This window comes from Pantoea sp. PA1 (assembly GCF_056856975.1).
Window position 1 is genome coordinate 1,929,789 of the sequence record NZ_JBXGEE010000001.1, and the last position, 115,343, is coordinate 2,045,131.

Annotated in this window: 108 protein-coding genes and 1 tRNA gene (2 of these 109 cut by a window edge); 21 read left to right on the forward strand and 88 right to left on the reverse strand. The window is 56.4% G+C overall.

What is annotated here, in order from left to right:
• From nuoG to lrhA, 7 genes are all read right to left on the reverse strand, one after another.
• Positions 1-1,836 carry the 5' portion of an NADH-quinone oxidoreductase subunit NuoG gene (gene nuoG, locus AC1V0D_RS09245; protein ID WP_482907299.1) on the reverse strand. It extends 888 nt beyond the left edge of the window, so 1,836 of the gene's 2,724 nt are visible here — the first part of the coding sequence; the start codon lies at positions 1,834-1,836; its stop codon lies off the left edge, out of view.
• A gap of 112 nt (positions 1,837-1,948) precedes the next feature.
• The gene (gene nuoF, locus AC1V0D_RS09250; RefSeq protein WP_181161926.1) at positions 1,949-3,289 is read right to left on the reverse strand and encodes an NADH-quinone oxidoreductase subunit NuoF; all 1,341 of its coding nucleotides are present in this window, start codon (positions 3,287-3,289) and stop codon (positions 1,949-1,951) included.
• Between the two features lie 2 nt (positions 3,290-3,291).
• Positions 3,292-3,807, reverse strand: coding sequence for an NADH-quinone oxidoreductase subunit NuoE (gene nuoE / locus AC1V0D_RS09255; RefSeq protein ID WP_009089015.1), 516 nt, complete (start codon positions 3,805-3,807; stop codon positions 3,292-3,294).
• A gap of 2 nt (positions 3,808-3,809) precedes the next feature.
• Positions 3,810-5,609 carry an NADH-quinone oxidoreductase subunit C/D gene (nuoC, locus tag AC1V0D_RS09260; protein WP_009089013.1) on the reverse strand — a complete coding sequence of 600 codons (1,800 nt, stop codon included), beginning with the start codon at positions 5,607-5,609 and terminating at the stop codon, positions 3,810-3,812.
• Positions 5,610-5,722: 113 nt separating this feature from the next.
• Complete coding sequence (locus AC1V0D_RS09265) at positions 5,723-6,400, reverse strand: NuoB/complex I 20 kDa subunit family protein (protein ID WP_009089012.1); 678 nt, start codon at positions 6,398-6,400, stop codon at positions 5,723-5,725.
• A 15-nt stretch (positions 6,401-6,415) separates the two neighbouring features.
• On the reverse strand, positions 6,416-6,859 hold the full coding sequence (locus AC1V0D_RS09270) for an NADH-quinone oxidoreductase subunit A (protein ID WP_482907300.1): 444 nt from the start codon (positions 6,857-6,859) through the stop codon (positions 6,416-6,418).
• A 640-nt stretch (positions 6,860-7,499) separates the two neighbouring features.
• Positions 7,500-8,423 (reverse strand): transcriptional regulator LrhA, encoded by a 924-nt coding sequence (gene lrhA, locus AC1V0D_RS09275; RefSeq protein ID WP_003854247.1) that lies wholly within the window; start codon positions 8,421-8,423, stop codon positions 7,500-7,502.
• 961 nt (positions 8,424-9,384) lie between these two features.
• On the opposite strand from lrhA, the gene AC1V0D_RS09280 reads away from it, so the two are divergent.
• Both AC1V0D_RS09280 and yfbR read left to right on the forward strand, forming a co-directional pair.
• A complete protein-coding gene (locus AC1V0D_RS09280; RefSeq protein ID WP_009089010.1) occupies positions 9,385-10,602 on the forward strand; it encodes a pyridoxal phosphate-dependent aminotransferase in 1,218 nt (405 codons plus the stop codon).
• Positions 10,603-10,671: 69 nt separating this feature from the next.
• Positions 10,672-11,271 (forward strand): 5'-deoxynucleotidase, encoded by a 600-nt coding sequence (gene yfbR, locus AC1V0D_RS09285; RefSeq protein WP_009089008.1) that lies wholly within the window; start codon positions 10,672-10,674, stop codon positions 11,269-11,271.
• Between the two features lie 29 nt (positions 11,272-11,300).
• On the opposite strand, the gene AC1V0D_RS09290 is transcribed toward yfbR, so the two are convergent.
• The 3 genes from AC1V0D_RS09290 to yfbV all read right to left on the reverse strand — a co-directional run bounded on the left by AC1V0D_RS09290 (position 11,301) and on the right by yfbV (position 13,066).
• Positions 11,301-11,960 (reverse strand): sugar phosphatase, encoded by a 660-nt coding sequence (locus AC1V0D_RS09290; protein ID WP_267371850.1) that lies wholly within the window; start codon positions 11,958-11,960, stop codon positions 11,301-11,303.
• A 13-nt stretch (positions 11,961-11,973) separates the two neighbouring features.
• On the reverse strand, positions 11,974-12,468 hold the full coding sequence (locus AC1V0D_RS09295; RefSeq protein ID WP_482907301.1) for a YfbU family protein: 495 nt from the start codon (positions 12,466-12,468) through the stop codon (positions 11,974-11,976).
• A 145-nt stretch (positions 12,469-12,613) separates the two neighbouring features.
• The gene (yfbV, locus tag AC1V0D_RS09300) at positions 12,614-13,066 is read right to left on the reverse strand and encodes a terminus macrodomain insulation protein YfbV (protein ID WP_009089002.1); all 453 of its coding nucleotides are present in this window, start codon (positions 13,064-13,066) and stop codon (positions 12,614-12,616) included.
• A 336-nt stretch (positions 13,067-13,402) separates the two neighbouring features.
• Here yfbV and ackA point away from each other — a divergent pair, with 336 nt between their 5' ends.
• Positions 13,403-14,605, forward strand: coding sequence for an acetate kinase (gene ackA / locus AC1V0D_RS09305; RefSeq protein ID WP_150028891.1), 1,203 nt, complete (start codon positions 13,403-13,405; stop codon positions 14,603-14,605).
• 70 nt (positions 14,606-14,675) lie between these two features.
• On the forward strand, positions 14,676-16,820 hold the full coding sequence (gene pta, locus AC1V0D_RS09310; RefSeq protein WP_009088998.1) for a phosphate acetyltransferase: 2,145 nt from the start codon (positions 14,676-14,678) through the stop codon (positions 16,818-16,820).
• Between the two features lie 104 nt (positions 16,821-16,924).
• Here pta and yfcD read toward each other — a convergent pair whose 3' ends face one another.
• A complete protein-coding gene (gene yfcD / locus AC1V0D_RS09315) occupies positions 16,925-17,449 on the reverse strand; it encodes an NUDIX hydrolase YfcD (RefSeq protein WP_009088996.1) in 525 nt (174 codons plus the stop codon).
• A 107-nt stretch (positions 17,450-17,556) separates the two neighbouring features.
• A complete protein-coding gene (yfcF, locus tag AC1V0D_RS09320; RefSeq protein WP_111207513.1) occupies positions 17,557-18,198 on the reverse strand; it encodes a glutathione transferase in 642 nt (213 codons plus the stop codon).
• A 182-nt stretch (positions 18,199-18,380) separates the two neighbouring features.
• Between yfcF and AC1V0D_RS09325 the strand changes: the two genes are divergently transcribed.
• Positions 18,381-19,277, forward strand: coding sequence for a TIGR01777 family oxidoreductase (locus AC1V0D_RS09325; protein WP_140029078.1), 897 nt, complete (start codon positions 18,381-18,383; stop codon positions 19,275-19,277).
• A 33-nt stretch (positions 19,278-19,310) separates the two neighbouring features.
• Here AC1V0D_RS09325 and AC1V0D_RS09330 read toward each other — a convergent pair whose 3' ends face one another.
• From AC1V0D_RS09330 to dalD, 3 genes are read right to left on the reverse strand one after another with little or no spacing between them, the layout of a single operon-like run.
• Positions 19,311-20,591 carry an MFS transporter gene (locus tag AC1V0D_RS09330; protein ID WP_482907302.1) on the reverse strand — a complete coding sequence of 427 codons (1,281 nt, stop codon included), beginning with the start codon at positions 20,589-20,591 and terminating at the stop codon, positions 19,311-19,313.
• A gap of 27 nt (positions 20,592-20,618) precedes the next feature.
• Positions 20,619-22,088 (reverse strand): xylulokinase, encoded by a 1,470-nt coding sequence (gene xylB, locus AC1V0D_RS09335; protein WP_482907303.1) that lies wholly within the window; start codon positions 22,086-22,088, stop codon positions 20,619-20,621.
• Positions 22,089-22,090: 2 nt separating this feature from the next.
• Complete coding sequence (gene dalD / locus AC1V0D_RS09340; protein ID WP_482907304.1) at positions 22,091-23,479, reverse strand: D-arabinitol 4-dehydrogenase; 1,389 nt, start codon at positions 23,477-23,479, stop codon at positions 22,091-22,093.
• Between the two features lie 194 nt (positions 23,480-23,673).
• Between dalD and AC1V0D_RS09345 the strand changes: the two genes are divergently transcribed.
• Positions 23,674-24,621, forward strand: a complete 948-nt coding sequence (locus tag AC1V0D_RS09345) for a sugar-binding transcriptional regulator (protein WP_482907305.1) — start codon at positions 23,674-23,676, stop codon at positions 24,619-24,621.
• An 80-nt stretch (positions 24,622-24,701) separates the two neighbouring features.
• Here the strand turns inward: AC1V0D_RS09345 and hisP are convergent, their stop codons facing one another.
• The 15 genes from hisP to AC1V0D_RS09420 all read right to left on the reverse strand — a co-directional run bounded on the left by hisP (position 24,702) and on the right by AC1V0D_RS09420 (position 38,880).
• On the reverse strand, positions 24,702-25,475 hold the full coding sequence (gene hisP, locus AC1V0D_RS09350; protein WP_009088986.1) for a histidine ABC transporter ATP-binding protein HisP: 774 nt from the start codon (positions 25,473-25,475) through the stop codon (positions 24,702-24,704).
• An 8-nt stretch (positions 25,476-25,483) separates the two neighbouring features.
• Entirely contained in the window at positions 25,484-26,200 is a 717-nt protein-coding gene (locus AC1V0D_RS09355) for an ABC transporter permease (protein ID WP_009088985.1), read from the reverse strand.
• Entirely contained in the window at positions 26,193-26,882 is a 690-nt protein-coding gene (locus tag AC1V0D_RS09360) for a histidine ABC transporter permease HisQ (protein WP_009088984.1), read from the reverse strand. Before AC1V0D_RS09360 ends, AC1V0D_RS09355 begins: the two co-directional genes overlap by 8 nt.
• Before the next feature lie 167 nt (positions 26,883-27,049).
• Positions 27,050-27,832, reverse strand: coding sequence for a lysine/arginine/ornithine ABC transporter substrate-binding protein ArgT (gene argT, locus AC1V0D_RS09365; RefSeq protein ID WP_009088983.1), 783 nt, complete (start codon positions 27,830-27,832; stop codon positions 27,050-27,052).
• 260 nt (positions 27,833-28,092) lie between these two features.
• A complete protein-coding gene (locus AC1V0D_RS09370) occupies positions 28,093-28,662 on the reverse strand; it encodes a UbiX family flavin prenyltransferase (protein WP_009088982.1) in 570 nt (189 codons plus the stop codon).
• Between the two features lie 113 nt (positions 28,663-28,775).
• Entirely contained in the window at positions 28,776-30,293 is a 1,518-nt protein-coding gene (gene purF, locus AC1V0D_RS09375; RefSeq protein WP_009088981.1) for an amidophosphoribosyltransferase, read from the reverse strand.
• Positions 30,294-30,330: 37 nt separating this feature from the next.
• On the reverse strand, positions 30,331-30,816 hold the full coding sequence (gene cvpA / locus AC1V0D_RS09380; protein WP_009088980.1) for a colicin V production protein: 486 nt from the start codon (positions 30,814-30,816) through the stop codon (positions 30,331-30,333).
• Between the two features lie 263 nt (positions 30,817-31,079).
• The gene (gene dedD, locus AC1V0D_RS09385; protein WP_307743390.1) at positions 31,080-31,862 is read right to left on the reverse strand and encodes a cell division protein DedD; all 783 of its coding nucleotides are present in this window, start codon (positions 31,860-31,862) and stop codon (positions 31,080-31,082) included.
• Positions 31,852-33,120: a bifunctional tetrahydrofolate synthase/dihydrofolate synthase gene (folC, locus tag AC1V0D_RS09390; protein ID WP_482907306.1), complete on the reverse strand. Its 1,269-nt coding sequence runs from the start codon at positions 33,118-33,120 to the stop codon at positions 31,852-31,854. The genes dedD and folC overlap by 11 nt, the downstream gene beginning before the upstream one ends.
• A 94-nt stretch (positions 33,121-33,214) precedes the next feature.
• On the reverse strand, positions 33,215-34,129 hold the full coding sequence (gene accD, locus AC1V0D_RS09395; protein ID WP_046102281.1) for an acetyl-CoA carboxylase, carboxyltransferase subunit beta: 915 nt from the start codon (positions 34,127-34,129) through the stop codon (positions 33,215-33,217).
• 144 nt (positions 34,130-34,273) lie between these two features.
• Positions 34,274-34,936 carry a DedA family protein gene (locus AC1V0D_RS09400; RefSeq protein ID WP_009088975.1) on the reverse strand — a complete coding sequence of 221 codons (663 nt, stop codon included), beginning with the start codon at positions 34,934-34,936 and terminating at the stop codon, positions 34,274-34,276.
• 29 nt (positions 34,937-34,965) lie between these two features.
• Positions 34,966-35,769: a tRNA pseudouridine(38-40) synthase TruA gene (gene truA / locus AC1V0D_RS09405; RefSeq protein WP_009088974.1), complete on the reverse strand. Its 804-nt coding sequence runs from the start codon at positions 35,767-35,769 to the stop codon at positions 34,966-34,968.
• 2 nt (positions 35,770-35,771) lie between these two features.
• Positions 35,772-36,779, reverse strand: a complete 1,008-nt coding sequence (locus AC1V0D_RS09410) for an aspartate-semialdehyde dehydrogenase (protein WP_482907307.1) — start codon at positions 36,777-36,779, stop codon at positions 35,772-35,774.
• A gap of 132 nt (positions 36,780-36,911) precedes the next feature.
• Positions 36,912-38,045, reverse strand: a complete 1,134-nt coding sequence (gene pdxB, locus AC1V0D_RS09415; protein WP_482907308.1) for a 4-phosphoerythronate dehydrogenase PdxB — start codon at positions 38,043-38,045, stop codon at positions 36,912-36,914.
• 55 nt (positions 38,046-38,100) lie between these two features.
• Positions 38,101-38,880 carry a helix-turn-helix domain-containing protein gene (locus tag AC1V0D_RS09420; RefSeq protein ID WP_482907309.1) on the reverse strand — a complete coding sequence of 260 codons (780 nt, stop codon included), beginning with the start codon at positions 38,878-38,880 and terminating at the stop codon, positions 38,101-38,103.
• Between the two features lie 96 nt (positions 38,881-38,976).
• Between AC1V0D_RS09420 and AC1V0D_RS09425 the strand changes: the two genes are divergently transcribed.
• Entirely contained in the window at positions 38,977-39,876 is a 900-nt protein-coding gene (locus AC1V0D_RS09425; RefSeq protein WP_482907310.1) for a DMT family transporter, read from the forward strand.
• Here the strand turns inward: AC1V0D_RS09425 and AC1V0D_RS09430 are convergent.
• Positions 39,857-41,245, reverse strand: coding sequence for a sensor histidine kinase (locus AC1V0D_RS09430; protein ID WP_482907311.1), 1,389 nt, complete (start codon positions 41,243-41,245; stop codon positions 39,857-39,859). The genes AC1V0D_RS09425 and AC1V0D_RS09430 overlap by 20 nt on opposite strands.
• Positions 41,236-41,907, reverse strand: coding sequence for a transcriptional regulator TctD (gene tctD, locus AC1V0D_RS09435; protein WP_482907312.1), 672 nt, complete (start codon positions 41,905-41,907; stop codon positions 41,236-41,238). The genes AC1V0D_RS09430 and tctD overlap by 10 nt, the downstream gene beginning before the upstream one ends.
• Positions 41,908-42,027: 120 nt before the next feature.
• On the opposite strand from tctD, the gene AC1V0D_RS09440 reads away from it, so the two are divergent.
• From AC1V0D_RS09440 to flk, 4 genes are all read left to right on the forward strand, one after another.
• Positions 42,028-43,008, forward strand: a complete 981-nt coding sequence (locus tag AC1V0D_RS09440) for a Bug family tripartite tricarboxylate transporter substrate binding protein (protein WP_482907313.1) — start codon at positions 42,028-42,030, stop codon at positions 43,006-43,008.
• A 12-nt stretch (positions 43,009-43,020) separates the two neighbouring features.
• Positions 43,021-43,452, forward strand: coding sequence for a tripartite tricarboxylate transporter TctB family protein (locus AC1V0D_RS09445; protein ID WP_482907314.1), 432 nt, complete (start codon positions 43,021-43,023; stop codon positions 43,450-43,452).
• A gap of 10 nt (positions 43,453-43,462) precedes the next feature.
• Positions 43,463-44,968, forward strand: coding sequence for a tripartite tricarboxylate transporter permease (locus tag AC1V0D_RS09450; RefSeq protein WP_009088963.1), 1,506 nt, complete (start codon positions 43,463-43,465; stop codon positions 44,966-44,968).
• Positions 44,969-45,080: 112 nt separating this feature from the next.
• The gene (flk, locus tag AC1V0D_RS09455; protein WP_009088962.1) at positions 45,081-46,130 is read left to right on the forward strand and encodes a flagella biosynthesis regulator Flk; all 1,050 of its coding nucleotides are present in this window, start codon (positions 45,081-45,083) and stop codon (positions 46,128-46,130) included.
• Position 46,131: 1 nt separating this feature from the next.
• Here flk and AC1V0D_RS09460 read toward each other — a convergent pair whose 3' ends face one another.
• Positions 46,132-46,575 carry a rhodanese-like domain-containing protein gene (locus AC1V0D_RS09460; protein WP_009088961.1) on the reverse strand — a complete coding sequence of 148 codons (444 nt, stop codon included), beginning with the start codon at positions 46,573-46,575 and terminating at the stop codon, positions 46,132-46,134.
• A gap of 87 nt (positions 46,576-46,662) precedes the next feature.
• On the opposite strand from AC1V0D_RS09460, the gene pdxR reads away from it, so the two are divergent.
• The gene (gene pdxR / locus AC1V0D_RS09465) at positions 46,663-48,084 is read left to right on the forward strand and encodes a MocR-like pyridoxine biosynthesis transcription factor PdxR (RefSeq protein WP_482907315.1); all 1,422 of its coding nucleotides are present in this window, start codon (positions 46,663-46,665) and stop codon (positions 48,082-48,084) included.
• 81 nt (positions 48,085-48,165) lie between these two features.
• Here pdxR and fabB read toward each other — a convergent pair whose 3' ends face one another.
• Entirely contained in the window at positions 48,166-49,386 is a 1,221-nt protein-coding gene (fabB, locus tag AC1V0D_RS09470) for a beta-ketoacyl-ACP synthase I (protein WP_009088958.1), read from the reverse strand.
• 154 nt (positions 49,387-49,540) lie between these two features.
• Between fabB and mnmC the strand changes: the two genes are divergently transcribed.
• Complete coding sequence (mnmC, locus tag AC1V0D_RS09475) at positions 49,541-51,547, forward strand: bifunctional tRNA (5-methylaminomethyl-2-thiouridine)(34)-methyltransferase MnmC2/FAD-dependent 5-carboxymethylaminomethyl-2-thiouridine(34) oxidoreductase MnmC1 (protein WP_482907316.1); 2,007 nt, start codon at positions 49,541-49,543, stop codon at positions 51,545-51,547.
• Between the two features lie 37 nt (positions 51,548-51,584).
• On the opposite strand, the gene AC1V0D_RS09480 is transcribed toward mnmC, so the two are convergent.
• Genes AC1V0D_RS09480 through prmB form a run of 6 tightly spaced genes read right to left on the reverse strand, consistent with a single transcriptional unit; the run spans position 51,585 to position 56,171 of the window.
• Positions 51,585-51,869, reverse strand: coding sequence for a YfcL family protein (locus AC1V0D_RS09480; RefSeq protein WP_009088954.1), 285 nt, complete (start codon positions 51,867-51,869; stop codon positions 51,585-51,587).
• A gap of 32 nt (positions 51,870-51,901) precedes the next feature.
• Positions 51,902-52,447 carry an elongation factor P hydroxylase gene (locus AC1V0D_RS09485; protein WP_009088952.1) on the reverse strand — a complete coding sequence of 182 codons (546 nt, stop codon included), beginning with the start codon at positions 52,445-52,447 and terminating at the stop codon, positions 51,902-51,904.
• A 19-nt stretch (positions 52,448-52,466) separates the two neighbouring features.
• Positions 52,467-53,270, reverse strand: a complete 804-nt coding sequence (locus tag AC1V0D_RS09490) for a sulfite exporter TauE/SafE family protein (RefSeq protein WP_009088951.1) — start codon at positions 53,268-53,270, stop codon at positions 52,467-52,469.
• Between the two features lie 8 nt (positions 53,271-53,278).
• On the reverse strand, positions 53,279-54,103 hold the full coding sequence (gene mepA / locus AC1V0D_RS09495; protein ID WP_009088946.1) for a penicillin-insensitive murein endopeptidase: 825 nt from the start codon (positions 54,101-54,103) through the stop codon (positions 53,279-53,281).
• A 4-nt stretch (positions 54,104-54,107) separates the two neighbouring features.
• On the reverse strand, positions 54,108-55,193 hold the full coding sequence (aroC, locus tag AC1V0D_RS09500) for a chorismate synthase (RefSeq protein ID WP_009088945.1): 1,086 nt from the start codon (positions 55,191-55,193) through the stop codon (positions 54,108-54,110).
• 45 nt (positions 55,194-55,238) lie between these two features.
• Positions 55,239-56,171, reverse strand: a complete 933-nt coding sequence (gene prmB, locus AC1V0D_RS09505; protein ID WP_009088944.1) for a 50S ribosomal protein L3 N(5)-glutamine methyltransferase — start codon at positions 56,169-56,171, stop codon at positions 55,239-55,241.
• 159 nt (positions 56,172-56,330) lie between these two features.
• Between prmB and smrB the strand changes: the two genes are divergently transcribed.
• Entirely contained in the window at positions 56,331-56,879 is a 549-nt protein-coding gene (smrB, locus tag AC1V0D_RS09510) for an endonuclease SmrB (protein WP_009088943.1), read from the forward strand.
• A 28-nt stretch (positions 56,880-56,907) separates the two neighbouring features.
• Here smrB and sixA read toward each other — a convergent pair whose 3' ends face one another.
• From sixA to AC1V0D_RS09530, 4 genes are all read right to left on the reverse strand, one after another.
• On the reverse strand, positions 56,908-57,390 hold the full coding sequence (sixA, locus tag AC1V0D_RS09515; protein WP_009088942.1) for a phosphohistidine phosphatase SixA: 483 nt from the start codon (positions 57,388-57,390) through the stop codon (positions 56,908-56,910).
• Positions 57,391-57,590: 200 nt separating this feature from the next.
• Positions 57,591-59,711 carry a fatty acid oxidation complex subunit alpha FadJ gene (fadJ, locus tag AC1V0D_RS09520; protein WP_482907317.1) on the reverse strand — a complete coding sequence of 707 codons (2,121 nt, stop codon included), beginning with the start codon at positions 59,709-59,711 and terminating at the stop codon, positions 57,591-57,593.
• Positions 59,711-61,021: an acetyl-CoA C-acyltransferase FadI gene (gene fadI, locus AC1V0D_RS09525; RefSeq protein WP_111207542.1), complete on the reverse strand. Its 1,311-nt coding sequence runs from the start codon at positions 61,019-61,021 to the stop codon at positions 59,711-59,713. The genes fadJ and fadI overlap by 1 nt, the downstream gene beginning before the upstream one ends.
• A gap of 158 nt (positions 61,022-61,179) precedes the next feature.
• A complete protein-coding gene (locus tag AC1V0D_RS09530; protein WP_009088938.1) occupies positions 61,180-61,476 on the reverse strand; it encodes a YfcZ/YiiS family protein in 297 nt (98 codons plus the stop codon).
• A gap of 358 nt (positions 61,477-61,834) precedes the next feature.
• Here AC1V0D_RS09530 and fadL point away from each other — a divergent pair, with 358 nt between their 5' ends.
• The gene (fadL, locus tag AC1V0D_RS09535; protein WP_046102298.1) at positions 61,835-63,118 is read left to right on the forward strand and encodes a long-chain fatty acid transporter FadL; all 1,284 of its coding nucleotides are present in this window, start codon (positions 61,835-61,837) and stop codon (positions 63,116-63,118) included.
• 116 nt (positions 63,119-63,234) lie between these two features.
• Here the strand turns inward: fadL and AC1V0D_RS09540 are convergent, their stop codons facing one another.
• The 13 genes from AC1V0D_RS09540 to ccmA all read right to left on the reverse strand — a co-directional run bounded on the left by AC1V0D_RS09540 (position 63,235) and on the right by ccmA (position 73,131).
• Positions 63,235-63,501, reverse strand: a complete 267-nt coding sequence (locus AC1V0D_RS09540; RefSeq protein ID WP_150028906.1) for a hypothetical protein — start codon at positions 63,499-63,501, stop codon at positions 63,235-63,237.
• Positions 63,498-64,301: a hypothetical protein gene (locus AC1V0D_RS09545; RefSeq protein WP_482907318.1), complete on the reverse strand. Its 804-nt coding sequence runs from the start codon at positions 64,299-64,301 to the stop codon at positions 63,498-63,500. Before AC1V0D_RS09545 ends, AC1V0D_RS09540 begins: the two co-directional genes overlap by 4 nt.
• Positions 64,274-64,447 carry a hypothetical protein gene (locus AC1V0D_RS09550; protein ID WP_482907319.1) on the reverse strand — a complete coding sequence of 58 codons (174 nt, stop codon included), beginning with the start codon at positions 64,445-64,447 and terminating at the stop codon, positions 64,274-64,276. Before AC1V0D_RS09550 ends, AC1V0D_RS09545 begins: the two co-directional genes overlap by 28 nt.
• Before the next feature lie 822 nt (positions 64,448-65,269).
• Positions 65,270-66,034 (reverse strand): phospholipid-binding lipoprotein MlaA, encoded by a 765-nt coding sequence (gene mlaA, locus AC1V0D_RS09555; RefSeq protein ID WP_140923029.1) that lies wholly within the window; start codon positions 66,032-66,034, stop codon positions 65,270-65,272.
• A 149-nt stretch (positions 66,035-66,183) separates the two neighbouring features.
• Complete coding sequence (gene ccmI / locus AC1V0D_RS09560; protein WP_482907320.1) at positions 66,184-67,395, reverse strand: c-type cytochrome biogenesis protein CcmI; 1,212 nt, start codon at positions 67,393-67,395, stop codon at positions 66,184-66,186.
• Entirely contained in the window at positions 67,392-67,847 is a 456-nt protein-coding gene (locus AC1V0D_RS09565; protein WP_181161922.1) for a cytochrome c-type biogenesis protein, read from the reverse strand. Before AC1V0D_RS09565 ends, ccmI begins: the two co-directional genes overlap by 4 nt.
• On the reverse strand, positions 67,844-68,401 hold the full coding sequence (locus tag AC1V0D_RS09570) for a DsbE family thiol:disulfide interchange protein (RefSeq protein ID WP_307743419.1): 558 nt from the start codon (positions 68,399-68,401) through the stop codon (positions 67,844-67,846). The genes AC1V0D_RS09565 and AC1V0D_RS09570 overlap by 4 nt, the downstream gene beginning before the upstream one ends.
• Positions 68,398-70,356, reverse strand: a complete 1,959-nt coding sequence (locus tag AC1V0D_RS09575; protein ID WP_307743420.1) for a heme lyase CcmF/NrfE family subunit — start codon at positions 70,354-70,356, stop codon at positions 68,398-68,400. Before AC1V0D_RS09575 ends, AC1V0D_RS09570 begins: the two co-directional genes overlap by 4 nt.
• Positions 70,353-70,838 carry a cytochrome c maturation protein CcmE gene (ccmE, locus tag AC1V0D_RS09580; RefSeq protein ID WP_009088922.1) on the reverse strand — a complete coding sequence of 162 codons (486 nt, stop codon included), beginning with the start codon at positions 70,836-70,838 and terminating at the stop codon, positions 70,353-70,355. The genes AC1V0D_RS09575 and ccmE overlap by 4 nt, the downstream gene beginning before the upstream one ends.
• Positions 70,835-71,068: a heme exporter protein CcmD gene (ccmD, locus tag AC1V0D_RS09585; RefSeq protein ID WP_009088921.1), complete on the reverse strand. Its 234-nt coding sequence runs from the start codon at positions 71,066-71,068 to the stop codon at positions 70,835-70,837. Before ccmD ends, ccmE begins: the two co-directional genes overlap by 4 nt.
• Complete coding sequence (locus AC1V0D_RS09590; protein WP_009088920.1) at positions 71,065-71,805, reverse strand: heme ABC transporter permease; 741 nt, start codon at positions 71,803-71,805, stop codon at positions 71,065-71,067. Before AC1V0D_RS09590 ends, ccmD begins: the two co-directional genes overlap by 4 nt.
• Before the next feature lie 49 nt (positions 71,806-71,854).
• The gene (gene ccmB, locus AC1V0D_RS09595; protein ID WP_009088919.1) at positions 71,855-72,514 is read right to left on the reverse strand and encodes a heme exporter protein CcmB; all 660 of its coding nucleotides are present in this window, start codon (positions 72,512-72,514) and stop codon (positions 71,855-71,857) included.
• Positions 72,514-73,131, reverse strand: coding sequence for a cytochrome c biogenesis heme-transporting ATPase CcmA (ccmA, locus tag AC1V0D_RS09600; RefSeq protein ID WP_009088917.1), 618 nt, complete (start codon positions 73,129-73,131; stop codon positions 72,514-72,516). The genes ccmB and ccmA overlap by 1 nt, the downstream gene beginning before the upstream one ends.
• Before the next feature lie 242 nt (positions 73,132-73,373).
• Here ccmA and AC1V0D_RS09605 point away from each other — a divergent pair, with 242 nt between their 5' ends.
• A complete protein-coding gene (locus tag AC1V0D_RS09605; RefSeq protein WP_009088915.1) occupies positions 73,374-74,321 on the forward strand; it encodes a formate/nitrite transporter family protein in 948 nt (315 codons plus the stop codon).
• A 177-nt stretch (positions 74,322-74,498) separates the two neighbouring features.
• Positions 74,499-74,570, forward strand: a tRNA-Arg gene (locus tag AC1V0D_RS09610).
• 258 nt (positions 74,571-74,828) lie between these two features.
• Here AC1V0D_RS09610 and AC1V0D_RS09615 read toward each other — a convergent pair.
• The 25 genes from AC1V0D_RS09615 to AC1V0D_RS09735 all read right to left on the reverse strand — a co-directional run bounded on the left by AC1V0D_RS09615 (position 74,829) and on the right by AC1V0D_RS09735 (position 106,669).
• Entirely contained in the window at positions 74,829-76,214 is a 1,386-nt protein-coding gene (locus AC1V0D_RS09615) for a VasL domain-containing protein (RefSeq protein WP_482907321.1), read from the reverse strand.
• Positions 76,215-76,330: 116 nt separating this feature from the next.
• Positions 76,331-76,801 carry a hypothetical protein gene (locus AC1V0D_RS09620; protein ID WP_482907322.1) on the reverse strand — a complete coding sequence of 157 codons (471 nt, stop codon included), beginning with the start codon at positions 76,799-76,801 and terminating at the stop codon, positions 76,331-76,333.
• 14 nt (positions 76,802-76,815) lie between these two features.
• Positions 76,816-77,271, reverse strand: coding sequence for a type VI secretion system baseplate subunit TssE (gene tssE, locus AC1V0D_RS09625; RefSeq protein WP_046102306.1), 456 nt, complete (start codon positions 77,269-77,271; stop codon positions 76,816-76,818).
• A complete protein-coding gene (gene tssJ / locus AC1V0D_RS09630) occupies positions 77,271-77,816 on the reverse strand; it encodes a type VI secretion system lipoprotein TssJ (RefSeq protein ID WP_312830121.1) in 546 nt (181 codons plus the stop codon). The genes tssE and tssJ overlap by 1 nt, the downstream gene beginning before the upstream one ends.
• On the reverse strand, positions 77,794-78,879 hold the full coding sequence (gene tssG / locus AC1V0D_RS09635) for a type VI secretion system baseplate subunit TssG (protein ID WP_482907323.1): 1,086 nt from the start codon (positions 78,877-78,879) through the stop codon (positions 77,794-77,796). The genes tssJ and tssG overlap by 23 nt, the downstream gene beginning before the upstream one ends.
• Complete coding sequence (gene tssF, locus AC1V0D_RS09640) at positions 78,843-80,597, reverse strand: type VI secretion system baseplate subunit TssF (RefSeq protein WP_482907324.1); 1,755 nt, start codon at positions 80,595-80,597, stop codon at positions 78,843-78,845. The genes tssG and tssF overlap by 37 nt, the downstream gene beginning before the upstream one ends.
• A 522-nt stretch (positions 80,598-81,119) precedes the next feature.
• Complete coding sequence (locus AC1V0D_RS09645) at positions 81,120-81,551, reverse strand: DUF1240 domain-containing protein (protein ID WP_482907325.1); 432 nt, start codon at positions 81,549-81,551, stop codon at positions 81,120-81,122.
• 134 nt (positions 81,552-81,685) lie between these two features.
• Positions 81,686-82,120, reverse strand: coding sequence for a hypothetical protein (locus AC1V0D_RS09650; protein WP_482907326.1), 435 nt, complete (start codon positions 82,118-82,120; stop codon positions 81,686-81,688).
• On the reverse strand, positions 82,120-83,394 hold the full coding sequence (locus tag AC1V0D_RS09655) for a PAAR domain-containing protein (protein WP_482907327.1): 1,275 nt from the start codon (positions 83,392-83,394) through the stop codon (positions 82,120-82,122). Before AC1V0D_RS09655 ends, AC1V0D_RS09650 begins: the two co-directional genes overlap by 1 nt.
• Positions 83,395-83,424: 30 nt before the next feature.
• Positions 83,425-85,020: a type VI secretion system protein TssA gene (gene tssA, locus AC1V0D_RS09660; protein WP_482907328.1), complete on the reverse strand. Its 1,596-nt coding sequence runs from the start codon at positions 85,018-85,020 to the stop codon at positions 83,425-83,427.
• Positions 85,020-88,502: an ImcF-related family protein gene (locus AC1V0D_RS09665; RefSeq protein ID WP_482907329.1), complete on the reverse strand. Its 3,483-nt coding sequence runs from the start codon at positions 88,500-88,502 to the stop codon at positions 85,020-85,022. Before AC1V0D_RS09665 ends, tssA begins: the two co-directional genes overlap by 1 nt.
• The gene (locus AC1V0D_RS09670) at positions 88,499-89,707 is read right to left on the reverse strand and encodes a hypothetical protein (protein ID WP_482907330.1); all 1,209 of its coding nucleotides are present in this window, start codon (positions 89,705-89,707) and stop codon (positions 88,499-88,501) included. The genes AC1V0D_RS09665 and AC1V0D_RS09670 overlap by 4 nt, the downstream gene beginning before the upstream one ends.
• 442 nt (positions 89,708-90,149) lie before the next feature.
• Entirely contained in the window at positions 90,150-90,551 is a 402-nt protein-coding gene (locus tag AC1V0D_RS09675) for a M949_RS01915 family surface polysaccharide biosynthesis protein (protein WP_482907331.1), read from the reverse strand.
• A gap of 40 nt (positions 90,552-90,591) precedes the next feature.
• The gene (locus AC1V0D_RS09680; RefSeq protein ID WP_482907332.1) at positions 90,592-91,134 is read right to left on the reverse strand and encodes a M949_RS01915 family surface polysaccharide biosynthesis protein; all 543 of its coding nucleotides are present in this window, start codon (positions 91,132-91,134) and stop codon (positions 90,592-90,594) included.
• Positions 91,131-92,915 carry a TIGR02594 family protein gene (locus tag AC1V0D_RS09685; protein WP_482907333.1) on the reverse strand — a complete coding sequence of 595 codons (1,785 nt, stop codon included), beginning with the start codon at positions 92,913-92,915 and terminating at the stop codon, positions 91,131-91,133. Before AC1V0D_RS09685 ends, AC1V0D_RS09680 begins: the two co-directional genes overlap by 4 nt.
• A gap of 18 nt (positions 92,916-92,933) precedes the next feature.
• On the reverse strand, positions 92,934-93,350 hold the full coding sequence (locus AC1V0D_RS09690) for a DUF4431 domain-containing protein (protein WP_482907334.1): 417 nt from the start codon (positions 93,348-93,350) through the stop codon (positions 92,934-92,936).
• 3 nt (positions 93,351-93,353) lie between these two features.
• The gene (locus tag AC1V0D_RS09695; RefSeq protein WP_482907335.1) at positions 93,354-96,053 is read right to left on the reverse strand and encodes a type VI secretion system Vgr family protein; all 2,700 of its coding nucleotides are present in this window, start codon (positions 96,051-96,053) and stop codon (positions 93,354-93,356) included.
• Positions 96,050-98,704 (reverse strand): type VI secretion system ATPase TssH, encoded by a 2,655-nt coding sequence (gene tssH, locus AC1V0D_RS09700; protein ID WP_482907336.1) that lies wholly within the window; start codon positions 98,702-98,704, stop codon positions 96,050-96,052. The genes AC1V0D_RS09695 and tssH overlap by 4 nt, the downstream gene beginning before the upstream one ends.
• A 162-nt stretch (positions 98,705-98,866) precedes the next feature.
• Complete coding sequence (hcp, locus tag AC1V0D_RS09705; protein ID WP_046102419.1) at positions 98,867-99,358, reverse strand: type VI secretion system effector Hcp; 492 nt, start codon at positions 99,356-99,358, stop codon at positions 98,867-98,869.
• Positions 99,359-99,362: 4 nt separating this feature from the next.
• Positions 99,363-101,075: an OmpA family protein gene (locus AC1V0D_RS09710; RefSeq protein WP_482907337.1), complete on the reverse strand. Its 1,713-nt coding sequence runs from the start codon at positions 101,073-101,075 to the stop codon at positions 99,363-99,365.
• On the reverse strand, positions 101,072-101,761 hold the full coding sequence (tssL, locus tag AC1V0D_RS09715) for a type VI secretion system protein TssL, short form (RefSeq protein ID WP_482907338.1): 690 nt from the start codon (positions 101,759-101,761) through the stop codon (positions 101,072-101,074). The genes AC1V0D_RS09710 and tssL overlap by 4 nt, the downstream gene beginning before the upstream one ends.
• Positions 101,758-103,098 carry a type VI secretion system baseplate subunit TssK gene (gene tssK / locus AC1V0D_RS09720; protein ID WP_482907339.1) on the reverse strand — a complete coding sequence of 447 codons (1,341 nt, stop codon included), beginning with the start codon at positions 103,096-103,098 and terminating at the stop codon, positions 101,758-101,760. The genes tssL and tssK overlap by 4 nt, the downstream gene beginning before the upstream one ends.
• 17 nt (positions 103,099-103,115) lie before the next feature.
• Positions 103,116-104,663, reverse strand: coding sequence for a type VI secretion system contractile sheath large subunit (gene tssC / locus AC1V0D_RS09725; protein WP_046102318.1), 1,548 nt, complete (start codon positions 104,661-104,663; stop codon positions 103,116-103,118).
• Between the two features lie 33 nt (positions 104,664-104,696).
• On the reverse strand, positions 104,697-105,194 hold the full coding sequence (tssB, locus tag AC1V0D_RS09730) for a type VI secretion system contractile sheath small subunit (protein WP_140029675.1): 498 nt from the start codon (positions 105,192-105,194) through the stop codon (positions 104,697-104,699).
• Between the two features lie 605 nt (positions 105,195-105,799).
• Positions 105,800-106,669, reverse strand: coding sequence for a helix-turn-helix domain-containing protein (locus tag AC1V0D_RS09735; RefSeq protein WP_009088898.1), 870 nt, complete (start codon positions 106,667-106,669; stop codon positions 105,800-105,802).
• 178 nt (positions 106,670-106,847) lie between these two features.
• On the opposite strand from AC1V0D_RS09735, the gene AC1V0D_RS09740 reads away from it, so the two are divergent.
• On the forward strand, positions 106,848-107,747 hold the full coding sequence (locus AC1V0D_RS09740) for a DMT family transporter (RefSeq protein WP_482907340.1): 900 nt from the start codon (positions 106,848-106,850) through the stop codon (positions 107,745-107,747).
• Between the two features lie 36 nt (positions 107,748-107,783).
• Here AC1V0D_RS09740 and AC1V0D_RS09745 read toward each other — a convergent pair whose 3' ends face one another.
• On the reverse strand, positions 107,784-108,017 hold the full coding sequence (locus AC1V0D_RS09745) for a hypothetical protein (protein WP_009088895.1): 234 nt from the start codon (positions 108,015-108,017) through the stop codon (positions 107,784-107,786).
• A 285-nt stretch (positions 108,018-108,302) separates the two neighbouring features.
• Between AC1V0D_RS09745 and AC1V0D_RS09750 the strand changes: the two genes are divergently transcribed.
• Positions 108,303-109,529 (forward strand): L-lactate MFS transporter, encoded by a 1,227-nt coding sequence (locus AC1V0D_RS09750; RefSeq protein WP_154927815.1) that lies wholly within the window; start codon positions 108,303-108,305, stop codon positions 109,527-109,529.
• 35 nt (positions 109,530-109,564) lie between these two features.
• Here the strand turns inward: AC1V0D_RS09750 and AC1V0D_RS09755 are convergent, their stop codons facing one another.
• The 5 genes from AC1V0D_RS09755 to AC1V0D_RS09775 all read right to left on the reverse strand — a co-directional run bounded on the left by AC1V0D_RS09755 (position 109,565) and on the right by AC1V0D_RS09775 (position 113,560).
• Positions 109,565-110,440, reverse strand: a complete 876-nt coding sequence (locus AC1V0D_RS09755; protein ID WP_009088893.1) for an SMP-30/gluconolactonase/LRE family protein — start codon at positions 110,438-110,440, stop codon at positions 109,565-109,567.
• 510 nt (positions 110,441-110,950) lie between these two features.
• The gene (locus tag AC1V0D_RS09760; protein WP_009088892.1) at positions 110,951-111,232 is read right to left on the reverse strand and encodes a putative periplasmic lipoprotein; all 282 of its coding nucleotides are present in this window, start codon (positions 111,230-111,232) and stop codon (positions 110,951-110,953) included.
• Between the two features lie 266 nt (positions 111,233-111,498).
• On the reverse strand, positions 111,499-112,305 hold the full coding sequence (locus AC1V0D_RS09765) for a hypothetical protein (protein WP_336791807.1): 807 nt from the start codon (positions 112,303-112,305) through the stop codon (positions 111,499-111,501).
• A gap of 9 nt (positions 112,306-112,314) precedes the next feature.
• On the reverse strand, positions 112,315-112,767 hold the full coding sequence (locus AC1V0D_RS09770; protein WP_482907341.1) for a universal stress protein: 453 nt from the start codon (positions 112,765-112,767) through the stop codon (positions 112,315-112,317).
• Positions 112,768-112,774: 7 nt separating this feature from the next.
• A complete protein-coding gene (locus tag AC1V0D_RS09775) occupies positions 112,775-113,560 on the reverse strand; it encodes an IclR family transcriptional regulator (RefSeq protein ID WP_482907342.1) in 786 nt (261 codons plus the stop codon).
• Positions 113,561-113,709: 149 nt separating this feature from the next.
• On the opposite strand from AC1V0D_RS09775, the gene AC1V0D_RS09780 reads away from it, so the two are divergent.
• Positions 113,710-115,308: an MFS transporter gene (locus tag AC1V0D_RS09780; protein WP_482907343.1), complete on the forward strand. Its 1,599-nt coding sequence runs from the start codon at positions 113,710-113,712 to the stop codon at positions 115,306-115,308.
• A gap of 2 nt (positions 115,309-115,310) precedes the next feature.
• On the forward strand, positions 115,311-115,343 hold the 5' end (the start) of the coding sequence (locus tag AC1V0D_RS09785) for an HlyD family secretion protein (protein WP_482907344.1). 996 nt of this gene lie beyond the right edge of the window; the window shows 33 of its 1,029 coding nt (coding positions 1-33); the start codon lies at positions 115,311-115,313; its stop codon lies off the right edge, out of view.

A 115,343-nucleotide genomic window follows, 5' to 3' on the forward strand; every position in this document is an offset into this window, starting at 1 on the left:
GCTCGCGGTCGATAAGACCAGACCCGCCTTCTCCACGGTCGCGGTGCGCTGATGATCCACCACGATCACGTTCGTGGTCTGAGCCAGCGCCGCATCCACCAGCGCTTTGGGCGCATGGCGATAGAGATCGTTTTCCAGCACCACCAGCGCGTCGGCTTCACCGCCTGACAGCTGCTCCAGCGCGTGCTCCAGTGGATTGCCGCCGATCAGGCCAAGTCCGACACTGTTAGCGTGGCCGGCCAGCAAGGTAATGCCGACATCGGCGCCACGCGCCTTCAGGGCTTTGGCGACGTTTGCGGCGGCTTCAATCATGGCGCTGCTGCCGGAATGGGTACCGGAGATGATTAATGGCTTTTTCGCGCCCGCCAGTGCCTGAACCACCACATCCATTCTGGCGCTAAGTGCGCTGTCAAAATCGGTCACCACAGGCGCGGATTCATCCAGCGCACTGGCGATGGCGAAACCGAGACGCGCCTGATCGTCAACCGGCGCACGATAGCTCCATGCGGCGATATCATCCAGACGGGTTTCATCAACGTGGGTGACAAACAGCGGATGTTTCGCATGCTGACCGATGTTCAGGATCGCGGCGATCTGCCAGTCTGCCACCTTCTGTGCCGCGGCCATATCACGCGCTTTGCCTTTCACCGCCTGACGGACGGAGAGCGCCACACGTGCGCCGACCTGGGTCAGATCTTCACCCAGCACCAGCACCGCATCGTAGCTTTCAATCTCACGCAGCGAAGGGGTGTAAATCCCCCCCTCACGCAGCACTTTCAGCATCAGTTCAAGCCGGGCCTGCTCTGCTGCCGGTATACCGGTTGAGAAGTTCTCCGCCCCGACCAGTTCACGCAGGGCAAAGTTACTTTCAACGCTGGCGCGCGGTGAGCCGATACCGATCACTTTCTTCGCCTGGCGCAGCAAATCAGCCCCGGCGTTAACTGCCTGCTCGGCGTTCAGCGTCACCCAGTCGTTGCCACGCAACAGCATCGGCTGACGCGGACGATCTTTACGGTTCACATAGCCATAGCCAAAGCGGCCGCGGTCACAGAGGAAGTAGTGGTTAACGGTGCCGTTGTAACGGTTTTCGATACGGCGCAACTCACCATAACGTTCACCCGGGCTGGTGTTACAGCCCACGCTGCACTGCTGGCAGATGCTCGGCGCGAACTGCATATCCCATTTACGGTTATAGCGTTCGGAGTGTGTTTTGTCGGTGAACACGCCGGTCGGGCAGATTTCGACCAGGTTACCGGAGAATTCGCTTTCCAGCGTGCCATCTTCCGGGCGACCGAAGTAGACGTTGTCATGTGCGCCGTAGACGCCCAGATCTTTGCCATCGGCATAATCTTTGTAGTAACGCACGCAGCGATAGCAGGCGATACAGCGGTTCATCTCGTGGGAGATGAAGGGGCCGAGATCCTGATTACGGTGGGTGCGCTTGGTGAAGCGATAGCGGCGGAAGCTGTGGCCGGTCATCACTGTCATATCCTGCAGGTGACAGTTACCGCCCTCTTCACACACCGGACAGTCGTGTGGGTGGTTGGTCATCAGCCACTCCACCACGCTTTCGCGGAACTCTTTCGCTTCGCCATCGTCGATGGAGATAAATGTGCCGTCAGAGGCCGGCGTCATGCAGGACATGACGAGACGACCACGGGTATCTTCGGCATTCTGGAATTGCTTTACCGCACACTGGCGGCAGGCCCCGACGCTTCCCAGCGCCGGATGCCAGCAAAAGTAAGGAATATCAAGGCCCAGAGAGAGACACGCCTGTAGCAGGTTGTCCGCTCCGTTCACATCATACTCTTTACCGTCTACATGAATTGTAGCCATAGTGACATGCTTCCGTAAGGCTCGTCAGAGACGAGCGTTAATCATATTCTTGCCCCGACGCACGACATTGTCGGGGCGGCGGCACCAGGCCTGTTCCGTGTGCGGCGGCGAATTACCAGCGCGCTTTCAGCAGGTTTGGCTGGATCCCGCCAATGGAGCGGGTATTGCCAAAGACCTGCGGCGCCATGCCGGCTTCAAACTCTTCACGGAAATATTTAATCGCACTCTGCAGCGGCTCGACCGCACCCGGGGCATGCGCACAGAAGGTTTTACCCGGACCGAGCTGACGGCAGAGTTGCAGCAGGGTTTCGATATCCCCTGGCTGCCCCTGCTTCTGCTCCAGCGCGCGCAGAATTTTTACGCTCCACGGCAGACCGTCACGGCACGGCGTACACCAGCCGCACGACTCACGGGCAAAGAACTCTTCCAGGTTGCGAACCAGCGAAACCATATTGATTTCATGGTCGACGGCCATCGCCAGGGCGGTGCCCAGTCGGCTGCCAGCTTTACCGATGCTGGCAAATTCCATCGGCAGATCCAGATGCTGGTCTGTCAGGAAGTCGGTGCCTGCGCCACCGGGCTGCCAGGCTTTGAACTTCAGTCCGTCGCGCATGCCGCCCGCGTAATCTTCGAGGATTTCACGCGCGGTAATGCCAAATGGCAGTTCCCAGACGCCAGGATTTTTAACCCGCCCGGAGAAGCCCATCATTTTGGTACCGGCATCTTCACTTTTTGAGATGCTCTTGTACCACTCTACGCCGTTGGCCAGGATCGCCGGGACGTTAGAGAGGGTTTCCACGTTGTTCACGCAGGTCGGCTTGCCCCACGCTCCGGCACTCGCCGGGAAAGGCGGTTTGGAACGCGGGTTGGCACGGCGGCCTTCCAGGGAGTTAATCAGCGCCGTCTCTTCGCCGCAGATATAACGTCCTGCGCCGGTGTGGACGATCAGCTCAAAGTCGAAGCCCGTGCCAAGAATATTTTTGCCGAGAAAGCCCGCTTCGGTCGCTTCGGCAATCGCGCGGCGCAGATGCACCGCTGCTTCAATATATTCACCACGCAGGAAGATATAGCCACGGTAAGCCTTGAGAGCGAAGGCGCTGATCAGCATCCCCTCGACCAGCTGGTGCGGCATCTGCTCCATCAGCAGGCGGTCTTTATAGGTGCCCGGCTCCATCTCATCGGCGTTACACAGCAGGTAACGGATGTTCATCGACTCATCTTTCGGCATCAGGCTCCACTTCAGCCCGGTCGAGAAGCCTGCACCGCCGCGCCCTTTCAGGCCGGAATCTTTGACTGCCGCGACGATCTCATCCTGCGACATGGTTTTCAGCGCTTTTTCCGCACCGGCATAGCCGTTTTTACTGCGGTATTCGTCCAGCCAGACCGGCTGCTTGTCGTCGCGCATCCGCCAGGTCAGCGGGTGAGTTTCAGCAGTACGAATGATCTGTTTGATTGTCATTGATACTGCTCCAGCAAAGAGGGAATGCCTTCCGGCGTCAGATGAACATGGGTATCTTCGTCCACCATCATGGTCGGCCCTTTATCGCAGTTCCCCAGGCAGCAGGTCGGCAGCAGCGTAAAGCGGCCATCGGCCGTGGTCTGACCCGGTTTGATATTCAGCTGCTGCTCCAGTGCGGCCTGGATGCCCTGATAGCCGGTGATGTGACAGACCACGCTGTCGCAGTAACGGATCACATGACGCCCCACCGGCTGACGGAAGATCTGGCTGTAGAATGTCGCCACACCCTCAACATCACTCGCCGGAATCCCGAGGACATCGGCGATCGCGTTGATGGCACCATCCGGTACCCAGCCACGCTGTTTCTGCACGATCTTCAGCGCTTCAATGGAGGCTGCACGCGCATCTTCATAGTGGTGTTTTTCGTGCTCAATGGCGTGATGCTCTTCCGCACTCAGCACGAAGACCTCATCAGGGTCGATCGTTTTAATGGCAATGTGTTGATCGTGCATAATTAGCGGTCCACGTCTGACATAACAAAATCGATACTGCCCAGGTAAACGATCAGGTCGGATACCAGGCTGCCACGGATTACCGAAGGAATCTGCTGCAGATGCGGGAAGCTCGGCGTACGCACACGGGTGCGGTAGCTCATGGTGCTGCCGTCGCTGGTCAGGTAGTAGCTGTTGATCCCTTTCGTCGCTTCAATCATCTGGAAAGATTCATTGGCTGGCATCACCGGCCCCCACGACACCTGCAGGAAGTGTGTGATCAGCGTTTCGATGTGCTGCAGCGTGCGCTCTTTCGGTGGCGGCGTGGTCAGCGGGTGATCCGCTTTGAACGGTCCCTCTGGCATGTTGTTGAGGCACTGCTCAAGGATGCGCAGCGACTGCCACATCTCTTCCATCTTCAGCTGGACACGGCTGTAAGCATCGCTGACGCCGGAGCCGACCGGGATCTCAAAATCGAAGTTTTCGTAGCCAGAATAAGGACGCCATTTGCGCACATCAAAGTCGAGACCGGTGGCACGCAGACCGGCACCGGTGGTGCCCCATGCCAGCGCCTCTTCCATGTTGTAAGCGGCCACGCCTTTGGAACGACCAACCAGCACGCTGTTACGCAGTGCGGCTTTGTCATACTCCTTCAGGCGTTTCGGCATCCAGTCCAGGAAGTCACGCAGCAGACGCTCCCAGCCGCGTGGCAGATCGTGGGCAACCCCGCCGATGCGGAACCAGGCCGGGTGCATACGGAAGCCGGTAATGGCTTCAACCACGTCATAAATTTTCTGGCGATCGGTAAAGGCGAAGAACACCGGTGTCATCGCACCGACGTCCTGAATAAAGGTCGAGATATAGAGAAGATGACTGTTGATGCGGAACAGCTCAGAGAGCATCACGCGGATCACGTTTACGCGATCGGGCACCACGATCCCGGCCAGTTTCTCAACGGCCAGCACATATGGCATTTCATTGACGCAGCCGCCCAGGTATTCGATACGGTCAGTGTAGGGAATGTAGCTGTGCCACGACTGACGCTCCCCCATCTTTTCGGCACCACGATGGTGATAGCCGATGTCCGGTACACAGTCGACAATCTCCTCGCCATCCAGCTGCAGAATGATGCGGAACGCACCGTGCGCTGACGGGTGGTTAGGCCCGAGGTTGAGGAACATAAAATCTTCGTTGGTGGTGCTGCGCTTCATGCCCCAGTCTTCAGGCTTAAAGGTCAGCGCCTCCATCTCTAAATCTTCTTTCTGCTTCGTCAGCGTGAAAGGATCGAACTCCGTGGCGCGCGCCGGATAATCTTTGCGCAGCGGATGGCCTTCCCACGTGGGGGGCATCATGATGCGCGTCAGATGCGGGTGCCCATCAAAGGTGACGCCAAACATCTCCCAGGTTTCACGCTCATACCAGTTGGCATTCGGGAAAAGCCGGGTAAGCGTCGGCAGATGCATATCGTTTTCAGATAAGGCCACCTTGAGCATGATGTCACGATTGCGTTCAATCGACAGCAGGTGGTAGAAAACGGAGAAATCCGCAGCAGGCAGGCCTGCACGGTGGGTACGTAAACGCTCATCCACACCATGCAGGTCATACAGCATGACGTAAGGCTTCGGCAATTTACGCAGGAACTCGGTAATTTCCAGTATCTGTTCACGCTTTACCCAGACAACCGGAATTCCGGTACGGGTAGGCTGAACAGTGAAGGCGTCCGGCCCAAAACGGTTACGCAACTCGCCGATCACCGGATCGTCCAGGTGATCACGGGTTTGCCATAGCGGCTGAGCGAGATCTTGCGTGGTCAAATCTGTCATACGTTACTCACCATTCCGGCCTGATCTCAGGCACTCAAATGAAGGCGTCAGGATGGGGCCATGCATTAAATTGTGATGTTCTGCTGCAGGCGCGATTTTCCATCCGTACGGTTTTAGACTTCGTCCGGGCTGCGCAGGTTAGTGACGGCGATGCGCTCGCCGCGCTTTCTTTCCCGCTCGGATTGCATGTTGGCGCGATAAACGCCCTGATCGCCGACAACCCATGAGAGAGGACGGCGCTCTTTACCGATCGACTCCTGCAGCAGCAGCAGTGCCTGCATATAGGCTTCAGGACGAGGCGGGCAGCCAGGAATGTACACATCAACCGGCAGGAACTTATCTACACCCTGCACAACGGAATAGATGTCATACATGCCGCCGGAGTTGGCGCAGGCACCCATGGAAATAACCCATTTTGGCTCCAGCATCTGATCGTACAAACGCTGAATGACCGGGGCCATTTTGGTGAAGGGGGTACCGGCAATGACCATAAAGTCAGCCTGACGTGGCGAGGCACGCATCACTTCCGCGCCGAAACGGGCCACGTCGTGCACGGCCGTGAACGACGTTGTCATCTCTACATAACAGCAGGAGAGACCAAAGTTGTAGGGCCAGAGGGAGTTTTTACGTCCCCAGTTCACCATGTCATGCAGGGCATTTTCGAGTTTGCCCATGTAGACGCTGCGATGAACGTGCTGCTCCAGCGGATCGCTGACGATTTCCTGCTTTTGCAGAGGATAACGGTCGTTCTCACCACCGTTCGGGTCTATGCGGGTGAGCGTATAGTCCATCTTATTGCCTCTCTTTTACTGCTTGTGAGGTTTGGTGTGGCTGACCGTAGTGGTTTTCACCACTACGCGACGGCGGGCAGGCGCCCAGTCCAGCGCGCCGATGCGCACCAGATAGACCAGCCCCGCCAGGAGCACCAAAATGAAAATTGCGGCTTCCGCAAAGCCGATCCATCCGCTTTCACGGATTGAGGTCGCCCATGCGTATAAAAAGAGGGCTTCGACGTCGAAAATGACGAAAAACATCGCAACCAGATAAAATTTCGCCGAGAGGCGGATATGGGTATCACCAACGGATTCGATGCCTGATTCGAATGGCGTGTCTTTGTAGCGGGCGCGTGCTTTGCCGCCGAGCAGCCATCCTCCGGTCAGCATGAAAGCACACAGGCCAAAGGCAATAACGATAAATACGATAAACGCCCAGTGCTGAGCGATGATTTCGGTGGTAGTTGACATACACATTGCTTACTCATCAAAAGTGGCGCTGGCATCCTGCACGCGTTTCCCGCAGCAAACTGACCACATCGATTCAAGGGAAGGGTAAAAACCTTTTAAACGTCGCTGTTATTTGTCAATAAGCAGCAATTTTATGGGGTTTTTTACTCCTTTCTATAACCTTTTGTCAACTTTGACAAAAGTATCCAAACATTATTTCACACCTGCATCATATTATTAACAAATGATGCCCCGCTTTCCAGCTAAATCGCTTCAGTCTGTAGGGTTAATTTTAGTGTAGCGGGTATACACACGCATGGATCGTGCATTTAACAATCATATTTTGACAGGTCTCACGCTGTTTTCCTTCCCCTTACCAGGGGTATTTTCTTGATCAGGAACACAGTTTTGCCCTTTTTGCCGCAATTTTATCCACCTCAAATGAGACATCATGGAACAAAATAGCGGGTTTATGACTGGCAGGTTTCAGTAGAGAGCGGTGTGAGGCCGAAAAGGACGTGAATCAGCGGGACAGGACGTGTGCGGAGGGGCGTCTGAGGTGCATCAGACAAAAAAAAGCCTCTCGTCCGGTTCGGAAAGCGAGAGGCGATTTATAAGCGTTTATTAAGACAGTCACGCTGGCATGGAGTGCAATACGTAAGCGAAACTACTCTTCGTCATCCAGCAACAATGCACCGTCGGGATTATTGCTCAGATTGTAGGGATCGTTAGTGGACTGCATGGCATTGAAGATCGCCAGTGCCAGTTCGTTATCGCTATCCGGATTGCGGCACAGCAGGTATTGCGTATCCGGCAGCACCGGCAGCCCTTCCGCCGCACCCATCACACGCAGTTCCGGACTCATCATCTCAACCGGACGGGCTGTCACACCCAGACCCGCTTTTACCGCGGCGCGTACGGCAGCCAGGGTTGAAGCGACATAGGAGATCCGCCACGGAATACCGGCTTCGTTAAGATGGTCGATGGCCATATCACGATAAGGACTTGGCTCATCCAGCAGCACCAGTGGAATGGCTTCACCCCGCTGGAAGATATAATCCGCAGCGCAGTACCATAAAGTCGGTGATGTCCGCAGCACCTGATAGGTGAAATTACCCGGGCTGGAGGTCGTCACAACCAGGTCCACTTCACCCTGGTTGAGCATTTCCATCATGAAAGGGTTACGTTTAACCCGCACATCGATAGCCAGCTTCGGATACACCGAGGTCACACGGTTCAGCAGGAATGGCAGGATCGTGTCTGAGGTGTCATCAGAGGCACCGATAGTCAGTACGCCCTGAATGTTGCTGTACATCAGTGAGGTGCAGGCTTCGTCATTAAAACGCAGAATTTTTCTGGCATAGCCCAGAAGCTGAATTCCATGCTCTGTTAACAGTTTGTTACGTCCATGTCTGGCAAACAGCTCTTTACCTACCAATTGTTCCAGACGTTGCATCTGCTGACTGACTGCTGACTGGGTTCTGCAGACCGCTGCAGCGGCGGCTGCAAAGGTATTCAAATCCGCAACGGCAACGAAAGTTCTCAGCAGATCGAGGTCGAGATTCAGTATCGGACGATTTGCATTAGTCATGTTTTTTTCTTCACTTATAAGATTTTACGAACTACTACCCTGGTGTTATTACAAGCTTATCAAAGTGATAAGCAGTAATGGTGCTTAATGACAGTCCTGTGTGAAGACTGGCACAAAAAATCTCTTGTGCGGATTCCGCACGGCTCACTCACCTGATAGGTCACACGCTGTCGTGAAAAAGACCACGTCTGAACCGAAAGCGCGGGGCGCGCGAATGCAGGAAGCTGCGTCATAATCGTGATCCTGCCGAAAAGAACCGGACAGGACGAAATTCACACTTTACGGGCTAGCGGGACAAAGCGGTAAAGTGCATTAAATAATAAATTATACTTAATCATTTTTGACTTCAAAATGGAAATGATTTTGTGAAAACCGCTGTAAATTTTGCGGCAAAGGCATTTCCAGACCCTTATGCCACATTATTGATCACTTTTTAAGCCTTCATCGCTCTGAAATTTAGTGAGAAACTGTTAACTGCTGCCCACAATAGTTCAATCTGATGCCTCTTTTACCCTCTGCTTTTGGACCTTTTCCGGCGATCACAACACCTTAAACCGGATACTCTTAAGCAGCGTTAAGGCGTAAGTATTAACGAGGCCGCAAAATCGTCCACAAAATGAGCATTCATAAAATATCCTTTAACTATTTCTCCTGGGGTATATTTCCGCGGCGGAAAAATGACCGCTTCAGATTATTTACGGTCCGCTTTGAGAAAACGCGCACCGCAGCCCTGCCCCTGCCACGCTATTCATCAGTTTAAAAACCTGACCTTATCCTTATTTATGGTTTTAATGACCAGCTAAAGCCGTGGTAAATAATTTTTACGCTATGCGCCGGGCAAAAAGGTGTTGAACCCGCCAAAACCGGACGGCACCCTTCTTTTGTTATCCTGAGGAGAGTACATTGTGCTGGTTTGATTTCTGTGGCAGCCAAAAGGATTCTGCCCATTAAGGCGGTAACAATGACTTTTCAAATTGATAAATCCGGTAAACTCGACAATGTCTGTTACGACATCCGTGGTCCGGTACTGAAAGAGGCAAAACGCCTCGAAGAAGAAGGCAACAAAGTTCTTAAGCTGAACATCGGCAACCCGGCGCCTTTCGGCTTTGAAGCGCCGGACGAGATTCTGGTCGATGTGATTCGTAATCTTCCCAGCGCCCAGGGCTATTGCGACTCTAAGGGCCTCTACTCTGCCCGCAAAGCGATCATGCAGCACTACCAGGCGCGCGACATGCGCGACGTCACGGTAGAAGATATCTACATTGGCAACGGTGTGTCAGAACTGATCGTGCAGGCGATGCAGGCGTTACTGAACAGCGGTGACGAAATGCTGGTCCCGGCTCCCGACTATCCGTTATGGACGGCGGCCGTCTCTCTCTCCAGCGGGAAAGCGGTGCACTATCTTTGTGATGAGTCCGCAGGCTGGTTCCCCGACCTGGATGACATCCGCAGCAAGATTACGCCCCGCACCCGCGGCATCGTCATTATCAACCCGAATAACCCGACCGGCGCGGTCTACAGCAAAGAGCTGCTGCTGGAAGTGGTTGAGATTGCCCGTCAGCATAACCTGATCATTTTTGCCGACGAGATCTACGACAAGATCCTCTATGATGAGGCACAGCATCACAGCATCGCCGCGCTGGCACCGGATCTGCTGACCGTGACCTTTAACGGCCTCTCCAAAACCTATCGCGTGGCCGGTTTCCGTCAGGGCTGGATGGTGCTTAACGGGCCGAAGAAACATGCTAAAGGCTACATCGAAGGGCTGGAGATGCTCGCGTCTATGCGTCTCTGTGCTAACGTGCCGGCCCAGCATGCGATTCAGACGGCTCTGGGCGGTTACCAGAGCATCAGCGAATTTATCATGCCTGGCGGACGTCTCTACGAGCAGCGTCAGCGCGCCTGGGAACTGATTAACGATATTCCGGGCGTCAGCTGTGTGAAGCCACAGGGCGCGCTCTATATGTTTCCGAAAATCGATGCTAAAAAATTCAACATCTTCGACGATCAGAAGATGGTGCTGGATTTCCTGCTGCAGGAGAAAGTCCTGCTGGTTCAGGGCAGCGCATTTAACTGGCCCTCGCCCGATCACCTGCGCATCGTCACGCTGCCGCGCGTGGACGATCTGGAAATGGCCATCAATAAATTTGGCCGTTTCCTGCAAGGCTATCGTCAGTAATCCCGCCCGCGTATACTGAAGCTATTTGGGGAGAGCCTGTCTCTCCCCTGCCGGCTAACAGGAACGCGCATGACTCAAAGTCACTTCTTCGCCCATCTCTCCCGTCTCAAGCTGATCAATCGCTGGCCGCTGATGCGCAACGTGCGCACCGAAAACGTGTCTGAACACAGCCTGCAGGTTGCCATGGTGGCGCACGCCCTGGCCGTGATCAAAAACCTTAAGTTCGGCGGATCGCTGAATGCCGATCGCATCGCCATGCTGGCGCTCTATCACGATGCCAGCGAAGTGCTGACCGGCGACCTGCCCACACCGGTCAAGTATTACAACGCGCAGATCGCGCATGAATATAAAAAAATCGAGAAAATTGCGCAGCAAAAGCTGATTGAGATGTTGCCGGAAGAGTTTCAGGCGATCTATCGCCCGTTAATCGATGAGCATCTGCACAGTGAAGAGGAGCAGGCCGTCGTCAAGCAGGCCGATGCGCTCTGCGCCTATGTTAAGTGTCTTGAGGAACTCTCTGCCGGGAACAATGAGTTTTTACTGGCGAAAGCGCGACTGGAGACAACGCTGGCGCAACGGCGTTCGCCTGAGATGGATTATTTCGTTGAGGTCTTTATTCCGAGCTTCAGCCTGTCGCTGGATGAAATCTCGCAGGATACGCCACTCTGAGCCCGGCGGCGTGGCCGCCGGCCCCTTCCTTACGCCTGCTGGCTGAAGGTGAAACTGCCGTCAGCTTCCCGGATCACGTCCAGTGATGCCAGTGAGCTGAGGCGAAGCGCCACCTCATCCAGCCGGGGGGTGTCCGCCGGAGCATTAATGGCGATCACCGCGCAGCCTGCGTTTAGTCCGGATACGATGCCGGCGGGGGCATCCTCTGCCACCACACAGGCTGCGGCGTCTAAGCCCAGTTTCTCCGCCCCGAGCAGATAGGGATCGGGTTCCGGTTTACCTTTTGCCACCTGCTCCGCAGTAATAAACACCGCAGGTTTCGGCAAGCCTGCGGCTTTATGTCGGGCATGCGCAACCGGCACCGAACCGGAGGTGACAATGGCCCAGGGGATCTGCAGCGCGTTCAGCCTTTCCAGCAGCACTCTGGCACCCGGCAGCGCCTGCACGCCATCGGTGTCTGCCGCTTCCGCCTGCTCCAGCGCCACAAACTCCGCCTGAATCGCCTCTTCCGGCTGGCCTGCCATAAAATGACGCAGAGAAGTAATGGCCTGTTTGCCATGAATGAAATCGAGGATCTCATCGGCGGCAATACCATGACGCGCACCCCACTGGCTCCAGGCGCGTTCTACGGCGGGCAGCGAATCGACCAGCGTGCCGTCCAAATCAAAAAGAAAACCTCTGTAGGTCACGCGCTTCTCCTCATCATGCATTAATAACCTGTGCAATCTCGTTGGCACTCAAATGGTACTGGCGCGGACAAGTCTGCCATAAAGCCAGCATGCGTTGATACTTTTCCCACATCGGGGTCTGCGCGTTAAAGCCGTGGGTGCCGGAATCGAAGTGGGTGTAGCGCCCTTCCGTGTTGACCATGAAGCGCACATATCCCAGCAGGCGGGCTTCTGTCGCGGCATCAAAACCGAGAAAAGCGAGACGGCGCTCATCCGTCTGACTTTGCTCTTTCAGGTTTGACCAGGAGACGTGCAGCGCGTGATGCATTTCCATAATGTCGATCACCGTCCGGCAGGTTGCTTCGCTGAGTTCGCCGAACTCTTTATCCAGCTCCCGCATCTGCAGCGCATAACCGCGCTCAATGATGGTCTGGTAACGGCGAAAACGTTCAGCATTTTCCGGCTCCAGCATCGCCATGATTTTGTACTGGTTGGTTAGAATTAAACGCTGTGCATGGGTCATTTCCATGATTCACTCCCGGTCGGCGACCGCTCAGTTAATCGACAAGGAGGAAATGATTGCATAGCGTTAGCGATACGGAAATCGCCGTATCGCCTTTCTTTGATTTGGTTGCGGGTTAGCGGTAATTAAATTACCGCCCGCCTGAAGAGGGTCAGAGATCGTCGAGGAACGTGCGGTCAAGCTGTTTAAACGCGCGTTTCAGCAGGTCGGCCAGCGCCTGATAGGTCGGTTTGCCTTCTACCGGCGCGATAGCCTGTCCCGCCTCTTCCAGTCGGGCGCGGACTTCATGAAACCAGCTCAGCAGCGTCGGCGGCAGCGGTGTAACAGAACGCTTACCGAGCCACCACAACCCCTGCATCGGCAGGCTACAGGCAAACAGCGCCGTCGCCACGGCCGGGCCAAGCTGGCCACCCATCGCGATCTGCCAGGTCAGGGTAAAAATCGCCAGGGGAGGCATGAAGCGAATGGCAAAGCGCGTCACGGATGAAACACGGTTTTCCGGAAACACGGGGGCCAGGCGCTTATCAGCAGGCCAGGTCTTCATGTAGTGCTGACCGCGCTGAAACATCTGAAACCAATTGGTACTGCCAGATTCATTCGCCATGGCTCACCTCAACTAATCCTGCAAACATTAAAAAAAAAGTTATAACCACACAACTTTACGTGACATCCTTCAATTTTTTTTGTCTTTAAAGATGACTCCAGCTATTCTGACGCCGTTTCAACACCTTTCCGGGCGCGGGATGCCGTTGGGAAGAGGCTTGAGCCATGTTTCGACAAGGCGATCTTCAAATTTTTGCGTAAGATTACCGAAATTTTTTGCGGAAATGCAGATTTCTGTCTACCGCATGATGTTTGTCATTAATCTACCAGCTTTCATGGGCTACGCTGTTAGTCTGATTGCGTTTTATTTAGCCACTCTCAAAAAATAGGTACTTCCATGTCGAGTAAGTTAGTTCTGGTTCTGAACTGTGGCAGCTCTTCCCTTAAGTTTGCCATCCTCAACCCTGCCAGCGGCGAAGAGTTCCTGTCGGGCCTGGCAGAATGTTTCCACCTTCCAGAAGCACGTATTAAATGGAAACTGGACGGCGAAAAACAGGAAGCGCCTCTCGGTGCCGGTGCAGCGCATAGCGAAGCGCTGAACTTCATCGTTAAATCCATTCTGGCACAAAAACCAGAGCTTTCGGCACAAATTGCTGCAATCGGTCATCGTATTGTTCATGGCGGCGAGAAGCTGACTCAGTCCGTTATCATCTCTGAAGAGGTGATTCAGGGCATCAAAGACGCCTCCTCCTTTGCCCCGCTGCATAACCCGGCTCATCTGATCGGGATTGATGAAGCGATGAAAAACTTCCCGCACCTGTCAGATAAGAATGTCGCCGTATTCGACACCGCTTTCCATCAGACAATGCCGGAAGAGTCTTATCTCTACGCCCTGCCCTACAAATTGTACAAAGAGCACGGCGTGCGTCGCTACGGCGCGCATGGCACCAGCCACTTCTATGTGACACACGAAGCGGCCAAAATGCTCAATAAACCGCTTGAATCACTGAACATCATCACCTGCCATCTTGGTAACGGCGGTTCTGTCTCTGCCATCCGTAATGGCGAGTGCGTCGATACCTCCATGGGGCTGACGCCACTGGAAGGGCTGGTGATGGGCACCCGCAGTGGCGACATCGACCCGGCGATTGTTTTCTTCCTGCACGACACCCTGGGCATGAGCGTTGACGCCATCAATAAACTGCTGACCAAAGAGTCTGGCCTGTTAGGTCTGACCGAAGTCACCAGCGACTGTCGCTACGTGGAAGATAACTACGCGACGAAAGAAGATGCGAAACGTGCGATGGATGTGTTCTGCCACCGCCTGGCGAAATATATCGGCAGCTACACGGCGCTGATGGACGGTCGCCTTGATGCGGTGGTCTTCACCGGCGGCATCGGTGAGAACGCGGCGATGGTGCGTGAACTTTCACTGAAAAAACTGGCGCTGCTGGGCTTTGAGGTTGATCATGATCGCAACCTTGCAGCGCGCTTCGGTAAATCTGGCTACATCAATAAAGAAGGCACCCGTCCGGCCCTGGTGATTCCGACCAACGAAGAGCTGGTCATCGCCCAGGACGCCGCGCGTCTGACTGCATAACCCCTTCTCTCCGTCAGCTCAGGCTGACGGAGTTGTTTTTGACACCCTGCCATTACTGAGAGGTTCAAACGTGTCACGTACAATTATGCTCATTCCGACCGGCACCAGCGTCGGCCTGACCAGCGTCAGCCTCGGCGTTATCCGCGCCATGGAGCGCAAAGGCGTCCGCCTCAGCGTCTTTAAGCCGATTGCGCAGCCGCGTGCCGGCGGCGATACCCCGGATCAAACCACCACCATCATTCGCAAGAACTCCTCGATTCCTGCGGCTGAACCGCTGCAGATGTCCCGTGTGGAATCACTGCTGGGATCGAACCAGCAGGATGTGCTGATGGAGGAGATCATCTCCCGCTATCACGCCAACACGCAGGATGCGGAAGTGGTGCTGGTTGAAGGTCTGGTGCCGACCCGTAAGCATCAGTTCGCCAACGCACTGAACTATGAAATTGCCAAAACGCTGAATGCCGAGATCGTCTTTGTGATGGCGCTGGGTAATGACTCACCGGCCCAGCTGAAAGAGCGCATTGAGCTGACCCAGAGCAGCTTCGGCGGTCAGAAGAATAAAAACATTACGGGCGTAATCATCAATAAACTGAACGCGCCGGTTGACGATCAGGGACGTACCCGCCCTGACCTGTCAGAGATCTTCGATGATTCGTCGAAAGCCAGCATCGCCAATATCGATCCTAAGCAGCTCTTCTCAGACAGCCCGCTGCCGGTTCTGGGCTGCGTGCCGTGGAGCTTTGATCTGATTGCGACCCGCGCGATCGACATGTGCCGCCACCTGGGTGCGCGCATCATCAACGAAGGTGAGATTCAGACCCGCCGGGTGAAATCGGTAACCTTCTGCGCCCGCAGTATCCCGCACATGCTGGAACATTTCCGTCCTGGCTCTCTGCTGGTCACCTCCGCAGACCGCCCGGATGTGCTGGTCGCGGCCTGTCTGGCCGCCATGAACGGCATCGAAATCGGCGCTATCCTGCTGACCGGAAACTACGAGATTGACGATCGCATCGCCCGTCTTTGCGACCGCGCCTTCCAGACCGGCCTGCCGGTATTTATGGTGAAAACCAACACCTGGCAGACCTCCCTGAGCCTGCAGAGCTTCAACCTTGAAGTCCCGGCTGACGACACCCAGCGCATTGAGAAAGTGCAGGAGTATGTTGCCAGCTACATCAACGCTGACTGGATTGAGTCGCTGACCGCCACGTCAGAACGCAGCCGTCGCCTGTCGCCACCGGCCTTCCGCTATCAGCTGACCGAACTTGCGCGTAAAGCGGGCAAACGCGTCGTTCTGCCAGAGGGCGATGAGCCGCGCACCGTTAAAGCGGCCGCTATCTGTGCTGAACGCGGTATCGCCACCTGCGTGCTGTTAGGCAACCCGGATGAGATCCAGCGTGTTGCGGCGGCTCAGGGGGTTGAGCTGGGCAAAGGGGTTGAGATCGTTGACCCGGAACAGGTTCGTGAAAATTATGTGCCGCGCCTGGTTGAGCTGCGCAAGAATAAAGGTATGACCGAAGTTGTCGCGCAGGAGCAGCTGGAAGATAACGTGGTGCTGGGCACCATGATGCTGGAGAGCGGTGAAGTGGATGGTCTGGTATCCGGTGCGGTTCATACCACCGCCAACACCATTCGTCCGCCACTGCAGCTGATCAAAACCGCGCCGAACAGCTCACTGGTTTCATCGGTGTTCTTTATGCTGCTGCCTGAGCAGGTGCTGGTTTACGGTGACTGCGCGATTAACCCGGACCCTACCGCTGAGCAGCTGGCCGAAATCGCGATTCAGTCCGCCGATTCTGCCAAAGCCTTTGGTATCGACCCGCGTGTGGCGATGATCTCCTACTCCACCGGCACCTCCGGTGCAGGTAGCGACGTGGAAAAAGTGCGTGAAGCCACACGGATTGCACAGGAAAAACGTCCTGACCTGGTGATCGATGGTCCGCTGCAGTATGACGCTGCCATCATGGAAGATGTGGCAAAATCAAAAGCGCCCAACTCACAGGTTGCGGGTCGCGCCACCGTGTTTATCTTCCCGGATCTCAACACCGGTAACACCACCTACAAAGCGGTTCAGCGTTCCGCCGATCTGATCTCGATCGGGCCGATGCTGCAGGGGATGCGTAAGCCGGTCAATGACCTGTCGCGCGGCGCGCTGGTCGACGACATCGTCTACACCATCGCGCTGACCGCCATTCAGTCCCAGCAGGCTGAAGGCTAAGCGCCAGGTGAGAACAGAAAAGGCATGCCCCGGGGCATGCCTTTTTTTTAGTCCGCAAATGTGCGATTCGGCGCTGCCCGTTGAGGCAAGGCGCCGGAAGCGTCTCAGTCGCGGCTATCGCCGTTACGACTCATCCACAGCGACAGCGCTTTCAGCGAATCGTCAGTAAACTCATCGCAGCGGGCGGTGATCTCGTCGGGCGTCATCCAGAAAATCTCATCGACTTCGGACTCCTGCATCGCGAAAGGCCCGTGGGACACGCAACTGAACAGGCCACCCCAGACGCGGCAGTGCTGATCTTCAAAGTAGAATTTGCCATGCTCAGCAAAAGGCACGGCGGCAATGCCCAGTTCCTCTTCAGCTTCGCGACGCGCAGACTCCAGCATATCCTCACCGCTCTGCACCACGCCACCCGCCGTTGCGTCGAGTTTGCCCGGCATGAAATCTTTTGTTTCCGTGCGACGCTGAACCAGAATCTTGCCCATACCGTCATGAACCACGATATAGGTGGCGCGGTGACGCAGGCACTGAGCGCGCATCTGCGCACGTGTCGCCTGAGCAACGACTTCATTCTCTTCGCTTACAATATCGACCCACTCGATGCCGTCACCCGCAGTTTGATCCACCATCCGTAACCCTTTCCTGTTTGGCGTGCCCAGATGCACGCAGTTTGCCACTTGTTATTTTAATGTGGCGTAAGGTAATCACTTCCGTCAGCCTGAGCAAGCCCTGACAGTTATCGATTTTTACCACTTTCTGCTAACCACAGCTGGACTGAGGCTCGCTGCCATTGAAATTCAGCATAGTGCTGCAAACGTGTCGGTAAGGGATCGCCATGCAATACCAGCCGGTTGAGCATCACCGCCAGATCGGTATCCGCGATGGACCATTCGCCAAACAGGTTCTGCTGCCCTTCCGGCAGCAGACGCTCAACGGCTGCAATCAGTTTAGTGACCGCCTGCTGTGCTGACGCCGTCAGTGGCGCAAAACGTTCACCGGCAAACAGCACTTCCGTCGGGCGCTCCTGGCGGATCCACATAAAGTCACTGCGCAGCCAGGCCTGAATCTCTCTGGCGCGGGCGCGCTTCTCGCGGTCATGGGGATAGAGCCGCTCAAATTCAGGCGCCGGAAAACGCTCTTCCAGATATTCGCTGATGGCGGAAGACTCGCTCAGCAGAAAGCTGTCAATCTGCAGCGTTGGCACACGGCAGGTCAGTGACAGCGCCCGATAGGCCTCCGCATATTGCTGATTCTGCGATAAATCGACGCGTTTCAGCTGAAAAGGCACCCCTTTTTCGGTAAGAGCAACATAGGCGGACATGGCATAAGGACTGAAAAATGATGAATCTGACCACAGGACAATGGGCGGATAATTCATCGGTTACCTCGATTGGCTGTCAGGGTTGCATCATGTTTACCGACTTTTTTTTGGGAAGGCAACGCTGAGCTGCTCCGACCTCTCACGCCGGAATAACAAAGCGCGACGCGACGCACTTCAGAGTGGCTCCGCTCTTCTATGCTGAAAGGAGCAGATAACAAAAACACAAAGGGAGCCGCAACATGCACATTCTTATTACCGGTGGCACGGGACTGATTGGGCGTCATCTGATTCCACGGCTGCAACAGCTGGGGCATCAGATCAGTGTCGTGACGCGGGATATCGTCAGCGCACGCGAAAAACTGGGCGAGAGCGTGGCGCTCTGGTCAGGTCTGGCGCAGCAGACAAACCTCAATAACATTGATGCCGTGATTAACCTGGCGGGCGAACCCATTGCCGATAAACGCTGGACAGAGCCCCATAAACAGCAGCTCTGCGAAAGCCGCTGGCAGATCACCGAGCAGATTGCCTCACTGATTAATGCCAGCGCAACACCACCCGCCGTCCTGATTTCCGGTTCGGCAACCGGCTTCTATGGCAATACCGGCGATCTGGTGCTGACTGAAGAGGATGAGGGCCATGATGAGTTTACCCATCAGCTCTGCGCCCGCTGGGAGCAGCTGGCACTCAGCGCCGCGAGTGAACGTACCCGCGTCTGCCTGATACGCACCGGCGTGGTGCTGGCTCGTGAAGGCGGCGCACTCAGTAAAATGAAACTGCCGTTTAAGTTTGGCGCGGGCGGGCCGATCGGCAGTGGCAAACAGTATATGCCGTGGATCCATATCGATGACATGGTCAACGCGATTCTCTGGCTGCTGGATCATGAGGATCTGCACGGCCCGTTCAACATGGTGGCTCCTTACGCGGTGCGCAATGAGCAGTTTGCCGCCACGCTGGGGCGGGTGATGCATCGTCCGGCCTTTATGCGCACGCCTGCCAGCGCCATTAAGCTGATGATGGGGGAGTCGTCGGTGCTGGTGCTGGGCGGTCAGCATGTGCTGCCGAAGCGGCTGGAAGCCTCTGGTTTCGGCTTCCGCTGGTACGATTTGCAGGAAGCCCTGCAGGATGTCGCAGGATAACCCTGCAGCGGCCCAGGGCCGCCGCAGGGGTAATCAGCTTCGCTGTCCGGCGACCCGCGACTGCATCGCCTTCTCTTCCCGCGTGTGCCCCGGTTGTGGCACGCGGATAATGAAGGTCAGCACGCCAGCGAACACATACAGCGCGGTGTAGGCCCATACCACTCCGACGATGTCGAAGAATGGCAGCATGACAGAGGCGATAGCCGGTGCCACAAAGTTACTGAGTCCCGCGGAGAGATTGTAAATCGAGACCGCTGCCCCTTTGTGATGCGGCTCCAGCGTCGGAAAGACGGCGGTCATCGGCACAAACGCGGCGACAAAGATCCCCAGCATGACCGCAGGAATTAATGCCACCCAGAAATTATGTCCTACATACAGCGGCAGGTAATAGAAGGTCAGGCTGGAGATAGCCATTCCCAGGCAACCAAACCAGCGTACCTGACGGATCCAGCCCAGCTTCTCACCGGTGAGGCCCCAGAAGATATTCGTAAAGATGGTAACAAAGAAGAACACCGCCCAGATCTGCAGCCATTCAGAGATGGTAAAGCCGAGACGATCGACAAATAGCAGTGGCATGATAATGGCGAAACCAAACAGCGACAGCGTGTTGATGATGCGAATCAGGCAGGCATAAAAGACATGCTGATTGGTGAACAGGATGGTCACGGCACGCGACATCTCTGTCATCTTGTCACGCATCGGCAGATTCACGCGGGAACGATCTACCGGCACGTTGCGCAGGCTGAACCAGGCAAGAATCCCGCCACAGGCTACCCAGATGATAGCCAGCCACAGCGTTCCTGTCTCCCCCAGCATCGGAATGGTCAGACTGGGCAGATAGCTGCCCACCACGCCAATGCCGATTGAATACATCGCCCAGAACCAGCCGGTCGCCGCCGCCAGTTTCTCGCGCGGTAAGACCTGCACCAGCATCATCATGAAAGAGTAGATAAACAGCGGATAAGCCAGCCCGCGAATGCCGTAAAACAGCACCATGAGGGGATAGTTACGCAGCCCAAGCCCAAGTGACATAAACAGGGCATGCATGACGATCCACAGCACAAAGCCAATCATCATCGCGCGCTGCGGCGTGATTAGCTCGGCGACCACGCCCGAAGCCCAGGCTGCCAGCGCGGCTGCCAGACCATAGAAGGTGAACACGACGGCAGACTGCGCGGGCGAAAAGCCCATATCGGTAATATGGCGCGACAGAAACGCCATTTCAAAGCCATCACCCGCCATAAAGATGGCGATAGCGAGGAAGCCCCAGAACATCTTTTTCGGTAAGCCAAACCAGTATTCGTTCGATTGCATCACAATCACCTTCTGTTTGGTTAGTCGTCAGGCAGGCAGCAGGTTACGCACCTGTTGCTGCTGGATGTAGAGTTCCCGGAACAGACGCAGCCGCTGTTGCAGCACGGCTGCGCGAGCGTCGTCCGGTTGATAGCGCGCCTGGACTGGCGGCTTCAGACACACCTCATGCTCAGCACCGCCATCAGCCAGCCACGCCAGACGTGCCGCCCCCAGCGCGCCAGAGGCGCTGGCCGGGTGAGTAACAACCGGCAGTTGCAGCACATCGGCAATCAATTGCGCCCACAGCGTGCTGCGCGCGCCTCCACCGGTGAGGCTGTATTGCTGAATGGGGTGCCGGGCCTCGCCGAGCGCCTCTGCCCCATCAGCCAGTCCGAATGCCACGCCTTCAATCACCGCATAGCCCAGCAGGGCGCGCGGCGTTTCATGGCGCAGATTGAAGAAAGCGCCAGAAGCGTCAGGATCGTTGTGAGGGGTGCGCTCCCCGGAGAGATAGGGCAGAAAAATCGGGGCACTGCGCAGCTGTTTATCACTGAGCTGAGACATCTCCTCCATCAGCTGGCTTTCACTCACTGACAGCAGATTGCACAGCCAGCGCAGACAACTGGCGGCGCTGAGCATCACACTCATCTGATGCCAGCGGCCCGGCAGCGCATGGCAAAAGGCGTGCACCCCGGATTGCGGATCCGCCTGCAAGCGGTCATTGACCACAAAAATCACCCCGGACGTCCCCAGTGAGATAAAAGCATCCCCGGCGTTCACCGCGCCTACCCCGACGGCCGACGCGGCATTGTCCCCGCCACCGCCTGCCACCGTGACTGAGGTGGATAAGCCCCACTCGCTCGCCAGTGTCGCCTGCAGATGTCCACTTACTGCACTGCCTTCCACCAGTTCAGGCATGGCGGCACGCGTCAGTCCGGTGATGGCCAGCAGTTCGTCCGACCAGTCACGCCGGGATACATCGAGCCACAGCGTTCCGGCAGCATCCGAAGGCTCAGTGACAAAGCGTCCGGTCAGACGCCAGCGCAGGTAATCTTTCGGCAGCAACACCTTATCGATACGGCTGAAGATCTCTGGCTCATGTTCCGCGACCCAGCAGAGCTTCGGTGCAGTGAAGCCAGGCATAATCATATTGCCGCTGATCGCTATCATCCGGGGATGCTGCTTCGCCAGCCTTTCACACTGTGATGCGCTGCGCGTGTCGTTCCACAGGATACATGGACGCAGCACCCTGCCTCCGGCATCCAGCAGCACGGCCCCGTGCATCTGACCGGACAATCCTATCGCGCGAATCTCAGCCCAGGCCTGAGGAGACTGATGACGCAATCCCGCCAGAACCTCACAGCAGGCTTGCCACCAGCGTTCAGGCTCCTGTTCTGCCCAGTGAGGATGCGGACGCTGCACGCTGAGCGTGGCGTGCTGAGACGCCACAATCTCACCCTGCGTGTTCACGATCAGCGCTTTAAGCTCGGAGGTACCGATATCAATACCGAGATACATGATTACACCGCCGCCAGTTCAGGCTGCTTCAGCCACTGCTGCAGATTCGCCACCTGGCGCGTCACCAGCTCATGAAACGCCTTATCGGACGCCAGTTCCGCAAACAGCGCGCGATCGCTCAGGAACGCACGGAGCGGATCGGCGCTGGCGAACTGTTTACGCAGCGTTTCGGCCTGAAGCGCACCATCCTGATAGGGATAGGGTAAGTCGTCACTGGCCCAGCGCTGCATAAACAGGAAGAAGAGTGCCGGGATCACCGCCGTTGCGGTCGGCTGCACGCCGCGCTGGTAACACGCCTGCAGGGTTGGCGTCACCATGCCGGGAATTTTGGACAAGCCATCGGCACCGACGCGCTGATTGGTGTCCTGAATATAGGGATTACTGAAGCGGGCCAGCACCACATCGCGATAATCCGCCAGATCGAGCGGGCTGGGTGACAGTGAGGGAATGACATCCTGGGTCACGTAGTCGTGCGCCAGTTGATAAATGGCCGGATGACGGGTGCTCTCATCGATATAGTTCAGCCCAATCAGCGTACCCGCCCAGGCAATCGCGGCATGGGTCGCATTAAGGATGCGAATTTTCGCCTCTTCCCACGGCAGCACCGATTCCACCAGCTCAACGCCCACCTTTTCCAGTGCCGGGCGCCCGGCAATGAAATCATCCTCAATGACCCACTGAATAAAAGATTCGGCCATCACTGCGGCACCCTCCGCCCTGCCGGTCGCCGCCTGCACGCGTTCGGCCACCTGCGGGGTGGGTCGCGGGGTGATGCGATCGACCATGGTATTCGGTGAGCGGGTCTGTGTACGCACCCAGTCGGCCAGCGCGGTATCGCCTTTGGCCGTCAGAAACGCCAGGAAGGCGTCACGAAAACGCTCGCCATTGTGGCGCAGATTATCGCAGTTCAGCAGCGTGACCGGTGCCCCGCCCCCGGCAACCCGCTGTGTCAGAATGCGGCTGAGTGCGCCGTAGAGGGTGCGGATATCGCCACCCAGATCGGCCTTCACGTCCGCCTGACTGAGATCCAGCGTAAACGCGGGCGTCAGGTAGTAGCCCGCTTCTGTCACGGTGAAGCTAATCACACGTGTTTCCGCACGGGCGCCCTGCTCAATCAGCGCGCGGATGTCGCTGTCCCAGGGCAAAATTTTGCGCAGCGACGTGATGGTTTCATAGTCGCGCTCACCTTCGGGCGTTACGGTTTCCAGCACATATTCGCCCTGCTGCCGCGCGAGCTGATCAAGCAGCGGCGCGGCGTCCTGACGGATATTGCCCAGCGCGATGCCCCAGCTTTCGTCGCCCTGCTTACGCAGCTGATGCAGATACCACGCCTGATGTGCCCGATGAAATGATCCTGCGCCGATATGCATCCACACGGATTGATTGGTCATAATCGCCTCAATTAAACATTTGCCACAGTGAGGGGCATTTGCCCGATAGCCGTTAGCATAGTGTTCATTACGCGGATCCTTCTGCGAGCTCTGTCACAAATAATACTTTTGCTCTTTTATTGGGCTTTTGCCCGGTTAGCGCTTTTTGCCCAGCTCGCGTTAAGATGTCTCTCTGAATTCGACGGAACAGCGTGATGAGCAGAGAAGAGAAAAAGCAGGAGCTGGCCGCGCGTGCCGCGTGGATGTATTACGTTGCGGGCGTGACACAGCAGGAGATTGCGCAGGCACTGGGGTTATCGCGCCAGGTGGCGCAGCGTCTGGTATCCAGTGCTCGTGAAATGGGCATGGTGAACGTAAAAATCGATCACCCCGTCACGCACTGTCTGCAGCTGGCGCGTGAGGTCCAGGAGAAGTTTGGTCTGGAACTCTGTCGCGTCGTGCCCTCGGCCAGTCTGAACGAGGAGGCCATTCAGCAAATGCTGGCCGTCGAAGGGGCGGCGGTAATGGCACAGTTCATCAGTGAGGAAGCGCCACAGGTCTTTGGCATTGGTTCCGGTAAAACCTTACGCTCGATCATCGACGCATTGCCCTGGGTGGATCGCCCGCAGCATCATTGCGTTTCGATGATTGGCGCCATCGCGCGGGATGATTCCGGGACACGTTATGATGTCCCGCTGAAGATGGCCGAAAAGATGCAGGGTAAGTATTTCTTTATTCCGGCCCCCCTCTACGCCGACACGCCTGAAGATAAAGCGATGTGGGTGCAGCATAAGGTGTATCAGCGCGTCACCAAACGCGCCTTACGGGCAGACGTAGCCTTTGTCGGGATTGGCGAGGTAATGCCAGGCTGTCCGCTGAACGCCGAGGGATTTATTACCGATGCGCAGGTTGAGGCGCTGAATGCGCGTGGCGTCGCAGGCGAGATGCTCGGTCACTTTTTCAATCAGGAGGGTGAACGCGTGTGGGGGGAAACGGATGAACTCCTGACCAGCGTGCATCTGGAAAGCCAGACACAGCGCAAAATCATTGGCTTTGCCGGTAGCGAACGCAAGTATCCGGCGATCCGGGCCGCCTTACAGGGCGGCTGGGTATCGGGTCTGGTGACCGACGAGGACACGGCGCTGAAGTTACTGCAGACGTGACGCAGCGGGCAGGCAGCGTACCGGCGCAGGGCACGTCACGCCGATGCCCTGCTTCCCGCACCTGTCCGCCCCGCTATCCGTTACTTCAGCGATCCCTTGAGGAACTGCTGCAGTCGCGGGCTTTTCGGGTTACCGAACAGCTCCGCAGGCGCTCCCTGCTCTTCGATTTTGCCCTGATGCAGGAATATGACGTGGCTGGAAACGTGGCGGGCGAACTCCATCTCATGGGTAACGACGACCATGGTTTTTCCCTCCTCAGCCAGCTTCTGCATGATGCGCAGCACTTCGCCTACCAGCTCCGGATCGAGCGCCGAGGTCGGCTCATCAAACAGTAACACTTCCGGCTCCATGGCCAGCGCACGCGCAATCGAGACACGCTGCTGCTGACCACCCGAGAGATGAACCGGATACTTCGCCTGTGCCCGTGCGTCAATGCCGACTTTATCGAGATAGCGGATCGCCCGTTCACGCGCTTCCGCCTTGCTCAGTCCCAGCACCTGAATCGGCGCTTCCATCACGTTTTCCAGCACCGTCATGTGGCTCCAGAGATTGAAGTGCTGGAACACCATGGTCAGGCTGGTGCGCAATGCGCGCAGCTGCTCTTTATCAGCCACTTTCAGCTGACCATCTTTGTCACGGACTAAGTTGATCTGCTGGTTGTTGACGACGATGCTGCCTTCACTCGGTTTTTCGAGAAAGTTGATGCAGCGTAAAAAGGTACTTTTCCCTGAACCGGACGATCCTATGATACTGATCACATCGCCCGCTTTAGCAGTTAACGAGACCCCTTTCAGCACTTCATGTTCACCGTAACGTTTATGCAATTCGGTGACGCTTAATTTATTGTCAGCCATAGTTCTACTCAATGCGATGAAGAGGGTTTCACGTGAGCCAGCCAGCGGCGTTCCGCCAGGCGGAACAGGCTGATCAACACGTAAGAGATAATCAGGTATAACACCGCCGCCAGGCCGAAGGCGGTGAACGGCTGATAGGTCGCGGAGTTAATATCCCGCGCGATTTTCAGCAGATCCGGCACCGTCGCGGTGAAGGCCAGCGCCGTGGAGTGCAGCATCAGAATCACTTCGTTGCTGTAGGCTGGCAGCGCCGTACGCAGCGCCGACGGCAGAATGATGCAGCGATAGAGTTTAAAGGTCGAGAAGCCATATGCCCGCGCCGCCTCAATCTCCCCGTGCGGCACCGAACGAATGGCCCCGGCAAAGATCTCCGTGGTGTAGGCGCAGGTGTTAAGCGTAAAGGCGAGTAACGTACAGTTCAGGCCACTGCGGAAAAAGGCATTCAGCAACTCCGTGCCTTTCACAATCTCCAGCGTGTACATCCCGGAGTAAAACACCAGCAGCTGCACGTAGAGCGGCGTGCCACGGAACACGTAGGTAAAGAGCCAGACCGGAAAACTGATAAAGCGATTAGGGGAAACCCGCGCAATCGCCAGCAGAATTGCCAGGCATCCGCCAATGGCGACCGAGAGGATCAGTAGCCAGAGCGTGATCGCCACGCCGGTAAAGCGATAACCGTCTGTCCAGAGCAGCGATTTCCAGTATTCCTGAATAATATCAATCATAAGTCGCCCTCTTCACGCCTACCGTATAGCGCCGGTTCAGCCACCACAGCACGCCATTCGACAGCGTGGTGAACAGCAGGTAAATCACGCCCGCCACGATGGCGAAATAGAACGGCTGCCAGGTGCTTTTTCCGGCCAGCTGCGTCGCCTTCACGACATCTTCCAGTCCGAGCAGCGAGACCAGCGCGGTGGCTTTCAGGATCACCTGCCAGTTGTTACCGATGCCGGGCAGCGCATAGCGCATCATGGCCGGGAACAGAATGCGGCGAAATACCTGCGCACCGGTAAAGCCAAACGCGGTGGCCGCTTCAATCTGCCCTTTCGGCACCGCCATAAAGGCACCCCGGAACGTTTCAGTAAAGTAGGCACCATAGATAAAGCCGAGCGTGATGATACCGGCGACCATCGGGTCGATATCAAACTGCGCCATGCCCAGCGCATCGGTGATCTGGTTGAGGACAATCTGCAGACCGTAGAAGATCAGCAGCATTAATACGAGGTCGGGCACGCCACGGATCAGCGTGGTGTAGCCTTCAAAAATCATCGCCAGAGGCCGGCTGCGCGACAGTTTCGCGCCTGCGCCGATCAGCCCCAGCAGCACTGCCAGCACGACGGAAGTGAGCGCCAGTTCCAGCGTCACCAGTGTGCCCCTGAGAATTACATCAGAATAGCCATACAGCATCGAAAGGGTCCTGTCGTGGGGTGAAAACAAAACGCTGCCCGCCAGACATCGACGGGCAGTTTAGCTTTATCACTCTGGCGTCTCTGCCATCCGCCCCCAAGGCGCAGCGGTGTTAAGCCGTCCGTTCCGGCGGGCTTCAGCATCCAGAGGATAAAGCGACAGGATGGTTAGTCGCCGTACACATTGAAATCGAAGTATTTCTTCGCAATCTTGTCGTAGGTGCCATCTTTACGCATATCAGTAAAGGCTTTGTCGATAGCGGCCTTCAGCTCGCTGTCATCTTTACGCAGCCCCATGCCTGTTCCGACACCAAAGATCTTGTCATCTTTTACCGCCGGACCGGCAAACGCGTAGTTCTTGCCCACCGGCTGCTTCAGGAAGCCTTCGCTGGCCTGGACTTCATCCTGGAAAGCGGCATCAATACGGCCCGCATTCAGATCCTGATAGACCAGATCCTGGTTCGCATAAGGCGTAATCGTCACCCCTTTTGGCCGCCAGTTCTCATTGGCATAGGTTTCCTGTGTGGTGCCCTGCAGCAGACCGATGTTTTTGCCTTTCAGCGATTCAATCGTCGGCTCGATTTTTGATCCCTTCGGTGCCACTAAACGTGCGTTGGCGGCGTAGAGTTTTTCTGAGAAGGCGATCTCTTCCTGACGTTTTGCTGTGATGGAGAGTGAGGAGATGATGGCATCAATTTTCTTCGCTTTCAGTGAAGGGATCAGCGCATCGAAATCACTTTCGACATAGGTACATTGGGTATGGATACGTTTGCAGATTTCGTTAGCGAGGTCGATATCGAAGCCCACTAACTTGCCTTGCGCGTTTTTCGACTCAAACGGTGGGTAAGTTGGATCTGTACCGATGCGGATCGACCCCGGAACCGCTGCAAAGACGCTGGCAGCACTGGATAAGCCCAGCATCAGGGAAAGAGCCAGAACACGCTTTTTCATAGATTACCCTCAAGTGAAGTGCTTTTTGTTATGTGGTTCGTGATGTGAATGCGCTAATTAATCTGCATGTTTCATGCCAGATCTGCAAGTTATCCACGCAGTTAGCGTGACGCCAGTGCGGTGAAAACCGCCTGTTTATAGGGGGGAATATAGCAGTGAAGTAAAAGAGAAAAAGCGATGATGTTAACTTTTGGTGCGTCAGATGCACGAAGAGTGATCCGGGGCGCGCTTATGCACTAATTAAGTGCGCCCGCGGAACTTTATGCACCCTGCCAGCGCATAAACAGATCTTCCGGCAGGTCGATATCAAACTGATCGATAACGCGATTAACGGTCTGGTCGATGATCTGCCCGATGGTATCAGGACGGTGATAGAACGCCGGGACGGGCGGCATGATGATAGCCCCCAGTTCGGCCGCCGTGGTCATCATGCGCAGATGACCGACATGCAGCGGGGTCTCGCGCACGCACAACACCAGTTTACGCTGCTCTTTTAACACCACGTCCGCTGCCCGGGTCAGCAGGGAGTCACTGTAGCTGTGAACGATGCCCGACAGGGTTTTCATCGAGCAGGGTAAGATCGCCATGCCCAGCGTTTTAAACGACCCGGAGGAGATATTCGCGGCAATATCGCGCACATCGTGCACCACATCGGCCAGCGCCTGTACGTCGCGAACCGAGTAGTCGCTCTCCAGTCCCAGCGTCTGTCGCGCCGCCTGACTCATGACCAGATGCGTTTCCACCTCTTCCACCTGCTGCAACACCTGCAGCATGCGCACGCCGTAGATCACCCCGCTTGCGCCAGAGATGCCAATGATGAGTCGTTTCATAGTCCAACCTTGTCTCCGCTAATGCACCATCATAACGCGGCCGGACGATTTCTGAAAACAAACAGGGCGGGATTGCTCCCGCCCTGTTCTGTGCTGTCCGCCTGTCGGGGATATCAGCCTTCGTTGTGCAGCTCGAGGTTCTCGACTTCGTTCTGGCGCTGAAGCGCTTTCGCGTCATCATTACGCAGCGACTCAAGATACTCCAGATACTGCTGATCGACATCTTTGGTCACGTAGACGCCGTTGAAAACCGAACATTCAAACTGGGTAATATCCGGATTCTCTTCACGCACCGCTTCGATCAGATCGTTGAGATCCTGGAAAATCAGCGCATCCGCTTTGATCAGCTGACGGATCTCTTCCACTTCGCGGCCATGGGCAATCAGCTCCGTGGCGCTCGGCATATCGATGCCGTAGACGTTCGGGAAGCGAATTTCCGGGGCCGCTGACGCCAGGTAAACCCGTTTTGCGCCCGCTTCACGCGCCATCTCAATAATCTGCTCGGAAGTGGTGCCACGCACGATGGAGTCATCCACCAGCAGCACGTTTTTATCACGGAATTCCGCGCGGTTCGCGTTGAGCTTACGACGTACTGCGCTGCGACGTAACTGCTGACCCGGCATGATAAAGGTGCGGCCGACGTAGCGGTTCTTCACGAAGCCCTGTCGATAGGGCTTATCGAGAATACGCGCAATTTCCAGCGCGATATCGGTTGAGGTTTCCGGGATTGGAATCACCACGTCGATATCGAGATCTTCCCACTCGCGGGCAATTTTTTCACCCAGCTTGGTGCCCATACGGACACGGGCGCTGTAGACCGAAATCTTGTCTAGGAACGAGTCGGGACGTGCAAAATAGACATACTCGAACAGGCACGGATTGCTTTTCGGGTTTTCAGCACACTGACGGGTCGACAGCTGGCCCTCTTCAGTGACATAAACCGCTTCACCCGGCGCCACGTCACGGATGAACTCAAAGCCCAGCGTATCAAGCGCCACGCTCTCTGAGGCAACCATATATTCGGTACGGCCGTCAGCGATGACGCGCTTGCCGAGGACCAGCGGACGAATGCCGTTAGGATCGCGGAAGGCGACCATGCCGTGTCCGATGATCATCGCCACGACGGCGTAAGCGCCGCGCACCTGCTGATGCAGGGCTGCAACCGCAGAAAAAATGTTGTCGGCTTCCAGCGGATCGTTCTGGAAGCGATCCAGTTCCTGCGCAAAGATGTTCAGCAGGATTTCAGAATCTGACGTGGTGTTAACGTGACGGCGACCCTTTTCGAACAGGTGCTTACGCAGTTCATGGGCGTTAGTCAGATTACCGTTGTGCGCCAGAGTGATGCCATAGGGCGAGTTGACGTAGAAAGGCTGCGCTTCAGAGGCACTGGAGCTTCCCGCCGTAGGATAACGCGCGTGACCAATGCCCATGTTGCCCTGCAGACGCTGCATGTGACGTGCTTCGAAAACGTCGCTGACCAGGCCGTTTGCCTTTCGCAGGCGAAAACATTTCAGCGCATCGATAGTACAAATGCCTGCGGCATCCTGCCCGCGGTGCTGGAGCACCGTTAACGCGTCATAGATCGACTGGTTGACCGGCATGAAACCGGTGATTCCGACAATACCGCACATGTTGTCATTTCCTCATTAAGCCGCACTCCCGGTCACATCACCGGGGTAAAAAACTCGACGTGCTTTTCAGGTAATCAAAAAACCACCTGATGATATAACTGAACTCGGGAATGAGTTGAGACTGTTGCCAGTCCGGACTTTTGGAAAAGCCAGTGAATGTATCAAGGAAGAACAGCAAAGCGGCCACAATCAGCACACCACGCAACGCCCCGAAACAGACTCCCAACACCCGGTCGGTTCCCGACAGGCCGGTTTTTTCCACCAGCGTGCCGATAACGTAGTTCACTATGGCCCCGACTATCAGGGTTGCCACAAACAGCACACCGATGGCGATACCGTTACGAACCAGTTCGTCGTCAAAACCTGTAAACCAGACTGCAAGGTAGGCGTAGTAATGACTGGCGACAAAAAACGCGCATCCCCAGGTAACAAGAGATAAGGCTTCCCGGACAAACCCACGAATCAGGCTGACCAGAGCCGAAAAACCAACTACCGCAATAATGACGTAATCAATCCAGATCATGAACTCTTCCAGCGCCAGTGCAATTGCACCCCTGCATCCAGTTCGGGGCGCATTCTAACAGAAAAAGAAAACGTTTGCGTAGCGGTTTTCCTTTTCTGCATCCATAAAAAAGGCGATAAAAAAATTCGCTATCGCCCGGGTGATTCTCAGCCGTTCATGCCGTTGAAAATCGTCACTTTTTCCGTCACGCTGCGCTATAAATGAACGCGCCAGCCGGTAAAAGACGCTGCCTGTTACTGCTATCGGCAGCGCCAATCACCCGATTAGCGGGCGCTGTAGGGTTTCACTACACCGCCCAGTCCGGAGATGTTTTTCAGCTCGCCCACTGCGCTCTGCATTTTAGCTTTAGAGGCGTCCGGCCCGACATAAATACGGGTAATCTGCCCCTGCACCGGCGTTGACGGCACGGTAAAGGCGCGATAACCCGAGAGCCGAAGCTGTGCCACGATCTCGTTCACTTTGCTGGCGTTTTTCAGCGCTCCCAGCTGCACCACATACGCCTGTCCTGCCGGCGCGGTGGTTTCTGCCGCTTTCGGTGCCGTCTCTTCCTTCGGCTGCTCAACCGCTTTAGGCTGTTCAGCTGGCTTCGGCTTCGGCTGCTCTGTCACTTTCGGCTTCGGCTGTTCCACAGGCTTCGGCTTAGGCTGCTCGGTTACTCTGGCTTTCTGCTGCTCGGTGACCTTCGGCTTCGTGACCGTCTGCGCAGGCGCAGACTGATGAACCGGCGGCGGCGAGACCACAGCCGGATCGCTCTCCTCTTCCGGCTGGGTGCGACCCTGTTCCGCCGTCACGTTGGTTTTACCGCTGCCGTTACTGCTGCTCACCGCATTGCCCGCCCCTTCCGGCGGCTGCGACGGCAGCGACTGCGTGACCGGCGGCACCATTTCGCTGTCCTGCTGGTCGTCCGGTTTTGGCACCAGCGGAATCGCCGCGAACTCCTCTTTATAATGCTTTTTCTGACCATCCAGCAGCCCTGGCAGGACAATCACGCCAACGGCGACCAGAATAATCGTGCCGACTAAACGGTTCTGAAACTTACTTGCCACGTCCTTTCTCCGTTTCAATCGATTCCATGACCTGCGCCACGGTGTGGAATGACCCACAAACCAGCACAACGTCCTGCGGCGCGGCCTGCTGACGCGCCTGCTGCCAGGCGAGTTCAACCGAGCTGAACGCCTCGCCCTGCGGCAGGCTGCTCAGCAGCTGCTGCGCCGTGGCACCGCGCGGGCCATCGAGTGGCGCGCAGTACCAGGCATCCACCACCGGAGCCAGCGCCGCCAGCGTTCCGGCGATATCTTTATCATGCAGCATACCCACAACCGCGTGCACTTTGCCGCGTGCCGGCAGGGCGGCCAGTCGTGAAGCCAGATAGCCCGCCGCATGCGGGTTGTGCGCCACGTCCAGAATCACACGCGGGGATTCACTGATGGTCTGAAAACGTCCTGGCAGCATCGCCAGCGGCAGGCTGGCGCGAATCTGCGCCTCGCTGACCGCCAGCCCGGACATGCGCAGGGCCACCAGTGCCGTCGCCGCGTTGGGCAGCGGCACCTGCGGCAGGGGCAAATCGTTCAGTTCACCGGCCGCATCCCGCAGCGACCAGCTTTCCGCCTGCGCATGAAAGGACCATTCACGGTCGCGCTGCATCAGCTTAGCGCCCTTTTCCTGCGCCACCACGGCAATACTCTGCGGCATTTCCGGCTCACCCACCACCGCCGGTTTGCCTGCCCGGAACACACCCGCTTTTTCCCGCCCGATGCTTTCGCGATCCGGGCCAAGCCAGTCGGTATGATCCAGAGCAATGCTGGTGACGATGGCGACATCAGCATCAACGATATTGGTGGCATCCAGTCGTCCGCCGAGGCCCACCTCAAGGATCACCACATCCAGCTTCGCCTGGCGAAACAGATTGAGCGCGGAGAGCGTGCCAAATTCAAAATAGGTCAGTGAAATGTCTGCCCGTCCCGCTTCAATCTCGGCAAAGCTGGCGCAGTGCTGCGCTTCGCTCAGCTCCTCTCCCTGAACCCGGACGCGCTCGGTGTAGCGCACCAGATGGGGTGAGCTGTAGACGCCAACCCGGTAGCCTGCGGCCATCAGCAGGGTTTCCAGCGTGCGGCAGGTGGTGCCTTTGCCGTTGGTACCGGCGACGGTAAAAACAAAGGGGGCGGGTTTCAGCAGGTCGAGACGTTGTGCCACCTGGCGAATGCGATCCAGACCCAGTTCGATCGCCTGGGTATGCAGGTGCTCAAGATAATAAAGCCACGTGGCCAAAGGCGACGTGGCTTGAGGAAGGTGAAGATTGTCCATATGTCCCGTTTTGCTTATTGATACCCGGCAGACTGCTGCTGCGGTATACGGTGCATTGGTAAGAGGCGCGGTGGACGCGCCTCTCTATCTCCTGTCAGGCCTCGTTGCTTTCCGATTCAGTCGGCGCAGGGGCGGACTGTTCACCGTCATGCAGCGGTGCCGGCAGGTTCATCATTTTTGCCAGCAGGCTTGCCAGTTTGTAGCGCATTTCCGGACGGCGGATGATCATGTCGATCGCGCCCTTTTCAATCAGAAACTCACTGCGCTGGAAGCCTGGCGGCAGTTTTTCACGCACGGTCTGTTCGATAACGCGTGGGCCGGCAAAGCCGATCAGCGCTTTCGGTTCCGCCACGTTGAGGTCACCCAGCATGGCAAAACTGGCGGAAACGCCGCCCATGGTCGGGTCAGTCAGCACGGAAATGTAAGGCAGACCGCGCTCCTGCATTTTCGCCAGCGCCGCACTGGTCTTCGCCATCTGCATCAGCGACATCAGCGCTTCCTGCATACGCGCACCGCCACTGGCGGAGAAGCAGATCAGCGGACAGTTATCTTCTAACGCCTGCTCAACCGCACGGACAAAACGCGCGCCGACCACAGAGCCCATTGAACCGCCCATAAAGGCAAATTCAAAGGCGGCCGTAACAACCGGCATGCCGTGTAGCTGACCTTTCATCACGATCAATGCATCTTTTTCGCCGGTGTCTTTCTGGGCGGCGACCAGACGATCTTTGTACTTCTTGGAGTCGCGGAACTTGAGCAGATCTTTCGGCTCGAGTTCACTGCCAAGCTCAACCATGGTGCCCTGGTCGAGGAAACTGCCGAGACGCTCACGGGCGTGCATACGCATGTGATGGTCACACTTCGGGCAGACCTCGAGATTACGCTCCAGCTCGGCGCGGTAGAGAACCTGGCCACAGCTGTCACACTTGGTCCAGACCCCTTCCGGGATACTGGCTTTGCGCGCAGGCGTCGTGGTGCTTTTATTAAGAATTCGTTCAATCCAGCTCATTGATGACCTTTCTGTTTAAAACTGACCTGGTCCAGTCGTCTTGATACTGCTGAAAACCGCTTCAGCAGACGGTAAATGTCGCTCATTAAACCACAACCTGTTCAGACTGTGGATAAAAATCTGGTCTTACCCCTGAGCAAAGTCTCAGGGCAGCTTCTGCTGTTTAGCCTGACGGCGATGACGCCAGACTTCGATGACGCCCGGCAGGACGGAGACCAGGATAATGCCCACAATCAACAGCTTCAGGTTTTCCTGCACCACCGGCAGATCGCCAAACAGGTAGCCCGCATAGGAGAAGAGCAGGACCCATAACAGCGCACCGGTGACGTTGAACAGCGCGAAGTGGCGATAGGACATATGGCCCATACCGGCAACAAACGGCGCAAACGTGCGGACAATCGGCACAAAGCGCGCCAGGATGATGGTTTTTCCGCCGTGACGGGCATAAAACGCATGGGTTTTATCCAGATAGCTGCGGCGGAAAATCTTCGAGTCCGGGTTACTGAACAACCGTTCGCCAAACAGCCGGCCAATGGTGTAGTTCACCGCATCGCCCAGAATCGCGGCGGTCACTAACAGCGCCACCATCAGATGCACATTCAGATCGTTCCCCGGCAGGGCTGCCAGCGCGCCTGCGACAAACAGCAGGGAGTCGCCCGGCAGGAAGGGCGTCACCACCAGTCCGGTTTCGCAGAACAAAATCAGGAACAAAATCGCGTAAATCCAGACGCCGTACTGAGCAACCAGCTCGGCAAGGTGCACATCAATGTGCAGAATAAAATCAACCAGAAAATGGAGGAACTCCATAGCGTGCCCTTTAATGTCCTGAAAGTGAATTAATCCGCGAGGAACAGGGGTCCCATCGGCGGCTGTGGTAACGCAAAGTGGGATGGATAATCCACCGCCACCAGATACAACCCTTCTGCCCGGGCTGTAGCGGCCGCTAACGTCCGATCTTTCGCCGCCAGCAGCGTTGCCATCCATGACTCCGGCTTGTTGCCGCAGCCTATCTCCATCAGGCTGCCCACGATATTGCGCACCATGTGATGCACAAAGGCGTTGGCTTTGATATCCACAATCACGTAAGGGCCCTGACGCGTCACGTTGAGGTGAATCACGTTGCGCCACGGCGTACGCGACTGGCACTGCACCGCGCGGAATGAGGTGAAATCATTCTCGCCCAGCAGGCATTGCCCGGCGCGCTGCATCTTTTCCGCATCCAGAGGATGGTAAAAGTGCGTCACGCCCTGCGCCAGCACCGCCGGACGCAGACGCTGATTGTAGATCAGGTAGCGATAGCGGCGGGCGGTGGCGCTGAAGCGGGCATGGAAATCTTCCGGCACCGCTTTCACCCAGCGAACGGCTATGTCCGGTGGCAGATTGGCGTTGACGCCCAGCGTCCAGGCGCCGTCAGGCCGCTGCGCCGTGGTGTCGAAATGGACCACCTGCCCGGTGCCGTGCACGCCGGCATCTGTCCGGCCGGCACAAAAGATGCTGACCGGATGATCGGCGACTTTCGACAGCGCACGCTCAACCTTCTCCTGCACGCTGCGGACTTCATTCTGGCGCTGCCAGCCGTAGTAACGGCTGCCGTCATACTCAATGCCGAGCGCCAGTTTTTGCATCTGACCTTCGGACATGGTTACAGGTACTCCTGAACCAGTTTCTCTGCGGTTTTCACCGCCATAAGCGCGCCGCCGAAACGGATGTTGTCCGCCACGGACCAGAACTGCAGCAGCTCCGGGATGCCGTAGTCGTTGCGCACAGCGCCGATGCTGAGTTCGCCGTTGCCTGATGCATCCGTAACCGGCGTCGGCACCTCATCTTCTTCGCTGAGACGAATGTCAGACGCCAGCGCCAGTTCGGCACGTGCTTCCTCCGCCGAGAGCGGACGCAGGTTTTCAATGTGCACGATCTGCGCATTTCCGTAGAAGACCGGCGCCTGAACGCTGCTGACCGCAATTGGCAGGCCTTCGTCCTGCAGCACTTTACGCACCTGCTCAACCATCCGGCGCTCACTCTCAACGCTGCCTTCCGCATCCGCCTGTTGCGGCATCAGGTTAAACGCCAACTGACGACCAAAATGGTGATCGTCGGCCGGGATGCCATTCAGCAGGCGGGCACTTTCACCGGCCAGCGCATCGACCGCCACTTTGCCGTAGCTGGAGACCGAGATCAGATTGGTCACCTGCAGGCGGCTCAGTCCGGCCGCATCGACCAGCGGTTTAATCGCGGTCAGCAGCTGGCTGACCAGATTATCCGCCACGCTGATGATATTGCGATTACGGTAATCCGCCAGCACGTGCGGGTTCACATCCGGTACCACCAGCGGCACATCCGGCTCCAGCGCAAACAGCTCGCTGCTGTCGATGACCAGACACCCGGCGTTGGCCGCTTCCTCCGCAAAACGGGCTGAGGCGTCACGTCCCGCGACGAAAAAGGCCAGCTGCGCCTGCGACCAGTCGAACGTCTCTGCATTTTCGACCCGCAACGTGCGGCCCTCGAAACGTTTGTTTTCGCCCGCGCTATTTTCGCTGGCCAGCAAATACAATTCACCAACCGGGAACTGGCGTTCCGCCAGCAGTTCCAGTACAGCGTTCCCTACTGCGCCTGTCGCGCCCAGTAGCGCAATATTCCAGCCGTCAGACATGTTGGTTTACTCCAGACAATGACATAAAAACAGAAGGCGGTGATATTCACCGCCCAGGGATTCAGATTTATCCCCCTCCTTAACCCGGCACGCGGCAGCGCCGCCTGCGTTCACTGCGGCATCGCGCGCCGGTTACGCCGGAGAGTGGATTGCGTTAAAGCCCAGCTGATTCAGCATCTCAGCCGTGGTGGCGTCATTACACTTTACCTGCAGCGATGACCACTCACGGCGCTCCAGATATTGCTTACGCAGGCGATCAAATTCGCCGGGCTGCGCCGCCACTTTTCGCAGGGGGGCATCATCGCGGCGCACATCATACACCAGATGCGCCAGGCGTTTCAGCGTTGGCTGATCCAGCGGACCATTCAGGGTGATTTCACTGAATTCCGGCTCCGGCAGCAGGGTGCTGAGCGGCACCTGCTGCGGCTGACCGATAAAGTCACACCAGGCTTCGAACACCTGGGTCGTGCCGCGAGCCTTGCCTTCCAGCGTGTAGCCTGCAATGTGTGGCGTGGCGATGTCGACCCTGTCCAGCAGCGCCAGAGAGAGGTCCGGCTCCGGCTCCCAGACATCCAGCACCACGCTAAGGTCGTGCCGCATTTTCAGCACCTCCAGCAGCGCGACGTTGTCGACCACCGGGCCGCGACAGGCGTTAATCAGAATGGTGTTGGGCTTCAGCGCCATCAGCAGCGCGGCATCGGCCAGGTGCCAGCTCTTATAAGGCCCCTCTTTGAACAGCGGCGTGTGGAAAGTCAGGATATCGGCCTGCGCAATCACCGCCTCCAGCGACAGGAAATCCCCTTCGTCACCGCGATCGGCACGCGGCGGATCGCACAGCAGGGTTTTGATGCCCCAGGCTTCCAGGCGCTTCTGCAGCCGTCCACCGACGTTGCCGACACCCACGATGCCGACCGTACGATCGCGCAGCTGGAAACCATCACGTTCCGCCAGCAGCAGCAGCGCGGAGAAAACGTACTCCACTACCGCAATGGCGTTGCAGCCGGGCGCCGCAGAGAACGCAATGCCGGCCTGCTGCAGCCAGGCCTCGTCGATATGATCGGTGCCCGCCGTGGCGGTGCCGACAAATTTCACCGGCTTGCCCGCCAGCAGCGCCTCATTCACCTGCGTCACTGAGCGCACCATCAGCCCGCTGGCATCGGCCAGTTCATCCACCGGCAGCGGACGTCCCGGTACCGCGACCACGTCGCCGGTCCGGCTGAACAACTCACGGGCATAAGGCATATTTTCATCGACCAGAATTTTCACCACGGCTTTCCTGTCTGTTGCATGAGAGGCAATTATTCTGGCACAAAGCACCGCGTTAGCCTAACCGGGCGCGGTAGCGCTCCGGCGTAGTGCCCGCCTGCTGCTGAAACATCACAATCAGCGCCGAGGCGGAACTGTATCCCAGCTCATGGGCGATACTCTGCACGCTTTCGCCCTGCTCCAGCAGCACGATGGCGCGCAGAAAGCGCAGCCGCTGCCGCCATTCGCCAAACGTCATGTGAAGCTGCTGCTGGCAGCGCCGCGCCAGCGTCCGTTCGGTGGTAAAGACCCGCGCCGCCCAGCCTGCCAGGGTGGTGTTATCCCCCGGGCAGGCTTCAAGCGCATGGAGCACCGGCGCAAGAAATTTATCCTGAGAGGTGGGCAGATAACTCTCCTGCACCTCCGCCAGCAGCAGGCGATCGCGCAGTACCTCACACAGCCGCCACTGCGCTTCGGTTTCGGGCTGTTCAAGCTGTTGATCGGCAAAGGTATCCAGGATGGCGTGTGCAATGGCGTCGATTCGCATCAGGCAGGCCTGCTGCGGCAGACCAGCGCAAAGCGGGGCCGCCAGATTAAAGGTGCGGAACTGCGCCTGACGATGGTTATAACTGCTGTGCTGCTGTCCCGGCGGGATCCAGACCGGCATGTCAGCCGGAGTCAGCAGGCGTTCACCCTCTACCTGCATCTCCAGCACGTAACTCTTTACCAGAATCAGCTGGCCCCAGGCATGGGCATGCGGCAGATATTCCGTGCGGGCATTGGCCTGTTCATAGCGCATAAAGTAGCTCAGCTGCGAGACGTCGGCGGGCGGCTGGTAGGTCACTTTCAGGGTCATTCTGTCCGCTCTGTTAAAATTTTTGTCCGATATTAACTATCTGGATAAAACCGGACAAGCGTACACTGCGTCGCATTATGATTCAGGAGAGTCCGTATGTTTTTTCTCTATCCGCTCGGTGCGGTGATGATCTGGTCGATCAACGCGATCGTCAGCAAACTGTCGGCCAGCGCGATCGATCCGGCAGCCATCTCATTCTATCGCTGGCTGCTGGCGCTGCTGGTGCTGACGCCGTTTGTGCTGCCCGGTGTGTGGCGCGCCCGTCAGGCGATTAAGCCTCATCTCTGGCGGCTGGCGATACTCGGTCTGCTTGGCATGGTGCTCTATCAGAGCCTCGCCTATTACGCGGCGCACAGTGTCAGCGCCCTCTTTATGGGGATCATCGGCGCGCTGATCCCACTGCTTACCGTCCTGCTGAGCGTGGTGATCCTGCGTATTGCGCCAACATCCGGCATCCTGTTCGGCAGCATCCTCTCCTTTGGCGGTCTGGTGTGGCTGGTCAGTGAGGGCAACGTGATGCAGCTGCTGCATCACGGACTGGGTAAAGGGGAGCTGATGATGCTGGCGGCTTCCACCGCCTATGCCCTTTATGGCGTGCTGACTAAGCGCTGGGCGCTGCCGCTGCCCATCTGGCACAGCCTCTATGTGCAGATTCTGGCTGGTGTCCTGATGTTGCTGCCCGGCTTTCTGCTGGCACCTGATGTCTCGCTTGACCGGCATAACCTGCCGCTGGTGATGTTTTCTGGCCTGTTCGCCTCCCTTATCGCGCCATTTTTGTGGATCCACGGGGTACAGCGCCTCGGCGCGAGCACCACCAGCATCTTTATGAATCTGACGCCGCTGTTTACGGCACTTATCGCCGTGCTGTTTCTTCATGAGCAGCTGCACAGCTACCACTGGATCGGCGGGGGGCTGACGCTGGGCGGGGTGATCCTGGCGCAGCGACTGCGCACGCCCTTAACCCGGTGTAAATCGGTTAACCTGCGTGAGTTTTAAATAAGATGGTCACCCGCAGTCCGCCCAGGAGCGGACTGCGATCCAGGTGCATGGTTGCCCCATGCCAGGCACAGATATCCTGCACCAGTGCGAGACCGATACCGGCTCCCGGCTGGATACCGACATTGTCCAGCCGCTGAAATGGCTGTAACGCCTTCTGCTGCTCCGCCCCCTCAATGCCCGGCCCGCTATCCTCAATTTCAAGGCCCCCCACAATCACCCGCGCGGTGACAATGCCGTGACAGGGGGTATATTTAATCGCATTGTCCAGCAGGTTGGCGCACAGTTCGCCAATCAGCACGCCATCGCCCCTGACCAGACAGCTCTCTTCCCCTTCGAAGCCCAGATCGATCTGCCGGGTACGAGCCGCCATATAGCGGCTGAAACAGGCATCGCGCACGATAGCCGCTAAATCAACCCGCGCCATCGGTTTATCCTCGCCATGACGCGCTTTGATACGGGCTAACTGTAACAGTCGATCGGTCAGAATAATGGTCTCATCCAGTGTATGACGCATCCCGAGCAGACTCTCCTGCCAGGCTTCAGGACGCTCACTGCTGAGCGCGACGCTGACCTGCGTTTTGAGGATGGTCAGCGGTGTGCGCAGCTGATGTGCCGCGTCAGCACTGAAACGATCCTGGCGCGCCAGCAGTCCCCGCAGTCGGGCAAGATAGCGGTTAAAGGCGATGATAAGCGGTTGCAGTTCTGACCACGGCAAGGAGGGAAGAGGCGTTAATTCGCCACCGTCGCGCTGCAACACGATGCGCGACAGCCGCCGTAGCGGGCGCAAAACCCGACGCAGCATCAGGCTGGCCAGCAGCAGTGTCATCAGAACCAGTCCGCTCTGGCTGATCAGCGCAGTTTGCATTAACTGGCGGGCAAACTCCTGACGTGAGTTGATGGTTTCCGCCACCAGCACCAGCGCCATGCCATCCACTCCCGCTTCGCTCACCGGCTGCCATAATGCCGCAACGCGAATCCGATGCTGGTGATAGCGTCCATCATAAAAATGCACCAGTGCGGGATAAGCGTTCGACATTTTGCTGGTGATGGGTATGGGCGGCAGATCGTTATAGCCCGATAACGTTTTTCCCTGCGGTGAAATCACCTGATAAAAGAGCTGATCGTTCATGTTACGTTCGAAGCTGTCGAGCACAACCCACGGCACATCAACCTCCAGATGCTGTTCCCGCACCACCAGCCGCTCTGCCACCGTTCGTGCTGACGCCAGCAGCGAACGGTCATAAGCCTGATTAGCGGCCGACAGCCCGCTCTGATAGTGGGTATAGACTGAGAGCGCCCAGAGCAGTAAAAGTGGCAGGCCAAACCATGCCAGCAGCTCACCCCGCAACGAATGAATCAGCCGCATGAGAGCGTTTCCAGGCTGTAACCCAGCCCGCGCAGGGTCACGATCGCCACGTTGCTGCCTGCCAGCTTTTTACGCACCCGATGTACATAGAGCTCGATACTCTCCGGGCTGGCTTCATCTGACAGGGTAAAGGTCTGCTCGTACAGTGACTGACGCGAAACCGGCCTGCCCTGCCGCTGCATGAGTGTCGTCAGGATGCTTGCTTCCCGCGGCGTCAGCGCCAGGGGTCTGTCTGCCAGCAGAAAATAGCCTTCGCCATCCAGCACCAGCTGACCCAGTGACTGGTTTTGCGATGTGTGACTCTGACTGCGTCGCAGCAGCGCCCGTAACCGCGCTTCGAGTTCATCCATTTCAAAGGGTTTCGTCAGGTAGTCATCTGCCCCCAGGTTCAGACCCCGAACACGATCGTCCAGCGCACTGCGTGCAGTCAGTAGCAATACCGGCACACTTTGTCCGCGTCGCCGCAACCGTGCCAGCACCTCCAGTCCATCCATGCGTGGCAGTGAAATATCGAGCACGACCAGTGCATAGGCTTCACATTGCAAAGCATGGTCGGCCGCCGTTCCATCGGCGACCCGGTCGACGGCGAACCCTTTTTGTGTGAGGGCTTTTTCCAGCCAGCGTGCCAGCTCTTCCGTATCTTCAACCAGTAAGAGACGCATATCACATCCTGCTATTAAATCCGCGCACTGAAAGGTAAATGAAAGGTAACTGTTTTAACAATTCGGTAACGCTGATGTTTCAGCGGCAATCACACTCTGGAAGAATGAATGGAGCATAAGATGAAAAAAATCATCCATACCGCCCTTGCCACTACCCTGCTGTCGCTGATGGCAACACCCACCTTTGCCGCCGGGGAGCCCGGTCGCACCGAATGTATCGCGCCAGCTAAACCGGGTGGCGGGTTCGATCTCACCTGCAAGCTATTGCAGGTCTCTCTTCAGGAAACCGGACAAATTAAGACGCCGATGTGTGTCACCTACATGCCCGGCGGTGTCGGCGCGGTGGCCTACAACGCGATTATTGCCCAGCGGCCGGCTGAAGCGGGCACCGTTGTCGCCTTCTCTGGCGGCTCACTGCTGAACCTTTCACAGGGTAAGTTTGGTCGTTATACCGTGGACGACGTTAAGTGGCTGGCGGCGGTGGGTACCGATTACGGCATGGTGGCCGTTCGTGAGGATGCACCGTGGAAAACGTTAGGTGAGCTGATGACGGCGATGAAAGCCGATCCGACCAAAGTGGTGGTCGGTGCCGGTGCGTCAATAGGCAGTCAGGACTGGATGAAAACGGCGTTGCTGGCGCGCGAAGCGGGAATCGATCCACGCAAAATACGTTATGTCGCCTTTGAAGGCGGCGGTGAGCCGGTAACCGCCCTGCTCGGAAACCATATTCAGGTGGTCTCAGGTGATATGAGTGAGATGGTGCCGCATCTGCAGGGCGGCAAAATGCGGGTGCTGGCCGTGATGTCCGATCAGCGTCTGCCGGGTCAGCTGGCCGGGGTACCCACGGCAAAAGAGCAGGGTTTCAATATCGTCTGGCCGATTATTCGTGGCTTTTACCTCGGTCCAAAAGTCAGTGATGCGGATTATCAGTGGTGGGAACAGGCCTTTAAAAAAATGGCTGAGACGCCGGAGTTTAAAAAGCAGCGTGATCTGCGCGGACTGTTCGAATTTAACCTGACAGGCCAGGCACTCGACAGCTACGTGAAGAAGCAGGTGGCGGATTACCGTGAGCAGGCCAAATCCTTTGGTCTGGCCAAATAACGGGAGCAGATGATGAGCGATCGCATTTTTGCCAGCCTGTGGCTGGCGCTCTGCCTTGGCGGCATGGTGATGGCCTGGCAGATTCAGAGTGAATACAGCTACGAACCCGTGGGGCCGCGTCCATTCCCGATGGCGATCCTAGGCCTGATGGCCATCTGCGCCCTGCTGATGCTCTTTCGGAAACCGGACACCATTCAGTGGCCCGCAGCTGGCACGCTGAAACGGCTGGTAGCGCTGGCGCTGATGATGATGCTCTATGGCTGGCTGTTTGAGACGCTGGGCTTTGCCATCTGCACGACGCTGCTGACCTTTGGCATCGGCCTGCTGTTTGGGGCGCGCTGGTGGGCCGCCGCGCTGGCCGGGCTGGTGATGGGCACCTCGCTGTTTTACGCCTTTGACCGTCTGCTGGAAGTCACCCTTCCGGTCGGCAACTGGCTGAGTTAAGGAGAGCATCATGGATACCTGGTCCTTTTTAATGCAGGGCTTTGCCGTCGCCATGACGCCAGAGAATCTGCTGATCGCCCTGATCGGCTGCTTTATCGGCACCATTGTTGGCCTGCTGCCTGGCCTGGGGCCAATCAATGGCGTAGCCATTCTGATGCCGCTGGCTTTTGCGCTGCACCTGCCGGCCGAGTCGGCGCTGATTCTGCTGGCCACGGTTTATATCGGCTGTGAGTATGGCGGGCGCATCTCCTCCATTCTGCTCAACGTTCCGGGCGATGCCGGCGCAATCATGACCGCGCTGGATGGGTATCCGATGGCGCAGCAGGGCAAAGCGGGCGTCGCGCTCTCCATTTCGGCGGTCAGCTCGTTTGTTGGCTCTACGATTGCCATCGTCGGCATTATTCTCTTCGCCCCGCTGCTGGCCAGCTGGTCACTGGCGTTTGGACCGGCAGAGTACTTTGCCCTGATGGTGTTTGCCATCGCCTGCCTGGGCAGCATGATGAGCCACAATCCGCTGAAATCTTTTCTTTCGGCGCTCATTGGCCTGGGCATGGCCACGGTCGGGGTGGATGCCAATACCGGCGTCTATCGCTTCACGTTTGACAGCGTTCATCTCTCTGACGGCATTCAGTTTGTGGTTGTCGTCATTGGTCTGTTCTCGGTCAGTGAAATTTTGCTGATGCTCGAGTCGACCAGTAGCGGCCAGAAAGCGGTGCGGGCAAGCGGCCGCATGATGTTCAACATGAAAGAGGCGGCGATGGCCACAGGCGCCACGCTACGCTCCTCTTTTCTGGGGTTCTTTGTCGGCGTTCTGCCTGGCGCCGGAGCGACCATTGCCAGCGCTATCGCCTACATGACGGAGAAAAAAATCAGCGGCAGTGAACAGTTCGGGAAAGGGGATATTCGCGGTGTGGCCGCACCGGAAGCGGCAAATAATGCCTCAGCCTGTGGTTCCTTTATCCCGATGCTGACGCTGGGTATCCCCGGCTCCGGCACCACAGCGGTGATGGTCGGCGCTTTAACGCTCTATAACATCACGCCAGGTCCGGCGATGTTTGTTGAGCAGCCAGATATCGTCTGGGGTCTGATCGCGGCACTGCTGATTGGCAACGTTATGCTGCTGGTGATGAACATTCCGATGATCAATGTTTTCGCCCGGATGCTGAGCATTCCGCTCTGGTTCCTGGTGCCGGCCATTGCCGCCATCTCCGCGGTGGGCGTCTATGCCGTGCACAGCACCACCTTCGATTTGCTCCTGATGGTCGGCCTGGGAATCTTTGGTTATATTCTGCGCAAGATGGACTTTCCGATGTCGCCGCTGATTCTGGGCTTTGTGCTGGGTGAGATGCTGGAGCAGAACCTGCGTCGTGCCCTCTCAATCAGTAACGGTAACCTGGTTATTCTGTGGGAAAGTCCTATCTGCAAAGTGCTGCTGGTGCTGGCGATTTCGGTGCTGGTTCTGCCACCGATCTGGAAACGCTGGCGTCGCTATCGCCTCAGACTGGCTGAAGAGTAAATCTCACGCTGAACTGTGCGTCCCCCGTGGGATTTCGCGGGGGCTTTTGCTATCATGGCCTATTCTTTTTCCGGCGCACCCGACGCTGTTCTGTTTTCCCAAGGAATCCGCCATGCAACCTCTCAGCGGCCCCGGTGTGCCGGTCGGCGATCGTTCATCTCTTAATCCGCAAACCGGCGTAACACGTCACGGTTCTGTGGCGGGTGAACAGCCCCTCTCCCCGGCTCAGCGCACGACATTAGAACGCCTGATCGTGCGTATCTTATCGCTCAGCAATCTGAAGGCACCTGAACTCTGGGCGGGCGTCCGGCATGAGGTGGGCGTGAAGAGTGAGGCGGAGCTGCAGTCGCGTCACTTTCCGGCTGCGGAGCAGTATCTCAATGGTCGTCTGACTCAGGCGCAGAATGGCCATGCCACGCGTCAGTTGATGACTCAGCTCACAGAACTGCTGCCGAAGGGCAATAACCGTCAGGCGGTGAGTGACTTTATCCGCCAGCAGTTTGGTCAGACCGTTCTGAGCTCGCTGAGCCAGGACCAGCTGCGTCAGGTTCTGACGATGCTGCAGAACGGGCAGATGGCGATCCCGCAGCCGCAGCAGAGCCGCGTCAGCGATCGGACCCTGCTCCCGGCGGAGCATCAGACGCTCAATCAGCAGGTGGTCCGACTGGCCGCCGCCACCGGAGAACCGACTGGCAAACTCTGGACGGCGGCGCTGAAACTGGTCGGACTGACCAGCGGCGATCCCATCCCCTCGCGCCATTTCCCGCTGCTCACCCAGTATCTGCAGGTACGTCAGACGCTGAGTCAGCACAGCGCACCGACCTTACAGCTGCTGGAAGCCTCGCTGAAACAGCCGCTGGATCAGCACGAGCGGCATAGCCTGGAGGAGTACAGCCAGCAGCGTTTTCAGGCCACACCGCAGACGGTGCTAACCGTGACGCAGACGCAGGATCTGCTGAACTTCCTGTTCAGCCGTCGCGCCGATCGTGCCGAGAAAGTTCACGAACAGCCGCTGGCCGCCAGTGAGATCAAACCGCAGCCAATCTGGTCGCCCTTTGTCGCCTCGCTGCCGTCACCGCTGCAGCCCCTGGCGCAGCGTCCCCTGCTGGGTCTGTTTGTTGCGCTGGTGGTGATCACCCTTCTGCTCTGGCTGGTGCTCTAGGTCAGCAGCCACAGGATGCATCGGGTGCGGTAACGGGCCATTCGCCCGGTGCCGCCCCCCAGGTCAGCGGATGACCTTCCCGTTTCCAGAAATCCAGCCCGCCAGTCAGCTCCTTCACCTGAAATCCCAGTTCCGCCAGCTTCAGAGCCGCTTTCGTCGAGCCGTTACAGCCGATGCCGTCGCAATAGGTGACATAAACGCGGTCGCGGTCGAGCGGCTCGCAGCTGGAAGCATTGATCTCACGGTGGGGAAAATTAATCGCGCCGCTGATATGGCCGGCGCGATAAGCCGCTGGTGCGCGCGCATCGATCACCTGAATGCCAGGCAGATTCCGGGCCAGATCCTCCGCCAGATCCCAGGCGTCTGTATAATAAGCGAGTTTTGCCTGCAGATAGTCGAGGCTTTGCTGCGGCGTGGCGGCGGGAAAATGTAATACAGATGACATCGCGATTCTCCTGTTGAAGTGAGCGTGCAGTTTACGGCAGAGTGGACTGCCTGCTGATACCCATTTTGCGCCAGGAATAAGACCCATATGAGTTCTCCACTGTTGCAGCTTTTCCAGCATCAGGCCAGCGGCGGCGTGCGTGAGCGCCTCTGCACCACCCTGCGGCTGGCCATTAACCGGCATCATCTGCACGCCGGTCAGCAGCTGCCCTCCAGTCGCCAGCTGGCGCAGGATCTCCGGATTTCACGCGTCACGGTGGAAGCCGCCTATGGTCAGCTTGAGAGCGAAGGCTATCTGCGACGCGAGATCGGTCGCGGAACGTTTGTGGCCATCACGATTCCCGCAGGCACCGCTTCAGCGGCACGCGTTCAGCCCGCCCGTTTCTCAGCGCGGGGTCAGCAGGTGCTGGCAACCGGAGGCTGTCAGGATCCCCCGTTTCCTCACGCCTTTGCCGCCGGTTCCCCGGAGTTACGCGCTTTTCCCCATGACAGCTGGCGACGCCTGAGCAGCAGCGTGCAGCGTTCGCTGGGCAGCGCCGCCATGGGATATGGCGATCCCTGCGGCTACCTGCCGCTGCGCAGTGCGATTGCTGATTATCTGGCGCTCTCGCGGGGTATGCAGTGCCAGCCGGAGCAGGTGATTATCCTGACCAGTTCGCAACAGGCGCTGCAGTTGCTGGCGATGATGTTCGTCGATCCTGGAGATGATGTGTGGATAGAGGAGCCAGGCTATCCCGGCGCACGAAACGCGCTGCTCGCCGCAGGCGCAAAGGTGCACGGGATAACCGTCGATGCCGAAGGCGCAGTGCCGGGTCACGGCAGTGCAAAGCTGATGTATCTGACGCCTTCACACCACTATCCGACCGGGGTAACGCTGAGCCTGCCCCGCCGTCTCGCCTGGCTCGCCTGGGCGCAGCGCAACCAAAGCTGGCTGATTGAAGATGACTACGACAGCGAGTTTCATTATGACGAGCGCCCGATTCCTGCGCTGCAGGGACTGGACCGTCATCAGCGGGTCATTACGCTCGGCACCTTTTCGAAATCGCTGTTCCCTTCACTGCGTCTGGCGTGGATGGTGGTGCCTCCTGCGCTGATTGCCCCTCTGGGCCAGGCGCGCAGCGTGCTGGATGGACACAGCGCCCTGCTGCCCCAGGCGATTACCGCGGCCTTTCTGCAGCAGGGACATTTTGCCACTCATCTGCGGCTGATGCGTCAGCTCTATCACAGCCGTCGCGATCGATTGCTGGAGCAGATTGCGCAGCGACTCTCACCGTGGATCACGCCCATCGTCAGTGGCGGCGGACTCCAGCTGACGGTGACAGTAGAACAGGATGAAGCGCGCTTAACCGCGCTCGCGGCACAACAGGGGTTGCTGTTGCCTCGTCTCAGCCCGCTCTATGCCGGCTCCGCGTCTCAGCAGGGCTGGATACTCGGCTTCGCCGCGCTGACGCCTGATGAGATTGTGGCAGGGTGCGATAAACTGCTGAGGCTGCTGCAGCGGGAGGGATAAATCTGGCCGGCGCCGGTTTACCGCAAGCCAGAAAACAAAAGGGCCGGCAAAGCCGGCCCTTCAGCGTGCTGACGTAAAAGATTACGCCTGATATTTACGCATGGTCAGCGTGGCGTTGGTGCCACCGAAACCAAAGCTGTTAGACATCACGGTCGTCAGCTCTTTTTCCATCGGCTCAGTCACGATGTTCATGCCGGTGGCAGCTGCATCCAGTGAGTTGATGTTGATGCTTGGCGCGATAAAGCCATGCTCCAGCATCAGCAGCGAGTAAATCGCTTCCTGCACGCCAGCCGCACCCAGTGAGTGACCGGTCATCGCTTTTGTTGCTGAAATGTAAGGGGTTTTCTCGCCAAACACTTCACGAATCGCACCCAGCTCTTTCACGTCGCCCACTGGCGTAGAGGTACCGTGGCTGTTCAGATAGTCGATTGGCGTGTCGACGCCGTTCATTGCCATCTTCATGCAGCGCACCGCACCTTCACCTGAAGGCGCAACCATGTCTGCACCGTCAGAGGTCGCACCATAGCCGACGATTTCGGCATAGATGTGTGCACCGCGAGCCAGCGCATGCTCCAGCTCTTCAACCACCACCATGCCACCGCCACCGGCGATAACAAAACCGTCGCGCTCGTTGTCATAGGTGCGTGACGCTTTTTCTGGTGTGTCGTTGTAACGGGTAGAGAGCGCGCCCATGGCGTCGAACTCACAGGCCATTTCCCAGCAGAGCTCTTCGCCGCCGCCGGCAAAAACGATATCCTGTTTGCCCAGCTGAATCTGCTCAACGGCGTTACCGATACAGTGCGCAGAGGTAGCACAGGCGGAGCTGATCGAGTAGTTTACGCCATGAATTTTGAATGGCGTGGCGAGACAGGCAGAGACGCCAGAAGCCATCGCCTTAGTGACCACGTAAGGGCCAACCGCTTTCAGGCCGCGTGGGCTGCGCATTGCATCAGCACCAAAGACCTGGAAGCGCGGGGAACCACCGCCTGAACCTGCAATCAGACCTACACGCGGGTTGCTCTGATACATTTCATCAGTCAGGCCGGAATCTTTAATCGCTTCTTCCATGGAGAGATAAGCATAGATGGACGCATCACTCATAAAGCGCACAACTTTGCGATCGATGAGGCCGGTGGTATCTAATTTGACGTTACCCCAGACGTGACTACGCATGCCGGAATCTTTCATCTCTTCAGAAAAGGTGATGCCAGAGCGTCCTTCACGCAGAGATGACAGCACTTCCTGCTGGTTATTACCAATACTGGAAACGATCCCTAAGCCAGTAATCACAGCACGTTTCATTCAATCTTCCTCATCCACTTCTTCGTAATTGGCATGCACTCTAGCGTACACTTGTACGCCGAACAAGTCCGATCAGCTATTTCCTTTTGTAAATTTGCGTCATGTGACCTGGGTCGTTAAAATCGCGCCACTGCCTGAAAAACGAGCCTTTCCCGTGAAATTAACCCCGGTTAAACATGCGCAGCTAAACTGGAATGAACAGGGTACACCTGTTTCCCGAGCGTTTGGCGACGTCTATTTCTCTAACGACAACGGTCTGGAAGAGACACGCTATGTGTTCCTTGGCGGCAACGGTTTCCCGCAGCGTTTTGCGGCGCATCCGCGCGATCTGCTGATCGTGGCGGAAAGCGGGTTTGGTACCGGCCTTAATTTTCTTACTCTGTGGCAGGCCTTCGACGCCTTTCAGCGTGAACAGCCTGGTGCGACAGTAAAACGTCTGCATTTCATTAGCTTTGAGAAATTTCCGTTAACCCGCGCGGATCTGATCGCGGCGCATCAGCACTGGCCCGAACTTGCCCCCTGGGCAGAAGCGCTGCAGGCCCAGTGGCCGGCTGCCCTGCCCGGCTGCCAGCGACTGCTGTTTGACGGCGGGCGCATCACGCTGGATCTGTGGCTGGGCGATATCAACCTGCTGATGGAAAAGGTGGATGAGAGCCTGCATCGTCAGGTCGATGCCTGGTTCCTCGATGGCTTCGCGCCCGCAAAGAATCCCGATATGTGGACGCCTGCGCTGTTCAGCATGATGGCGAAGCTGGCGCGTCCACAGGGGACTTTCGCGACTTTTACTGCTGCAGGTTTTGTGCGGCGCGGTCTGCAGGAGGCGGGATTTGACGTCACCCGCCGCAAAGGATTTGGCCCGAAACGCGAAATGCTGTGCGGCAGCCTGCAGGATGCGCCTCTGCTATCCGGCACGCAGCCCTGGTATCATCGCCGTCCGGCGGCGCAGCGGGAGGTCGCCCTGATTGGCGGCGGCGTGGCCAGCGCGACCCTGGCGCTGGCGCTGCTGCGCCGAGGCTGGCGGGTAACGCTCTACTGCGCCGATGCGGCGCCCGCGCTGGGTGCCTCGGGTAACCGGCAGGGCGCACTCTATCCGCTGCTCAATCAGCACGATCCGGCCCTCGCCACCTTCTTCCCGGCGGCATTCAGCTTTGCCCGGCGACTCTACGACCAGAGCGGGGTCACCTTTGAGCATGAGTGGAGTGGCGTGCTGCAACTGGGCTGGGATGAAAAGAGCCGCAAAAAGATCGAACAGATGCTGGCGATGGACCTGCCTGAAACCCTCGCCCGCGGCGTCGATGTCGCAGAGGCGGAAAACCGGGCGAAGGTAGCGCTGGGCTGCGGCGGCATTTTCTATCCGGAGGGCGGCTGGCTCTCACCGGCTGAGCTGACCACCGCGCTGCTCGCCCATGGCGAGACACAGGGCTTACGCATTCACTGGCTGCACCGGGTAAGCGGGCTTTCTCAACAGGAGGATGGCTGGACGCTGACCTTCAGCGACCGCCCGGCGGTTCACCATTCTGCGGTGGTCCTGGCAAACGGTCACGCGATCGCCGACTTTGCGCAAAGCGCCCCGCTGCCAGCCTACCCGGTAGCGGGTCAGGTGAGCCATGTTCCCGCCACGCCTGCCCTCAGCGCACTGCAGACCGTGCTCTGTTACGACGGCTATCTGACGCCGGTCAGCACCCAGTTTGGTACCCACTGTATCGGTGCCAGCTACCATCGTGGTGAAACCGCAACGCGTTATCGCGAGGCGGATCAGCAGGAGAATCGCAGTCGACTGCTGCACTGTCTGCCTGACAGCCGCTGGGCGGAAACGGTGGATGTCAGTGAGGGAGAAGCCAGAATGGGCGTGCGCTGCGCCACGCGCGATCACCTGCCGATGGTGGGCGGCGTGCCCGATTATGCCGCGACGCTGGCACAGTATGCGGATTTACCGGCCCGGCTTGCGGCAGGCGGTCAGATTGGTGACGCGCCCGATCTGCCGGGACTTTATCTGTTTGGTGCGCTGGGTTCGCGCGGCTTGTGCAGCGCACCGCTGGCAGCCGAGGTGCTGGCCGCCCAGCTGGCGGGTGAGCCACAGCCGCTGGATGCGACCACGCTGGCGGCACTCAATCCGAATCGCTACTGGGTCAGGAAACTGCTGAAGGGAAAAGCGGTATAAAGCGGGTCTGCAGGGCGGCGCTTACCGCCCTGTCACATCATGCGGAAAGCTGGCGCGCCTGAACAAACAGGTTGTCCCACATGCCGACCACCAGCGCCTGGTCGCGCGGCGAGAGTTCGCCTGCGGCAATGGCGTTCTGCAGGCTGCGGGTCACCTGAACCTGCAGCGCTTCTGGCGTATGCTCATCCAGCTGCTCCACTTCAGCGACCGCCAGGGTCAGATGCCCGCGCAGATAACCGCTGGCGAACAGTTCATCGTCACTGGCATGCTCGACCATGTCGTCAATCAGGGCCAGGATACGCGCTTCAAATTCTGCGATCATCTCAATTCCTCTTTTGATAATGTCATCCTGCATCACAGATCGTCCGGCCAGGGAAACTGCGCCGCTGTTAATGAAGGCCTGCCATAAAATTCCGCCAGGGCGGTAATAAAACGCGCGGGACGCGCGGGAATACCCGCCGTCAGATAGCTCATGACCTGAGCATGTACCTTACGCTGAAACGCAATGCGATCCGGCTCACAATCTCCGTCGAGATTGTCACAACTGACGTTGAAGGGAAAGCCCGCCGCCATACAAAACATCCACTCCAGCGCCTGTGGCTTCACTTCAACGGCTTCAAACTGGCTCTGGGTCAGCGCATCGCGGCCATCCGGGCAGTACCAGTAGCCAAAATCGACCAGTTTACGGCGTGCCTCACCGGCGATGCACCAGTGAGAGATCTCATGCAGGGCGCTGGCGTAAAAGCCGTGGGCAAAAACCACCCGGTTCCACGGCGACTCTGCATCAGCAGGAAGATAGATCGGTTCATCGTCGCCTTTAATCAGGCGTGTCTGAAATTCATCGCTGAAGCAGCGATCGAACAGCGTAATCAGCTGTTCATAATGATGGGTCGGGTTCATGACGTTATCACGTAAAAAGTTACGATTGCAGTGTGGAGAGCCACGCCATCACGGCGCTGCCATGGCTGTCCCACAGGAGTTTTATGCTCATTACGGCAGAGACAATCACCACCATCGGGCGGATCAGTTTCTGCCCGCGGCTCAGCACCAGTCGGGCGCCCAGACGCGCGCCGCAGAACGCGCCGAGCATCATAATCAGGCCGGTTCCCCACACCACTTTGCCGCCGAACATAAAGAACAGCAGACTGCCCACGTTAGAGGTGAAGTTGAGAACTTTGGCATGGGCTGTCGCCTTCGCCAGGTTGTAACCGCAGAGCGTGACGAAGGCCAGCGCATAGAAAGAGCCCGCGCCCGGCCCGAAAAATCCGTCATAGAAGCCCACGGCACCGCCCCCGACCAGCGCATAGGCGAGGCCGTGCAGGCGACGCGCCCGGTCTTCTTCACCGAGACGCGGCATCAGCAGAAACCACAAGCCAATCGCGATCAAAAACAGTGGCAGCATCTGACGCAGAAAGTCCGCCTGCAGGCGCTGGATCAGCACCGCCCCCAGCACGGACCCCAGCAGCGTCATGGCGATATTCAGCCACTGCTCACTCAGATTAACTGCGCCGCGTCGCACAAAGTAGAGGCTGGCGGAGAACGACCCGCCGACCGATTGCAGTTTATTGGTCGCCAGCGCCTGAGCCGGTGAGAGACCCGCCGCCAGCAGCGACGGCACCGTCAGTAACCCCCCGCCACCCGCAATTGAGTCAATAAAACCGGCGAGCATGGCAATCAGAAACAGCAGCCCGACCAGCAGCGGACTGACCACGAACCACTCCATGGAATCCCTTACAGTAGATGTTTATCCAGCAGAGCCTGACAGGCAGGCGGTAACGGCGGCGGTTCACGTTTCACCGGCGCGCCCGATCCGGGCTGCTTCGGCAGGAACCAGCTCTGCAGTTCTGCGCCACAGCCATCGCCCGGAGGCGGTGGCGGCTGATCTTCACAGCCGATACTGCCGGTCGGGCAGCGCAGCCGCACATGCATATGCGCCCGATGCGCGAACCAGGGGCGCACTTTGCGCAGCCAGTCACGATCGGCACCGGCATCCGCACAAAGCTGCTTTTTAATCGCCGGGTTGACGAAGATGCGCGTGACATCATCGTCTTTCGCCGCCAGTTTAATCAGGCTGTCGATTTCCGGCTGCCAGTGGCGCGCAATCACGTTTTTATCACCCGGCCCGACCAGATCCAGCGGCTGCGGCTTCAGCAGCTGCTGCGCGGTCCAGCGGGTTTTCGGCAGTTGCAGCCAGATATCGACATCCAGGCCGGTCTGATGGCTGGCGTGACCGCTGCTGAAACGTCCGCCAGCCGCCATGCCCATATCCCCAATCAGCACATTACCCAGCTGCAGGTTGTGCACACGGGTCGTCAGCCGCTGAATAAACGCAATCAGATCGGGATGACCGAAATAACGACGCTGATCCTGACGCATCACCTGGTAGTCAGGTGAATTGAGCGGCAGTGCCCGGGCGCCAATAATACAGCCATTTGCAAAGCCACCGATGGACTGCGGTGCGCCGCTGATGGGCTGCTGAATACGCTGCCACGGCGTCGCCGCCAGGCTGGAGGCGCTGAACAACAGCGCGCTCAGAGTAAGCAGAAGTGCCTTCATGCCATCACCAGCGCGGCACGGTGCTGTTAACGTCACCGTTCTGCGCCCGCTGGCGCAGCAGATGATCCATCAGGACGATCGCCATCATCGCCTCGGCGATCGGCACGGCGCGGATCCCGACGCAGGGATCGTGGCGGCCTTTGGTGATCATCTCCACCTCTTCGCCGTCGCGGGTAATGGTTTTACCCGGCACGGTGATGCTGGAGGTCGGTTTCATTGCGAGGTTGGCGCTGATGGTCTGGCCGCTGCTGATGCCGCCCAGAATGCCGCCGGCGTGGTTACTCTGGAAACCATCGTGACGGATTTCATCCCGATGCTGGCTGCCGCGCTGGCTGACCACCGCGAAGCCGTCACCGATCTCCACCCCTTTCACCGCGTTGATGCTCATCAGCGCGTGCGCCAGGTCGGCATCCAGACGGTCAAAGACCGGCTCACCCAGGCCAGGCGGCACGTTGTCAGCCATGACCGTGACTTTAGCCCCGATGGAGTCGCCCTCTTTTTTCAGGCCGCGCATCAGTTCATCCAGCGCCTCCAGCTTCTCCGCATCCGGGCAGAAGAAGGGATTCTCTTCCACGATGCTCCAGTCTTTCAGCTCACAGGCGATATCCCCGATCTGCGCCAGATAGCCGCGCACCACCACACCATGTTTCATCTGCAGATACTTCTTCGCTATCGCACCGGCGGCCACGCGCATCGCGGTTTCACGCGCCGAAGAGCGGCCACCGCCACGGTAGTCGCGCTGACCATACTTCTGCTCATAGGTGTAATCGGCATGGCCGGGACGGAAGAGATCTTTGATCGCGCCATAATCCTGCGACCGCTGATCGGTGTTCTCAATCAGCAGGCCAATAGACGTGCCGGTGGTCACACCCTCAAACACACCGGACAAAATTTTCACCTGATCCGGCTCGCGACGCTGCGTGGTGTAGCGCGAGGTGCCAGGACGACGACGGTCGAGGTCATGCTGGATATCCGCTTCGGTCAGGGGGATGCCCGGTGGCACCCCATCAACGATGCAGCCCAGCGCAAGACCGTGGGACTCGCCAAAGGTAGTTACTCGAAAAAATTGTCCGATGCTGTTTCCGGCCATGCTGTTTCCTTGTCAGGGTTCGGCGGGCGAGGCTTCGCCCCACTTTTAGTCTTTGTAAAAGGAGAAATGGTGTTGTGCGTCGACGATCTGCTGGCGCGTCAGCGTAAAGACACCGTCACCGCCGTTGTCAAATTCCAGCCAGGTAAAGGGCACATCGGGATACTGCTCGATCATATGCACCATGCTGTTACCGACTTCGCAGACCAGAACGCCCTGCTCGCTGAGATAATCAGGCGCGCAGGCCAGAATGCGGCGCACCAGCTTCAGGCCATCGCTGCCCGCCGCCAGCCCCAGCTCCGGTTCGTGGCGATATTCATTGGGCAGATCGTCCATATCTTCCGCATCCACATAAGGCGGGTTAGTGACGATCAGGTCATACTTCAGCGGCGGCAGTTCGCGGAACAGGTCGGCACGAATCGGCGTGACCTGATTGATCAGGCCATGTTCTTCAATGTTCTGCTCGGCCACCGCCAGCGCACCGGTCGAGATATCGACGGCGTCGACCTCCGCTTCCGGGAAGGCGTAAGCGCAGGCAATCGCGATGCAGCCGCTGCCGGTGCACATATCCAGAATATGCGCGGGTGGCGTGCTGATAAGACCGGCAAAGCGGTTCTCGATCAGTTCGCCAATCGGTGAACGCGGCACCAGCACGCGCTCATCAACAAAGAATTCGTGACCGCAGAACCAGGCTTTGTTGGTCAGGTAGGCGACCGGAATACGCTCGTTAACGCGACGAATGACGCGCTCGACAATCAGAAGACGCTCGCTGGCGGTCAGACGCGCGTTGCGCATATCTTCCGGAATATCCAGCGGCAGCCAGAGAGACGGCAGGACCAGTTGAACGGCTTCGTCCCAGGGATTGTCTGTGCCATGTCCGTACCAGATTCCGGCAGCGGAAAAGCGGCTTACCGCCCAGCGCAGCATGTCCTGAATGGTGTGCAGTTCGTTCACTGCCTCATCGACGAAAATTTTGTCCACGTAGCCCTCCGCAGGCCTTTTGCTAAATCGGCCGATAGTGTGCCATGAAGCCGGGGAGAATTCAGCGCAGCGAGGTGAAAAAGCTGACAATTAATGACACTTAACGGTAAGGTATCGGCTCTGCTGTGTGACAGCCTTTTCTGATAAGACTGACCTGCCATGAGTAAAAAAACACCGCTAAGCCCGGATGATGAGGCGCTGTTTCGCCAGTTAATGACGGGGACACGTCAGTTAAAACAGGACACCTATGTCCATAAAGCGCCGGTAAAAACCCGCGAGATTCCGGTAAAACGTCTGCTTTCCGAGCAGGCGGACAACAGCCATTACTTTTCGGATGAGTTTCAGCCCCTGCTCTCGACCGAAGGGGCTACCCGTTACGTGCGCGCCGATGTCAGCCATTTTGAGCTGAAAAAACTGCGCCGGGGCGACTATACCCCGGAGATTTTTCTCGACCTGCACGGCTTAACGCAGATGCAGGCCAAGCAGGAGCTGGGCGCACTGATCGCCGCCTGCCGCCGTGAACATCTGTTCTGCGCCAGCGTCATGACCGGACATGGAAAACATATTCTGAAGCAGCAGACGCCGCTGTGGCTGGCCCAGCATCCGTGGGTCATGGCGTTTCATCAGGCGCCGAAAATGTTCGGCGGTGATGCTGCGCTGCTGGTGCTGATTGAGATTGAGGAGTGGCAACCGCCTGAGTTGCCCTGACAGGGCCGGTGTCATCGGCCCCTCGTCGTCAGATGGCTTTCGCCAGCTTCTTCGGACTGACCTGCCACAGCAGTTTACCGGCACTCTCTGCCGGATCGAACTCGACGCAGGCAATGGCGGAAGTGGCAAACATCGGTGGAGTTTCCTGCGGGCAGAGTTCGGAAACCAGGTAGCCCACCAGGGGCAGATGGGAGATGACCAGCGCCGATTTCACCCCTTCGTTCGCCAGCGCCTGCAGATAGCAGCCGACCAGACCCGGATCGCCACCCGGCGTTAACTCCGGTAACACGTCCTGGCCTTCCGGCAGGGGATAGGCTTCACGCACGGTAGCGAGCGTCTGCTGCGCGCGTAGATAGGGACTGACCAGGACACGCTCGATGTCCGGCGTCTGGCTGTTAAGCCAGTGGGCCATCTGACGCGATTCATCACAGCCACATAAAGTTAAAGGCCTGACTGAATCACTTGCTGCTTCCAGAGCCGCATCGCCGTGACGCATGATAAAAACTTGCATAAAGCACCGCTGTTGTTTGTCGATATCGCCCGACGCGACGCGTCAGACTCTTCACTCTGCGAATGAACGCTGTGTTTTACCCTAATGGCTTCAGTATAGTCAACCGGTTGTTTATTAAATAAGCACTTCTCAGATTCATGCTGCGCCGCACACGCGGGCGGCGCTTTTCTAACCCGCTGAATCGGAGCCGTTATTCCATTTCACAGAGAAATGTAAAATTTCGTCTGTTCCGCAGCCGCCTGAATCAGCGCCTCACAGGGGGCAAATCGCTCACCGTGCTGCTGCGCGAGACGGTTTAGCCGGCTGACCATTTCCGCCGCGCCCAGTTTATCCATGTAGTGGAACGGCCCGCCCAGGAAAGGCGGAAAGCCGATGCCAAACACCGCCCCCACGTCGCCGTCCCGGGCGCTGCGAATTACCTGCTCATCGAGACAACGGGCGGCCTCATTCAGCATCATCATCACACAGCGTTCCGCAATCTGTGCCCCACTCTGCCGGGCCTGCGGCGTGACCTTCAGCAGGCTGTAAAGCGAGGCGTCCGGTTTTTTACGCTGCCAGCGCGGCAGGTCATAACGATAGAAGCCCCGGCCATTTTTACGACCCTTACGGCCATCCCTGATCACCGCCTCAAACGCGGCCGGTGCGGCAAAGCGTTCACCATAGGCCTGATGCAGAATGGGGCTGATTTTGCTGCCGACATCAATGCCGACCTCATCAAGCAGCTGAATCGGACCAACCGGAAAACCAAACTTCACCAGCGCCCGATCGATGTGCTCAATCGGCTCCCCCTCCAGCAGACAGCGCATCGCTTCATTTATATAGGGGGTCAGGATGCGGTTGACATAGAAACCCGGCTTGTCTGCGACGACGATCGGCGTCTTGCCCTGACTGCGCGCCAGTGCCACAACGGTAACCAGCGTCGTGGCCGAAGTATTCAGATGCGGGATCACCTCCACCAGCGGCATTTTTTCCACCGGACTGAAATAGTGCAGCCCGATGACATTCTCAGGACGCTGCGCCCCGGCGGCGATATCCGCAATCGGCAGCGAAGAGGTGTTGGAAGCAAACAGGGTATGCGGCTGACAGTGTGCCTCGACGTCGTGCACCATCTGCTGCTTCAGGGCAAGATCTTCGAACACCGCTTCGATCACCACGTCGCGCTGCGAGAATCCCTGATAATCGATGCCACCTGTGATGCGCGCCATCTGCTGCTGGCGCGCTGCCGGGGTCAGCTGACGACGACGGACCTTTTTGCTGAGCAGATCCCAGCTGGTTTTCAGCGCATGGCTGACGCCTTCCAGGCTGATATCTTTGATGCGCACCGGCAACCCGGCGTTGATCGCGGTGACGCTGGCAATACCGCCGCCCATCAGCCCACCGCCCAGCACCGCAACACGCTTCACGGTCGCGGGTTCAGCTTCACCGCCCCGCTCCTTTTTCATCGCCGTGGTGGCAAAGAAGAGTCCGCGCAGCGCAACGGACTCCGGCGTCATCGCCAGTTCGCCAAAGGCGCGCGCCTCCGCATCATGGCCGGCGCGGCTGCCCTGCTCCAGCCCGATGCGCACCACCTCAATCAGCCGTCTGGCGGCCGGATAATTATCCTGCGTTTTCGCCGCGGTCTGGCGTGTCGCCAGCGCAAACAGCGCCTGGCGGGCGACCGGACCATGCAGCAGCCGATCGCGCAGCGGCAGGACGCGTCCGCTGACCTTGCCCTTTTTCACCCGCGCAATTGCGGTCTCCAGCAGGATCGGGCGGGGAACCGCATCATCGACGACGCCGAGCTTTCGCGCCTGCTTCGCGCGCAGACTTTTGCCGGTCAGCATCAGCGGCAGCGCCTGCTGAACACCGATTAAACGCGGCAGCCGCTGCGTCCCGCCAGAGCCAGGCAGCAGGCCGAGCTGTATCTCCGGTAAGCCGAGGCGGGTTTTATCATCCAGCGAGCAGATGCGCGCATCACAGGCCAGCGCCAGTTCCAGTCCACCGCCCAGGCAGGCCCCGTGAATGGCCGCCACCACCGGAAAAGGCAACGCGTCGATCATCGCCATCACTTCCTGGCCCTGCTTCGCCAGCGCTTCAGCTTCCTGCGCACTCTGGCAGCGGTCAATCATGCTGATGTCCGCGCCCGCGATAAAATTGTCCGTTTTGCCGGAGATCAGGACCAGTCCCGCCAGTTGCGGATCGCGTCGCGCTTCCGCAATGATGGCGGCAATCTGGCCAGCAAATTCCGCTTTCAGGGTGTTCATCTTCTCGCCAGGGACATCAATCGTGATAATGCCGACGTGATCCTGTCGCATCGTCAGTTGAAAGGCATTCTGCTCCATTATTCGGCCTCCAGAACCATTGCCGCACCCAGACCACCCGCCGCGCAGGCGGTGACCAGTCCCAGCCCGCCACCACGGCGGCGCAGTTCATTAAGCGTCTGGGTAATCATACGCGCGCCCGTGGCGGCAAAAGGATGGCCATAGGCGATGGAACCGCCCAGCACGTTGAAACGCTCTTCGTTGACCTCGCCCAGCGCATGCGGCCGGTTCAGCACCTCACGGGCGAAACGTTCGTCACGAAACAGCTGCAGATTGCTCAGCGTCTGGGCCGCGAATGCCTCATGCATATCTATCAGCGTCAGATCGGCCAGGCTCACCCCGGCACGATCCAGCGCCAGCGGCGAAGCATAGGCTGGCCCCAGCAGCATGTCCTGCTGGACATCAATAGCGGTAAACGCGTAGCTGCGCAGGTAGCCCAGCGGCGTGACGCCCAGTTCCCTGGCGCGCCCTTCCCGCATCAGAATGACGGCTGCCGCGCCATCCGTCAGCGGCGTGCTGTTGGCGGCGGTAACGCTGCCGTGCTGGCGGTCAAAGGCGGGACGCAGTCGGGCGTAATCCTCTGCTTTAGCGTTCATCCGCACGTTATTGTCCTGATCGATTGCGGCTTTCCACGGCGGTACAAAGGCTGCCATGACTTCCTGGTTCAGTACCCCGGATTGCCAGGCTCTGGCGGCATGCTGATGGGAGCGGAGGGCCAGCGCATCCTGAGCCTCACGGGTGATACCGTAGCTTTTCGCCATCTGCTCGGCCGTGTCCCCCATCCGCAGGCCGGTCGAGTACTCCGCCACCGCAGGCGGCACCGGCAGCAGATCGCGCGGACGCAGCCGTTTAAGGATATGCAGTTTCTGCCCCAGACTGCGGGCCTTGTTGAGATCCACCAGCGCGCGGGCCAGCGTTTTAGTGACCCCAATCGGCAGCACTGATGAGGAGTCTGCCCCGCCAGCAATAGCAGCAGAAACCGTACCCGCCATCAGGCTCTCTGCCACATTCGCCACCGCCTGAAAACTGGTGGCGCAGGCACGACTGACGCTGTAGGCGTCGGTATTCACATTCAGCCCGCTGCTTAAGACAATTTCACGCGCAATGTTTGGCGCTTCCGGCATCTGTACTACCTGACCAAATACCAGCAGCTCAATCACGTCAGCCGGTAACTCACTGCGCACCATTAATTCGCTGACCACCATCCGTCCCAGCTCGATGGCGGGAATGCCATGAAAGCCAGTCGCCTGGCGTAAGAAAGGGGTTCGTAACCCGTGGGTAATTGCGATGCGTTCGCCATCACGCGTCAGCAGCGGCTGCGCTTTGCTCATTGTTCTCACCTGTAGCCGGGACTGTGGCATCATTGCCTGAAGAGGTCTGACCTGATCAGTGTTAACCACAAGCGGGTGAGCCGCCAATAGCAGAAAGGAAAAAGTGCGAAGGGAAACACGAAATTGAAAAACGCCGCGCTGAGGCGGCGTAAGAGGCGCTAACGCAGGCCGAGCTGGAAAATCAGGGTTTCAGCCTGGCAGCTGAAGGTGAAATCGATATCCAGCTGCACGCCCTGATCGACATCGCTGAACCGGACGTCAATCACACAGGGTTCCGATTCCACCTGACGGGCACGCTCAGTCAGCCGGGCGGCTTTGGCTTCCGCATCCTGTCGCTGCGGAAACCACTCTGACCAGCTGGCGGTGCAGTCGGTATTATCCATTACGGTGCCGACATCAACGCAGCAACAGGCAGCGGTTTCGGTCGCACTGCATTTTTTAATGGCATCAGTCATCTTTCTCTCCTGCCCCGGCTTCGGGTGAGTTAAGCGATTTTATGGCCGGAATTTTACCCGCTTGCGATAAGATGCGCCACGCGACTGTGGCTAAGTGACGAATATCACAATAAAAATTGATCCAGAACAAACTGGAATCGGTATGCTGTCTTCATCAGGGTGCTTTTTGTTATGCAGATCGAATTTTAAGCGATCAACTCTGAAATATTTTAAAAACAATATTGCAACTTGCACACAGGTCGGACCTATACTCTCCGCACTGGTCTGATATGTGCGTTTACCGTCAGTCCCTACAATCCGCCGTCCTTTGTTACGCGACGTTATAGCGTTAAATAATAATTCACATGAGGTTGTGGTCATGAACCATAAGAACCTGTTCGCAAAGTCAGCCGTGGCGGCTGCAGTGGCGCTTGTCTCTTCACACGTTTACGCAGCTGGGTTTCAGTTAAATGAGTTCTCTACGATTGGTTTAGGTCGCGCCTACTCAGGCGAAGGGGCAATGGGCGATACGGCGGCATCCGCCAGCCGTAACCCGGCAACGATGGCGTTAATGGATCGCCCGGAGTTTTCCATCGGTGCGGTTTATATTGACCCGGATGTGGATATCACGGGCCGCAGTCCGACGGGTCGCAGCCTGGATGCCAGCAACATCGCCCCGAATCAGTGGATACCCAATATTCATTACGTTCAGCCCATCAACGATCAGTGGTGGATTGGCGCATCGGCAACCTCTAACTATGGCTTAGCGACAGAGTTTAATAATGGTTACACCGCTGGCGGCTACGGCGGTAAAACGGACCTGATGACCGGCAACTTAAACCTCAGCACCGCTTACCGGTTTAATGAGCACTTCAGCGTGGGCGTCGGTTTTGATGCGGTTTATGCCAAAGCGAAAATTGAACGCTATGCCGGTGAATCAGGCGCGAGACTGGGCGTGCCGGCTGATACACAGGTTGCCCATCTGAAAGGCGACGAGTGGGGCTACGGCTGGAATGCCGGTATCCTGTATGAAGTGGATGAAAATAACCGCTTCGGCTTCAGCTATCGTTCAGAGGTGAAGATCGACTTTGATGGCGATTACAAAAGTAATCTGTCCTCCCGTCTGAATGCGGTCAACAACCCGGAAGTGTCAGGCGTGCCTTTTGGTACCAACGGCACGACGGTTCCGGGCGCGTTAACCCTGAATCTGCCGGAGATGTGGGAAGTGTCGGGCTGGCATAAAGTGGCTCCGCAGTGGGCGGTTCACTACAGCATGGCGTACACCAGCTGGAGTCAGTTCCAGGAGCTGAAAGCCACCGGTTCTCAGGGCCAGACACTGTTCTATAAAGATGAAAGCTTCCACGATGCCTACCGTATCGCGCTGGGCACCACCTATTTCTACGACAGCAACTGGACGTTCCGCACCGGTATCGCATTTGATGACAGCCCGGTGCCAGCCGATAAACGCTCTATCTCCATCCCGGATCAGGATCGTTTATGGCTGAGTGCGGGTACGTCGTACGCCTTCAACGATAACGCCTCGGTCGATCTGGGCATCTCCTATATGCACGGACAGAAAGTGACGGTGAAAGAAGGTCCTTATACCTTTAACTCAGAAGGCAAGGCCTGGCTTTACGGCGCGAACTTTAACTACAAGTTCTGACCGGCGGGTGGGATTCAAAAAGGCGACTCGGATGAGTCGCCTTCAGACTGCTGACCTATTCCAACTGATGCCCCGCAGGCGCGGGGGTACACGCACACAACAGAAGATTAAGGGTATCAGATACCCTTGTTAAAACCTCTGTTACCGAACTGATGCCCGAAGCATTTGCCGGTGTTCACATCGACGTAAATATTCACGGGAGTAGAGGTCTCGATTTCCATCCATGATTTGTTTTCCGCATCTTCGCTCGATGTTTCGACGATATAGCATTCAACGCCATCAAAAGAAGACGTTTTAATGAAAGTGAATTTCTCACTCCATCCCAGTTTATGTCGGAATGCGTAGTCGCGTGCGGCATCCTTTGCATCTTCTGCGTTGATCATTGCTGAATTCCATAATAGACATTGTACATTGCCCCGCCGACAACAACCGGCCCCAGAAGCACGCCAGCTGCTTCATGTCGCAGAGCGGTAAAGGTGATCTCATAGTTGTTGGTCAACGGGAATTTGAAACCGTCAATAACGTAACGGGGTGACATCCCTTTCGCTCTCATTAACCCAACCAGCTCTGCAAATGCCTCTTCCAGATACCGTAAGATATATGATTTGTGATAGGCGCTAACATGCATGAAAGCTCTAAGCTCGCGAAGCAGATAAAACTTCGGCGCAATGGATGAATGCACCCGCTCATGATATAGGGTCGCCAGAACATCCTCAGCAGCCTGTTCTGCTGTTTTTACCGTACGGTCGTAGGCACGGCCAATGGTAATGTCACCCCACATGTTAGTTGAGCCTAATCCGGCGCTTTGCTTATCAGTAAAGCGAATTTTAGGGCGATACCGCCAGGATGGAGAACTGTTCCGGGGGCCATTCATTGCGCGTCCCACTGATGCGCTGTATCTGGGCATACGAATATTTCGGTATGAATGCCTGAAGGCGTCACGAGGGTTCTTTTTCAGTAAAATCGCCATCACAGTATCGACGCCAATTAGGGTGATGGCTGCAGCTAAACAGGCTGCTGCTTCATCCAGATCACTTTCAGTTCTGGCGCTGTATGTGGTCTTAACGAATTCATAGAGTTTTTTTGAAGCCTCAACAGCCACACCACCAACGGCAACCCACCCCGCCACTATCAGAATAAGATCAGCTAACTCTCCTATGCCAAAAAGTGTGCGCCTGCCCAAACCCCCGTAATCGCTGCCATTGTAGCCAGAGCTGATGGAGTTAGCATTGCCAGCAATTGTTCACCAACATCACCCGGCAGTAGTTTTGCCGCCTTGATTATGGCAAGTTCAAGTTTCTGATGCATATCCATATTTGAGACATTCATCTAATCACCTTCGAGGGCTATTTAGCTCCATGTAGTTCAGGAATATATTACTCCTGACTCGTTAGTGAAATAAGAAATGACAGTCAGACCTGTTGCCTTCAAAAATGCGATATTCCGGGATCTGACGAAATATCCTGACGGCCTGATCGGTGTGATTATCGAGGATGCCTTTTATCACAGACTCAGGTAAGTACTGGCTCTGCCTGCCGGTTTACGGGCAGCCCTGCCATAGATAGTCACAATCCCACTCTTTAAGCCTGCCAGTACAGCAGTTTTTAATGGAATCTTTCTTCATCACGCCGGCGTCGGTAATTGGCAAAATGAGTATCATATGACTTACTGTTGATCCGGGTTTTACATGCGACTATGACAGCCGTAGGCTGCTTATCACTCACTACCGCCTGGCAGTGAATTCAGGATAAGTAGCGGTTTATCCCCGCTCGCGCGGGGAACACTCTAAAAATATCCCGCTGATTACACAGCGTTTTTCACATCAGAATTTTCCGCCGAATTTTACACCCGGATCTGCCTCATATAAACAGTCATTCTCTGACACCAGATTTGTTTAAAACAGGCTCATAACGGAAGGCAGGAAGCTAATAGCAGACCTGGACAGGAAAAAGACAGGGCGTGACGGATCAGGTCAGAAGTAAGGACAGAGGAGAAAAACCGGCCCGAAGCAAAAACGAGGCAAACCGGACAGTCTGGGAAAGGCATAAAACGCTTATTTACGCTGACCCGGTCTTGAAGCAGACCGGGTCAGGCGCAGTCAACAAACTCAGAACAGTTTATGTGACACGGCTTCTTGAGGATCTCATAACGTTACTGCGCGTCGATATCCTTCAGGTCATCCTGAATCGCAGCGGCGTTTGGATTCTCTTCCGGCTTGAGTTTGCCGCCACGCGCCAGGAAGTCGTGACGCTGGAAGTAGGCGTTACGGATAAAGGCGTACGGATCGCTCTGCTGCTTCAGGATCGCATCGGAATCCAGCAGTTGCGCGCGGGTCTCAATCCCCTCCAGCGTCCACTTACCAATCGACATCGGCCAGGTCAGCCAGCCGAGGATCGGATAGAGGGTATCAACGTAGTCACCGCCATCCTGCCGTATAGTGAAGCTGCCGTAAGCCGGCAGCTCAACGTAAGGACCATAGCCGACACCATAGTGGCCCAGCGTGGTGCCGAAACGGTGCGGCTGTTCACGCGCCAGTTCCGGATTGGCTTTACCGGCGACGTCAATGAAACCACCCAGACCCAGCACACTGTTCAGGAAGAAACGGGTGAAGTGGATACCCGCATCGCGTCCGTCACCGACCAGAATGGCGTTAACCATGCTGGCGGGCTCTTCCAGGTTGCCGAGGAAATTGCTCAGGCCGGTTCGTGCAGGCACCGGCACATAGTCGCGCCAGGCGACAGCGACCGGACGCAGCACATAGGGATCCAGCACATTGTAGTTAAAGTTAAACATCGTGCGGTTAAAACCTTCGAACGGATCGCTGCGCTGCGCAGGATCGCTATTTGCCGGCTTTGAACTGGCACAACCTACCAGAAGGACGCTGGCCACAGCCAGGCTGGTCAGGCGATAATTCATTCCAATCTCCCTGTGCGGATGAAAAAGGGCTACCCATCGTTCAGGCACAGCCCGGCGTCGAATCGGCTTACCCGATGAGCATAGCTGACTTTATGCCAGAGGCAGCAGGCAATGGCACGCAGCGACCTGAACAGGATCGTTGATGACGTTCAGGGAAGCTGCTGATTAATCTCTACCACGATCGGCTGATGACCATCCCAGGGCGTCACGGCGCTCTCACCCAGCCAGTCACCCGGCTGCGGGGTGGCGCTGCCGTCGCGGGAGATACGCACCCGAACCACGACCTGATGCTGCGCCGACAGCAGGCGATCCGGCATCATGGCATTGCTGTCATCCAGCGTCAGCGACAGCGGGAAGTGGCTCAGCGGCATGCGCTTCACCGCCACCGGCACCGGTGACGTCCCGTCAGAAACCGAAATATACAACACTCCGTCCTGCGGTAACATTTTTTCTGCCTGCGGGGTCAGCCGCACGGTCAGTGCCAGCTGACGGCTCTGCTCTCCGGCATCACTTCTCGCCTGCTCAATGCTGCGGGCGATCATCGCGCGTCGTGAGTCACCGGCAGGCAGCACGTTCAGCAGGGCCTGCCAGGCTTCAATCGCCTGATCGTACTGCTGCTGGCCGTAGGCGTTAAATGCCATCAGGCCAAGCGTACGCGGGTTTTGCGGCTCCGCTTTCAGCAGGGCGCGCAGCAGCAGTGACGCCTGACGGTTATCCTGCGGATCGGGAGAGCGCGTCAGCACCTCTGCATAATCCTGCTTCAGCGTCATATCGTTGGGTGAGAGCTGTAACGCATGCTCAAACGCCTGACTGGCAATATCAGCCTGATTCAGCACCATGCCAAGCCGCCCCAGCATGGTCCAGTCGGCCAGATTATCCGGTTCCGTTTGCAGGGCGGTACGCAATCCGAGCTCTAAACGTGCCAGCTCCTCCATGCTGAGCGGTCTGGCGCCGGGGTCCATCAGCCGCGCACGCAGCGCAGGGTACGCCTGCTGCACCTGCATCCAGCCGGTGTACTGCGTCAGTCCACCGGTTTTCAGATAGGTTCCCAGCGATACCCCAATCAGCACGAGCAGGCCCGGCAGCAGAATCCAGCGGCTGCTGCTGTGGGACGGGAGGCTCTGCGCCGGCGGAATATCGGCCAGCAGCGTCTGCTGTAACTCGCGCTCCATTACTGGGCGCTCAGCAACAACGCCCTGCTCTTCATCCTGCGCCAGCTCATCGATCCGCTGATGGTAAAAGCGCTGATTGAGGCGATCGCGGTCGCCCGGGCTGGCCTGACGCTGCCGCCAGCCTGCGGCCAGGAACAGCGTGCAGGCCGCCAGCAGTAACAGAAAAAGGGTAATCCAGAATGCACTCATGACGGCTTCCTGTCTGACTTCAGTAAGGCATCGAGACGCTGTTGCTCAGCGTCATCCAGCGCACTGTGGGTGTGACGCCGACGGCTGCGCAGAATAATCACCGCGCCACCCAGCAGCACAAACAGCGCCGGGCCAGCCCACAGGATCAGCGTTGACGGGGTCAGCGGTGGCGAATAAGAGACGAAGTTGCCGTAGCGCGCCACCATGTAATCAATGATCTGCTGGCGGCTCTGCCCCTGCTTCATCAGCTCATAAACTTTCAGCCGCATGTCGGCGGCAATCATGGCATTCGAGTCGGCGATGCTGTTGTTCTGACATTTCGGACAGCGCAGTGATGCGGTGAGGTCACGGTATTGCGCCTCCTGAGCCGGAGAGTCAAATTGCAGTGTGTCGATGGTCGCCCACAGATTGATGCTGAACAGCAGGCCACAGACCAGTAACAGCGATCTCATGATCCCGCCTCCGCACTGTATTTCATCCACAACGGTTTCACTTCCTGCTCCCAGACGCGCGCGTTGAGATCGCCGGCGTGGCGATAGCGGATAATCCCTTTACCGTCGATCAGAAAAGTTTCCGGTGCGCCATAGACGCCGAGGTCGAGTCCCAGCATGCCGCTGCCATCGTAGAGACTCAGGGCGTAGGGATTACCCAGCGTGTTCAGCCAGTTAACCGCCTTATGGCGATCGTCTTTATAGTTCAGGCCGACCACCCGAATGCCCTGCTCCGCCAGCGTATTCAGATAGTGATGTTCGGCGCGGCAGGTCGGACACCAGGTTGCCCAGACGTTCAGCAGTATCGGCCTGCCATCGGTCAGCACGCGCTGGTCGTAGATTTTGCCGGGCTGGTCGAGCGCTTCCAGCCGGAACAGTGGCACCGGTTTACCGATCAGCGCCGACTCAAGACGGGTCGGATCGTCGCCATCCGCATTGCGGGTCAGCTGCCACAGCAGCGCCGCTGCCAGCAGCAGAAACAGCACCAGCGGGATAAACAGGATTTTCTTGTTCATGCGCGCTCCTCACGTGCGGCTTTTTTGCGCGAGCGATAGCGGGGATCCCACAGGCAGAACAGGCCCCCCAGCGCCATCAGTACGCCGCCAGCCCAGATCCAGCGGACAAAGGGTTTGTAGTAGATACGCACCGCCCAGCCGCCATCCTCCAGCTCCTCGCCCAGCGCTGCATAGAGATCGCGGCTGAAACCCCCATCAATCGCCGCTTCGGTCATCATGGTTCGGGCCGCGGTATAGAAGCGTTTTTCCGCCTGCAGCGTCGCTTCCGGTTTCCCGTTGCGCGTGACATCGATAATCCCCATGCCCCCGCTGTAGTTAGGCCCCTGCAGGTTCTGCACGCCACGGAAGACAAAGTGATAGTGATGGATGTCCACGCTATCCCCCGCCCGCATCCGCACGTCGCGCTCCACGCTGTACTGCGTGCTGAAGGCGATACCGATCACCGTGACCCCGACGCCAAGGTGGCCCAGCACCATGCCCCAGTGGCTACGGGAGAGGTGACGCAGCCCGGTCAGAAACGGATGGCGATGCGTGGCGCGTTCGTGCAGTTCCAGCAGCGTCAGCACAATGATCCAGAGGGACATCAGTAAGCCCACCACGGTCATCGCCGCAATGCGATCCTGCAGCCACCAGGGAATCATCATCGAACAGGCCAGGGTAACGAGCAGCGCCAGCGCCAGCCGTTTGGCCAGTTTCTGCGGTTCATCGCGACGCCAGCGTACCAGCGGCCCGATCCCCATCAGCAGCGCAAACGGCGCCATCAGCCAGCTGAACATCGTATTGAAGAACGGCTCACCCACCGAAATGCTGCCGAGTCCCAGCTGCTTGTGCACCAGCGGCAACAGCGTGCCAAGCAGTACCACCAGCATGGCCGCAATCAGCAGCACATTGTTGCCCAGCAGAAAGGATTCCCGTGACCAGGTTTCGTTCTGTACCCGGCTCCGCACCTGCCCCCCTTTGATCGCATAGAGCAGCAGCGAACTGCCGATGACAATCACCAGAAACGCGAGGATAAACATGCCGCGCGCCGGATCGGAAGCGAACGAGTGGACCGACACCAGCACGCCGGAGCGCACCAGGAACGTACCGAGCAGGCTGAGTGAAAAGGCGGTGATCGCCAGCAGCACGGTCCAGGCCTTAAAGGTGCCACGCTTTTCGGTGACAGCCAGCGAGTGGATCAGCGCCGTGCCCGCCAGCCACGGCATGAACGAGGCGTTCTCTACCGGATCCCAGAACCACCAGCCGCCCCAGCCCAGTTCGTAATAGGCCCAGGCCGAGCCCAGCACAATGCCGATAGTCAGGAAGACCCAGGCCGCGGTGGTCCAGGGACGCGACCAGCGCGCCCACGCGGTATCGAGCCGTCCGGCCATCAGCGAAGCGATGGCAAACGCAAAGGCCACCGAGAATCCGACATAACCCATATAGAGCAGCGGCGGATGGAAGATCAGGCCGATATCCTGCAGCATCGGGTTCAGGTCGTGCCCGTCTACAGGGAAGTCGGGCAGCGTGCGGGCAAACGGATTCGACGTCAGCAGGATAAACAGCAGGAAGCCGAGATTGATCATCCCCATAACCGCCAGTACGCGCGCCAGCGCGTCCTGTGGCATACCGCGACTGAAGATCGCCACGGCTAAGGTCCAGGTGCTGAGCAGCAACACCCACAGCAGCAGCGATCCCTCATGCGCGCCCCAGGTGGCGGCAATGCGGTAGTAGACCGGCAGCAGGCTGTTGGAGTTGGTGACAACATAGGCCACGGTAAAATCGTTGCAGATAAAAGCCCAGACCAGCAGCATAAAGGCCGCAGCGATGCAGACAAACAGCCCGCAGGCCAGCGGGCGCGCCATCGCCATCAGCCGCGCATCCTGACGAATTGCGCCCCAGAGCGGATAGCTGCTGAGCAGCAGCGCCAGCCCCAGCGCCAGACAAAGCAGAAAAGTCCCGGTTTCCGGCATCATGATGATTTATTTCCCGCCTGATACTGTGACTGCGGGCCGTTGTGATTGCTCTTCATCGCGTCTTCTATCTCCGGCGGCGTATATTTCTCATCGTGTTTGGCCAGCACTTCTCTGGCAACGATCTGGTTACCGTCCGCCAGCACGCCCTGCGCCACGACGCCCTGCCCTTCCCGGAACAGATCCGGCAGGATGCCTTCAAAACTGACGCTGACGACGCCGCGCGCATCATAAAGTTTAAACGTTACCGCCAGGCTGTTCGGGTCCCGGTGCACGCTGCCGGGCATCACCATGCCACCGACGCGCAGCCGCTGGCCCGCCTCCGGCTTCTCATGCGCCTCGCCTTTGCCATAGAGGATTTCACCCGGGGTATAAAACAGATCGATGTTTGAGCGCAGCGCATACATCACCAGCGCGGTGGCCAGGCCCAGGCCAAGCAGAATCGCAACGGCCGCACAGAGGCGATTGCGTCGACGGCTATTCACACACTCTCTCCTGCCGCTTCAGCCGCGGCTTTTCTGGATTTAGCTGCCCGGATGCGACGTTCACGCGCATCACGCTGGCGGATCTCCGCCAGCAGGCGGCGGCGCAGTAACAGGGTATGCAGCGTCAGTCCCGCCAGCGGAAGCAGCGTGCAGGCCACCGCCAGCCAGACGTAAAAGGCGTAGCCGCCCATGGCAAAAAAGGCGTGCCAGGAGGAAAAGGCCGGCGTCATTTCTGCTCTCCCCGTTTTGCGACGTCAAGAGCCCAGGGGCGATGGCGTTCCGTTAACAGAATCAGGTTGCGCAGCCGCATCAGCGTCAGCGTGATAAACAGCAGCAAATAACCGAGGATGGCCCAGCGCAGCGGCGTTCGCATCACCGGCGCAATCGCCTGCTGAAGGATGCCGGACGAGCCCTGATGCAGGGTATTCCACCACTGCACCGAGAAGTGGATGATGGGCAGGTTGACCACGCCGACCAGAATCAGGACGCCGGCGGCCCGGCCTGCGGTGCGGCGGTCATCGAACGCGTGCCAGAGTGCAATCACGCCCATATAGAGGAAAAGTAACACCAGCTCCGAGGTGAGGCGTGCATCCCAGATCCACCAGGTTCCCCACATCGGTTTGCCCCACGCGGAACCGGTGACCAGCGCAATAAAGGTAAAGACCGCGCCCACGGGTGCCATGGCGGCGGCAACCAGATCGGCCATTTTCATCTGCCACACCAGACCGGTAAACGCCGCGACGGCCATGGCGGCATAGATGCCCATCGACCACATGGCAGCGGGCACATGGATATACATGATGCGAAAACTGTCGCCCTGCTGATAGTCAGCGGGAGCAAATCCAAATCCCCAGATCCAGCCCAGCAGTAATGTCGCCACGCCTGCTATCGCAAACCAGGGCACCAGGCGCCCCGAAAGCTGATAGAGCCGTTCGGGCCGGGCCAGCTGATGTAACGCTTTCCACATATCAAATGCTCACATTAACGATAAAAAGGCCGCGTCTTTTAATGCGCGGTTACTGCAACGTAATCCGTAACGCCGCCGCCGTGGCAAACGGCGAGAGCGTGGCGCTGCCTGCCAGCATCGCGCCAAGAATCGCCAGATAGCCCCCCATCGGCAGGCCCTGACTGGCGGCTTCCATCGCAGCACTGGCGAAGATCAACACCGGAATCGCCAGCGGCAACACCAGCAGGCTGAGCAATACCCCACCCCGGCGTAATCCCACCGTCAGCCCGACGCCGATGGCACCGAGAAAACTCAGGGTGGGCGTGCCGAGCAGCAGCGTCAGGGCCATCGCCCGCCAGCCATTGAAATCCAGCGACAGCAGCAGCGCCGCCAGCGGCGACAGGATAATCAGCGGTAGACCGGTGATCAGCCAGTGCGCCACGACTTTGCCGATGACCGTCACCGGCAGCGGCGAAGGCAACAGCAGAAGCTGCTCCAGCGAACCGTCGCTGAAATCGTCGCGAAACAGGCGCTCCAGCGCCAGCAGCGACGCCAGCAGCGCAGCCACCCAGGCGACACCCGGCGCAATGCGCGCCAGCTGCTGCGGATCAGGTCCGATGCCCAGCGGAAACAGGGTAATCACAATCAGGAAAAACCACAGCGGATTGACCACATCAGCGCCGCCGCGAAAGGCGATACGCAATTCACGCTGAATCAGGCGAAACAGCATCAGCTTGCCTCCGCATCGCCAAGGCGAATTTTACGCACCCGCGCGGCCGCAGCGGGTAGATCCTGGTGAGTTGTCAGGATTACGGCGCCCCCGTTATCGGCATGGGCGGCAAATCTGGCCATTAATTTTTCAACCCCCGCTTTGTCGATGGCGGTCAGCGGCTCATCCAGGATCCAGACGCGGGCCTGGCTGAGCCAGAGACGTGCCAGCGCGACGCGACGCTGCTGACCCGCCGACAACCGGCTTACCGGCACCTCTTCGTCACCCGTGAGGTCGACACTGTCAAGCGCAGCAAAGATCTGCGCGTCACTGCAGTCAGGATGGTAGAACCGCAGATTTTCCAGCGGCGTGAGGACGCCTTTGACGCCGGGATGATGGCCCAGATAAAGCATCGCCTGATGCCAGGCGTCGCGCTGCCGCAGGATCGGCTGCTGCTGCCAGCGTATCTCACCCTGCTCAGGACGGCTCAGCCCCGCCAGCAGTCGCAGTAGCGAGGTTTTACCGGCACCGTTGGGGCCTTCAATCTGCACAATGTCACCGGCAGAGACGCGAAATGAGAGCTGCTGAAACAGCGCGCGTTCATCGTATGCACAAGTGAGCGTAATGATTTCCAACATCGAGGGGGGAATCGCACCAGCTAAAAGTGGCCGGGATATTACCACAATGTTGCTAAGGGCCGAAGTCTGAGCCGCTGCTCAGGCGCGCTGTCAGGGGTTTATTCGTGCGGTCTGGCGCTGAGTCTGAATAAAAATGCAGGTATGAAAAAGCTTGTTACGCTTATTCGCATCGCTCGTTACATAATTGGCAAATAAAAAACAGCTACGCTTATTACGCCACAGCACTATCACCAGGAGAAAATATGAAGCCTTCATCAGGTAATGAACAGGGTCCTAACGACGTCGATAGCGAAGAGAAGGACAAGGGCACTGACATCGAAGTCGATGAGGAGGCATTACCCTCCCGCGCCGCGGCGATCCATGAAGAGATCCGTCAGGATGGGGAGAAAGAGCTGGAGCGGGACGGGATGGCCCTGCTCTGGTCAGCCATTGCCGCAGGCCTCTCCATGAGTGCCTCACTGATGGCGAAGGGGATATTCAAGGTCCACCTTGATGGCGTGCCGGGTGCATTTCTGCTGGAAAATCTCGGCTACACCTTTGGCTTTGTCATCGTCATTATGGCGCGCCAGCAGTTATTTACCGAAAACACCGTCACGGCAGTGCTGCCGGTCATGCACAAACCGACCTGGGGTAATGGCGGTCTGCTGTTACGGTTATGGGGTATTGTCCTGCTGGGTAACCTGATCGGTACGGCACTGGGTGCGCTGGCCTTCAACGAGATGCCCATTTTTGACGAGGCGACCCGCCAGGCCTTTACCGACATCAGCATGAAAGTGATGGAGAACTCGCCCGGCTCGATGTTTGCCAACGCCGTCATTTCCGGCTGGATTATCGCCACCATGGTCTGGATGTTCCCCTCTGCGGGCGGGGCCAAACTGGTGGTCATTGTCATGATGACCTGGCTGGTTGCGCTGGGCGATCTGGCGCACATCGTGGTGGGATCGGTAGAGGTGCTCTATCTGGTCTTCAATGGCAGCATCAGCTGGCATGAGTTCCTCTGGCCGTTTGCCCTGCCTACCCTGCTCGGCAACATCACCGGCGGCACCCTGATTTTTGCGCTGATCAGTCACGCACAGATCCGTAATGACATGAGTGAAGCGGCGGTCGCCAAAGCGAAGGCGGAAAAGCGCAGGCAGGAGAAGCGTCGTGAGCGTGAAGAGCGCGGAGAAAAAGAGGAAGGTGCTGAATAACCGTCGTCAGGTAAAAAAGTGCAGCGCAGAAGGATTTGCGCTGCACGTGTTATCTGGCCCCTGCATGAAAAAAGTGGTCTCAAAAGAGAGGCTGAACAGCGACATTGCTGACGTAATGAGCAAACGCGCGGCGACCTGATGAATCTCATCGCCTGTTTCGCTATACTGCGTGCCGCTGTCCCCTTAGTTAAATGGATATAACGAGCCCCTCCTAAGGGCTAGTTGCAGGTTCGATTCCTGCAGGGGACAATATCTGCCCTCCCTTTTACACCTGCCCGCATTACAACACCTGCTTTTTACCGGCGCGATAAATCCTCACTGGTTAACCTGATCAGAGTGCTGTCCATGACGTTTCGTCACGCAACGAGTCTGACCCGGTAATACGATTTCCGGAATGTCTTTCGGGCAGGCATTGAGCAAAGTCTGCAGAACATTCATCCGCGCTGACTGCATCGCGGTCGCCATGCTTATAGCGGACTTAATCACACCGCACTTTCGCGTCTGCGACTACTCTGCGGCATTCTGTTTTATTTCAGCATAGCTGGCTGTTAACTGTTTCAGATGTATCTCCAGCTGCGCGCGGGCTGCGGCAGGCAAAGGCGCACCAGCCGGTTGTTGTGACAATACGCGCAGTTGTTCTTCAGCGGGTATCGATCTGTTAAATGAGTGCATTGCAGTAAAAACGATGGATTTCAGCTCACTCACCGTGATGTATTTGCCTTTCTGCTGATCCAGCCCGTTCAGCCTGTTGCTCAGATTTTTTAGCGTTGTCATTCCCTGATCCCAGCCATTGCGCTGTTCTGGCGATAATACGGCCGCGTTAAGGTTTTGCTGCCACTGATCTGCCAGGGATTTGCCCTGCTCCGGCCACAGCGCCTGAGCCTGCTCTGTAAGTGTCCGGCTGTAGGCGATACTCCAGTCAGGAGGCAATCTGTCCAGTCGGGCCAGCTGCTGCTCCGTTTGTGTAATGAGAGACTGGGGTAGCGGCGGTTGCCGACGTAACCGATCCAGATCTTCCGGCGCAAGCGGTGAAGGTAGCGGTGCCAGCGATGCGGCAAACCGGACCTTCAGGGATTCGGACCGGTTCAGAGAATGCCATGCCCACCCTGCCACCATGCATATCATCAGCATGGCGCACATCCCGGCAGCAAAGAATATCCATCTGTTAACCGGGACGGGCGCAGCGGCCAGCACGTCCACGTTCGGCTGCGGTTCCGATTGCGCGACATATATCCACTTCACTGCCCTGCCCTGAGCATCATCAGACCGGCAACCGGCAGGCTCCTTTGAGGCGGCTGTCGCCTCCTTCATCACGGTGGCAGGCAATACGGTATCTGGCTGAGTGTCCGGCGCGGTGCAGGCCGTGCCATCACTATTTTCCAGCCGGACAGCACTCATGTGCATCTGAGTACGCAACGTATCGAGCTGACTCAGATGCTTAAGCTCCAGACGCTGCAGTACCTCTCCCAGTCCGGTAAGCAGTTGCTCCGCCCGGTAGAGCTGGCTGAGGTCGCTGTAATTTAACGGGAGCGAGCGCATTCGTTGCTGCAAACGCTGACTCAGACTGCTGAGGATTTCCATACGGGCATGGACTGGCTTAGGCCACAGCGCCCCCCACTGATGTCTGACCAGGGCCTCGATTATCGTCAGCCCTTCATTGAGCCCGAATAAGCCAGCCAGTTGCGCACGCGCAAGCGTATACCAGGCTGCCGTTTGCAATTCCACGCCGTTCTGCTCAAACAGTGAAAGGCAGAGCTTTTCGACATACTGCCAGTTCACATCCGGGCGCGCCGGATGTGTCAGCTTACCGAGTTCATCACGCAGGGCGCTGTAATCCGGCAGCGTGCGCGGATCACCGCCGGTTTTGATTTTTCGCGGGGAAGTGTCATTCATGACCAGTTGTCCATTGGGTAGATCTGAAGGGATGAAAGATGTTCGTTTAAATGGCTGGGAGGATTTCAGGCAATTAACAGGTTAAAAAAACACGCACTCTTTTACAGCCTCAGACGCTACTGCAGGAGCGCAATAATCAGGCTAAAAAATGTGCTCTCGTTAAACCCCTCCCCTGAACGGGAGAGATCACCAGACGGAGCAAAGGTCCAGTCGTTCACCGAAACTGATCGCATGAATAGTCGTCCCAATGGCGTCACCTGCTCGCCATCCCTGAAGGTCACCTCCACGCATCCTGTTACGCCCTGACCGTACAGGAATACCGGCACAAACTTTACAGACCGGTTGTCGATATGGAGGGCGATGCTGGCAATCTCAAACGCTCCGCCCCCGACCAGCAGGTCCGTGACGGACACGACCTGCGTTTCAACATGCAGGCCGGTATCTGTCAGCCATATGTCCATCTGCTCCTGAAGCTGTGTCATTCGCAGGCGGAATGCCGCTATGTCAGCCTGCGTTTTACAGGTAAATGAGACCGGGCCACGTTGCCTGTCCTGCAGTTTTTTGAGGAACTGTGATTTTAGAGACATGGTGCTTTCTGGCCTCAGATCCGGGTTGTGGTGTCGAGATAGTGCTGTTGCTTCAGATGCCTCAACAGCACCCGCCCCTCGGGCATAAACTCAGTGCCGTAGCGGACAAGTCCGACGCCTTTCAGCTCTGCATCAATGGCATAGCGCAGTTCGCCGGGCACGTGCTGCTCAAGCAGAACAACGTCTATCTTTTTCAGGCGGGGCTCATATCTGAGCAGCAGCGTCGAAAGCGTGCCCATCAGTTCATGAGCAGTACCTGGCATGCCCTGCAGGATTCGGGTCATATCCGGCAGGCCGTAGTCGGGCAGATGCGCCAGCGTACCGGCACGGCAGTTGAGGATACGCTGCATATTGTCCAGTACGGACAGAATCAGCTGGTTCTCCTCGCTGACCTGATGGAGATCGAGGCCACCAGTGAAGTTGCCCGTCAGCATTTCATACAGCGAAGGCGTATTGTTTCCCTGTGGCATCAGTCATCCCTGAGCGGTTGCAGCGTCAGATGGTTGTTACCGGCTTCAAGAATGCGCGGCTTATCCGGGTCAAGATCTTCGCGCTCAATCACCAGCTTCCAGCTGTTGTTAACCCGGTCCGGGTGGCGGAAGAGCCCAGCCACCGCGACAAACTGTGCATCGGCCTCCATCGGCATATTCAGATCCGCATCACCGCCCGGCTTCAAAACCACATCACGGCTCGCCAGCAGGTCAGCTTTCAGAATGGTCTCCCCCTCTTTCAGCAACTGCTGGTAAACCGTTTTGTCGAAAGTTTTGCGATCTCTCAGCTGCCAGACACGAATAATCACCGGCTCGGACAGCGAATTACTCTCGCGGGAGTCGGTGTTAAGCGCCTCACGGGCAGTGAAATCCAGGTGCAGCACCTTAATCTTTTTGTAGAACACCGCGTTAAATGCTGATTTGGTGCCATCGCTAATGCCCTGCGTCACCCCGCAGCCCGCCAGACTGAATGTCAGCAGGGGTAACAGCCAGCGCGCGGTCTTAGTTAAACTTGTACGTAACACGTCGGTTTCCTTGTTGTGGTGTGGCGGGCTTCATGCCGGTGTAATAGCCCAGTTCTGTCGTAAAAGTCTGCGGGATATCGTCCGGGAGGGCTTCGTCTTCCGCGCCCAGCACGCCATTCATCCCGAGCCAGAAGGGCCCTTCGCCGAGCGGCGGCGCGGCCAGCAGTCGGGTTCGGGTGGTCAGGGTGATTTTTGCCTTAAAACGCCAGCCAAGGTAGACACGCAGCATCACCAGAAAGTCCTGATACAGCAGACCGTCCGGTTTCCAGCCCTGCGACTCCTGTTCGTTTTCGGTGGACAGGGCAATCAGCAGCTGGCTGCTGGCATCCATCGCCTCGTCACCCAGCGGCGTGTTGCCATCCAGCAGAAAATCGTCGTCTCCGTAAAAACCTAATGGCTGACTGATTTCCACCGGACGCAGGCAATATGGGCTGACACTGACGGTGGTATCCGGGGCAAGCAGCGTCACCAGCGCCTGCAATCCCTCCTGCGTTTTTCCCGGCTGGCGAAGTACACCAAGCAGCGCCAGAAAGCGCGATACCGGCGTGGCAATATGCTTCGCCGTCCCGGGAATACCCAGCCCCACCAGGCCAAGCAGCGACTGCGAAATCGCATCAGTACCGCCTAGCTCAAAGGTGGCCGGATACGAGTACTTACGCCAGATGCGATAAAATTGCGTCAGGATGCGGTGGCTGAAGATATCCAGAAAGCCCTGCGGCGCCTCATGCCCTTCCCTGCACTGGGCGATGTCATCAAGATAGGCGGTCGGCAGCGGCGAATCCACGCCATACATGCCCATAAACGTGGTGCGAATGAGCGGTGGTTTGCTGCCATTCTCTTCGTCATACCCGACGGCTTTGAGTTCGCCAGCCGGAAAGCCCATTCCGGGATGCGGCGCAAAACGCACCGGATCGTCAGAAGGATGGCTGGTTGAGCCTATCAGCGGCCTGCCCGGATTCTGCTTCTCCAGTAACTGGCAGAAACGGTAAAAGTTTATCCGGTTAAGGTCAGCCTCCAGTCGTGGGGTCAGCCGGGAATACGGCGGTTGTGCTTCTCTTTCCATTCCAGACGCTCTCCGGTCGGTTGCAGGATGATAATCAGGCGGTTGAACAGATAGATATCGGTATACAGCGCGAAGAAGCGACTCAGCATCTCACCAAACAGGCAGATGTCACCGCGCCCGGCAAAGCCGTGGCTGTCGAGCGTCACGTCAATCTGCACGCCGCGCACCAGGTAGCCCTGTTCGAAGCGCTCCGTTTCGCTATGCTTCACGTCGATAATCGCCTCCAGACGACGACGGTTCATCTCACTGTCCGTCCACTCATATAGCGCCAGGGTGCCGCGCAGCACGTCGGCATTATCCATCATCGACAGGAAGCCGCTGCCAAGGTGGCTAAGCACGCGCCAGTGGAAGCGATCCTGATCCGGTGGGTAACAGGGTAATGTCGGTGCACACAGGTTGCGGACGGCAATACTGGCTGAGGTGGTTTTCATCACCGTATCCAGGACGGTGCTTTGTAGCGCGCGGCGTGGTAACTGGCCGTTGGTACCGGTCAGCGTGAGAGACAGGCTTTCATTTTCCGGAACGGTATGGTTATCAAAAGCTTCGCCACCGAGGACAAGCCAGGTGTTATGCAGCCCGGACGGGCCACGTCGCACGCGGGTGTGGTAATAATATTCCGGCGCCTCATGACGCATCATGCCGCCTTTATGGCGGAAGCTTGAGAACGGCACGTAGGTATGCTGGCTTGATGACATCACAGAATCCACCGCGTATATCTCGGTATGGCCATCCTGAACGCGCATCGGGCGCAGCATATATTCGGTCTGCAGGGAGTTGACCGTCAGTGGGTCAGATTCCAGCGGAAACAGGTTGATCACCGGCACACAGTTCAGGCGCAGATGCTTTTCGGTAAAGCTGAAGTCATGCTCCCAGCGCTCCGTCAGCACCACGTCGATTTCAAACCAGGGGAGCTCAGCCGGAAAGACGACAGTTTCCAGCCCACGCAGGCCCGCAAACATGAACTTCTCGCGGAAGGTGAAATACTCCAGCAGCAGCTGATAGCCGCTAAAACTGCTGCTCCCCTTCGGCCACAGGTCGTCATCATCGCCAAAGCCCAGCGCAGCGAAATAGCCGTCCAGCGGTTTTCTGTCCACATCGCCTGGCATGCGCAACCACAGATGCGCCATGTTCATGGTAAAAGCTTCATGCATGGCGCAGGCCAGCGGCGCGTCGGCATTAAAATAGAACGGGATTTGAGTGAGATCGACACGACTCCAGTCGGCAAGGTGGCTGCAGTTAAAGCGCAGGCTGATAACCGAACGTCCGTCAGAGTCAGTCGACAGGCGGGCGTGCTCAAGCGACAGTGGCTGTAGGGTGATCGCTTTGGTGGTGGTGTAGCGGCAACGCGTGCCCTTCTCACCGATCGGCCTTGAGTTCACCTCAAAGCCTTTGACGATTCGCATCGGCTCTTTCATTTCGCGCCAGTCAGGGGTGAATTCCACCACTGACATCGACGGAATGGTGCGCAGGTAATGCGGCCAAAGCAGGCTGACCAGGCCTTCGGTCAGTTCAGGCAGGTCGTCATCGAGCTTCTCCCGCAGGCGGCCCATCAGGAAAGCAAAGCCTTCGAACAGGCGTTCCACAAACGGGTCACGTGCAGCTGCCTTGTCGAGATTGAGCATTGCTGCCTGCTCGGGATGCGCACGGGCAAACTCTTCACCGGCTTCCAGCAGGTAGCGCATTTCAGCGTCATAATAACGCAGGGTTAAATCATCCATATTTATTCTGCTTAGTAAATTGCTGCGTGTTAAACACTGAAGCAGACTCCGGGAGTCTGGCACGAGTAATCATAGAGAAAAGAGAACCATCAATGCTGAGTACAAAGGGACGGTTCTATGGCATATTTTTTTGCCATACCAGGCATCCAACCCGAAGGGATCCCCTGATATTCTGTGTAACCTTTATGCATTAAAGATGCTGTGTATCTTTCTGAAAAGATAGACATTCCCAGGACAGTTAACCCTAAGATGATAAACGTGGTTTTCAGTAATTTCTTACCTGATGCAATGGTTATCTGCTTCCCGGTAAAAATAACGGGAAAAATCATCGCCAATAACGGTGAGAAAAAAAGAAAAATGCGGCAGAAAAAGTTACCCAAATAGAGAAGTTAACGACATCGGGGTAAGCAAGGTATTCTCGCAACTTAAAAATACCGAGATATGAAATCCCGACGGAAATCACCAGGAAGAATACCACCCCGAAAAATGCGATGACTCGTTGTTTAAAAGGATACATTGTATTTACTTGTCACTTACATTGCACAAAGACGAATCACGGACATAACGAGTTGCCGTTCCAGGCATCCATCCTGACGGGATGCCACTACACCGGAGATATCCTTTTTTTACCAGAACTGTTGGGTAAAAAAATGAATACATAACCCCAATAATTACTAAAGCAATACAGACCCATTTTAAATATACCACATACGCATCCATCGTTTTGAATGCATATTCTTTACCTTTTAGTAAAAGCAAAATGAAATATATAAATGGAAATATCATTACCACAGGTAAAGCGATAAAATAAACCGACAACCACGAAAAAACGATGTTATCACCAAACGAAAAATACTCATTAAATGTATCGTTCCCGAGGTAAACACTAAGACTACACAACCCCAGCATGAGCAATATAGCTAAAACAGGCCTCACCTTAGTTTCAAAAATCAATACAAACTCCGCTGAACACTCATTAAATATTTTCTGATATAGCGTTGAGTTTTTCCACAACAACTTCCTTACCGTTTTCAAGAAAATCCCTTTAAGTACATTAAACTCACATTGCCAAATGCACTTCTAAAAAATCACTTATCACAAGTCACAGGAGGCATTACATATTTTGTTGCCATCCCAAAAAACCAAGCATTAGGAGTGGTTTGACAGGCAACATATCCTTTAGCCTCAAGCTTATTTGAAAAATAAACTTTAAATCCAATCTGAAAGGCGACAGTAATAATAAACATCGCAATCATGTATTTGGTTAAATACCTTTGTATTTCAATTGAAACTCTGCGCCCCAAAAAAATAGGCCATAAAGAAAAAAATGCGACAGGAGTCAAGATAAATACAGCAGAAAAACCATAAACAAAAAAAGATGAGAATAATAATTCAGATGGAAATGCAAAATATTTTTCAAGCGTAGTTAAGGAAAGCAACCCACCGCCTAAGATCAGGGGCACATAGAGACACAGCATCCCTAAAAACATTCCAACCCTGCGTTTAAATGGAAAGTCCTGCATTAAAACCACTCCTTTGAGAAATTGTCTAATGATTGTCTAATGTATTTTTTTACCTCGTATTCAACAACCATTTTTCCACGAGTAAGCATACCATCAACATACATTGCTCCCAAATCCCATATGCCTTTCTCCATTTCTTTTGCTTTCTCAACAAATTCCTGCTGCGCCGATTCAATGAGAGAAATGACTTTGTCTGTAATTTTATACTCATCATCTAATTTATTGAGTCCCCATGCGGATAACGCACCAGCAACCAGTACAACAACTATTGGCGCTGCAATTGTTGAGAACACCCCTATAGCATACGCCCCAGCCCCCCAAGTAATCGCTGACGAAATACCAACTTTAACCACATCAACAGCCCACTTTCCTATAAATTTTGCCAACGTAGTCTCATTATTAAAAATAAAGTCTACGGAATCAGCCACTGATACATAAATCAGACCAAAAAGAAAACCTTCTTTTATAGCATTATTCAACCCATATTTCCCTATTCCATATTTGATGATTTTAGGATTTTTTGCAGCGAACACTGGAGCATTTAATATTTTCCGAACTCCTGCATAACCACTTATTTTTATTAGCTCTGTTCCCTTGTGGTTAACATACACAGTTGCAGTTATACCAAGGCTACCTAACTGATATAATACTTTCGAGGTGGAATAAGCATCTTTTATACTTGTGCCATAGTTAACAACAAATTCACCGGGTTTGCTTTGGGAAATAAATGACCACCCTGACTTATAGAATCCCATAGATGTCAAATACTCAAACACCTCCCCCAACGTAAGTAACATGACGTTATTGTTATTCGCATTCAACATTGCCCTCAAATTGCCGTCAGGTAGATCATGTGTATTCCTTAACACAGGATAATCAGGCACAAACCCTGTCGGCTTTTGCTCACCGGTCAGATAACCTGGCAATTCAGGAGAAGTCTGCGTCGGAGCCGCTGTAAAGCCTGCTGCCGATTCTCCAGTGGAAGATCCACTGCTCTTCTCGTACGTATCATCCATCATTGATGGAATAAACTTCGCCTTACAGGGGCAGGAGCTGTAACTGTCGAGAGTGCCAGCCATGCGCCGGCCATGAATGGTATCGTTGTCGATGCCACCGACTATCCTGAAAAGTCCGGCATGTTTACCGCAGGTCACGCTGTCCTGTTCCCGGGCAACCGGTTTATCAAACAGCGTGTGATCCTCTGCGCCCGTGGTGATTTTCCCGCCGCAGGTCGTCTTGTCGCCCTGCACCAGGTAAAAGCCTTCTGCTGCCATATTTTTCCCTTTAGCTGAATTCTGTCCGGGTTATCCGCAAAGCACTGCACTGCTTGCCGGATCGAGCGCAATCAGACTGGACAGAAGCAAATCCATCTCGGGCTGAAGTCGTAATTTATCGGTTTCACTGCGTGTGGCTTTCATGCGCAGAAGTCTGAGGCGGCGTGATTTCACTTCAAACAGCAGTGCCGGCGTCCACTGCGTGAGGGTAATGGACTGTGCGGCACTATCGAGCTCACCCAGCAGATGCAGGGCCAGTTCATTTTTGCCCTTCTGCTCTGCTACGCGGGCCATCAACAGACGCAGCAACCATTTGTCTTTTGTGGTGTCAATGCCCGGGCGGGTCTGCAGCCAGTGAAGTGTGGCATCCAGACCGTCACTATCCGCTTTATCCAGCGCTTCCGGCTCGAGAGACAGAATATCGTTATCTGTCTCACCGACGCTGACCGGCTCATTCCGCCAGCCGGACATATCGTCCAGTACGCTCTGGTTTATCCAGTTCAGCGTCACTTCATCAGCAAACGGCGTTCCGTCATTAAAGGCCAGGGTTTCAAGCCCGGTAAGGCGGCGCAGCAACCCTTTCAGGTCTGCGGTGATGATGTCGGCCAGTACATCCTGCCCTGATTTCATCAGGGCCTGGTGGATATACCACTGTAAATCCAGCCAGAGGTGATTTGCACCGCGCGAGAAGGTATTGTCCGCTTGTTCCAGAATCTCCAGCCAGCTCTGCTGGAGATATAGCCGTTTGAGCATGGCTCGCTGGTCAGCCCGTGGCGGTTCGATGCGCGTTTTCCCCTCAGCATCCGGGGCCGGAATAGTGTTCAGCGTGTCATGACGCAGACTCTTCATCAGCCGATGCGCCGCAAGCCAGCCACCGGGCTGTTCACGCAGATACCCTGTCAGGATGCGCGCTTGAGCCAGTAAATCCTGACCAGAGGTAATGCGGCTCAGTATCGGCGCGTCAGGCTCTGTCGCGTGTAAGGTCTGTGACTGACTCTTGTTACTGACATTCTGAGGTACCACGGCATCCACACCCCCGGCCTTCATCAGGCGGGATTCCAGCGCGCTGTACAGAGCATTCAGCGCCGGCCGTGACGCCTCCGGCTCTCTCTCCAGGCTGTCCGTAATGAGCAACAGCGCCCCGGCGGTACGCTGTGCATCCTCGCGGACGACCTCCGGATACAATGACAGACTGTCCAGAACACGGGTACCGCCGAGCCATTCGAGCGCGGCCCTGCGGCTGCGATCCCGCTGCGGGTGAAGCTGCATGCCGAAGCGCTGCAGTAATCCCGCCAGCAGTTCAAGCCCTTCGGCAAAGCCAGCCTCGCCATCCTGGTGCAGGCGCGCCCAGCAGTAATACGTCGCCACCCGGATATCTTTCGCCCCGGTGATCAGTAACTTTTCGGCAAGCGTACATATCAGCCCGGTATCGATCCCGGTGAGCTTATTGACCTCTTCGCGGATACGCTGAAAATCATCATCATATCCCGGGTCTTCACCGGTCAGACTGCTGCCACTTATTGGCGTAAGCCAGCCCTGCCAGTTTTCCATGCGCGCCTGCGCCTGTTGTCGCAGCTGAGTTTCGTCTGCCTGACAGGCGGCAACCAGATTCTGCAGTGTACTCATTATTCGACTCCCTCCCTGTCACTGTTTCCGGTACTGGCCATCAGCGCCTGCGCGGTGGCCGCACTGTCGACACTGAATATCTGATCGGGCAGCGTGAAACCGCGAAGGTCCAGCAGTGCCAGCGGACCTTTGCCGAGTTGTGAGCGCAGCACCCACTGCAAAGTGCGACTGTCCGGGGCGGTAAAGCTCATCATCCACTGGCTGCGGTCAAGCTGCCGGCGTTTGCCCTGGTCCAGCCAGCGAATAAAGCCCCAGGTCCCGCTGTAATCCCCGAACAGGCGCGCACCGGCGTTGACCGTAGTCCAGGTCAGCATCGTCCCCGGCCTGTAAGTCTCTCCCGGCCAGCGGAAACTCTGCCAGTCGGCCATCTGGTTGAAGTAATGCAGCTTTTGCCCATCAATGGTCAACTGCGTCTCCACCACCTGAGGTACAGGACGCGCCTGCAGCTCAAAGCTGATGCCCTGGCTGCCATCGGTAAACAGAATGTCCGACAGCTGGCTCAGCTGGTTAACTGCACGCAGGAAGGCCGGGTTAAAGCTCAGGCCCTGGCTGTTAATCTTATCCGGCACCCACTGGCTGCCCTCTTTGTGCAGCACACCGCTGAGCTCCGTCGTCAGGAAGCGCTCGATACGTCCGCTATCCTTACGCACGAATTCAGCCAGCATCGGCAGGGAGGCATCACTTTTACTCGCAGTAAACGGGAAGCGCCCGTCAAAGGCGGTGCGCCAGTTTGCGACAACGGAACGACTCCACTTATCGTTCAGGCTGGCTGCTGAGGGCTGAAGTACGGTCTCCCAGGCCTGGGTCAGCGGCTGCACAAACATCGTGTTGCCAAAACCACTCCACTCTTCACCCAGGCTGGCGGAAATCAGGCTGCCATACTGTTGGGTATCAGTAAGATCCACGCTTTTACCCTGAAATACGGTCTGCGCCAGGGTCTGCATCATCTCCAGCGGATCAGAGGCGCTGGCCACCTGTTGCAGACGCAGACGCACGCGGGTGATACGGGTCAGCCAGGTCTGCAGGCTCAGGGAGTTGTCAGCGGACATGACGTTGCTGCTTTTGTTTTTACCCAGCAGCTGAAGCAGCGGGCCAAAGGTTTCATCCAGCGGACCCTGCGGGCCTGCCGCCGACTGGTCAATCGCCGGTTTATCTTTGCCGCCCACCAGCTCTTTAGCCGACTGGATGATCGAGTCCGACAGACCTTCGCGTTGCTGACCGGTCTGTCCCTGCCAGGCGAGCGTATTCATCAGGGCAATCAGTGGCGACTGACGGACATCACTCATCAGCGTCAGCTGGTCGGTGACGTCGGCGATATTGTTTGCCGGGTTCCAGTGCAGGCTGTTAAGAAAACTCAGCCAGCGACCAGCAAAGTCGGTGAAGTACCTTTGCGTCAGACGGGCTTTCAGGGCTTCCGGCGACAGATCGGCTGAGGCTGCTTTATGGGAATCGCTCAGCACCCAGTCGATTTCATCCCGGCGGGAATTTGCCGCTTTTTCGATAGCGGGCTGAATGCCCCCCTCCCAGGCCTGGCGCGTGAACATGCCCGGCACCACATCTTCAGTCGTGAACAGACGACGGGCATCGGTACCGCCGGTCATGTCCTCCAGAGAGAGATCGGCGAAGTTACGCCGCACGGATTTGAGCATGTTCTGGTACAGCGTGCTTTCAGCATTACGCCGTCCAATCTGCTGCAACAGGACCTGGCGGCTCTGGCTAACCAGCTGCGCATCCGGCGTGATTTTCCACTGTGGCTGCTCTGGCAGTTCGGAGATATAGAACGCCCACAAATCCGGCGACAGGCTCTGCCACAGGCCGGCTGAAATACCTATCCGCGCCGGCTGCACGGTTTTCATAGCCTGCGCATAAAAGGCACTATCGGCTTTATCCGGACGAGCCATCATCAGCCAGGCTTTAAGCTGGTCATAACCCGGTTTAGCAAGCGCAGCGCGCTGGTCACTGTTGGGAGCTGAATTCACCAGCGCACTGAGTTTCTGCATCAGCGCCTGATTTGCCGGGTCGCGTATCAGGCGGTTGTTTGCCACGCCGTACCAGGGCAGCATCGCGTCAAGCAGCTGCGGGTTATGGTCCAGACCAAAGCGCTGATACCAGGGTGCGCCGTCTTGAATACGGTGCTTCAGGCGGCCGGCGTCATTACGCAGCGTATGCAGCGCCGTGAGCTGGTCATCCGAAACAGAGGGATGTTCTGCCAGGGCATGCGCCTGCCCGGCAACAGAAACGATCTGCTGACGGTTGACCGCGAAAGACAGCAGCGTTCCCGCGCCCCAGATACCGATAAGGGCCATCAGCGTCCAGGCAAGCGTCTGTTCCCATGCCATACCGACACGGCGGCCACGAACACGGACGCAGTCATCCACGATGCCCTGCCAGGGTGCTGGCAGGGTCAAGGCGTGACGCTGTGATTCGGGGATATATTTCTCAGCGTCGGCAGGTGCAGCACCTGCTGCTTCTCCTGCGATAGCGGCGGGTTTATTCTCCGGCAGGCTGAACATCAGGCCACGCAGCGGAATGCGCTGCTGGGAGGCTGCCAGCCATGGCACCAGCTGCTGAGCCCAGCGGGCGATACCGCCGTTTTTGAGGTGCTGGCCCAGTCGCAGCAGAAAGTCGTGGCTGTTGTTCTCAGCGACCTGACTCATTCCCTGGGTTCGTAGTGTTGGCAGCATCCGTTCAAGCTGGCGGGTAATGTCGTCAGGCTGGGCACGCAGCGGGAAAGTAGTCCCAACCGTCTGTTCATTACGTTTTGCCTGCGACCAGGTGCTGTCGCACAACTGCCATAAATAAACCGGGGCAGAATAACGCAACAGTTCGCTGATTTTTTCCAGACCGCGTAGGTCGTTGTCGCTGATTTGCGGGGTAAGATTAAACGACTGCGGCATGACACGGACAATCCCGTCCAGCGGACGCCCGCGGCGCAGTTTACGCAGCGCGATGTATTTTTCTTTGTCTGGCTCAGCAATCAGACTACCGCCATAAATCAGCACGGTACGGTTGCCTTCAAGCCACTGCTCCTGTTGCAGGCCGGGCACCAGTTGTTCGATTGCCGCCTCATCGCCAGTGATGAGCAACAGACGGGTTTTACGACGCCAGTAAAGGCCAATACGGGAGCAGAGATGAACCCGAATCTTGTTACACATGGCCACCGCAGGGTGAACAGGCGCTTTATCATTTTCCCGCTTTTTTTTCTCATCATCACCGTTGATGCTGTCAACAAGCGCATTAAACTCCTGCTTACCGGCATTGCGTACCGCCGCCAGAAGCACTACGGATACGATAAGGGCGCAGCCTGAAATGCATCCGCCGGCGATAAGCCAGTAAATTTGTTGCTGACTGCCGCCTTCCATCCCGGCTATATCCGGGTGTTTCCAGACCATGAACGTCATAACGGCTAACAGCAAAAAGAAAATAACTGCGACAGCAAGATAGCGGCCTTCCGTAGTCTTCGGTGCTAAAGGTAGCTTCACGGATCCATCTCCTGTCGGGAAGCAATCGGGGTAATGAGCGTGCTCCACAGCACATTCTGTGTGGTATCACCGCAGATAATCATCTGTGGTAATTGAGTTTGTCGGGCGATTTCGGTGGCGGCAGCAATAGCCAGCCAGGGGGCCGCGGCACCGGCATGTCCCATAGATGTATCGAGCGAAATGACGGCTTCGTCCTCTACAAACTGCGCAGGGTGCGCATTCTGGCACGCAATAACTTCTGCACGCTGCTCACCCGTCAGCCCGGCAAGCCATAAATTTTTGACGATGTTTTCTTTGAGCGGGACGTTCCAGGCAGCCATGTTCATCCCCTCCCTCAGCTCACCGGTTGGAGCAGCATCTGGCCGGTGCAGCAACGCGAGAGGTTCGAGAGCCTCCTGGGTCAGGCGGTTGCCAAGAAGCAGTGCTACACCGGCTTCAGCTGTGTTGTCAGATTCGGCAGGCTTTAACTGGAGACCCACAATCAGTAACATCGCTTGATCTTTAATACGTTCATTCAACCAGCGGTCGATTACACTGAGCCCACTCCCCTCACCATATTCAACAGGAAGAGTAATATTGTTTTTATGCCAGGTCTCATCCCAGTAATGGCGAATACTCTCCAGAGGCAGCGATGTTGTTACATCAAAAAATACCACCAGTGGTACTTTGTCAGGGATATGTGCGAAAGGAATGCCAGCAATCAGCTTCGAAAAAATATTCGTTATCACGAATTTTAGCGAGTCCTGCGGGCTGGAAGAAATTTGGCTCATCCTGGAGCTTTCATAACCATCCCGGTCGACCTGCGAAACAATAATGCTATCGTTATTTTGCATCGCAATAGCTGTATCTTTCTGAGCAACTGATGAGTGGCCGGTAATGAATGTTGCATTCAGCACCTGCAGTGCACGACGTGCCTTACGGGTTTCTCGAAGAATCCATTGTTCTCGCTGTTTGTCGAAAGCATTTGCTTTGCTATCCTGCAATGCCCACAAAAGCAGACAAGAAGCAAACGGAACACTCCACAAAACTATAGGCACACCTAAAGCAATCTTCCAAAAATACAGATTTTCAACATAACGCCCAAATATACGCATTGATATAACACTGACCGAAAGCATGGCAACCAGAGCAATAAGCCAACGTGAAAGTTTTAGAGATCTAGGTCTGGGGTAGCATTCTGGCAAATGTTTAAGTGTATATGACATGATTATTTCCTGCTTACTTAATTCTCTAAATGATCAAAGTCATCTATACTTTTTGACTTGCTATGAATTATGCCCAGTGCATAATTTAAAATCATTACCGCTCACAGAATCAAAGTCTGTTCTAACCACAATAAAATGCCCATTGTGTCATCTTCAATAAGTTCAACATCAACCGAGCAAGCATTTAATGAAATCATAGAAAGAAAAAGAACCCTTCTAAATAACCCCCACCTTTAAAATATCGATAAACTGAATAAACCGTCAGTTGATTTATAAATTTAAAACATATGATTTAATTTATTTTTGTTGTGGAAATAGACTTCCATTTTCCTATCATGTATTTCAGAAGGGATTTGTCATTCTTGAAATTGAAATCAGGTGCTGGAGCCTTCTCTCATCCGAAGCCATCACTACCAACAATAACATGCTCCTCTCCCCTTAATTAATATTTCACCCCATCTTTAAAAGAGAAATATTTTACAGCTACAGGGTCAATCCCACCAACACACCCTATTTTGTAGGCAAATGAAACGGTTTCTACACCATCCGAAAATATTTTATTAACCTCAACGGAATCAGGTACAATATCTAATTTCATATCTTCACCACAATTCCTAACAAAATCCTGAAGGGACCAATCGTTGCTATTCCCTGTGACTTGCGTAACAAGCAAGGTCACTCCTCCTTCTTTGCTATCAAGCTTTTTATCTATAGTTAGGGTATGTATACCGGAACTATCATTCCATGCTCTCTGGAATATTTCAGAACTTGCAAAAGCCGCTTGAGACAATACGAATGCAAAAGCAATAATTGAATTCAAAATCACCGCAATTGCCACTTTCATTCTGACCTGCTATGTTGACTAAGTGTTTAATTAAAAACAATCATTTTAGAATAACTGTAGACGCTTTACTCCAGTTACTTGTCATATAATTATATAATAGGACGTTGTTTTTCAAATTAGCATCAGACACCGGCTTAACATTATCATCAATTACCCCATCTGGCGTAACCATCCGCTCTTCTCCTCGAAGAGAATGCTTCATGCCATTTACATAAGCAAAATATTTTACAGTAACTGGATCAAGTCCCCCTACACAACCTATGGTATAAGAAAACAATACAGCATCAAATGAGCCATTAATTTTCTTAATCTCGAAGGAATCCTTAATTAAAGCCATGTTTATATCAAGCGGACAATTATTCACATAATCGACAAGACTCCATACCTTTTTGTCCTTTACATGTTCCGAAGCGGTAATTTTTGAATTTTTAGTTTCACCATTATTTTCTTCGTAAATATCAATTTTCACCTTATGAATACCATCCGGGCGTTCGAACTCCTTGGTAAAGGTAGTTGCAAAACTACTCATCACAGGTAAAACCATCAAAGCTAATGCAAGGGTTATTTTTGTTTTTAGAATCATCTTGTACTCTCATGCCCAGTTGTTTTTGAATGAATACCAATCATTTCATTGAGTTCATTTACATCAAAGATATCTAATTCTTTATGTACATTTGACTCATAATACCCTTTGTATGCCACTGGTAAAAAAAACCTCAATCCATTAAAGGGGGAAAATTTTATTGTATCGCTCTGATTCCCTCCCAAGCAAATTAATGCCCCAGATTTTGTTTTTCCATACACAAAGGTTGCGTGATGTCCTGATGATGCGGCACATCCATAGATAGGTTTTTTGATCTCAAAAAAATTGGTACTATCTCTAAAAAAAGAGATAGCGCGATATGGGTCTGGGGCTGTTTTATGATACCCACATTCTTGAAAACAATAATTTACAAAAGACGAACACCAAGCATTTAATGTCCCAACTAGATTTTTTATCCACCCATGACCTATTAATGCATGGTAATTACTAGTAATATGGTCTTCCTTAGTCCCATGCCATTTTTTTGCCTCACTCAGTGCTATATTCATCCATGGAGTCTCTCTCTGGTCGTGTGGAAGTAACGCAATCGGATTGCCAGAATTTTTTCCTCCAACTGAATCCAGCGCTTTTTTATTCGTATTGATTACACTATTTTTTTCAGGTTTTTTATTATCTGGTTTTGAGGCTATCGGAATTGCAACTGGCCTTTCAGTCTGACCAGACGTCACATTGCCACTTTTGTCTATAGAAATTGATTGTCCCGGGTATATTTTATCAGGATCTGATATATTATTCTGCCGCGCAATATCTTCAACATTCACACCATTTTTTTCTGCGATCTTCGCCAAAGTGTCCCCTGGAGCAACGGTATAGACCGTAGGGCTATTAGCATTGACACCATAGATCGTCAAATGCTGTCCGGGAAAGATCTTACTCACATCTTTTATATTATTGTTTTTGGCTATTTCATCAATGCTTGTCTTATAACGTTCGGAAATTTTTGATAGAGAGTCTCCTGGCATGACTATATACTCTATTGGTTTCTGAGCGCTCTTCTCACGAGGCACTTTGGGAGTCTCGGCAAGTGTTTTTGCAAAGAATTGAGAAAAGTTTCGCGTGAGCAGTATATTCTTTGTTTCATCCCCAGAAACTTCTGAATAAACAACATCCTCTTTTCCAGCAGAATTAGTATATTTGACGACAATAGCCATTCCTTGTTTCATATGGACGATTGTCTTGAGCTTGCCGTATGCGTCTGTTTTCCACTCGTAGCTGGTGCTTCCTAGTGTCACTTTAAATGGCACATCAGCAACTGGTCGCGAGCCATCAGAAACAGTCACATTTGTCACATACACCCATTTTTCGGTGCCCGGCTTCAAGCCACCTTCCTTTTTGCTAATTGCCTTGATTACCTTACTGAATTTTGTGTCGTCAAGATCTCCTACTTTCTCTCCCTGAGCGACCCCACTTTCAGACATGATAAAATTAGCATAAGCTTCAGGGTTATTACCATCATTCCCCGGCGCATATTTTTTCATCATTTCTGGAATAGTATAATCTTTATACTTCCGTTTAAGCAGAGACCGTTTTGCATTCTCACCAGCATCTATGCTTGAAAATATTGCAAAAGAATGTTTGTCTGGATTGTAGACAACTCCAACACCGATTTTTCCTTGCTGATTTTTTACAGAAATGAGATTTCCTGGGTTATTGAATCGCCAATTCAGTGAGCCCCCAGTTTTTAACAATCTTGTGCCATTCGATGACTCATACTCTACCGTTTTTGTCGATGCATGATAAATAGCATTTATAAAGCGCATTTTAATTAATCCTCTTTGCTATTTTCCTGCAACTTCAAACTTGGCATCATCTAATAAAACAGACGTCATGTGATATCCGGTCTCTGCAAGAAATATTACGCCATCAATACTGATATTTTTCCCAAGAAGATTTTTATTTACTTTATAGTCATTACTATCACGCATTATCAACTGAATGTCCTGATTCCAGTTTTGGTTGTCAGTATCTGCGTCTGTTACACACGTGAGTGGCTGTTTTAAATGCAATATCCACTCATGTAGTTTCTCATCATTCGCTTTATCCTCTCCCCAGCCAGGAGGGCCGTAGTATAATTTTTCGCTAACAACTCCAGTCAGAATTACTTTATCCCCTTCCTTTAGGCAAGTAGCAGATGTACTAACGCTAGAAAGCACGATTATAAAGCAAAAAATAGACTTCCAAATTTCCTTTAACATAGTTCACCCTGTCGTAGTTAAATTTAATAGTTTTGCAATCATTGATTCTGTTAGCGCGGAAGTATGATCTTCTGCTGTCTCGGTATCATCCGAATCACTATCAGGCTCCAGTGATTCTATATCTTCCGCACTATCTACCTCATCCTCTTCGACTGATGTTGGAAGCTCCTCTTTACTCCAAGTCTCTCGCCCAATGATTAAGTTTAATATATCGCTTTCAGGCAGCACTATTTTCGGGAAGCGACCTGAACTGTCTACCGTGCCGGTCGACAGGATTTTCCCATTGCTGTCAGTAATGTTGTAGGGCTGATTTGTCAACCAGTTCATACTTTGGCTGACACTATCGGCACCAGGGAAAGCAAAACGTAAGCTTTGTTCGCCAGGTTCCATTACCGGAAAAACAGGCAACGTGACCTTTTCTGATGCGCTTGCCTTGCGCCCATAATGTCCTGCTTTCGTACGATATTCACCTGCAGTAGCAGATTCAATCGCACTTGCATCAATCCTGATATAGCTTCCACCACCATTCAGAGTCAGCTTCTTCTTCGCGATGATTTTGATTTCATCCTCCGTGCTGACAATGCTGATTTCTTTACGTGCCAGCAATTCCATCAGGTCGTTCTGCGCCTGTACCTGCACCGGCCCCTGGTTCGCGATGAGCTTGATCCCCAGCTTACGAACAAATACGCTCAGGGCATTACCTACCCCGACGAACAGATTTTTCACCACGCTGACGTCGGCATTTTTACCGGCCGTAGCTATCAGGTTCTGCCCGGCAGATACCTGCAGATGTTGTCCGCTGGTCAGCGCCATTCCATCCGGTGCACTGAGCAGCAGCACTGATTTTTTGAGGTCTGTCAGCTGCTGTTCCAGCAGTTTGATTTGCGCCTGGAGATCGGCCGGGTTCGCGGTCGCCTTCTGCGCATCATCGGAGATAGACGTCATCTGCTCCCGGGCATCACCCAGATTGCTGATCGCTGGCCCCATCTCCAGCATCTGCCCCTGCGCTCTGGCCTGCCCGTCTGCGCTGATAAAAATCCCCTTCTGCGCCCGTATCGCGCCCCAGCTGTCGGTCCTGAGCTCAAACCCTTCGCCGCGCTGCTGTTTCTCACTGTCGACCAGGTGCCCGAGATTCAGCTGACTCTTGCCGCCATACTCCGTCGACACCTTGATATGCTCTTTTCCGCGCTCGTCATCGAGGCGGATTTTGTTGTTCGCAGGCGTCCGCAGGACGTTACGTCTGTAGTTGCGGATGGTGACGTGGTCGCCGTGCGCCGAGTCGTGCAGCACGCCGGCAATGTACGGCCGGTCCGGGTTACCGTCCTCAAAGCCAATCGCCACTTCGGTGCCCGCCAGCAGCGGCAGGTGCAGGCCGTACGTATCCCCTGCGTACGGGCGGGACTGGCGCACCCACAGGCTCTCAAATCCGGTTTCCCAGCTGTCACGGTCAAACAGCATATTGACGCGGTAACGACCGTCTTTATCGATGTGGCCGTAGGTGTCATTTTCAGTGGTGCTGGTGACGCGGGCCGGCAGCGTCCCGGCCATGACAGGACGTGAGCCAGGCTCAGGACGGAAACCAAAATCGGTGTTATCAGGAATGCCGTCAAAATCAACGGCAAAGTCCTTATCTCGGCGGGCATGCGTGCGCATCGCCGTGATGACCACACCCGCGCTGAACACCTCTGCCACTTCGTACCCGCCGGTGACTTTCAGCACCTGGCCCGGAAAGAGCGTCGCACAGCTGGTAATGCCCTGCGTCCGGGTCTGGCCATTCAGGTAGCGCTCATGACGAATGCGGGCATAAAACGCCCCGGACTCCGGGGCCGGATTGCGGTCGTATGCATCACCCCGGGTAAGGTAGTTATCCCCCCAGTGGTAGGCATCGCCACAGGTAGTGCTGTCGCCCTGCGTCGCGTCCACCTGCGTGTTCATGTCTTCCGTGGCCTGACGGTAGTTGTAGTCACGGGTGCTGACCTGCTTCTGCACCACGTTGTGGTGGCACGCCATGCCCCAGACCGAATCCACCCCCTTTGAGTGCTGGCCCGACGGCGGGACTGACGGCAGGGTCAGGCCTTTCTCATACCCCTGCTGGCTGTCGTAAAACTCCACGACGTCGATGTTCAGGCGCGTGTCGGTGGTGAAGCGAAACCAGATGCCCACCTCACCCAGCAGGCGGGTGATAAAGTGCAGGTCATCCTCACCGTACTGCATCACCTGCTCACGGCGCGGGTACTCTTTTGACAGCGAGAACAGAAAATCCTGCCCGCGCATGTTGTGACGCTCGCGCAGGATTTTTTCCACAATCTGCGGGACCGACATGTCCTGATAGATGGCGTTCTGGTGCGAACGGTCAAGCAGCGCCAGGCGTGGCCGGAGCGTCAGGGCATAATGGGTTTCATCTTTTGATGTGCTGAGACGTTCAAAGCCGGTCACTACTCCCTGAAGGGTGCGCACGGCCTGCTGCACTCTGATGCCGTAACCCTGGTCCACCGGGGCCTGCAGCGTCAGCGAGCCGGTTTTCATCAGCATCATCTCTTTGCTGATGGCATGGTCAGAGCTTGTGAATTCAATGCGGTAGCTGAACGGTTTACTTAAGGCCTCATCGCCCTCAAAGGCCAGCACGTCAGGTTCCGCCGTACAGCCTTTCACTGCCAGCAGGTGGTGATTGTGGCTGAATCTGATCGGGGGATGACTGCTCATACGTTCTCTCCTTCAACCCGGTTAAAGTCCAGCGAGATACCTTCTTCGTCGCTCCAGCCGAGCGTCAGGGTGTGTGGTTTCTGCTTCGCGGCCATGTGGGTCAGCAGTTGCTGGCTCAGCACCGGCAAAATCTGCTGGTTGAGCAGGCTGTCGACGTTGCGTGCGCCGGTATCCGGCAGCAGGCAGGCGGCGGTGAGTGCGTCGTACAGGCTCACATCAATATGGGTGGTCAGGCCGTAGTGACGGTTCAGGCGCTTGCTGACCTGGTCGAGCTTCATTTCCACGATGGTGCGCATGGCCGCTTCGGCCAGCGGTCGATAGATCACGGTCTGGAAGCGGGCCAGCAGCGCCGGCTGGAAGTGATCGCGCAGGATCGGGCGCAGCAGTTCGTGCAGGTCGCTTTCGGTGGCCTCCGGCTGCTCATCCAGCAGCTGCATCAAAGGGTCGCTGCCGAGGTTCGAGGTCATCAGGATAACGGTATTACGGAAGTCGATTTCGCGGCCTTCGCCGTCGCGCATAAAGCCGCGGTCGAACACCTGATAGAACAGATTCATCACCTCACGGTGTGCCTTTTCCACTTCGTCGAGCAGCACCACGCTGTAGGGACGCTTGCGTACCGCTTCGGTGAGGATGCCACCCTGGCCGTAGCCGACGTAGCCCGGCGGTGAGCCTTTCAGCTGCGACACCGTGTGCGGCTCCTGGTACTCGGACAGGTTGATGGTGATGAGTGACTTCTCACCGCCGTACAGCATGTCCGCCAGCGCCAGCGCGGTTTCAGTCTTACCGACGCCACTCGGGCCAACCAGCAGGAACACGCCCTGCGGCCCGTCCCCGGACGTAAGGCCGGTTTTCGCCGCACGCAGACGCCGGGCGATGGCAGTCAGCGCCACATCCTGGCCAACCACGCGTTTGCCGATTTCCTTCTCCAGGCTCAGGAGTTCGGTCTGTTCGTCTTTCATCAGCGAAGAGAGCGGCACGCCTGTCCAGTCGGCAATGACGGTGGCAACGGTGCGCACGTCCACATCGATCGAGAGCAGTGGATTGCTGTGCTGCATTCCGTTCAGTTGCTGTTGCAGCGCGTGAGTTTCGCCCTGACGGGAGAGGTCCTGGCGGCTTTGCAGCAACTGCTCTGCGACTTTCAGCTCCTGACCGTGCCGGGTTTCCAGCTCATCAAGTTTGAGGATCAGTTGTACTTCTTCCTGCCCGATAAGCGTCAGACGCTCGCTGTGGCTCTGACTGCCAAAAGCAATATCTTCCAGCAGTGCCTGCTTCTCCATTTCAAGCGAAGTAATCTGCGCGCGAATGCGGGTCAGCTGCTCCGGAACGGTATCAAGGCTCATGCGCACGCGGGCGGCGGCGGTGTCGAGCAAATCGACCGCTTTGTCCGGCAGCTGGCGACCGGTCAGATAACGGCGGGAGAGCGTGACCGCAGCGCGCACTGCATCATCGGTGATATGCACGTTATGGTGCTCGGCATAGCGGGATTTGAGACCGCGCAGCATCAGGCAGGCGGTCTCATCATCCGGCTCGTCGACCTTTACCATCTGAAAGCGACGCTCCAGCGCGGCATCGCGCTCGAAGTACTGTTTGTACTCGCTCCAGGTGGTCGCGGCGAGAGTGCGCAGTTCGCCGCGCGCCAGCGCCGGTTTCAGCAGGTTGGCGGCATCCGCGCCACCCGCCTGATTACCGGCACCGATAATGGTGTGGGCTTCGTCGATAAACAGCAGAATCGGTAGCGGAGACTGCTGCACCGCGTCGATGATGTTTTTCAGACGCTGTTCGAACTCGCCTTTCACGCCCGCGCCCGCCTGCAGCAGCCCCAAATCCAGGGTGCGCAGAACAACCGGCCTGAGAGATTCCGGCACGTTGCCTTCGGCTATACGCAGCGCCAGGCCTTCCACCAGCGCGGTTTTCCCCACACCCGGTTCGCCCACCAGAATCGGGTTGTTCTTGCGACGGCGCGAGAGAATGTCCACCATCTGGCGGATTTCCGTATCACGGCCAAACACCGGGTCGATTTTGCCCTCTTTCGCTTTGGCGGTGACGTCGAGCGTAAATTTATCCAGCGCGTTCTGCAGCGCCGGGCTCAGCTCGCCTTCTTTCAGCTCGGCACCCACCGGACGGCCGACAAATTCCATCCCGCCGCTGTGGCTCTGCGCAAGTTCCGCTTCCTGCTGCAGTTCCGGGCGTTCGTCCGACTGTGCATCGAGCAGCGGACGCAGACGTTCCAGCTGACTCTGGCCCAGCGTCAGGAGTGGCCACAGCCCGTCACAGCGCACCAGTTTCTGTTTATCTGCCAGCGCCATTAGCAGATGGACGCTGCGGATTTGTTCCTCACCGTTCAGAGAAGCAATCAGCCAGGCTTGTTGCAGCAATGTCTGAATGGTGTCAGACAGTTGAGGACGCTGGCGTACTGAGCGCGGCTGCTTATCAAGCCAGGCAAGCAAATCCTGCCAGATGGCGTCCATATCCCACTCATAGCGGCGGGCCAGCACCGTCAGATCACCTTCACCCTGCTCCAGCAGTTTCAGCAGCCAGTGCTCCGGCAGGATTTCAGCATGGGCGCGAATCTGACACAGGGAAGCTGCCCCTTCCATCGCACGGGCGCAGTAAGGGTTGAGACGTCGAAGAAGGATTGCCGGGTTTTCCATATTTGCTTGCTCACTGTTGAGGACCGTTCAGGCACGCTACCGCCCCTGGCCGTTACCGAGGCCCATAAGGTCTGTTTCCGGGATGTGATGTTTTTGCTGAGCGCCCGCACAGGCAGACGCTCAGCAAAAAGAGCGGACAGAGAAGCTCTGCCCGCTCGTGACTTATGCGGTGGCGCGTTCGTTCCAGGAGTCGGAATGAATGATGTTGCCGTCTTTGTAGGTCCAGGTGATTTTTTCGTAGCGCAGTTCAATCTGCTCAAGATGATTATGCTTCTCGAAAGCCGGGTTTTTGATGTCGTGCATCACCGGGTTCACTTTCACCACCTTCACGTTTTCCAGTCTGGTGTTGAAGTACTCCACTTCCTGGCCCGCGTCGTTGATCCTGTACCATTTGAATTCCGCAGACTTGAGGGTCTGCCCGGTGGTCACTGCCTTGTACAGATAGGGGCTGGAGGAGTCGATCTCCTTGGTAAACAGGAACGGGGTGTGAATACGGGTGCCGGTCAGCTTGCCGGTGTTATTGTCGGTCGGGATGTAGAGGTTATGCTGCTGTGCCACCACTTCGATGCTGCCGTCTCGATCCTGAACGTCCACGGACCCTTTGATGTCCGCGCCGCCGTCGTCTTTCAGCCAGAGATAAACAGGAATTGCCATGAAATTACTCTCCATTGTGTTGTGATGCGTCATCATCCTGCGATGACGCCTGGGTGTGGCCCGGTATCTGACAGGCACTGGCCTGCGGTACCAGACTGATTTCGACACGGCGGTTGAGCGCACGCCCCTCCGGGGTGTCATTGGTTGCGATCGGACGGCTTGCGCCATAGCCCTGCACCGCAAAACAGCTTTCCGGCACGTCACCTGTGTCACGCATCCAGTCGCGTACCGCTGCGGCACGCTCGAGTGACAGCGTCTGATTCAGTTTTGGGTTACCGGTGTTGTCTGTATGGCCGGACACGACAATCAGCCAGCCCGGCTTCGCTTTGATGCCGACCAGTGAGTTCACCAGCATTCTGGTGGAGCCCGCTTTCAGCGCAGATTTGCCGGAATCAAACAGCGACATGCTGTCGAGACGGATAATTTTGGGTACCGGCTCAGGTTCCGGCTGCGGTTCAGGCGGCGGCGGTGGCGGCACATACGAACGGATCGCCTCCAGCACCGGCATTCGCAAACGCTCTCCCTGATAGAGACCCAGGCTCATCCGAGCCGGTACACCATTGCGCGCCTGATCATCCAGTTCTGCCGCATCGTTACGCAGGACAGCCACGGCATCGGCTTTGGGGCCGAAATCCTGCATCGGGATACGGTCATAGCGGGCAATATCGAAGCTCACACGCTGCAGCAGCTGGCGATTGTTCCAGCTACTGCTGAGCAGGGCAGCAATGGCGGCCAGCGTGAAAATCCCGAGCGCATAACGCCAGGCTCGCCCACGTGGCGTCAGGCCTCGTCCTTCAGGGAGCAGCGGCAGAATAAAATCCGGGAAGGGGGAAACCACCGTGCTGTCCGTTCCCACCGGCTGCCAGCCCGCAACCTGCTGGATTGCAGTGTGACGGGCTAGCCATGCAGTCCAGGCAGATGTGGCCAGACTGCCGGCAAGGATCGGTCCCATTCCCCACAACACCGCAACAGGTGCGATGACCGGAACATCGGGATTCTCATCCATAAAGCGCGCAGTGACATGCTGCTGAAACCACGCCATCAGGCTGTTTATCAGCACCTGCTGCTGCATCGCTGGCGACCCACCGGTGGTGATCCATTCAGCGATTGAACCCGGCGCCGAAGACGCCCGCCAGACCCTCACGCCTTCACCCGGAATAGCCGCCTGCCAGAGCAGATCATCCGTCATCGCGCTGCCAATCTGCCCCTTCAGAACCAGTGGCACACAATGACCCGTTTTTTTACGCAACTGGCTGATTTGCCAGCGCAGGGCCAGCAGACGACGGGTCAGCGCTTCGCTGTCGGCATGTTTCTGCGGACAGACGCTGACCATCACCGATAGCTGGCGACCCCAGTCAGGCCGCAGCGACAGAACCTGTTGAGCGACCTGAACCAGATCCTGATGATCCGTCACGCGGATCCAGCATCCCTGCGTGCCAGTGAACACCGGTGACGGCTGTCGGCATGTCAGCGGCAGATCGCCACAGAACAGCACCACAGGCTGACGCCAGGAAGCTTCCGGGAGGTCATCCAGACGCAGGGTAACGTCATGCTCCGCACGACGACTGGCGACCGTCCGGAACGCCAGGATACCCCCCAGAACGATAAGCAGAAGGAGCACAGAAACCAGTCGGGATACCGGCAGGAAATTCAGGCAGACCACGGCACTCAGCAGGGCGGCCCACAGTGCAAGCACGCGCTGTTGTGCAGGACTCATTTCACGGCTCCCGGTAACAGGCTCTGCAGCATCTGATCCAGCCAGTGATCCAGTCCCCACCAGAGTGCGGCCACCACCACGACGCTCAGGCCGATACGCACGGGCCATGAGTCCAGCCAGCGCCCCATCCCCCGTCCGGCACCACTTTCTGCCAGAACCGGAAGCGTATTGGGATAGCTGAACGGTGAGACCTGTTCACTCAGTGCGCTGACAAGTTTCTGACGCTCCGGATCGTTCAGAGCGCGAAAGCTGCCCAGGAATCCCAGCATCATGACCCGCTGGAAGCAGGTCAGGACGGCCCGTTCGGGCGATGGGTCACGCAGCACTGCGCGCATCCGATCGCACAGCGTGTCACCCGCGTCCATGGTGCCAAGGAAGTAACCCTGCAGGGGAATGCCATACCACTGCACACAGGCATCATCCTCCACACCGCGACCTTTGACCGCCTCATCAAGCAGCGCACACTGTGCCGTGAGAATATGCTGACAGCTGGCTTCATCAAGGTCGCTCGCTTTAAGTTCGCGCTGGACCCGTTCGACATCCGCAATGCAGCGCTCCCATAACATGCGCCCTTCTCCCTCCTGAAATATCGGGCCGTAACGCAGGCTGATTACCTGTAGCCAGGTATTCTGCAGGAGAGCATCAATATCGATAGATGTGGAAACACCGCGTTCAGGCTTACTCATGTTCTCAGTACCGCAAAGAGTTCAAGTTCAAGCTCGCCGAGCATGCCCGGCACGTAAAACATACAGGTACCGCTCTGAAGCATTTCAGTAGCCAGAGGATGAGAAACATCAAGGCTGAAATACTGATTTTCCAGACGCAGCGGAATGGCGGCTGGCACATGACGCAAGGGCGTCAGAGGAATACCTACCCGCGAAGAATTGACGATACTTCTGACATGATCAGGCGTGCCGACCTTACACTGGCGCGGGAACTGTTCCTGCAGTTGTGCCACCGGTATCGGTGAACGCACGGAGAGGTAGTAATCCGCCCCTTCACGCAGACGTGGGTCATGCAGACGAGCCTGCCAGACGTGAAGCCGGGGATCCTGTTCAAGCTCAATTGCCACCACCCGTGACGGCAGGCTGGCTTCCAGCAGATCACTCAGCAAATCAAACAACGGCGGGAATACGTGGTTCAGTTGCTCATGCTGCCAGATCGGAATCGCGCTCACCTGATGCTCCAGCGAGAAGGTCAGCAGGCTGCCCGCCAGCCGCGCCAGTTCCGGGTACAGACGCTCCGGCGGGCTTTGCGGGTGGCGCTGAAACTGACCCAGTACTGGCTCGGCGCTGTTCAGGGCATTGAGCAGCCAGAAGAGTGACACGTCGGCTACGGCAAAATCCGCCATACGCTCGTTACTTTCCCGGCGCATCGCCATCAGGCGACTCAGACGAGCGCGGAGCTGTGTCATCAACTGCTCCAGCTGATTCACCAGCCAGCGGCTGCCCTGCAGAGCGAGCAACGGGGGCAGCCATGCATCATCGCGTGTCCAGCGGCCCTGCGAATCCTGCTGCAGGCGGGCGACCGGGCAGGTCAGGTAATCACTGTTGTTCTGATGAGCAAAACGCAGCGTCAGCGCGGGCTGCATCACCGCAATCTGACGGGTATCTTCCCCAAAGAGGTTGCGAACATCCCGCCAGCACTGACGATAACGAACCGGGCGATCGGCTACCTCATCAGGCTTAAGACAGTTGCCCCCGTTTGCCCGCATCAGCGGAAGCGCCAGAACCACCCCGACATCCCGGGATTCCCCTTCAAGCGCCAGCACCGGTGGCAGGTCATCCCCCCTATCCGTGTCGACAAGCGTGCCGTCGGGAAAGCGGAGGTGCAGATGACTGGCCTGCAGGCGGCCCAGTTTTAATGCGTCAGGTTCAAAAGTTGCCTCAATCACCCCCCAGGGATGGGAGAGCCCCAGTCGGGCGATGCATTCCGCTGACCAGGCCGCATACGCGGCCTGCTGCTGGAAGTGCTGGGGTGAGATCATCTGCCCCCGGCCCCATAACGGCTGTTCCGTTTTCATTGGCTTCCTGCCTTAGCTTACGATTTGGCCTTAGGCATCTGAGAAACCAGTGAGAGGTTGACGTCCATCCCTTCCACCTGGAAGTGCGGCACGGCATAGAGCTTCACGCGGAAGAAGCCGGGGTTATCCTCAATGTCTTCCACCACCACTCTGGCGTCCCGCAGCGGGTGAGAGGCCTGCAGCTCGTCGCCCGGGTCGGTCATTTCCGTGACCAGACTGCGCACCCAGGTATTCAGCTCCAGCTCCAGCAGACGACGGTCTTTGGTGGTGCCGATGTTTTCACGCTGAATCAGCTTCAGATAGTGGGCAATACGCGAAAGCAGGAAGATGTAGGGCAGACGGGCATTGATACGGCTGTTGGCCGTCGCATCCGCGGTATCATAGAGTGCAGGTTTTTGAGTGGAGTTCGCCGAGAAAAAGCACGCATAGTCGCGGTTTTTGTAATATGACAGCGGAATGAAACCCAGGTTGGCAAATTCAAATTCGCGGGTTTCCGGGATCATGACCTCGGACGGAATTTTCACCTGATTGCCGGTGCCAAGGTCATACAGATGAATAGGCAGATCCTGAACCGCACCACCGGCCTGCGGGCCCCGAATCTGTACACACCAGCCGTTATTGATAAAACTGCGCACCATGTTTGCGGCAAAAGCAAAAGAGGCGTTGGTCCAGAGATATTTGTCGTGATCCGGGCCTTTCACTTCCTCAACATAATTGAAGCTGCGAACAGGCACGGTGTCCGGGCCATAGGGCAGACGGCCCAGCACACGCGGCATGACCAGACCGATGTAGCGGGAGTCATCCGTCTCGCGAAAGGATTTCCACTTGATGTACTCCGCGCGATCAAAGTAGTTACCGATATCCTTGATAGCAGCCACTTCTTCCATCGAATCTTTCAGGAAGAATTTCGGGCCAGCCGAGCCGATAAACGGCATATGTGCTGCGGCAGAGACTTTGGAGATGTTGCGCAGCAGCGCGACATCCTGTGCAGACGCATCAAACTCGTAAGCGGAAATCAGCGCGGCAATCGGTTCGCCACCCGGTGTATCATACTCTTCAATATAGGTTTGCTTATACAATCCGCTCTGGATGATTTCCGGGCTGTCTTCGAAGTCCTGACGCAGCTCTTCTTTTGACATATCCAGCAGTTCAACCTTCACGTTCTGACGGAAATCGGTTTTATCAACCAGGGATTTCACGCCGCGCCACAGGCTTTCCACTGCCTGGAATTCTTCGCTATGCATCACGGCATCAAGCTGGCGGCTGATCTGATAGTCCAGTTCCGCGATATGGTGGTCAATCAGGTTTTTGTCGAGCTTTTCGACTTTTGAGCCCGACTTTGTCAGGCATTCCAGAAACACCTGCATCCCGGCAGTCAGACGCTCATCCGCGGTCGCATCTGACATCGCCTGCGCGTCCTGCCAGATGTCCAGCGCACTCAATTCAGACACCGGGTTCAGGTTGATTTTTTCAAACAGGGAGGCATATACCCCACCGGCAGCAGGACGTTCCAGCACGACACTCTCGCCACCCGCGGCATTCTCATTTTTTACAGACATCAGCATCTTCCTTATTAATCCGTTAAAGCATCGTGATCGTTATGGCTGTTTCGGGGCCAGGGCGGAGAGTTCAGCTCTGAGTTCTGCGCTCAATGCCGGATCGAGCAGAATCTTTTCCAGCTCTTTTCGGAATGCCTGGTTGTCCAGCAGGTTGGCTTTTAAATCGCGAAGTAAATTGCGCATGGAAAGCATGGCTTTCAGCTGGGGTATTTGCCGTGAAACCTGTTCCGGGGTGAAATCCTTCATGCTCTGGAATGTCAGCGTGATATTTTCCTCACTGCCATCACCGGCAAGTGTGTTTTTAACGGTCAGATTGACGTTTGGGGAATATTCGGAAAGCACTGCGTCAAAGTTATTTTTGTTGAGATTAACTTTCTTACGCTCAGACAGGGGTGCAGATTCCTGACCATGACTGAAGTCACCCGCCACCAGTAATTTCAGGGGGAGTTCCGTTTTCTTGCTTGCGCCCCCCGTATGCAAATCGAGTTTCAAATTAATACGTGCCTTCGGCACTTCACTCTGGAAACTATCCGACATCTCATCATCCCTCAGATTATCGCTACATGAATTTTTCAGACTAAAGCTATAGACGCACGATAATAGAATAATGATCGAGATAAGATCAAATATTAAGATCATTACGCTATTTACTAAACATATTAAGAATTTTCTGCTGAATTTTAATAGCGGTGATTGTCGCCATACCAGCGATTTGAGCCAGAATTGAGCAATTAAATAAACATTTATGTCGCTGCAGTGAAAACGAACGAAAAATTACGCGTAAATGGTTATGGCATTGATTTGCATCAATACAACCACACCAAAAAGAGTCATTGACTGACTGAAGGAGCATTCTGGAACAGAAGATATAAAGGCGGAAAGAAACGTCGGACGTTATAACGCGGGCTGACAGGAGAAACTGTGGAATATTCCTAAGAAAGATTTCCAGAATGACATCGAATTTTTATTAAGACAAAGCGTGCCTGATTTAATGCAATAATTGCAGGAACCGCTGGTGAGAATAGATTTAAACCCTCCCCCACACCCAGCCAGCGCGGTGATTTACGCCACCAGAAGATACCGATTCACGCACTCTTTAAAACGCGGCCGGATATCATTTAAAACGTTTTTAAAAACCGCCTTCAGCTCTGCGCCCGACGGCAGGCGGAGGGCGTCATGCCATAAACCTGGCGGAACCGATGGCTGAAATGCGCGGAAGAGTGAAAACCACACTGAAAGGCAATTTCAGTCAGTGTCAGATCGGGACGTGCCAGCAAAGCGTGTGCGCGTGCCATCCGACGCTGCATCACAAACTGGTGTGGCGCTGCGCCGGTGGTGTGGCGGAACATGCGGGCAAAGTGAAACTCGCTGAGCGCCGCTTCCTGTGCCAGCACCGCCAGGGTTAAAGGCTGGTCGAGATGCGTTTCAATAAAGTCCAGCACCCGCCGTAACACCGCCGGTGCCAGGCCGCCCCGCACCTGAGGCAGCTGCCACTGCACGTCGCTGTAGTGCTGCAACAGGTGGGTCAGCAGTAAGGTGGAGGCGCTGCTCAGCATCACCTGACTGGCAGGCTGCTGCCAGTCGCAGCTCAGCAGAAAGTGTCGGTAAAGCTGCGTGATACGGTCGTCAGCAGAAAAGATTTTCTCATGCAGGGTTAACTGTGCCGGGCTGCGATCCCATACCCGCTCAGCCAGTTGTCGCAGCTGCGTCTCACTGCAGTAGAGATGGACAAAGGCGAGATCGGCCCGCAGGTCCCAGGTCGACTCGGTGCCGGCAGGCATCAGACAGAATCGATCCGGTGCCCCACCGTTACGCCAGCCATGCGCAGTTTTGTGCCAGGTGTCATATCCCCCCGCGACATAGAGGCTCAGCGTGTGGTGATCGCTGAAGTTGGTGACACGATCGCCACTGTTAAACCAGGCGGCCAGCTGAATGCCGCTGTGAAGCTGCACCTGATCACGCAGTTGGGCTTTCTGGCGCTGCAGCATTTCAAAAGTCTGATAAACAGGCATCGGGGTCGCATTTCAGGTTGAACAGAGCGCCAGTTTACGGACAACGCGGGACAGAAAACAGGTCACATCGGGACGGCACAGAAAAATGCGCAAGATTTTGCAAACTCCGCGCAATCCGCTGTAAGACCTGATTGCCGTACCGGTGCAGACTCCGCGTTTTAACGTGGAGATTCAGGCCATGAACCTGTTTTTATATCTTTCTGTGGTGGTGATCTGGGGCACAACCTGGATTGCGATTTATGCGCAACAGTCTGCGGGCGCCAGCGCGGTCACCGTCGCGGTTTTCTGGCGTTTTTTACTGGCCTCGGTGGTGATGCTGCTTCTGCTTAAGCTGATAAAGCGGCTGGATAAGCTGACCCTGCGCGATCATCTCTTCTGTCTGCTGCAGGGCTGCTGTGTGTTTGGCTTCAATTTTGTCTGTTTCTATTACGCTTCGGGATATATCAGCAGTGGTCTGGAGTCGGTCATCTTCTCCATGGCGGTAATCTATAACGCCATTAACAGCTGGATATTTTTCCGTCAGCGCCCTTCCGCGCGACTGCTTCCAGCCATGATACTGGGCATGGCAGGCATTGTGGCGCTGTTCTGGCACGATCTGCGCAACACAGAGACCTCTGCGGGCCTGCTATGGGGCATTGGATTAAGTGCGCTGGGCACGCTGGGATTCTCATTCGGCAATATGATCAGTCAGCGGCATCAGCGTCTGCATCGTGACGTGCTGACCACCAACAGCTATGGCATGTTGTACGGCGCGTTAATGATGGCGCTGGTTTCACTGCTTCAGGGGGTATCCCTGCAGCCGACGTGGAACGCGCAGTGGACAGGGGCGGTAAGCTATCTGGCGATTGTGGGATCGGTGATAGGGTTTGGTGCCTACTTTACGCTGGTGGGTCGCATCGGTGCCAGCCGGGCGGCCTATACGACAGTGCTGTTTCCGCTGGTCGCGCTGGCACTGTCAACCCGCTATGAGGGATATGAGTGGCACGCCAGTGCCATCCCTGGCCTTGTCATGATTTTGCTGGGCAATGTCGTGATGTTTGCCCGCTGGCCGCTCAGCGTAAGCCGGGCGACCGTCTGACAGAGATACGGGCGTAGCGCCCGCATGGGCTGACTGTTATGCCCACGACTGCGGGAGGAGTTGCTGCGGCTGATTGATCGCTTTGCGCGCAATCCAGTAGAGCAGAACACGCTCATCGTCACCGTCGCGGTCAGCCATCGACAGCAGCTTGAGTGCCAGCGTCGATTTCGTCACAGGCTGCTGTTCTGTACTGAGTTCAACCACGGCCTGACCGATGATGCAGCAGACTTCGTCTTCACTGGTAGTGGATTCATATGTCCGGTCTTTCATATTTCCTCCTGTTGAGTGAACCCCTATCCTGGCAAAAGATCCGGAAACCTGCTTACAGAAACAGCAGTGTGAAACATTATCTTACCGCTCATTACGCTTACTCATCAGGTTGCCGCTTTGGTTACCTTCAGCGCGACCTCACAGAGAGTGCACAATGCCATTCATACCCGCTGAATGGCATTTCATTCCCTGATCCGTTCCGTTCATGCGTTTGCTACGCCTGCGCGCGCGTTACTGCTTTATTCTGACCGCAGTTTCCAGATTCCCGGACGGGAGAGATAAATGATGAACCAGACGCAGCAGGCTTCATACCAGCGTTCCCGCTGGCTTACATTGTTCGGCACCGTAATCACTCAGTTCGCGCTGGGGTCAGTCTACACATGGAGTCTTTTCAACGGCCAGCTCTCCCACAAGCTGAATGCACCGATCAGTCAGGTGGCTTTTTCGTTTGGCCTGCTGAGTCTGGGGCTGGCAATTGCCTCGTCACTGGCCGGTAAATTACAGGAACGTTTTGGCGTGCGCCGCGTCACAATCGGAGCCGGTGTGCTAATGGCGGTCGGCTTCTGGCTGACCGCGCAGGCTGATAACCTGATGATGCTCTATTTCAGCGCCGGGTTGCTGGTGGGTCTGGCCGATGGGGCGGGTTACCTGATGACGCTGTCAAACTGCGTGAAGTGGTTCCCGGAGCGCAAAGGGATGATCTCTGCCTGTGCCATTGGCGCATATGGCCTGGGCAGTCTTGGGTTCAAGTTCATCTGCGGCGCTCTGCTGGCTTCGGTAGGTCTGGAGCAGACCTTTATGATCTGGGGCGTGCTGGCAATGTCGATGATTATCATGGGGGCTTTGCTGATGCGCGATGCGCCTTTGCAGGAAAACAGCAGCAGCCAGCGAGGCCAGCAACAGGCGCGTGATTATACGCTGGCACAATCGGTGCGTATGCCGCAGTACTGGATGCTGGCGCTGATGTTCCTGACCGCCTGCATGAGTGGTCTCTATGTTATCGGGGTGGCTAAAGACATTGGTGAAGGCCTGGTGCATCTGACCACTCAGACTGCCGCCAGTGCCGTCACCGTGATCGCCATCGCTAATCTGAGCGGTCGTCTGGTGCTGGGCGTGCTGTCAGACCGGATGATGCGCATCCGGGTGATTTCACTGGCGCAGATCGTGTCGCTGATCGGGATGAGCGTGCTGCTTTTTACCCGGATGAATGAGAGCACTTTCTTCCTGTCACTCGCCTGTGTGGCCTTCAGCTTTGGCGGAACCATCACGGTATTCCCTTCGCTGGTCAGTGACTTCTTCGGCCTCAACAACCTGACCAAAAACTATGGCCTGCTCTATCTCGGTTTTGGCATCGGCAGCGTACTGGGCTCACTGGTTGCCTCACTGTTTGGCGGTTTCACGGTGACATTCAGCCTGATTATGACGCTGCTGGTCATCTCCCTGTTCCTGTCACTCACTATCCGTCTGCCACAGCGTACGGTTGCGCCAGCACCGGTATTGCAGCGTCACTGATCCTGTCGGGCCGTGTTGCCACGGCCCGTTCATCCTCAGCCGCGGAAACGCGGCTCTGCCACACCCGCCACGGCCACGTCCACAGCAAAGAGATCGCCCGACAGGGGATAGCGCGCCAGCTCCTCCTCCGTTCGATCTTCCCGTGAGCTGGTGATAAACAGCGTTTTAAGGTCGGCGCCGCCAAAGGCCACCATGGTTGGCCACTTCACCGGCAGCAGGATCTCATCGACGATTTCACTGCTCTGCGGGTCGATACGCACCACACGTCCGCCATCGAACTGGGCTGACCAGTAAAATCCTTCGCTATCCACCGCAGCACCATCCGGTAGTCCCCCTTTCGCATCGAAGCGCCGGAATACCGTACGTTCGCCCGGTTCACCCTGCTCATCTAAAGGATAGCGATAGAGGGTCTCGTTCGGCGTGTCACTGTGATACATCCAGCGCCGATCGGGGGAGAAAGCCAGCCCGTTAGAGATTTTGATGTCGCGCGCTTTCACCTCCAGCGTCAGGTCGGGCGTGACGCGGCAAAGCAGGCCGCCATTTTTATCCTGCGGCTCCCACAGGCTGCCACACCAGAAATTGCCCCAGGGATCGACGCGTCCATCATTGAACCGGCTTAACGGCGCGTCACCCGGATTTTCGGCAATCTTTTTTTCAGGCCGGCCCTGTGCGTCCAGCAGCCAGACACCGTTACGCAAGGCGGCGATCAGTCCACCCTGCTCGCGCAGACCAATGCAGCCTACCTCTTCCGCCTGCGGAAAAGTCTGCAGTTCACCGCTGGCCGGGTCGAAACGGTGAATCGCCGGTGCCAGAATATCGACACTCCACAACACCTGTTCTTCCACTGACCAGAGCGGACATTCGCCCAGCTCAGCCTGTAATGCCAGAATATGTCTTACTTCATGTGCCATGTTTTTCTCCCGTTAAACTGACCTGCTAATAATGTAGTGATAAAAACGGTCAGATGAGAATTATTTTCGCTTGATTTTAAGAAGATTCTCTCTGATAGTGTTTATTATTCAGCCCATTCTGATTTCTTTATTTTCAGCCGCCGCAGAAAAGATTGCGCTGAAATATTCCGTCATATCTGTTTAAATAACTCTACAAAGCCTGCATTCTCACTCCACTTTTCCGTCGTAATGTCATAGTCATTGGAAAAGAGGAGACGCTTCCGATGAAGAGATTAATTAAAGTCGCTTCGGTGGTAACGCTGATGACCTTATTAAGCGGTTGTATCATCAGCCCGAGGCACGACAACGGCTGGCACCATGGAGGTGGCGGGTATCACGGAGGCTATTACGGAGGTCATCACGGAGGGTATCATGGCGGTCACCATCGCCATTAACGGGCAAAGATGTCACACAGCATAAAATAAAATTATAAAATCGTCAGGGCGGGATAATTATCCCGCCCTTTTTTATTTAGCTTTTTATAGCGTAATTACACTGGAACCACGCTTTCTTCAGCCCCGGAATATGACTTTCCTGTGCCGGCAGCGCCTCCACTTTATCAAATCCTTTGTTGCTGCAGTAATTCGCCAGGTCAATATCCATCGCATCACGATTGACCTTCAGCGGGTCAAACCGATACTGAACGGTATTTGAGCTGGGATCTTCGTCAACACGTTCAAATGCCCCGGGTTTGCTGGAGGTACATCCACTCAGCAGAATAAGCGCCAGTGCGCCGGTAATTAATTTTTTCATTTCGTTGTCCTCACTTTGCCGCGCAGTGTATGACGCGGCCTGTCACGCATCCATAGGATTAATGCGCGAAAAATTGAAACCTTAGAAGATTTTGCCAATTAATGCGATACGATTAAACGGCTATCTCTATCGTACCAGACATGTCAGGATGCAGTCAGACCCAACGAAAGACTGCACCACACCAGGAAATGCCAAAAATAAGAATCTGTTCCTCTCTTCCCTGCCCGCGCTTAGCGGGCTTTTTTTTGCCCGCTTCCGGCCATCCGTTACTGACCGGTCAGGGCAATCATTCTACGTAGCAGATTAGCGGCGCGCTTGTCAGGTAATGCCAGAATGGCACTGTAGAGATCGATGGACATGGCACACAGCGATGAACGGTCTACCGCCGTGTCGGCAGGCATATTCAGCTGCTGCAGCTTTTCGCCCCACTGCTGATAGAGGCGACCGACGATGTTCTGCAGATCCGCCTGTGCCAGCAGCTTATCCAGTGGCTGATCGGGCGGAGGACTGTTCAGCAGCAGCTGTTCCATCGCATCCGCCTCCTTGCGATTCAGGGAAGGTGGCAGCGTGGTCAGCAAATTGATGCCTCCGCTCACCTGCGGATAGAGATAACGGAAGCAGAGGCCCGGATCGAGTCTGTTCAGCGCCTTCATCTCTTCAACTGAAACGCGGATATAGTTAACAACCGCCTGATCCGTTCCGCGCATCAGCCGCTGATTAATCACCTCGATCAGCCAGCCGCGCAGTTCGCCCGTCGCCTGCTCAGCCGGTTCTCCGGCCCGGATGCGGCGAGTCAGCTCCTGGGTCAGCAGCAGCCACAGCGCCGGTTCCTGCGTCTGCAGCACCCGGTAGCCCGGCATTGTTGCCAGTTGCTTCACCGCCTGCTCATGCTGGCTGGCCTGCAACCGATGCGGGGCGACCCAGCTGAACCAGACCAGATTCGCCAGTATCAGCGGCAGCAGAAAGAGAACCAGCCCCTGCCACAAACGCAGCCGGGTCGTTTTGATCAGAACAATAATGATCAGCGCCAGCAGCGCAAACGCCGCCAGCGTAATAAAAAGCAGCCCATTCATGCGGCGGGATTAATCCTTACGCGCATCGATCAGCACCGGACAATGCGCACGTTCAATGACCGACGCGCTGACTGAGCCTTTCAATAACCGGTTAAAAGAGGAGAGATGGCGACGCCCCATAATGATCATGCTGGCCTTGAGCTGCTGCGACTGGGCAACGATAGACTCTGCCGCGTCACCGGCCAGAATCATGCCTCGGGCCGTAATGCCGGCGCGCAGCAGCGGTGCCAGCGCATGGCGCACCACCAGCTCCGCAGTGTTCTGCTCATCCTGCGCAGCCACAAAATCGGCCGGATCTTCACCCGCGTCGATTTCCATCGGCTGATTGCAGGCGGAGTAGGCAGGATCTATACAGCACAGCACCACCACTTCCGCACGATGTGCCAGCGCTTCTTCAATGGTTAAGGCGACCACTTTCTCCGCTACCGGAGAGTGATCAATGGCCATCAGCAGGGTTTTCATCAGATGCTTATCCTTCTATCGCGGCAACTTTGCCGATTTCACGTACCAGTGCCTCTTTACACTTCAGCATCTCGTCACGAAAGCGGGCTTCGTGTCGCAGAAAACGTGCAGAGGGCACCAGCAAAGAGACAGAAAAACGACCAAACAGCGTATCCAGCGCAAACGCCATGGTAGAGACCCCTTCCAGCGTTTCGCCCCGATCCACGGCAATGCCGGTTTCGCGAACCTCCCCGAGCAGCTGCAGCAGCTGCGGCAGGGTTTTCACGGTCATATCCGTTAACTCCTGCCACTCATCGCCGACAATCGTTCGCACATCTTTGTCACACTCGAGCGCCAGCAGTGCCCGCCCCCCGGATGTGCTGTAAAGCGGCAGATTAAGCCCCATATGCGGAACGACACGAAGCTCACGCGATGCCACCACGTGATGAACAATCGCCAGCTGGCTGCCACTGGCGCGTGCCAGTGAGACGGTTTCGTTGGTATCGGAGGAGAGTTTTTCCAGCAGCGGGCTGACCAGATCTACGACATCGGTATGGACGCTGGAGATGAGTTTCAGCAGTGCCGGCCCCAGCCGCAGTCCGCCCGCCCCGCTGCTGCGCACCAGCTCTGCGCTGTCGAGCGCGGCGACAATCCGCTGCACCGTTGAACGCGGCAGTTCGACCGCCTGCGCGATCTCGCCGAGGCTCATGCCGCCCGGCTGCTGGCCCAGCGCATTAAGAATTTTTGCCGCACGGGCGATGACCTGTATACCGCTCGTTTTTTCATCCTCGCGGCTGGAGGGGTGATGTGCCATAGCGTCGTCCTGTTTGAGCTGCCTTACTGTAACCCGATTGCCGCACTTTTTACAGCCTGTACCACATTGCAATACAGCATACCGGGATGTAATATTACCGGCTGTATCACATCGCAATACACTGCATCATAATAACGAGATCGCCTGCTATGAATGCCAGGTCCGCCGCTGTGCCGGCCCCCCACCCTTTTACGCTGCGTCTGGCGCTGGGTTTAGTCGGTGTCCTGATCGCCGCCCTGACCTCCGGACTGAACGATCGCGTCAGTGATATTGCGCTGGCCGATATTCGTGCCGCAATCGGTATCAGTGTCGATCAGGGTAGCTGGATTATTTCCGGTTATCAGGCGGCTGAAGTCGCTGCCATGATGATTGCGCCCTGGTTCGCCGTCACGCTGTCGCTGCGACGCTTCACGCTCGGCGTGTCAGCGGGCTTTATGCTGACCGGCATTCTGCTGCCGCTGGTGCCTGACCCTACGCTGTTTATCAGCCTGCGCGTTCTGCAGGGACTTTTTGGCGGCGCATTACCGCCGATGCTGATGACGGTCGCCCTGCGCTTTCTGCCGCCCCCGTTTAAACTCTTTGGCCTGGCAGGTTATGCCCTGACCGCCACGTTCGGTCCCAACATGGCGGCCTCGCTCGCCGCGTTGTGGACCGATCACGTCAGCTGGATGATGGTCTTCTGGCAGGTGGTGCCCGGCATGCTGATTGCCATGCTGCTGATCAGCCGCGGGATCCCGCAGGACCCGCTGCGTCCCGAACGCTTTCAGCAGATCGATCTGTTCGGCATGGTGACCGGCTGCAGTGGGGTGGCGCTGCTGGTGCTGGTGTTGACCCAGGGGGAGCGACTCGACTGGCTCAATTCGCCGCTGATTACCGGGATGCTGCTGACGGCTCTGCCGCTGCTGCTGGTCTTTCTGATTAACGAGTGGTTTCACCCGCTGCCGCTGTTTAAGCTGCAGATGCTCCGGCGGCCCAATCTGGCGCATGGCTTGCTGGGCCTGGCCTGCGTGCTGATCCTGGGACTCTCAGGTTCTGCCCTGCCCTCCGCCTATTTTGCTCAGGTCAGCGGATTTCGCACCCTGGAGTTTGCCCCGCTGGCGCTGACGGTCGGCCTGCCGCAGTTGCTGATCGCGCCGCTGATTGCCGCCCTGCTGAATATTCGCTGGGTCGACTGCCGCTGGATGCTGACAGCGGGCGTCGGCCTGCTGGTGGTTGCCTGTCTGCTGGGCACACAGATCACCAGCGACTGGGCGCGACAGAATTTCTGGCTGCTGCAGATCCTGCAGGCGTTCGGACAACCCATGATCATTCTGCCGATTCTGATGAGCGCCACCAGCGTCGTGGCGCCACCCGAAGGCCCCTTTGCCTCGGCGATGTTTAATACGGTGCGCGGCTTTTCCAGCATCGCAGCCTCCACACTGGTTGAAGTATTCCTGACTCACCGCGAGCAGTTTCACTCCAGCGTGCTGATCGACCAGGCGGCCAGCCGCAGCTGGCTGATGACCGCACCGACCGCCGCTCAGGCCAGCAGCAGCCTGCCGCTGTTGCCTGACGGCAGCCTCAGTACCAGCGCGAATCTGAGTGGATTCGCCACCCTGGTGCGGCATCAGGCAACGGTGCTGGGCCTGAGCGACAGCTGGCTGATGCTGACAGGCTTTGCCGCCTGCCTGCTGGTGCTGACCGCCATCCTGCCAAAACGGGTCTGGCCGCCGCAGACTCTGATTCAACCCCCTTCCCGGAATAACTGAATATGCGTGCTTTTGAAATGAAAAGAACCCTGCTG

Excerpts from the sequence above, each read along its gene's own strand:
- nuoE (WP_009089015.1), bottom strand. The coding sequence starts at position 3,807 with ATGCACGATCAACACATTGCCATTAAAACGATCGACCCTGATGAGGTC.
- nuoC (WP_009089013.1), bottom strand. The coding sequence starts at position 5,609 with ATGACAGATTTGACCACGCAAGATCTCGCTCAGCCGCTATGGCAAACC.
- AC1V0D_RS09265 (WP_009089012.1), bottom strand. The coding sequence starts at position 6,400 with ATGGACTATACGCTCACCCGCATAGACCCGAACGGTGGTGAGAACGAC.
- AC1V0D_RS09270 (WP_482907300.1), bottom strand. The coding sequence starts at position 6,859 with ATGTGTATGTCAACTACCACCGAAATCATCGCTCAGCACTGGGCGTTT.
- lrhA (WP_003854247.1), bottom strand. The coding sequence starts at position 8,423 with ATGACTAATGCAAATCGTCCGATACTGAATCTCGACCTCGATCTGCTG.
- AC1V0D_RS09280 (WP_009089010.1), top strand. The coding sequence starts at position 9,385 with ATGACTTTTCAAATTGATAAATCCGGTAAACTCGACAATGTCTGTTAC.
- yfbR (WP_009089008.1), top strand. The coding sequence starts at position 10,672 with ATGACTCAAAGTCACTTCTTCGCCCATCTCTCCCGTCTCAAGCTGATC.
- AC1V0D_RS09295 (WP_482907301.1), bottom strand. The coding sequence starts at position 12,468 with ATGGAAATGACCCATGCACAGCGTTTAATTCTAACCAACCAGTACAAA.
- yfbV (WP_009089002.1), bottom strand. The coding sequence starts at position 13,066 with ATGGCGAATGAATCTGGCAGTACCAATTGGTTTCAGATGTTTCAGCGC.
- ackA (WP_150028891.1), top strand. The coding sequence starts at position 13,403 with ATGTCGAGTAAGTTAGTTCTGGTTCTGAACTGTGGCAGCTCTTCCCTT.
- yfcD (WP_009088996.1), bottom strand. The coding sequence starts at position 17,449 with ATGGTGGATCAAACTGCGGGTGACGGCATCGAGTGGGTCGATATTGTA.
- yfcF (WP_111207513.1), bottom strand. The coding sequence starts at position 18,198 with ATGAATTATCCGCCCATTGTCCTGTGGTCAGATTCATCATTTTTCAGT.
- AC1V0D_RS09325 (WP_140029078.1), top strand. The coding sequence starts at position 18,381 with ATGCACATTCTTATTACCGGTGGCACGGGACTGATTGGGCGTCATCTG.
- AC1V0D_RS09330 (WP_482907302.1), bottom strand. The coding sequence starts at position 20,591 with ATGCAATCGAACGAATACTGGTTTGGCTTACCGAAAAAGATGTTCTGG.
- xylB (WP_482907303.1), bottom strand. The coding sequence starts at position 22,088 with ATGTATCTCGGTATTGATATCGGTACCTCCGAGCTTAAAGCGCTGATC.
- dalD (WP_482907304.1), bottom strand. The coding sequence starts at position 23,479 with ATGACCAATCAATCCGTGTGGATGCATATCGGCGCAGGATCATTTCAT.
- AC1V0D_RS09345 (WP_482907305.1), top strand. The coding sequence starts at position 23,674 with ATGAGCAGAGAAGAGAAAAAGCAGGAGCTGGCCGCGCGTGCCGCGTGG.
- hisP (WP_009088986.1), bottom strand. The coding sequence starts at position 25,475 with ATGGCTGACAATAAATTAAGCGTCACCGAATTGCATAAACGTTACGGT.
- AC1V0D_RS09355 (WP_009088985.1), bottom strand. The coding sequence starts at position 26,200 with ATGATTGATATTATTCAGGAATACTGGAAATCGCTGCTCTGGACAGAC.
- AC1V0D_RS09360 (WP_009088984.1), bottom strand. The coding sequence starts at position 26,882 with ATGCTGTATGGCTATTCTGATGTAATTCTCAGGGGCACACTGGTGACG.
- argT (WP_009088983.1), bottom strand. The coding sequence starts at position 27,832 with ATGAAAAAGCGTGTTCTGGCTCTTTCCCTGATGCTGGGCTTATCCAGT.
- AC1V0D_RS09370 (WP_009088982.1), bottom strand. The coding sequence starts at position 28,662 with ATGAAACGACTCATCATTGGCATCTCTGGCGCAAGCGGGGTGATCTAC.
- purF (WP_009088981.1), bottom strand. The coding sequence starts at position 30,293 with ATGTGCGGTATTGTCGGAATCACCGGTTTCATGCCGGTCAACCAGTCG.
- cvpA (WP_009088980.1), bottom strand. The coding sequence starts at position 30,816 with ATGATCTGGATTGATTACGTCATTATTGCGGTAGTTGGTTTTTCGGCT.
- folC (WP_482907306.1), bottom strand. The coding sequence starts at position 33,120 with ATGGACAATCTTCACCTTCCTCAAGCCACGTCGCCTTTGGCCACGTGG.
- accD (WP_046102281.1), bottom strand. The coding sequence starts at position 34,129 with ATGAGCTGGATTGAACGAATTCTTAATAAAAGCACCACGACGCCTGCG.
- AC1V0D_RS09400 (WP_009088975.1), bottom strand. The coding sequence starts at position 34,936 with ATGGAGTTCCTCCATTTTCTGGTTGATTTTATTCTGCACATTGATGTG.
- truA (WP_009088974.1), bottom strand. The coding sequence starts at position 35,769 with ATGTCCGAAGGTCAGATGCAAAAACTGGCGCTCGGCATTGAGTATGAC.
- AC1V0D_RS09410 (WP_482907307.1), bottom strand. The coding sequence starts at position 36,779 with ATGTCTGACGGCTGGAATATTGCGCTACTGGGCGCGACAGGCGCAGTA.
- AC1V0D_RS09420 (WP_482907309.1), bottom strand. The coding sequence starts at position 38,880 with ATGACCCTGAAAGTGACCTACCAGCCGCCCGCCGACGTCTCGCAGCTG.
- AC1V0D_RS09425 (WP_482907310.1), top strand. The coding sequence starts at position 38,977 with ATGTTTTTTCTCTATCCGCTCGGTGCGGTGATGATCTGGTCGATCAAC.
- AC1V0D_RS09430 (WP_482907311.1), bottom strand. The coding sequence starts at position 41,245 with ATGCGGCTGATTCATTCGTTGCGGGGTGAGCTGCTGGCATGGTTTGGC.
- tctD (WP_482907312.1), bottom strand. The coding sequence starts at position 41,907 with ATGCGTCTCTTACTGGTTGAAGATACGGAAGAGCTGGCACGCTGGCTG.
- AC1V0D_RS09440 (WP_482907313.1), top strand. The coding sequence starts at position 42,028 with ATGAAAAAAATCATCCATACCGCCCTTGCCACTACCCTGCTGTCGCTG.
- AC1V0D_RS09445 (WP_482907314.1), top strand. The coding sequence starts at position 43,021 with ATGAGCGATCGCATTTTTGCCAGCCTGTGGCTGGCGCTCTGCCTTGGC.
- AC1V0D_RS09450 (WP_009088963.1), top strand. The coding sequence starts at position 43,463 with ATGGATACCTGGTCCTTTTTAATGCAGGGCTTTGCCGTCGCCATGACG.
- flk (WP_009088962.1), top strand. The coding sequence starts at position 45,081 with ATGCAACCTCTCAGCGGCCCCGGTGTGCCGGTCGGCGATCGTTCATCT.
- AC1V0D_RS09460 (WP_009088961.1), bottom strand. The coding sequence starts at position 46,575 with ATGTCATCTGTATTACATTTTCCCGCCGCCACGCCGCAGCAAAGCCTC.
- pdxR (WP_482907315.1), top strand. The coding sequence starts at position 46,663 with ATGAGTTCTCCACTGTTGCAGCTTTTCCAGCATCAGGCCAGCGGCGGC.
- fabB (WP_009088958.1), bottom strand. The coding sequence starts at position 49,386 with ATGAAACGTGCTGTGATTACTGGCTTAGGGATCGTTTCCAGTATTGGT.
- AC1V0D_RS09480 (WP_009088954.1), bottom strand. The coding sequence starts at position 51,869 with ATGATCGCAGAATTTGAAGCGCGTATCCTGGCCCTGATTGACGACATG.
- AC1V0D_RS09485 (WP_009088952.1), bottom strand. The coding sequence starts at position 52,447 with ATGAACCCGACCCATCATTATGAACAGCTGATTACGCTGTTCGATCGC.
- AC1V0D_RS09490 (WP_009088951.1), bottom strand. The coding sequence starts at position 53,270 with ATGGAGTGGTTCGTGGTCAGTCCGCTGCTGGTCGGGCTGCTGTTTCTG.
- mepA (WP_009088946.1), bottom strand. The coding sequence starts at position 54,103 with ATGAAGGCACTTCTGCTTACTCTGAGCGCGCTGTTGTTCAGCGCCTCC.
- aroC (WP_009088945.1), bottom strand. The coding sequence starts at position 55,193 with ATGGCCGGAAACAGCATCGGACAATTTTTTCGAGTAACTACCTTTGGC.
- smrB (WP_009088943.1), top strand. The coding sequence starts at position 56,331 with ATGAGTAAAAAAACACCGCTAAGCCCGGATGATGAGGCGCTGTTTCGC.
- sixA (WP_009088942.1), bottom strand. The coding sequence starts at position 57,390 with ATGCAAGTTTTTATCATGCGTCACGGCGATGCGGCTCTGGAAGCAGCA.
- fadJ (WP_482907317.1), bottom strand. The coding sequence starts at position 59,711 with ATGGAGCAGAATGCCTTTCAACTGACGATGCGACAGGATCACGTCGGC.
- fadI (WP_111207542.1), bottom strand. The coding sequence starts at position 61,021 with ATGAGCAAAGCGCAGCCGCTGCTGACGCGTGATGGCGAACGCATCGCA.
- AC1V0D_RS09530 (WP_009088938.1), bottom strand. The coding sequence starts at position 61,476 with ATGACTGATGCCATTAAAAAATGCAGTGCGACCGAAACCGCTGCCTGT.
- fadL (WP_046102298.1), top strand. The coding sequence starts at position 61,835 with ATGAACCATAAGAACCTGTTCGCAAAGTCAGCCGTGGCGGCTGCAGTG.
- AC1V0D_RS09540 (WP_150028906.1), bottom strand. The coding sequence starts at position 63,501 with ATGATCAACGCAGAAGATGCAAAGGATGCCGCACGCGACTACGCATTC.
- AC1V0D_RS09550 (WP_482907319.1), bottom strand. The coding sequence starts at position 64,447 with ATGAATGTCTCAAATATGGATATGCATCAGAAACTTGAACTTGCCATA.
- mlaA (WP_140923029.1), bottom strand. The coding sequence starts at position 66,034 with ATGAATTATCGCCTGACCAGCCTGGCTGTGGCCAGCGTCCTTCTGGTA.
- ccmI (WP_482907320.1), bottom strand. The coding sequence starts at position 67,395 with ATGAGTGCATTCTGGATTACCCTTTTTCTGTTACTGCTGGCGGCCTGC.
- AC1V0D_RS09565 (WP_181161922.1), bottom strand. The coding sequence starts at position 67,847 with ATGAGATCGCTGTTACTGGTCTGTGGCCTGCTGTTCAGCATCAATCTG.
- AC1V0D_RS09570 (WP_307743419.1), bottom strand. The coding sequence starts at position 68,401 with ATGAACAAGAAAATCCTGTTTATCCCGCTGGTGCTGTTTCTGCTGCTG.
- AC1V0D_RS09575 (WP_307743420.1), bottom strand. The coding sequence starts at position 70,356 with ATGATGCCGGAAACCGGGACTTTTCTGCTTTGTCTGGCGCTGGGGCTG.
- ccmD (WP_009088921.1), bottom strand. The coding sequence starts at position 71,068 with ATGACGCCGGCCTTTTCCTCCTGGCACGCCTTTTTTGCCATGGGCGGC.
- AC1V0D_RS09590 (WP_009088920.1), bottom strand. The coding sequence starts at position 71,805 with ATGTGGAAAGCGTTACATCAGCTGGCCCGGCCCGAACGGCTCTATCAG.
- ccmB (WP_009088919.1), bottom strand. The coding sequence starts at position 72,514 with ATGCTGTTTCGCCTGATTCAGCGTGAATTGCGTATCGCCTTTCGCGGC.
- ccmA (WP_009088917.1), bottom strand. The coding sequence starts at position 73,131 with ATGTTGGAAATCATTACGCTCACTTGTGCATACGATGAACGCGCGCTG.
- AC1V0D_RS09605 (WP_009088915.1), top strand. The coding sequence starts at position 73,374 with ATGAAGCCTTCATCAGGTAATGAACAGGGTCCTAACGACGTCGATAGC.
- AC1V0D_RS09615 (WP_482907321.1), bottom strand. The coding sequence starts at position 76,214 with ATGAATGACACTTCCCCGCGAAAAATCAAAACCGGCGGTGATCCGCGC.
- AC1V0D_RS09620 (WP_482907322.1), bottom strand. The coding sequence starts at position 76,801 with ATGTCTCTAAAATCACAGTTCCTCAAAAAACTGCAGGACAGGCAACGT.
- tssE (WP_046102306.1), bottom strand. The coding sequence starts at position 77,271 with ATGCCACAGGGAAACAATACGCCTTCGCTGTATGAAATGCTGACGGGC.
- tssG (WP_482907323.1), bottom strand. The coding sequence starts at position 78,879 with ATGGAAAGAGAAGCACAACCGCCGTATTCCCGGCTGACCCCACGACTG.
- tssF (WP_482907324.1), bottom strand. The coding sequence starts at position 80,597 with ATGGATGATTTAACCCTGCGTTATTATGACGCTGAAATGCGCTACCTG.
- AC1V0D_RS09650 (WP_482907326.1), bottom strand. The coding sequence starts at position 82,120 with ATGCAGGACTTTCCATTTAAACGCAGGGTTGGAATGTTTTTAGGGATG.
- AC1V0D_RS09655 (WP_482907327.1), bottom strand. The coding sequence starts at position 83,394 with ATGGCAGCAGAAGGCTTTTACCTGGTGCAGGGCGACAAGACGACCTGC.
- tssA (WP_482907328.1), bottom strand. The coding sequence starts at position 85,020 with ATGAGTACACTGCAGAATCTGGTTGCCGCCTGTCAGGCAGACGAAACT.
- AC1V0D_RS09670 (WP_482907330.1), bottom strand. The coding sequence starts at position 89,707 with ATGTCATATACACTTAAACATTTGCCAGAATGCTACCCCAGACCTAGA.
- AC1V0D_RS09675 (WP_482907331.1), bottom strand. The coding sequence starts at position 90,551 with ATGAAAGTGGCAATTGCGGTGATTTTGAATTCAATTATTGCTTTTGCA.
- AC1V0D_RS09680 (WP_482907332.1), bottom strand. The coding sequence starts at position 91,134 with ATGATTCTAAAAACAAAAATAACCCTTGCATTAGCTTTGATGGTTTTA.
- AC1V0D_RS09685 (WP_482907333.1), bottom strand. The coding sequence starts at position 92,915 with ATGCGCTTTATAAATGCTATTTATCATGCATCGACAAAAACGGTAGAG.
- AC1V0D_RS09690 (WP_482907334.1), bottom strand. The coding sequence starts at position 93,350 with ATGTTAAAGGAAATTTGGAAGTCTATTTTTTGCTTTATAATCGTGCTT.
- AC1V0D_RS09695 (WP_482907335.1), bottom strand. The coding sequence starts at position 96,053 with ATGAGCAGTCATCCCCCGATCAGATTCAGCCACAATCACCACCTGCTG.
- tssH (WP_482907336.1), bottom strand. The coding sequence starts at position 98,704 with ATGGAAAACCCGGCAATCCTTCTTCGACGTCTCAACCCTTACTGCGCC.
- hcp (WP_046102419.1), bottom strand. The coding sequence starts at position 99,358 with ATGGCAATTCCTGTTTATCTCTGGCTGAAAGACGACGGCGGCGCGGAC.
- AC1V0D_RS09710 (WP_482907337.1), bottom strand. The coding sequence starts at position 101,075 with ATGAGTCCTGCACAACAGCGCGTGCTTGCACTGTGGGCCGCCCTGCTG.
- tssL (WP_482907338.1), bottom strand. The coding sequence starts at position 101,761 with ATGAGTAAGCCTGAACGCGGTGTTTCCACATCTATCGATATTGATGCT.
- tssK (WP_482907339.1), bottom strand. The coding sequence starts at position 103,098 with ATGAAAACGGAACAGCCGTTATGGGGCCGGGGGCAGATGATCTCACCC.
- tssC (WP_046102318.1), bottom strand. The coding sequence starts at position 104,663 with ATGCTGATGTCTGTAAAAAATGAGAATGCCGCGGGTGGCGAGAGTGTC.
- tssB (WP_140029675.1), bottom strand. The coding sequence starts at position 105,194 with ATGTCGGATAGTTTCCAGAGTGAAGTGCCGAAGGCACGTATTAATTTG.
- AC1V0D_RS09735 (WP_009088898.1), bottom strand. The coding sequence starts at position 106,669 with ATGCCTGTTTATCAGACTTTTGAAATGCTGCAGCGCCAGAAAGCCCAA.
- AC1V0D_RS09740 (WP_482907340.1), top strand. The coding sequence starts at position 106,848 with ATGAACCTGTTTTTATATCTTTCTGTGGTGGTGATCTGGGGCACAACC.
- AC1V0D_RS09745 (WP_009088895.1), bottom strand. The coding sequence starts at position 108,017 with ATGAAAGACCGGACATATGAATCCACTACCAGTGAAGACGAAGTCTGC.
- AC1V0D_RS09750 (WP_154927815.1), top strand. The coding sequence starts at position 108,303 with ATGAACCAGACGCAGCAGGCTTCATACCAGCGTTCCCGCTGGCTTACA.
- AC1V0D_RS09755 (WP_009088893.1), bottom strand. The coding sequence starts at position 110,440 with ATGGCACATGAAGTAAGACATATTCTGGCATTACAGGCTGAGCTGGGC.
- AC1V0D_RS09760 (WP_009088892.1), bottom strand. The coding sequence starts at position 111,232 with ATGAAAAAATTAATTACCGGCGCACTGGCGCTTATTCTGCTGAGTGGA.
- AC1V0D_RS09765 (WP_336791807.1), bottom strand. The coding sequence starts at position 112,305 with ATGAATGGGCTGCTTTTTATTACGCTGGCGGCGTTTGCGCTGCTGGCG.
- AC1V0D_RS09770 (WP_482907341.1), bottom strand. The coding sequence starts at position 112,767 with ATGAAAACCCTGCTGATGGCCATTGATCACTCTCCGGTAGCGGAGAAA.
- AC1V0D_RS09775 (WP_482907342.1), bottom strand. The coding sequence starts at position 113,560 with ATGGCACATCACCCCTCCAGCCGCGAGGATGAAAAAACGAGCGGTATA.
- AC1V0D_RS09780 (WP_482907343.1), top strand. The coding sequence starts at position 113,710 with ATGAATGCCAGGTCCGCCGCTGTGCCGGCCCCCCACCCTTTTACGCTG.